Annotated in this window: 78 protein-coding genes, 1 tRNA gene and 1 pseudogene (1 of these 80 cut by a window edge); 44 read left to right on the forward strand and 36 right to left on the reverse strand. The window is 65.1% G+C overall.

All coding sequences use genetic code 11. The features are described from left to right. Together AC5RTE_RS12215 and AC5RTE_RS12220 are read right to left on the reverse strand one after the other, a co-directional pair. Positions 1 to 4,017: the 5' portion of a peroxidase family protein gene (locus tag AC5RTE_RS12215; protein WP_494041658.1), read on the reverse strand. The gene continues 1,209 nt to the left of window position 1, outside the view; the window shows 4,017 of its 5,226 coding nt (coding positions 1-4,017); its start codon is at positions 4,015 to 4,017; its stop codon lies beyond the left edge, outside the window. A gap of 105 nt (positions 4,018 to 4,122) precedes the next feature. Next, positions 4,123 to 4,533 carry a hypothetical protein gene (locus AC5RTE_RS12220; RefSeq protein ID WP_494041659.1) on the reverse strand — a complete coding sequence of 137 codons (411 nt, stop codon included), beginning with the start codon at positions 4,531 to 4,533 and terminating at the stop codon, positions 4,123 to 4,125. A gap of 391 nt (positions 4,534 to 4,924) precedes the next feature. Here AC5RTE_RS12220 and AC5RTE_RS12225 point away from each other — a divergent pair, with 391 nt between their 5' ends. Further along, positions 4,925 to 6,283: a BTAD domain-containing putative transcriptional regulator gene (locus AC5RTE_RS12225; protein ID WP_494041660.1), complete on the forward strand. Its 1,359-nt coding sequence runs from the start codon at positions 4,925 to 4,927 to the stop codon at positions 6,281 to 6,283. Positions 6,284 to 6,298: 15 nt separating this feature from the next. Further along, positions 6,299 to 7,714: a sensor histidine kinase gene (locus AC5RTE_RS12230; RefSeq protein WP_494041661.1), complete on the forward strand. Its 1,416-nt coding sequence runs from the start codon at positions 6,299 to 6,301 to the stop codon at positions 7,712 to 7,714. Positions 7,715 to 7,770: 56 nt separating this feature from the next. On the opposite strand, the pseudogene AC5RTE_RS12235 reads toward AC5RTE_RS12230, so the two are convergent. Beyond that, positions 7,771 to 8,693 (reverse strand): annotated as a pseudogene (locus tag AC5RTE_RS12235) (YcnI family copper-binding membrane protein). Positions 8,694 to 8,702: 9 nt separating this feature from the next. On the opposite strand from AC5RTE_RS12235, the gene AC5RTE_RS12240 reads away from it, so the two are divergent. Further along, entirely contained in the window at positions 8,703 to 10,733 is a 2,031-nt protein-coding gene (locus AC5RTE_RS12240; protein WP_494041662.1) for a multicopper oxidase family protein, read from the forward strand. A 148-nt stretch (positions 10,734 to 10,881) separates the two neighbouring features. On the opposite strand, the gene AC5RTE_RS12245 is transcribed toward AC5RTE_RS12240, so the two are convergent. The 5 genes from AC5RTE_RS12245 to AC5RTE_RS12265 form a co-directional block, all read right to left on the reverse strand. Next, positions 10,882 to 11,334 carry a DUF4383 domain-containing protein gene (locus tag AC5RTE_RS12245; RefSeq protein WP_494041663.1) on the reverse strand — a complete coding sequence of 151 codons (453 nt, stop codon included), beginning with the start codon at positions 11,332 to 11,334 and terminating at the stop codon, positions 10,882 to 10,884. Beyond that, positions 11,271 to 11,864 carry a MarR family winged helix-turn-helix transcriptional regulator gene (locus tag AC5RTE_RS12250; protein WP_494041664.1) on the reverse strand — a complete coding sequence of 198 codons (594 nt, stop codon included), beginning with the start codon at positions 11,862 to 11,864 and terminating at the stop codon, positions 11,271 to 11,273. The genes AC5RTE_RS12245 and AC5RTE_RS12250 overlap by 64 nt, the downstream gene beginning before the upstream one ends. 92 nt (positions 11,865 to 11,956) lie before the next feature. After that, entirely contained in the window at positions 11,957 to 12,664 is a 708-nt protein-coding gene (locus tag AC5RTE_RS12255; RefSeq protein WP_494041665.1) for a DUF3618 domain-containing protein, read from the reverse strand. Further along, positions 12,661 to 13,092 carry a phage holin family protein gene (locus tag AC5RTE_RS12260; RefSeq protein WP_494041666.1) on the reverse strand — a complete coding sequence of 144 codons (432 nt, stop codon included), beginning with the start codon at positions 13,090 to 13,092 and terminating at the stop codon, positions 12,661 to 12,663. The genes AC5RTE_RS12255 and AC5RTE_RS12260 overlap by 4 nt, the downstream gene beginning before the upstream one ends. Beyond that, complete coding sequence (locus AC5RTE_RS12265; RefSeq protein WP_494041667.1) at positions 13,089 to 13,895, reverse strand: hypothetical protein; 807 nt, start codon at positions 13,893 to 13,895, stop codon at positions 13,089 to 13,091. The genes AC5RTE_RS12260 and AC5RTE_RS12265 overlap by 4 nt, the downstream gene beginning before the upstream one ends. Before the next feature lie 375 nt (positions 13,896 to 14,270). Here AC5RTE_RS12265 and AC5RTE_RS12270 point away from each other — a divergent pair, with 375 nt between their 5' ends. Next, the gene (locus tag AC5RTE_RS12270) at positions 14,271 to 14,876 is read left to right on the forward strand and encodes a diguanylate cyclase domain-containing protein (protein WP_494041668.1); all 606 of its coding nucleotides are present in this window, start codon (positions 14,271 to 14,273) and stop codon (positions 14,874 to 14,876) included. A gap of 32 nt (positions 14,877 to 14,908) precedes the next feature. Here the strand turns inward: AC5RTE_RS12270 and AC5RTE_RS12275 are convergent, their stop codons facing one another. Both AC5RTE_RS12275 and AC5RTE_RS12280 read right to left on the reverse strand, forming a co-directional pair. Further along, entirely contained in the window at positions 14,909 to 15,235 is a 327-nt protein-coding gene (locus tag AC5RTE_RS12275) for a hypothetical protein (RefSeq protein WP_494041669.1), read from the reverse strand. A 194-nt stretch (positions 15,236 to 15,429) separates the two neighbouring features. Then, positions 15,430 to 15,774 carry a hypothetical protein gene (locus AC5RTE_RS12280; RefSeq protein WP_494041670.1) on the reverse strand — a complete coding sequence of 115 codons (345 nt, stop codon included), beginning with the start codon at positions 15,772 to 15,774 and terminating at the stop codon, positions 15,430 to 15,432. Between the two features lie 134 nt (positions 15,775 to 15,908). On the opposite strand from AC5RTE_RS12280, the gene AC5RTE_RS12285 reads away from it, so the two are divergent. The 7 genes from AC5RTE_RS12285 (at position 15,909) to AC5RTE_RS12315 (ending at position 23,997) form a co-directional block, all read left to right on the forward strand. Continuing rightward, the gene (locus AC5RTE_RS12285; RefSeq protein ID WP_494041671.1) at positions 15,909 to 17,126 is read left to right on the forward strand and encodes an MFS transporter; all 1,218 of its coding nucleotides are present in this window, start codon (positions 15,909 to 15,911) and stop codon (positions 17,124 to 17,126) included. Positions 17,127 to 17,200: 74 nt separating this feature from the next. Beyond that, entirely contained in the window at positions 17,201 to 17,902 is a 702-nt protein-coding gene (locus AC5RTE_RS12290) for an esterase/lipase family protein (RefSeq protein ID WP_494041672.1), read from the forward strand. A 115-nt stretch (positions 17,903 to 18,017) separates the two neighbouring features. Next, complete coding sequence (locus tag AC5RTE_RS12295) at positions 18,018 to 18,914, forward strand: LssY C-terminal domain-containing protein (protein WP_494041673.1); 897 nt, start codon at positions 18,018 to 18,020, stop codon at positions 18,912 to 18,914. 105 nt (positions 18,915 to 19,019) lie between these two features. Beyond that, positions 19,020 to 19,820 carry a carbon-nitrogen hydrolase family protein gene (locus AC5RTE_RS12300; protein ID WP_494041674.1) on the forward strand — a complete coding sequence of 267 codons (801 nt, stop codon included), beginning with the start codon at positions 19,020 to 19,022 and terminating at the stop codon, positions 19,818 to 19,820. A 120-nt stretch (positions 19,821 to 19,940) separates the two neighbouring features. After that, positions 19,941 to 20,780 carry a gamma-glutamyl-gamma-aminobutyrate hydrolase family protein gene (locus AC5RTE_RS12305; protein ID WP_494041675.1) on the forward strand — a complete coding sequence of 280 codons (840 nt, stop codon included), beginning with the start codon at positions 19,941 to 19,943 and terminating at the stop codon, positions 20,778 to 20,780. A gap of 235 nt (positions 20,781 to 21,015) precedes the next feature. Next, positions 21,016 to 22,143 carry a glutamate--cysteine ligase gene (locus AC5RTE_RS12310; RefSeq protein ID WP_494041676.1) on the forward strand — a complete coding sequence of 376 codons (1,128 nt, stop codon included), beginning with the start codon at positions 21,016 to 21,018 and terminating at the stop codon, positions 22,141 to 22,143. Between the two features lie 75 nt (positions 22,144 to 22,218). Next, entirely contained in the window at positions 22,219 to 23,997 is a 1,779-nt protein-coding gene (locus AC5RTE_RS12315; RefSeq protein ID WP_494041677.1) for an N-acetylglutaminylglutamine amidotransferase, read from the forward strand. A gap of 14 nt (positions 23,998 to 24,011) precedes the next feature. Here the strand turns inward: AC5RTE_RS12315 and AC5RTE_RS12320 are convergent, their stop codons facing one another. Continuing rightward, positions 24,012 to 24,917: a phosphatase PAP2 family protein gene (locus tag AC5RTE_RS12320; RefSeq protein WP_494041678.1), complete on the reverse strand. Its 906-nt coding sequence runs from the start codon at positions 24,915 to 24,917 to the stop codon at positions 24,012 to 24,014. Between the two features lie 100 nt (positions 24,918 to 25,017). Between AC5RTE_RS12320 and AC5RTE_RS12325 the strand changes: the two genes are divergently transcribed. From AC5RTE_RS12325 to menD, 3 genes are all read left to right on the forward strand, one after another. Continuing rightward, positions 25,018 to 26,013 carry an o-succinylbenzoate synthase gene (locus AC5RTE_RS12325; protein WP_494041679.1) on the forward strand — a complete coding sequence of 332 codons (996 nt, stop codon included), beginning with the start codon at positions 25,018 to 25,020 and terminating at the stop codon, positions 26,011 to 26,013. A 183-nt stretch (positions 26,014 to 26,196) separates the two neighbouring features. Beyond that, a complete protein-coding gene (locus AC5RTE_RS12330; protein ID WP_494041680.1) occupies positions 26,197 to 28,266 on the forward strand; it encodes a PhoX family protein in 2,070 nt (689 codons plus the stop codon). A gap of 215 nt (positions 28,267 to 28,481) precedes the next feature. Further along, positions 28,482 to 30,263: a 2-succinyl-5-enolpyruvyl-6-hydroxy-3-cyclohexene-1-carboxylic-acid synthase gene (gene menD / locus AC5RTE_RS12335; protein ID WP_494041681.1), complete on the forward strand. Its 1,782-nt coding sequence runs from the start codon at positions 28,482 to 28,484 to the stop codon at positions 30,261 to 30,263. 26 nt (positions 30,264 to 30,289) lie between these two features. Here the strand turns inward: menD and AC5RTE_RS12340 are convergent, their stop codons facing one another. From AC5RTE_RS12340 to AC5RTE_RS12360, 5 genes are all read right to left on the reverse strand, one after another. Next, on the reverse strand, positions 30,290 to 31,516 hold the full coding sequence (locus AC5RTE_RS12340) for an aminotransferase class I/II-fold pyridoxal phosphate-dependent enzyme (RefSeq protein ID WP_494041682.1): 1,227 nt from the start codon (positions 31,514 to 31,516) through the stop codon (positions 30,290 to 30,292). 294 nt (positions 31,517 to 31,810) lie between these two features. Beyond that, a complete protein-coding gene (locus AC5RTE_RS12345) occupies positions 31,811 to 32,614 on the reverse strand; it encodes an amino acid ABC transporter ATP-binding protein (protein ID WP_494041683.1) in 804 nt (267 codons plus the stop codon). Positions 32,615 to 32,626: 12 nt separating this feature from the next. Continuing rightward, a complete protein-coding gene (locus AC5RTE_RS12350) occupies positions 32,627 to 33,418 on the reverse strand; it encodes an amino acid ABC transporter permease (protein WP_494041684.1) in 792 nt (263 codons plus the stop codon). Positions 33,419 to 33,568: 150 nt separating this feature from the next. Further along, complete coding sequence (locus tag AC5RTE_RS12355) at positions 33,569 to 34,372, reverse strand: ABC transporter substrate-binding protein (RefSeq protein ID WP_494041685.1); 804 nt, start codon at positions 34,370 to 34,372, stop codon at positions 33,569 to 33,571. Positions 34,373 to 34,540: 168 nt separating this feature from the next. Beyond that, positions 34,541 to 35,932 carry an isochorismate synthase gene (locus tag AC5RTE_RS12360; RefSeq protein WP_494041686.1) on the reverse strand — a complete coding sequence of 464 codons (1,392 nt, stop codon included), beginning with the start codon at positions 35,930 to 35,932 and terminating at the stop codon, positions 34,541 to 34,543. A gap of 159 nt (positions 35,933 to 36,091) precedes the next feature. Here AC5RTE_RS12360 and AC5RTE_RS12365 point away from each other — a divergent pair, with 159 nt between their 5' ends. Genes AC5RTE_RS12365 through AC5RTE_RS12375 form a run of 3 tightly spaced genes read left to right on the forward strand, consistent with a single transcriptional unit; the run spans position 36,092 to position 39,315 of the window. Next, positions 36,092 to 36,874, forward strand: a complete 783-nt coding sequence (locus AC5RTE_RS12365) for a demethylmenaquinone methyltransferase (protein ID WP_494041687.1) — start codon at positions 36,092 to 36,094, stop codon at positions 36,872 to 36,874. Positions 36,875 to 36,877: 3 nt separating this feature from the next. After that, positions 36,878 to 38,218: a geranylgeranyl reductase family protein gene (locus AC5RTE_RS12370; protein ID WP_494041688.1), complete on the forward strand. Its 1,341-nt coding sequence runs from the start codon at positions 36,878 to 36,880 to the stop codon at positions 38,216 to 38,218. After that, positions 38,215 to 39,315 (forward strand): polyprenyl synthetase family protein, encoded by a 1,101-nt coding sequence (locus tag AC5RTE_RS12375; protein WP_494041689.1) that lies wholly within the window; start codon positions 38,215 to 38,217, stop codon positions 39,313 to 39,315. Before AC5RTE_RS12370 ends, AC5RTE_RS12375 begins: the two co-directional genes overlap by 4 nt. A gap of 308 nt (positions 39,316 to 39,623) precedes the next feature. Here AC5RTE_RS12375 and AC5RTE_RS12380 read toward each other — a convergent pair whose 3' ends face one another. After that, positions 39,624 to 40,049 carry a hypothetical protein gene (locus tag AC5RTE_RS12380; RefSeq protein WP_494041690.1) on the reverse strand — a complete coding sequence of 142 codons (426 nt, stop codon included), beginning with the start codon at positions 40,047 to 40,049 and terminating at the stop codon, positions 39,624 to 39,626. 13 nt (positions 40,050 to 40,062) lie between these two features. Then, entirely contained in the window at positions 40,063 to 40,731 is a 669-nt protein-coding gene (locus AC5RTE_RS12385) for a trimeric intracellular cation channel family protein (protein WP_494041691.1), read from the reverse strand. Between the two features lie 60 nt (positions 40,732 to 40,791). Here AC5RTE_RS12385 and AC5RTE_RS12390 point away from each other — a divergent pair, with 60 nt between their 5' ends. From AC5RTE_RS12390 to AC5RTE_RS12415, 6 genes are read left to right on the forward strand one after another with little or no spacing between them, the layout of a single operon-like run. Next, the gene (locus AC5RTE_RS12390; protein ID WP_494041692.1) at positions 40,792 to 41,685 is read left to right on the forward strand and encodes a sirohydrochlorin chelatase; all 894 of its coding nucleotides are present in this window, start codon (positions 40,792 to 40,794) and stop codon (positions 41,683 to 41,685) included. A 54-nt stretch (positions 41,686 to 41,739) separates the two neighbouring features. After that, on the forward strand, positions 41,740 to 43,485 hold the full coding sequence (locus tag AC5RTE_RS12395) for a nitrite/sulfite reductase (protein ID WP_494041693.1): 1,746 nt from the start codon (positions 41,740 to 41,742) through the stop codon (positions 43,483 to 43,485). After that, positions 43,482 to 44,273: a phosphoadenylyl-sulfate reductase gene (locus AC5RTE_RS12400; RefSeq protein ID WP_494041694.1), complete on the forward strand. Its 792-nt coding sequence runs from the start codon at positions 43,482 to 43,484 to the stop codon at positions 44,271 to 44,273. Before AC5RTE_RS12395 ends, AC5RTE_RS12400 begins: the two co-directional genes overlap by 4 nt. Further along, entirely contained in the window at positions 44,270 to 45,217 is a 948-nt protein-coding gene (cysD, locus tag AC5RTE_RS12405) for a sulfate adenylyltransferase subunit CysD (protein ID WP_494041695.1), read from the forward strand. Before AC5RTE_RS12400 ends, cysD begins: the two co-directional genes overlap by 4 nt. Continuing rightward, complete coding sequence (locus tag AC5RTE_RS12410; protein WP_494041696.1) at positions 45,217 to 46,629, forward strand: sulfate adenylyltransferase subunit 1; 1,413 nt, start codon at positions 45,217 to 45,219, stop codon at positions 46,627 to 46,629. Before cysD ends, AC5RTE_RS12410 begins: the two co-directional genes overlap by 1 nt. A 50-nt stretch (positions 46,630 to 46,679) precedes the next feature. Beyond that, on the forward strand, positions 46,680 to 47,846 hold the full coding sequence (locus tag AC5RTE_RS12415) for an RtcB family protein (protein ID WP_494041697.1): 1,167 nt from the start codon (positions 46,680 to 46,682) through the stop codon (positions 47,844 to 47,846). A gap of 26 nt (positions 47,847 to 47,872) precedes the next feature. Here AC5RTE_RS12415 and AC5RTE_RS12420 read toward each other — a convergent pair whose 3' ends face one another. Continuing rightward, on the reverse strand, positions 47,873 to 48,700 hold the full coding sequence (locus tag AC5RTE_RS12420) for a glycerophosphodiester phosphodiesterase (RefSeq protein ID WP_494041698.1): 828 nt from the start codon (positions 48,698 to 48,700) through the stop codon (positions 47,873 to 47,875). A gap of 113 nt (positions 48,701 to 48,813) precedes the next feature. Beyond that, the gene (locus AC5RTE_RS12425; RefSeq protein WP_494041699.1) at positions 48,814 to 49,224 is read right to left on the reverse strand and encodes an Hpt domain-containing protein; all 411 of its coding nucleotides are present in this window, start codon (positions 49,222 to 49,224) and stop codon (positions 48,814 to 48,816) included. Positions 49,225 to 49,555: 331 nt separating this feature from the next. On the opposite strand from AC5RTE_RS12425, the gene AC5RTE_RS12430 reads away from it, so the two are divergent. The 6 genes from AC5RTE_RS12430 to AC5RTE_RS12455 all read left to right on the forward strand — a co-directional run bounded on the left by AC5RTE_RS12430 (position 49,556) and on the right by AC5RTE_RS12455 (position 57,296). Then, positions 49,556 to 50,695, forward strand: coding sequence for an ABC transporter substrate-binding protein (locus tag AC5RTE_RS12430; RefSeq protein ID WP_494041753.1), 1,140 nt, complete (start codon positions 49,556 to 49,558; stop codon positions 50,693 to 50,695). A gap of 35 nt (positions 50,696 to 50,730) precedes the next feature. Continuing rightward, a complete protein-coding gene (locus tag AC5RTE_RS12435) occupies positions 50,731 to 51,456 on the forward strand; it encodes an ABC transporter ATP-binding protein (RefSeq protein ID WP_494041700.1) in 726 nt (241 codons plus the stop codon). Beyond that, positions 51,446 to 52,393: an ABC transporter permease gene (locus AC5RTE_RS12440; protein WP_494041701.1), complete on the forward strand. Its 948-nt coding sequence runs from the start codon at positions 51,446 to 51,448 to the stop codon at positions 52,391 to 52,393. Before AC5RTE_RS12435 ends, AC5RTE_RS12440 begins: the two co-directional genes overlap by 11 nt. A gap of 137 nt (positions 52,394 to 52,530) precedes the next feature. Beyond that, a complete protein-coding gene (locus tag AC5RTE_RS12445; protein ID WP_494041702.1) occupies positions 52,531 to 54,306 on the forward strand; it encodes a glycoside hydrolase family 5 protein in 1,776 nt (591 codons plus the stop codon). Positions 54,307 to 54,458: 152 nt separating this feature from the next. Continuing rightward, on the forward strand, positions 54,459 to 55,730 hold the full coding sequence (cobA, locus tag AC5RTE_RS12450; RefSeq protein WP_494041703.1) for a uroporphyrinogen-III C-methyltransferase: 1,272 nt from the start codon (positions 54,459 to 54,461) through the stop codon (positions 55,728 to 55,730). Between the two features lie 99 nt (positions 55,731 to 55,829). After that, positions 55,830 to 57,296, forward strand: coding sequence for an FAD-dependent oxidoreductase (locus AC5RTE_RS12455; protein WP_494041704.1), 1,467 nt, complete (start codon positions 55,830 to 55,832; stop codon positions 57,294 to 57,296). A gap of 101 nt (positions 57,297 to 57,397) precedes the next feature. Here AC5RTE_RS12455 and AC5RTE_RS12460 read toward each other — a convergent pair whose 3' ends face one another. From AC5RTE_RS12460 to AC5RTE_RS12470, 3 genes are read right to left on the reverse strand one after another with little or no spacing between them, the layout of a single operon-like run. After that, positions 57,398 to 58,612: an SRPBCC family protein gene (locus AC5RTE_RS12460; protein WP_494041705.1), complete on the reverse strand. Its 1,215-nt coding sequence runs from the start codon at positions 58,610 to 58,612 to the stop codon at positions 57,398 to 57,400. Between the two features lie 28 nt (positions 58,613 to 58,640). Then, positions 58,641 to 59,468 (reverse strand): DUF1206 domain-containing protein, encoded by an 828-nt coding sequence (locus AC5RTE_RS12465; protein ID WP_494041706.1) that lies wholly within the window; start codon positions 59,466 to 59,468, stop codon positions 58,641 to 58,643. 3 nt (positions 59,469 to 59,471) lie between these two features. After that, on the reverse strand, positions 59,472 to 59,762 hold the full coding sequence (locus AC5RTE_RS12470) for a hypothetical protein (RefSeq protein ID WP_494041707.1): 291 nt from the start codon (positions 59,760 to 59,762) through the stop codon (positions 59,472 to 59,474). Positions 59,763 to 59,915: 153 nt separating this feature from the next. Here AC5RTE_RS12470 and AC5RTE_RS12475 point away from each other — a divergent pair, with 153 nt between their 5' ends. Beyond that, positions 59,916 to 60,452 carry a hypothetical protein gene (locus AC5RTE_RS12475; protein ID WP_494041708.1) on the forward strand — a complete coding sequence of 179 codons (537 nt, stop codon included), beginning with the start codon at positions 59,916 to 59,918 and terminating at the stop codon, positions 60,450 to 60,452. 93 nt (positions 60,453 to 60,545) lie between these two features. On the opposite strand, the gene AC5RTE_RS12480 is transcribed toward AC5RTE_RS12475, so the two are convergent. The 3 genes from AC5RTE_RS12480 to AC5RTE_RS12490 all read right to left on the reverse strand — a co-directional run bounded on the left by AC5RTE_RS12480 (position 60,546) and on the right by AC5RTE_RS12490 (position 63,915). Next, positions 60,546 to 61,763 (reverse strand): AI-2E family transporter, encoded by a 1,218-nt coding sequence (locus AC5RTE_RS12480; RefSeq protein ID WP_494041709.1) that lies wholly within the window; start codon positions 61,761 to 61,763, stop codon positions 60,546 to 60,548. Positions 61,764 to 61,881: 118 nt separating this feature from the next. Beyond that, a complete protein-coding gene (locus AC5RTE_RS12485) occupies positions 61,882 to 62,562 on the reverse strand; it encodes a FadR/GntR family transcriptional regulator (protein ID WP_494041710.1) in 681 nt (226 codons plus the stop codon). A 6-nt stretch (positions 62,563 to 62,568) separates the two neighbouring features. Beyond that, positions 62,569 to 63,915, reverse strand: a complete 1,347-nt coding sequence (locus AC5RTE_RS12490) for an MFS transporter (protein WP_494041711.1) — start codon at positions 63,913 to 63,915, stop codon at positions 62,569 to 62,571. A 145-nt stretch (positions 63,916 to 64,060) separates the two neighbouring features. Between AC5RTE_RS12490 and AC5RTE_RS12495 the strand changes: the two genes are divergently transcribed. Beyond that, entirely contained in the window at positions 64,061 to 65,629 is a 1,569-nt protein-coding gene (locus AC5RTE_RS12495) for a CYTH and CHAD domain-containing protein (protein ID WP_494041712.1), read from the forward strand. 15 nt (positions 65,630 to 65,644) lie between these two features. Here AC5RTE_RS12495 and AC5RTE_RS12500 read toward each other — a convergent pair whose 3' ends face one another. Then, a complete protein-coding gene (locus AC5RTE_RS12500; protein ID WP_494041713.1) occupies positions 65,645 to 67,081 on the reverse strand; it encodes a PucR family transcriptional regulator in 1,437 nt (478 codons plus the stop codon). A gap of 168 nt (positions 67,082 to 67,249) precedes the next feature. Here AC5RTE_RS12500 and AC5RTE_RS12505 point away from each other — a divergent pair, with 168 nt between their 5' ends. Both AC5RTE_RS12505 and gabT read left to right on the forward strand, forming a co-directional pair. Further along, a complete protein-coding gene (locus AC5RTE_RS12505; protein ID WP_494041714.1) occupies positions 67,250 to 68,680 on the forward strand; it encodes a gamma-aminobutyraldehyde dehydrogenase in 1,431 nt (476 codons plus the stop codon). A gap of 46 nt (positions 68,681 to 68,726) precedes the next feature. Next, the gene (gabT, locus tag AC5RTE_RS12510) at positions 68,727 to 70,097 is read left to right on the forward strand and encodes a 4-aminobutyrate--2-oxoglutarate transaminase (RefSeq protein ID WP_494041715.1); all 1,371 of its coding nucleotides are present in this window, start codon (positions 68,727 to 68,729) and stop codon (positions 70,095 to 70,097) included. Positions 70,098 to 70,197: 100 nt separating this feature from the next. On the opposite strand, the gene AC5RTE_RS12515 is transcribed toward gabT, so the two are convergent. After that, a complete protein-coding gene (locus AC5RTE_RS12515) occupies positions 70,198 to 71,439 on the reverse strand; it encodes an NAD(P)/FAD-dependent oxidoreductase (RefSeq protein WP_494041716.1) in 1,242 nt (413 codons plus the stop codon). 42 nt (positions 71,440 to 71,481) lie between these two features. Beyond that, positions 71,482 to 72,531, reverse strand: coding sequence for an EamA family transporter RarD (gene rarD, locus AC5RTE_RS12520; RefSeq protein WP_494041717.1), 1,050 nt, complete (start codon positions 72,529 to 72,531; stop codon positions 71,482 to 71,484). A gap of 83 nt (positions 72,532 to 72,614) precedes the next feature. Here rarD and AC5RTE_RS12525 point away from each other — a divergent pair, with 83 nt between their 5' ends. The 7 genes from AC5RTE_RS12525 to AC5RTE_RS12555 all read left to right on the forward strand — a co-directional run bounded on the left by AC5RTE_RS12525 (position 72,615) and on the right by AC5RTE_RS12555 (position 80,923). Continuing rightward, positions 72,615 to 73,613 carry a DNA topoisomerase IB gene (locus tag AC5RTE_RS12525; protein ID WP_494041718.1) on the forward strand — a complete coding sequence of 333 codons (999 nt, stop codon included), beginning with the start codon at positions 72,615 to 72,617 and terminating at the stop codon, positions 73,611 to 73,613. Between the two features lie 104 nt (positions 73,614 to 73,717). Then, positions 73,718 to 75,151, forward strand: a complete 1,434-nt coding sequence (locus tag AC5RTE_RS12530; protein WP_494041719.1) for an FAD-dependent oxidoreductase — start codon at positions 73,718 to 73,720, stop codon at positions 75,149 to 75,151. Positions 75,152 to 75,308: 157 nt separating this feature from the next. After that, complete coding sequence (locus tag AC5RTE_RS12535) at positions 75,309 to 76,649, forward strand: GAF domain-containing protein (RefSeq protein WP_494041720.1); 1,341 nt, start codon at positions 75,309 to 75,311, stop codon at positions 76,647 to 76,649. Between the two features lie 90 nt (positions 76,650 to 76,739). Beyond that, a complete protein-coding gene (exaC, locus tag AC5RTE_RS12540; RefSeq protein ID WP_494041721.1) occupies positions 76,740 to 78,263 on the forward strand; it encodes an acetaldehyde dehydrogenase ExaC in 1,524 nt (507 codons plus the stop codon). Positions 78,264 to 78,266: 3 nt separating this feature from the next. Continuing rightward, the gene (locus AC5RTE_RS12545; protein ID WP_494041722.1) at positions 78,267 to 78,677 is read left to right on the forward strand and encodes a DUF779 domain-containing protein; all 411 of its coding nucleotides are present in this window, start codon (positions 78,267 to 78,269) and stop codon (positions 78,675 to 78,677) included. A 174-nt stretch (positions 78,678 to 78,851) separates the two neighbouring features. Then, positions 78,852 to 80,399 (forward strand): amino acid permease, encoded by a 1,548-nt coding sequence (locus AC5RTE_RS12550; RefSeq protein WP_494041723.1) that lies wholly within the window; start codon positions 78,852 to 78,854, stop codon positions 80,397 to 80,399. 164 nt (positions 80,400 to 80,563) lie between these two features. Beyond that, a complete protein-coding gene (locus AC5RTE_RS12555) occupies positions 80,564 to 80,923 on the forward strand; it encodes a nuclear transport factor 2 family protein (protein ID WP_494041754.1) in 360 nt (119 codons plus the stop codon). Positions 80,924 to 80,927: 4 nt separating this feature from the next. Here AC5RTE_RS12555 and AC5RTE_RS12560 read toward each other — a convergent pair whose 3' ends face one another. From AC5RTE_RS12560 to AC5RTE_RS12575, 4 genes are all read right to left on the reverse strand, one after another. Continuing rightward, complete coding sequence (locus AC5RTE_RS12560; protein WP_494041724.1) at positions 80,928 to 81,563, reverse strand: DUF2461 domain-containing protein; 636 nt, start codon at positions 81,561 to 81,563, stop codon at positions 80,928 to 80,930. Positions 81,564 to 81,709: 146 nt separating this feature from the next. Next, positions 81,710 to 83,206: a catalase gene (locus AC5RTE_RS12565; protein ID WP_494041725.1), complete on the reverse strand. Its 1,497-nt coding sequence runs from the start codon at positions 83,204 to 83,206 to the stop codon at positions 81,710 to 81,712. 7 nt (positions 83,207 to 83,213) lie between these two features. Further along, positions 83,214 to 83,699 (reverse strand): Fur family transcriptional regulator, encoded by a 486-nt coding sequence (locus AC5RTE_RS12570; RefSeq protein ID WP_494041726.1) that lies wholly within the window; start codon positions 83,697 to 83,699, stop codon positions 83,214 to 83,216. Positions 83,700 to 83,851: 152 nt separating this feature from the next. Then, a complete protein-coding gene (locus tag AC5RTE_RS12575; protein WP_050054209.1) occupies positions 83,852 to 84,343 on the reverse strand; it encodes a YajQ family cyclic di-GMP-binding protein in 492 nt (163 codons plus the stop codon). A gap of 185 nt (positions 84,344 to 84,528) precedes the next feature. Here AC5RTE_RS12575 and AC5RTE_RS12580 point away from each other — a divergent pair, with 185 nt between their 5' ends. The 3 genes from AC5RTE_RS12580 to AC5RTE_RS12590 all read left to right on the forward strand — a co-directional run bounded on the left by AC5RTE_RS12580 (position 84,529) and on the right by AC5RTE_RS12590 (position 85,670). Continuing rightward, complete coding sequence (locus tag AC5RTE_RS12580) at positions 84,529 to 84,783, forward strand: hypothetical protein (RefSeq protein WP_494041727.1); 255 nt, start codon at positions 84,529 to 84,531, stop codon at positions 84,781 to 84,783. Between the two features lie 189 nt (positions 84,784 to 84,972). Beyond that, a tRNA-Tyr gene (locus tag AC5RTE_RS12585) sits at positions 84,973 to 85,054 on the forward strand. Between the two features lie 184 nt (positions 85,055 to 85,238). Next, positions 85,239 to 85,670: a CBS domain-containing protein gene (locus AC5RTE_RS12590; protein WP_494041728.1), complete on the forward strand. Its 432-nt coding sequence runs from the start codon at positions 85,239 to 85,241 to the stop codon at positions 85,668 to 85,670. Positions 85,671 to 85,832: 162 nt separating this feature from the next. Here the strand turns inward: AC5RTE_RS12590 and AC5RTE_RS12595 are convergent, their stop codons facing one another. Together AC5RTE_RS12595 and AC5RTE_RS12600 are read right to left on the reverse strand one after the other, a co-directional pair. Next, the gene (locus tag AC5RTE_RS12595; RefSeq protein ID WP_494041729.1) at positions 85,833 to 86,711 is read right to left on the reverse strand and encodes a LysM peptidoglycan-binding domain-containing protein; all 879 of its coding nucleotides are present in this window, start codon (positions 86,709 to 86,711) and stop codon (positions 85,833 to 85,835) included. Between the two features lie 352 nt (positions 86,712 to 87,063). Next, positions 87,064 to 87,795 (reverse strand): potassium channel family protein, encoded by a 732-nt coding sequence (locus tag AC5RTE_RS12600; RefSeq protein ID WP_494041730.1) that lies wholly within the window; start codon positions 87,793 to 87,795, stop codon positions 87,064 to 87,066. 79 nt (positions 87,796 to 87,874) lie between these two features. Between AC5RTE_RS12600 and AC5RTE_RS12605 the strand changes: the two genes are divergently transcribed. After that, positions 87,875 to 88,420 carry an acyl-CoA thioesterase gene (locus AC5RTE_RS12605; protein ID WP_494041731.1) on the forward strand — a complete coding sequence of 182 codons (546 nt, stop codon included), beginning with the start codon at positions 87,875 to 87,877 and terminating at the stop codon, positions 88,418 to 88,420. Here AC5RTE_RS12605 and AC5RTE_RS12610 read toward each other — a convergent pair. After that, positions 88,417 to 88,720, reverse strand: a 304-nt coding sequence (locus AC5RTE_RS12610; protein WP_494041732.1) for a transposase, incomplete at its 5' end; no start/stop codon positions are given. The genes AC5RTE_RS12605 and AC5RTE_RS12610 overlap by 4 nt on opposite strands.

Here is an 88,720-nt window from a genome sequence, read left to right on the forward strand (position 1 = left end):
GTACTGGGCGTTCATTCCGGTGGCGCTGCCAACTTCACTGGCCGCGTTGTTGGCGTCAGTGCGGACGCTGAGCCGGACGCTGAGGTAACGGTCGCCGTCGAGAATGTCATCGGCGCCGCGGCCCTCAAGGAGGTCGCTGCCGCCGCCGCCCAGGAGGATGTTGCCTTCGCCCCAGACATGCGATCCGGTAAGCACAGGGCACTCCTTGGAGGCGGATGCGTTGATGACGTCGGCGAGGGGAGTGGGCAGGGAGGGAATCAGTTGGTTGAGTCCGTTGATGCGGTCCACGCCGGCCTGGTCCAGTGCGTCACAGCCGATGAAGCCTGCGCCGCCCATGGTCTTCGGGATCCGGTCATCGCCCCGGAGTTTGTCGTCGAGGGGACCGCCGGAAAGGGCTTCCACCTCGTTGTACCTGTCCCGGACGCCTACCTGGAGGATGTCCAGCGGTTCGATGGGGAGGTCAAGGTCACCGTCCTGCGGCTGCGGATCGTAGAGGCCGGTTTCCCAGTCGTAGCCGGAGGCGCCGGCCACCTTTTCCACGCCGGGTCCGGCGATGCCGATGTCGTCCCCGCCTTCCATGTCGTAGTCGTCGTCGCCGCCCTGGCCGATCAGGACATCGTTGCCGGGCTTTTGCGAGTCGTCCAGGAAGAAGAGGTTGCTGGAGTCCCCGATCAGCAGGTCGGGTCCGTCGCCGCCTTCCGCCCAGTCGTTCCCGCCTCCGCCGAACACTGCGTCCAGGCCTTCCCCGGCGATCACAAAGTCGTCGTCTTCACCGGAGAAGGTCTCGTTTGAGTTCGCTCCGCCGTTGATGAAGTCCTTTCCGTCCCCGCCGAGCAGCAGGTCCAGGCCGGGGCCGCCGTCGATCGCGTCGTTGTCCGGCCCGCCCTTCAGGATGTCATCGCCGGCGAGGTCGGTAATGATGTCGTTTCCGTCGCCGCCCAGAACGGTGTCAGCGCCGTCGCCTCCTTCGATGACGTCGTTGCCCTGGCCGCCCCACATGGTGTCGTTGTCCACGCCGCCGTAAATGCGGTCAGTATTGGCGGAGCCGTTGTAGACGGCCTGGCCGTTGATGCCGGCCGGATCCACGGAGTTGGAGGCCCGGTACTTGATGGTGCCGTCCGGCATCCTGATCAGCAGCGCGGATTCGTTGCACTCGGAGGCGGGGTCATCCGCGACGGCGTTGCCGGCGGCCTTGAAGCCCTCGGCCGTTCCGTTGAGGTTCTTCAGCTCAAACTTGCAGTCAGCCGTGGCGAACGCGTCCGCCTTCAGTGCCTGTGCGTTGGTGTTGCGCATCATCATCTCAGCGAAGGAGTTTCCTTCAAGCTGCGCCATCAGGTTCATGCCAGGGGTGCGTGCCAGGTAGTACAGCCGGTCACCGTTCTGCAGATCGGTCATCTGGCTCTCGAAGACGTAGTTGAAAGTGCTGCCGAGAAGGCCGCCGAACAGGTTGGTCCGTTCGGCCAGACCGCCCATCCACAGGTCCACGTCGTCGAGTCCGGTGATTGATGAGTTTCCGTTGTTGGCCCAGGCGTCCGTGCTGTTCATGAAGGCAACTGCGTCCTCGGGGGCCACCTCGCCGGCCAGGGCGTCAGGGCTGACGATCAGCCGTGCTGCGGTGCGCTTGGCCTCCAGGGTGGTTGCGCTGACGATCGAGGGGTGCTTGCCGTAGGCGGCCACAAAATTGACCAGCGACTTCGGGTGCTTGATGTTTTCGCCGAAGTCGATCCAGTTGGTGTACGGCTTGAGCTGGCTGTCGTTGGTGGCGCCGTGAATCTCCCGGCGCAGCCCGTTCAGGGTAGGCAGCCCTTCTGACCGGGCGCGGGTCAGGTTGATCGCCGCGAGGTCCATGGGGAGCCCCAGCAGCTTGTTGCGGAGGGTATCAGTAACGAACTCGTCCAGTTCGCTGCCCACCTGGTCCGACATGCCCATGATGATGCTTCCGGCGGCTTCCTCGGAGGTGAGCGTGCCGGCGGGGCCGCCGTCAGTGTAGGCGGGCGGGTTCAGGAACCCCTCGAGCAGGGACAGGTCGTTCTGGGAGCCCCTGACGTCGTCGGAAGTGCCAAACATGTTGTCCGCTCCCGGGCTGTCCTCGTTGCGGCGGGAAATGGTCTCCGTGAGCATCGAGTGGCCAAAGCGGTACACCGCGTGTGCGAATTCTGCGCTGACGGCGGGATTGATGTCCGTCTGGGCAAAAGCGAAAGGCTCGAAGATGTTGATCGCCGGCTGGATCTTCCGGGCAAACTCTTCAAACACGAGGTGTTGGTATTCCATCTCCGTGATGAACCGCGCGGCTTGGAAAAGGCGCTCGCCGTTCCAGCCGTCTGCTCCTTCTGCCAGCTTCCACTCGGCCAGTGCGGCGACGCCCCGAGCCGAGGTGTCGTTGCCGAGGACCCGCTTGATGTCTGCCACCATGCGGTCGTGCTCGGAGTGGAAGACCTGGTGGATGGCGGTCAGCCCGATGTTCTCGTTGACCCTGCCGTCTCCGGCGATGAAGTGCACGTTCAGCATTTCGTCGTCGTAGGTGCCGGGGGCCTGGCTCATGAAATCGGCGGAAGCGGCGGCGTCGGCGTCCGGGGCGGGAGCAGTCCGGGGTGTGGCGGGGTTGTGGTCGATGTCCTGCGGTGACGGATCGGCGTTGTGGGCGATGTCTGTCAGGAAAGGAGTGTTGAAGTACAGCACGTCCTGGGGCACAAGGGTTCCCTGCCCCCCGTTTGCGGCGCGGTCTGCCTCCACCAGGCCGGACTTGGTGACGAACTGCGGAAGCCCGTTCTTGGGGCCGGGGATGAACTTTCCGTAGGCGTCCGCGGCCAGCATGGGAACGTTGAGGACGTCCTTGTCCAGCAGCTGTATGCCGAGCAGCTCCCGTGCCTGCTTCTTGGTGTCGGCCCAGGTGGCCATGCCCCCGGCGGTGGGCGTTCCTTCCGGACCACCCAGCATCGCGCCCGTTGACACAGGCCGGCCTGCGGGGTTGTTGGTGTACTCGCGCAGGAACACTTGGTGAGAGGAGTGGGAGGAGTAGGTCTGGCTCTGGTCCACCCACGGTGAATTGGTGTTCAGGGCATCCTGGACATCGTCCGCGGTGCCCAGCTTGCCATCCTCACCCGGCTGGTTCTGGCCGCGGGTCAGGACCATAAAGCGCATGCGCGGGTTAAGGTCGTCGGCGTTGCCGAACACATGGTCCGGGCCTGCGATCAGCGGGTCATCTGCCTTCAGCGGTACGTAGACCGTGCCGCCGCCCTTCACCGTCTGATCGATGCCGTGGTCAAAGAACTGCCCAAAGAGGGTGAACAGGGAGTTGTAGGGCGGTGAAAGTCCGACGTCGGTAGTCACGTTGGGGATGAACAGCGTGTTGTGCGAGGGCACGCAACCGTCCGGGGCGGCTGCCACGGGGGGAGTCGCCTCAGGGTCCGGGTCTGTGGTGCAGGGCACCACGCCCTCGTTGCCTTGGGTCCGGGCCGGGAAGCCCGCGGCGGCAACAGCTGCCGGGTTGGTGGACGTCTGGTCCGCAATCAGGTTGCTGATGGTGCGGGGGCGCGAATCGAAAACGTTGCCTGACTTCTGCGTGTAGCTCGTGGCTGCCGGGGGCCCGCCAAAGGAGCCGCTCTCGGCGGGCCCAAACGACTTGGACCCCAGCCGCGGGAACACCTGGTCCGATGCGCCAAAGGTTTCCTGGCCCGGCTGAAGGTTGTTGCAGCTTCCGTCGACGGTGCGCAGGCCGTGGGACAGCAGGGGGCTGGCAAGCTGGTTGGGTCCGGTTCCCACCAGAGCCCCGCATGGCCCGGTCTCCGACGTGGTGTTGGCCACGTGGGCCTCCGCGATTTTGATCTGCTTCAGGATGAAGGACAAGTCCGCGGGCGTCACGGTGAATCCCGCGCCTACCGGAGCTTGCACTGCGTTTGCTGCCACAGGCGGCAGGCCCATGGACGCGGCCATGGCGACTGCCCCGGCAGCGGCCAGGAACCGCAGGCGTGGGCGGGTGCTGTTTTTTTGTGTTGGTTTACGCGATGAAGCCTTCATCCTGCAATCTGCTCCCCTGTGGGGCCAACTCCCCAGTAGAGTCGGCGAAACAAGGCCATGCTGCAGGGGTGTCCTAGGGAAAACCTTGGTGGGGTTGGTCAGGTGCTAACGCCTGCCACCTTTATCGTCGCCGGGGGCGTCGTCCGAAATGTTGTCGTCCCTGAGTCCACCTTTGTCGTCGCCCGGGTGGTCGTCTGAGACGCCGGCGCCCCTGAGGCCGCCTTTATCGTCACCGGCCTTGTGCGCGGCGCTGGCCGTCGGAACGGGTGTGTAGGTCTGCTGTTTTGCGGGGACGAGTTGCGTTCCAAGAGCTGCATGCGCAGGGGTGGCGGTGATGGTGGCCGTGGGGGTCGGTGGAGGAACCAGGGCCGCGGGGTGCTGCGTTTTACCTGTGCCGGCAGTCACCACCACCCCGGGGGTAACTTCAGATGGCGGCCCGGCATTTGCCTGTCCCCAGACCCCCAGGCTTGCAGCACCCACTGCAGCTGCTACGGAGAAATACCAAAACTTCTTCATCGAAACGGCCTTCCTTGCTACTGCCCGGACACCGTGCCAGCACTGGTTCAGTGGGACGGGGTTTTGCTTGTGCTCCAAAATTAGGGGTACCGGGTTGGGGAAAGCTTTGGCGGCAAAGTGAATACTTACACCGCGCTACCTAGGCTTTTCCCAAAGTTCGGCCGAGGCGCCCGCGTTCCGGGTGTCACCAGCGCAAACGCTCCCACAAACACCGGCTCACCGGAGCTGCTGTTGCCTTCCGGGGACTTGCATTCTGTGTATTGAGTTCCAAAACCAAGTACTCCCTGGAAAAGCTCAAGTGACAAAGCGAGTACCGAGCACTGTGGTTGGTGAGTATGCCCCCGGTTTCAATGAGAACCACGCACCACCGGACTACTTGGGGGGAACCTTCGTGATTACTTTGGAACTGGCCGACAACACCGAGCAGGCAGGCCTTGTCAGCGATGTAACGCCGCAGGCACCGATCCTTCAGATTTCGGTTTTCGGTCCGTTGACGATTCGCCGCGGTGACGTGGAGCTGAGTGCCAACCACCTGGGTGGACCGAAACCCCGCCAGGTGCTGGAGATTCTCCTGATGAATTTTGGTTCGGCGGTCTCCAAGGCCCGGCTGATGGACCTGCTGTGGGGCGGCAACCACCCCGCCGTGGCGTTGCCGACTCTGGAAAGCTATGTCAGCGTGCTCCGGCGCCACCTGCAGCCCGGAAGCGGCCGGACGGGTCCCTTGAAAACAGTCACCGGCGGCTATGCCATTGACCGGTCCCTGGTGGAACTGGATCTGGACCGGTTCGAGACGCTGACCAAAATGGCCGGCCAGGCGGAGCCGCGCGTGGCGCTCTCCATGCTGACTGAGGCCCTTGACCTCGCTTCCGACCCGTTGCTCGGGGATGAGCTGCTGCCGGCCTGGGCGGAGGAGGAGCGGGCCGCCCACGCAGCGCAGGTGGGCCTTGCCCGTGTCATGGCCGCAGAAACCGCCCTCTCCGTGGGGGAAGCAGAAAAGGCGATCGCCTGGAGCGGTGCGGCCGTCAAGGAAGACCCCCTCAACGAGCGGGCATGGACAGCGCTAATTCTGGGTCTTGAGCAGAATGGCGAAACTACTGAGGCCCTGCGGGCCTACGACCGTTGCCGCAGGATCATCGATATGGAACTGGGCTGCGCCCCGGGCCCTGTGCTAAGGGAAGCGCAAACCAGGCTCCTGAGGAGCACCGGCGCACCGTCCGGGCAGGCGGAGTCCCCTCGCCCCAACCACGGGGTCACGGAGAGCGGTTCGGCGATAACCAAGCAGGATGTTTTGGCCCGGCAGGAAACAGGGCGCCTGCGGATCATGATTGTTGATGACCACACCACATTTTCGGATTTATTGGCCGGTGCCCTGGACCGCGAGCCGGACCTGGAAAGTGTGGGAGCGGCGAAGTCCGTGGCATCAGCGGTGACCATGTTCCGGGACCTCGCGCCCGACGTCGTCATCATGGATCTATACCTTCCCGACGGTTCCGGGCTCGGTGCTGCGGAGCGCATCCTTTCCGAGGCACCGGGTACCCGGATCGTGATGCTCACGGGCAACCCGTCACAGGATGCGCTGCGCGATGCCGCCCGCATGGGCATCTGCGGGTTCCTTCCGAAAGACGGCGCCCTGGGAGTAGTGCTGAACACCTTGCGGCATGCCCACGCCGGCAACATGATCGTGAATCCATCCCTGGTGGCCAGGTGGGGCAGCACCGCCCTTTCCGCCCCGGAGCCTTCGGGAAAGTAACTAGGCAGACCAGCCGTGCTCAATTTTCATGCGGCAGAGCCCGCTAATGGCGCCAACATTGGCCGTGATGCCGCTGAACGGCGCGAGGTCCGGGCTGCTGTTGCCCGGTTTCTCACTGCCGGCTTTGCGGCCCTCGTCCTGATTGCCGTCCCCGTTTCGTTCTGGGTTGGTGCCGAGGCGGAAAGGCACGCCTTGGCTAATGCCAGGGACATCACCCAGCGCCTGGCCGACAACGTGGTTGGGCCCTTGATAACAGACCAGCTCCTTGCCCGCGACCCCGCCGCGCTGGAGCTGCTGGACCAGAGGCTGGCTCCGTGGCTGGCGGAAAGCGGCGTCACCAGGATTAAGGTTTGGGACGAGCGCGGGCGCGTTGTCTACTCTGATGCCGAATCGCTCATTGGGCAGGATTTCGCACAGGAAGAGTGGGCGCGCGAGCTCCTCGAAGGCGGGCCGGCGACGGCAACCTTTGAATCCCAGACAGGGGAAGAAAACGAGTTTGAGGCAGACTCCGGCGAACTCGTGGAAGTCTATGCCCGCTCCATCTCGCAAAGCGGAGCTCCGATGATCTTCGAAACGTACACTTCAGGCGACGGGGTCCGCCGCGAGCAACAAGCAGTCCTGACGGGAATGGTCCCGCCGTTGGCGCTTTCATTGGCGGTCCTCCAGCTGACGCAACTTGTTCCCGCCGTCCGCCTGGCACGGCGGATGCAGGTCCACCAGGCCGCGCGCAACGCCATGCTGCGCTGTGCCATCGAGGCATCGGACCAGGAGCGCCGCCAGATAGCCGCTGAACTCCATGACGAGGTCATCCAGGACCTGTCCGGGCTGGCCTACGCCTTGGAATCCGAGGAGCGCCGCGGCCCGGAGGAGCTCCAGCCCGTATTTCTGAATGCCCGCACAATACTGCAGGACAATATCCGCACCCTGCGGGCCATGACCAGCGAACTCTATCCGCCCGACCTTGAGGAGTTGGGGCTCAAGGTTTCCCTCACGAGGCTGGAAGCACCCCTGGTGGAGCGCGGTATCAACCTCATCGTTGACATTCCCGACAAGCTCGTGGTCGACCGGGACCGGGCGGTTCTGCTTTATCGGGTGGCGCGTGAAGCCCTGGTCAATGTCAGCAAGCATTCCTCCGCCCAATCGGTGGGGATCCGGATGTGGCAGGCCGGCCAGCGAACGCAGCTCACCGTTTCCGATGATGGTGTGGGCTTCGACCCCACCGAACCCCGAGCGGAAGGCCACTTTGGCCTACGGATCCTTGCGGACACCATCCGCCAGGCCGGGGGCACCTTCGAGGTCCGGTCAGCCCCGGGGGCCGGGACTTCGGTCACCGCAACGTTCGGTGGGGCAGCTCCCGCCCTCCGCTTCGCCAGCCGGCACTTTCCTACGCCCTCTTCCAGCCAGGACTCGGTAGTTTCAAGGGTTCGCTAGGCCGTATATGTGGCTCTATCGGATCAGTACTCGCCGGCGCCGGCAATGCTTGGCCCTTAGCTCTTCCTGGTACGGCCAGCACGGAGGAACGCGGCAATGCCTGCGGCGAGTCCGAACAGGCCAACCACCATCGCTACCCAGACCTGTCCGGGGGTTCCCGCGTCCGGGCTCACTGAAGCCACCGTTTCGGTGGCCTGGGTAGCCGCAGCCGCAGCAGTGCCAGGGTGGCCGTGTTCGGGCCGCGTAGCGGTAGTGGTGGTGAAGGCTGGGGCAGGGTGTTCTGGTTCGCCTTGGTCCTCGACGACGGGGTCATCCCAGTTCCGCACGCTGCCGTCGGAGTAGGACTGCGCCACTGGGAGCATCACCGTGGTGCCGGACTTCGGAAGCTTTCCCACGTACACCGAGAACGTTTGGTATAGATCAATTGTCAGCTGGCTCGCTGCGTCGTTGGCGGTCCAGGACACAGACAACGGCGCCTCAGTGATGGTGGCACCGTCAACGGTGGCCGGCTGGGGCAATGCTCCCCTGACCACCTCCGCGGTCCAACCCGGACCGGCCTCACCCGGACTGACGTGAACGGGGTATCCGTTGGCAGGTCCACCTCAATCTTCGTGGTGGTGGCGGTCTTCGATTCGCTGGGAACCCTGAAGGTCACCTGGGTCGAGGCGCCTTCGGCGGGGGCGTCCGGTGTCACGGTCACGTGGGCAGAGGCGGCACCGAGGCCGAAGGTCATGAGAGTGGCAGTGGCTGCCCCCACGGCAGCTGCCTTCAGCGAACGCGGGGTTTTGTGGTGGTGCTCAAGGGACAGTCCTTTGCTTGAAGCCGCGCACGAGGGCAGGCGGCTGATGGGATTTTCGGCAGCTGCTTCCTCTGCCGGCCATGGCGTTGTGCCAGCCAGCCTGGCGTTGCCCGCTTGGGAAATCCTTGGCATGGCCCAGCCCCAGATTTCCCCAACTTTTTCGCACTGTGGTCCGCACATGCTTTGGACATGTCCATTTCACGCCGGCAGGCAATGCAAATAGGTGGTATCGGAATCATCGGCGCCTTTGGGCTGGCCGTGCCACTGAGATCGGTCGAGGCCAAGTCTGCAAGCCAGCTGGATCCTCGTAACATGCCCAGGCTTTACCAGCGGACCCTGACTGTCCCTGAAGTGCTGAGGCACACACACAAAACCGTGGACCCGGATGGCCACACCAGGTACCACTACCGCATTCAGCAAAAACTGGGTTCAGCGAACATTGTGCCCGGTATGACCACGCCTATTCTTGGCTATAACGGAACCTTTCCGGGCCCCACCATCAAGGTAAACCAGGGGGACCGTACCACCCTCATGATGGACAACGTGCTGCCGCTGCTCCATCCGCAGTGGGGGTATCGGCTCGATACGTCCACCCACCTGCACGGTTCGGCTTCCCTGCCTCAGTTCGACGGCTACGCGAACGATTTGACCGGGCTTGGCTACTGCAAGGATTACGAGTACCCCAACTTCCAGCCGGCGCGAACTCTTTGGTATCACGACCATGCCGTGCACAACACGTCACAAAGTGTCTATTCCGGTCTCGCCGGCCACTACCACCTGCACGATGACGTTGAGCGGAACCTGCTTCCGCAGGGCAAGTTCGACGTTCCGTTGACTGTTTCGGATGCCATGTTCGCTGCCAACGGTCAACTGGCATACGACGACAACACCCACTCCGGGCTCTGGGGTGACGTGATTTTGGTAAATGGCGCCCCATGGCCAGTGATGAAGGTCCAGCGGAGAATCTACCGCTTTCGTATCCTCAATGCCTCCATCTCCCGCTCCTACCGGTTCTCCCTCAGCACAGGGGACCCGGTGACCATGGTGGCAACGGATGGCGGCCTGATGCCCACGGCACAGCAGGTGACATCATGGCGGCACAGCGGTGCCGAGCGCTACGAAGTCCTCATTGACTTCTCCAAGTACCCGGCAGGCAAACGAGTGGAATTGCGCAACCTGTCCAACAAGAACAACGTGGACTACGACAACACCGGCAAGGTCATGGCGTTTGATGTGACGGATGAACCGGTGGATACGTCCGGGCCTGCGGCAAAGGTCCTGCCGACTCTGCTTACGTCAAGCACCACTATGGACCTCAAGCCGTCCCAATCCGTGAAAACCCGGCACATGCGGGTAAAGCGGGACAACGACATCTGGACGTTCGGTGGCATGACCTGGGACGAAGTGGTGGCGAGCGGCTACAAAAAAGTCCTGGCCGACCCGGACCTGGATGATGTGGAAATCTGGGACATCGAGAACAGCTCAGGTGGTTGGTTCCACCCTGTCCATATCCATCTGGTGGATTTCCAGATCCTCAGCCGCAACGGGCGGGCGCCCTTCAACTACGAGCGCGGGCCAAAGGATGTTGTCTACGTAGGCGAGGGCGAAACAGTCCGGCTGCTGATGAAGTTCGAACACCATCGCGGCAGGTACATGATCCACTGCCACAACCTCCCGCACGAAGACCACGACATGATGGCCCAATTCAGTGTGGGTATGAACCCGAACGACCCGGACCCCAACGATCCCATCGAGGCGTCGAGGCCGCACCCCATCGCACCAGAAGGAGTGGGGGAACCGGCCAAAGAGCCAACGCCGGCAACGACTGAGTCGACAGTTGGCGACAGTTCAACCGGAACAGCTGAGCCAACAGCTGCTGCAACCCCGACCCCAACCCAAACCACAACCCAGCCGGCGGCTGAACCCCCGACTGCCCAAACCGATGTTCTTAGCATCACCACCGCCAGGCACCGTCTCCGGAAGGACTTGACGATTTCAGGCACTGCCAGGGTCGCGGGCGCCGTCCCGGCCGGTTCGGCATCGGTCACCATCTACGACGTCTCTCCCAACCGCGCACCGAGCAAACTTGGAACCGTCACGGTCAACTCCCTTGGCAGCTGGACCTTGGAGGCGAAGCCGGGCCCGAGCCAGCAGGTGACAGTGGTGAAGGCCGAATCCACGCGCAGCGGATCTGCTACGAGCGCTGTCCGCACCGACTGACAGTTCCCCTTTCCGCCGTCGAAAAAGCCCCTCCGGTTCGTCAAGAGTCGGAGGGGAAGGCGACCCCATCCGGCAGCACAAAAAGCACGGCCCGTCCTCCGGAAGGACGGGCCGTGTAAGGCGAGGTCTACTTGCCCCTCACCCTGGCTTAGCGGTGGTCGGTACGTGCGGTGTTGCGCGAGAGCAGGATGGCCAGGGCGATCATGGCGATGCCGAGGACGAAGTGGAGCCAGTTGTCCGCGTTGTTGACGGGCACGAAGTTGGCCGGGGTGTCATGACCGATAACGAGGCCGTAGAGCCAGAGGACCAGGTAGACGACTCCGCCGTAGAGGAGGAAGTTGCGCGCCTGACCGTGAGTGCGGGACATCAGGATGCCGGCCACGCCGAACAGCAGGTGGACGATGTTGTGCAGGACCGAGACCTGGAAGATGCCCAGGAGAAGTGCCTCCGAGCCATGTCCGGCAAATGAGAGTGCCCCGTAATTGCTGGTGATGCCCGGGATGAACCCGAGGATTCCTACCAGCAGGAAGACTGCACCTACTGCCTGCGCTGCTTTCTGGAGGGTTGTTTTGGGTCCGGTTGTCCGGTTTGTTGTAGCCATGGGTGTGCTCCTGGTTCATTGAGGTTTGTGCTTGTGATGTCCGGCGGCGGCAGGGCCGATGCGCCTGGATGGCGGCTTCGGGCTGTGCCCCGGGAAAGGGGAGTGTGCTCGGTGTTCCTGAGCTGGATGATGTGTTGTTCGAGTTGGCGGCGGAACTCAACCTCGGCTTCGGCTTCCGGTGATGCCTGAACCAGGTCCTCAGCCGTGGAAAGGGCCGCCCGTCCAGCTTCCGTAAGTTGGATGTTCGCGCTTCGGCCGTCCCTTCCCGGTTCTTTAGCAAGGAACCCGAGCTCGTGCAGGCGCCGCAGAACCTTGCCCAGGCTTTGCTTGCTTACACAAAGCAGCGCGGCCACGTCAGAGGCTGTGGTGGGTTCAAGTTCCGCCACTGCCTCCAGCGCGTCGAGTGCGCCTTTGGTAAGTCGGAGGCGGGAAAGTTTGCGGTTGAGCTGGCGTTCCGTGAGCCGGGCGGCGATGCTGACAAGCCGGTGAGTGGCCCACTGCTCCGGCTCCCACCGCGGAAGAGCGTTCATATGCCGCGGGCCACCGGCTGGCAACTGCTGGTCCGGTTCCGGTTGCCGTCCCGCAGGATCGCGGGGCGGCTTCCGGACCCTGTCCTGGCCGCTCACGCGTTCGCGACGTTGTCCTTGGCGTCAGTGGCGCGGTCTTTGACGTCGGTGACGGCGCTTTGGCCTTCGTTTTTGACGTTTTGGGCGGCGTCAGTGGCGGTGGCCTTGACGCTTTGGATGGCTTCCTGGGCTGGTTCCTTCAGGTCCTGGACGACGTCTTTGGCGGCGTCGGTGACCTTTCCGGCCAGGGGTTCGGCAGCGGTTTTGAGCTGCTGGGCCGCTTCGCGTTCTTTCTGGCTGGCCGGGATCAGGGAGGAGATGAGCATCCCGGCGCCGAACGCGATCAGCCCGGCGGCCAGCGGGTTGCCCTGGGCCTGGGCTTTGACCTGTGCCGGTGCGTGGGAGATCGCGGTTCCGGCGTCGGAGAGTTTGGCGCTGACGTTGTCCTTGGCCCCGTGGAGGGTATCGCCGGTGCTGTGCAGGGCGTTCCCGGTGTGCCCGGTCCCGGAGGAGACCTTGTCCTGGACTGTGGAGGTGGCCGAGGAGACCTTGTCCTGGACGGTGGAGGTGGCCGAGTCTGCTGCTCCCATGATTTTCTCCTTAACCCCGCTGACCGCGTCCTTCACGGTGTCTTTGACTTTGTCGGTCTGGCGCTGGACAACGTTGGCCGGGGTGACCTTGTCCGCGACCGCGTCCACGTTGGTGCCAAGGCGCGCACGGGTTTCTTCGATTTCCTGACGGATTGCATCCGGGTTATCGCTCATCGGTTTACCTCACCTGGTTTTAGGGTTGGGGGAATTTCAGAAAGTGTTTCGCCCGTCTGGGGCAGGCCCTGGATCTGTTTGAGTTCCTTGCGGCCGATCGAGGCCAGGACCGCGGCGATGATGCCCCAGATCACGGCGACGATCACAGCGGCCCAGCCCAGCGGCATCAGCGCGCCCAGGGCGAACATCAGCCCCAGGGACAGGAACACCAGGACGAAGTGCCCGGCCACGCCGGCGCCGGCGAGCATCCCGCCGCCCTTGCCTGCCTTCGTGGCGGACTGCTTCAGCTCGGCCTTGGCGAGGGCGACTTCCTGGCGCATCAGGGTGGACAGGTCCCGGGTGACATCACCGAGCAACTCACCCAGGGACGTGTTGTCCGCCTTCACATGCGCCTCACTCGGAGCAGGCTCCGGAATTTGGCTACTCACAGGTGGCGTCCTTCCCTCGTCTGGAAATCGTTATACGGCTCATCCACGTCCGCCAGCGGTACGCCGCCTGCCTCGGTGTCCGAGAAAACAGGCTGTCCCGGTTCCCCGTAAATGGTGTCACCGTAGGTGGCCGGGACAACCGCCTCTCCGGGGAATGGCTCATCGATTCCCGCTGTCACCAGCGGCGCAGCAGCCAACGGTGGCTGTGCGGGCTGGGGCGGGATGGCTGCCGTTCCTGCAGCCGGAGCTCCGGCGGTGAGCCCACGGGTGAGGCGGCCTGCGAGGATGCCGGCGCCTGCGGCCAGCAGCAGGAAAGTGCCGGGCTTGTTGCGGGCGAAGGTCTGAACCTCGCTCAACAGCGAGGCCGCATCCTTGTTCTCAACCCAGGAAGCAATAGAGGAGGTACGGTCAGCGGCCTGGCGGATCAGGTCACTGGCAATGCCCGGCTGATCCGGGGCATCAGCCATGCTCTGCAGCTGGCTGGAAATGGTGCGGATCCCCTCGGCAGCCTTCTGCTGCTGGGTGCCGGCCTGGCTGGAAAGCCCTGACTTGGCCTGCGACAGCAGATCCTGCGCACTGGACTTCGCCTCGGAAGCGACGTTGGCCACTTCTTCCTTCGCGGTCTGCGCTACACCCTGCGCCGCCGATGCTGCCTGGCCGGCCACATTCGACGCCTCTTCCTTGGCGGCCTGCTTCTTGGAGCTGGTGCCGTCCTGGCCTGTTGGGGGAACGGTCGGTGCTGCATTCCCGTACTGGTCAAGGGTGCCCGGGGCAGAAGCCGAGGGCCACTGGTTCTCCGTCATCATCACTCGCTTTCGTAGAAGGCAACTAATTAGTAAGCATGTTTACTATCTACATACTAAGCACACTTGTTATTTCCAGCGCAAGACAGCCCTCTGCCGTGGACATCGCTGCGATCGCACTTGACCAGCGATAACTCCCGTGGGTCCCAGGCTTCCCGGCGACCCCGCACTAGTATCTGAGGCAGGATAAGGTCACTCGATATGGGGTCATTGAAGAATGCCCGTAGCGGCAACGGCAGCCGATTCAACAGTGATTTGCCGGAACAACGTCACGGTTTCCGGTCGGCTCGGATCCACGCTGCAGTCCTAATGCCGGTGGGTGACCAAAATCTGTATTCCACCCACTGCATACCGCAGTCTGGCATCGCGGGCGCGGTGTCCGAGATAGCGGTTGAAATTACCGCTGGAGACGATCAGCGCCGGGCCGCGCTGATCCCGGCGTCGCGGTCCCCGGTCTCGACAGGGGACCCCGTCGTCGTCCGCGTCATCATCTTCAGCGCCCACGAACGCCGGTTATACGAGAAGGAACTGGTGACAGCTCTCCGGGCAGCAGAGGAATCCGAGGTCCGCCGTGCCGAGGGAGAGAAGAAGCTGCAGCGGCTCGCCCTGCAGGATGCCCTCACCGGGCTCCCTGACAGGACAGGCCTGAAGGCGGAGCTGGACCAGCGGCACTCCGGCGGCCTGGCGGAAGGAGACAGCAGGCTGGCGGCGCTCTTTATCGACCTGGACCATGTCAAGGCCGTCAATGACAGCCTGGGGCACGGCTTCGGTGCAGACTCGGGAGATTCAGTGATCGTGGGCAGCTGCATCAACCTGGCTGCATGGCTGGACGCCAATGACGCGGCAAACCGGCCCGCGCTTGACGACCTTTTCCCTCAAACTATGAGTGCAGCTACCCGTCTATTCGGATACAGCTGCACTCAAAGTTTGTGGAAAATCTGGAAGAAGAAGAAAGTTTGTGGCGGCATCCTGGCCCGATGAGTGGGCGCTGCGGGTGCCTTGCCTGTATTGCTTTAGGCCGCGATCAGAGCGCGCCGGGCCGGAGCGTGCTCCCGGCGCGGCGCCAGCACACTGATGGTGCAAGGCGCCTGCTGCGGATCGATCCTGGCCGGCAGGTGGTGGGTTTCCGAAGCGGTATAAAGCATTTCCAGCGCTTCTTCATCCACCCGTGCGTGGCTGATGTCCAGCTTCAGGTCCAGGCCTTCCCGTAAGGAGTTAGCCCGCTTAACTACTACATAAAGTGCGTTTACGCTGTGGACGGTGATATGCCCCTTTGCAATCACCAGAGCCTTGGCGTGGTCGAGATCTACACGGACAACGATGTTGAGCTTGGAGTTCAAGTTGTAAAGCCTTCCCCGGCATTTGGCTGCGACGCTGCAGCTTCTTGCTATGGCCTGTTTCTTAAGCCTTATCCAGAGTAATGGGCGAATGTGACCCACGCAACAGTTACGTATTTATTACACCAATTGGGGATGCTGGTGTTGTGACAGAGGCCCCGGGCAGTTCCGCCCGAGGCCTCGAATTTCCGGACCGGCTAGACCACCGCCTCGGGAAGACTTCCGGTCAGTACCGTCACCGGAGCGGATGACCAGCGCCCGCGCTCGGGCTCATAGGAGATGACCACGGAGGCGTCGCTGTTCCGCACCTCATCTATGGCGAGCAGGAGGGCGTCCTCAAGATGCCGCGCATATTCCAGCCGCTCAGCCAACGTTCCCCGAAGTTCGCTGTCATCGATCAACGCGTGGCTCTTGCCGTCCACGATGACCTTCAGCAAATACCCCTGGTCCTCGTGAAGGGATCCGCGGGTTGATGTAATCTCGGTGACTTTGTCTGCCCGGACCAGCCCGTTGCCGAGCGTACGGATCCACACTTCACCCATGAAATAAACCTCCCCTTCGGCCGTGGGCGCGAATCAGCACCCATAAGGCAAACGGTAGTCCTTCACAAGGGTTTTGTGACCCCCACACTTCGGCTTTTCTATCTCCTGCAGACGGCCCCCCTAGGATAAATCTGATGACTTCCCCGGACGCCCCCGAGCCCTTCAGCCTTCGCAGCATCGCGGTGGCGGCTTTTGGGCCCACGCTGCTCTTCGGGGTGGGGCAGGGGGCCATTCTTCCGGTGGTGGCGCTGACTGCGCGCGACCTGGGCGCCACCGTTGCCGCGGCGGCCCTGATCGTCACGCTGATGGGGCTCGGCTCCTGGATTCTCAACCTTCCCGCCTCCCTGGTAACCCTGAAATTCGGTGAGCGCTGGGCGATTGTGGGCGCGGCCATCGCTGCCGGCCTGGCCCTTGCCGCGGCCGGGGTGTCCTCCCTGGTCCCCAACGGGCTGTGGCTGCTCGCCGTGGCGATGGCCGTCGTCGGCATGTCCGGGGCAGTGTTCGGCCTGGCGCGGCAGAAATACCTCACGGAAGCCGTTCCTGTGGCGTTCCGTGCGCGGGCGCTGTCCACGCTGGGCGGCGTCAACAGGATCGGTCTGTTCATCGGCCCCTTTTTGGGTGCGGCCGTAATGCAGTTTTTCGGGATCGGTGGTGCCTACTGGGTGGGCGTGGTGGCGATGGCCGCCGCGGCGGTGTTGTCCCTCACCATTCCCGACCTCAAGCCGGCGGAAACGCACGACGGCGGAACACCAGGGCCGGGGCCGACCCTCCGCAGCGTTGCGGTCTCCCACGCCGGCGTGTTCCTCAGCGTTGGCGTGGGAATCCTCCTGCTGAGCGCCCTGCGCTCCTCACGGCAGGTGGTCATCCCGCTGTGGGCAGACCACCTGGGAATGGACGCCACTTCTGCCTCCCTGGTCTATGGGCTGTCCGGGGCTATCGACATGCTGGTGTTCTATCCCGCCGGCAAGCTCATGGACCGGAAAGGCCGCCAGTTTGTGGCCGTCCCATCCACGCTGATCATGGGCACTGCGCTGCTGCTGATACCGCTGACCGGGTCTTTTGTGGCGCTGCTGCTGGCCGCACTGCTCATAGGGTTCGGCAACGGCATCAGTTCCGGGCTGGTCATGACCCTGGGCGCTGACTTTTCCCCGGACCGGGGCCGCGGCCAGTTCCTGGGCCTGTGGCGTTTTATGGCCGACGCCGGTTCCACCGCCGGGCCTGTCCTTCTTTCCGGGGTGACGGCCCTGGCGTCCCTGGGCGCGGGGATCTCAGCCACAGCCGTCCTGGGGTTCGCGGCGGCGGCCGTGTTCGCCGTCGTGATTCCCCGGCTCAGGCACCGGCGCAACTACTGACAGGGTTCTGGCACAGCTGCCTGTTTCGGCCGGGGATTGCTGGGTAACGGCCTCGGCGCGGTTATCCTCAACAGATGAGTGAAACGGGCACGCCCACTCGAACCAGCCCCCTGCAAAAGGGTTTGTGGTGGTTGCAGGACTATTTATATGCCGGCGCGTGGCAGGTCCGTGGCATGTTCTCCCGGGTGCAGCCCGGCTCGTTCCACCAGGGCCACCGCACTCCAGTGGTGATCATTCCCGGGGTTTACGAAAACTGGCAGTTCATGCTGCCCCTCATCCAGTGCATCCACGACGCCGGCCATCCCGTGCACGTGGTAACGGTGCTGCAGCGAAACAGCCTAGACGTCCCCGCAGCCGCCCGGCTCGTTGCCCAGCACCTGGAGGAGGCCGGGCTGCGGGACGCAGCCATCGTGGCGCACAGCAAAGGCGGGCTCATTGGCAAGTACGCCATGCTGAACCTGGACCCGGAGCACCGCATCCACCGGATGATCGCCGTGTGCACGCCATTTTCAGGATCGCGCTATGCCAAGTACATGCTGCTTCCCAGCCTGCGGATCTTTTCGCCGCGCAACGCCCTAACCCTCCAGCTGGCACGCGAGGAGACCATCAACACCAGGATCACGTCCATCTACGGGCCGTTTGATCCGCACATACCGGAGGGCAGCGTCCTGCCGGGGGGCACCAATATTGAACTGCCCACGGCCGGCCACTTCCGGATCCTGGGGGATCCCGAAACTTCGAGGATCATCGTGGAGCAGCTGAACCTTCCTGCGTGAGCGGGAGTGCCGCCGCTCCTGTCCGCCGGATGCCGTGCTTGCAGGGTCGGGGCTGCAGGCATCCTCCTGAACCTCTTAGGCTGGTCAAGGATTGGCGACCGAAAGGGGTAACACTGTGACGTCCACCGGCGGGAAGCGGGCTGTTCCGGAAGAGCCGGACCACTCGCGGTCCAGCAGCGCGGAAGTGCGGCGGCAAAGCAGGTGGGCCACCGTGCTGGCGGTCCTGCAGCGGCTGCTGTATCTGGTGGTGACCATCGCCGTCGGCTGGGCGGTGTACTACTTCCTCCTCGCCAGGCTGTCGCGCGGGCTTGAGCAGGCATGGGTCTTCCTGCCGGTGTGGCTGATCCTGGCGTACGCCCTGCTGCCGCGCATCCACAAAATCCTGAGCAGCCTGTACATTCCGGACTACTTCATAGGGCGGACAAGAACGGGCGACGGCGTACTGGGCGATCCCGTGAACCTCGCCGTGGTAGGCCCCAAGGAGGAGCTGCGGCAGGCGATGCAGACGGCAGGGTGGGTGGAAGCCGACCCCATCACCCCCAGCACCGCGTGGCGCACCCTGACGTCGACTGTCCTTGCGCGCAGCTACCCGCACGCCCCGGTCAGCTCGCTCTACGTTTTCGGTAACAAGCAGGACCTCGCGTTCCAACGCGAAATCGAGGGCAACCCGCGTAAACGGCACCACGTGCGGTTCTGGAAATGCCCGGAAGGCTGGATGCTGCCCGGCGGGCTGGCCGTGGACTGGGTAGGGGCCGGCACCTATGACCGGAGCGTGGGACTCTCCCTGTTCACCTTCCAAATCACGCACAAGATTGCTGACCGCACGGACGAGGAACGCGACTTCATCATCGAAACCCTCCGCTCGGCCAACGCTGTTGAGTCCGTGCACGTGATCCGCAACTACTACAGCGGCTACCACCACCGCAACGGCGGCGGCGATGCCATCCGGACCGATGGCCACCTGCCCATCATCGACCTTCACCCGCCAGACCGGCTGCGGAAGGCAAAGTAAGCCTGCGCGGCTCCGAGGGGGAGGGGCCGGGGAGGGCTGTTGACTCAACCGGGGGTATGGGAACCTTATTGGAGGGGTCCGTTTCGCGGTGGCAGGAGGACTGTAGTGAGAATCGCCTCCGGGCAGTTCAGCGCCGGCAGGGACCCTCGCCGGAACCTGCTGCACATCGGGCAACTGATGGAAACCGCAGCCCTGGGCAACGCGGACTTGTTGGTGCTCCCCGAGTCCAGCCTCTACGCCAGCACCGAGCCCCCGAGCGTCCTGGCCAATGTGGCAGAGCCCCTGGACGGGCCGTTCGTGGGAGGCATCGCCGCGCTCGCAAAGGGCCTGCACTTGCCAGTGGTGGTGGGAACTACCGAGGCCAACCCCACAGGTCTGCCATACAACACCCTGGTGGCCCTTGACGCTGAGGGGGCCATCCAGGGCACCTACCGCAAAGCCCACCTCTATGACGCCTTCGGTTACAGCGAAAGCGCCGGAATCAGCCAGGGAACCATCGGCCCACCTGACCTGCTCTCCTACGGCCAGCTGCGCCTCGGCATGCTCACCTGCTACGACCTTCGGTTCCCGGAGAGCGCCCGCTTCCTGATCGACGCCGGAGCAAACGTCCTGCTGCTGCCGGCCATGTGGATTGCCGGTCCGGGCAAAGAGGACCACTGGAACACCCTGGTCCGCGCCCGCGCCATAGAAAACACCTCCTATGTGGTGACGGCCAACCAGTCAGGACCCCTTGCCACCGCATATTCGATCATGGTTGACCCTTTCGGCGTGGTCATTGCCAACGCGGGCGAAGCGCCCGGAATGGTCTTCGCCGAGCTTGAACCTGGACGGATCGCGGCAGTTCGGAGCCGCGTGCCGTCCCTGCTGAACCGCCGCTTCAGCGTCATCCCCCGCACCAACGGGTGAGACCGTGGGTAGAGCCTGAAAAATGTGATCCTCTCGACACCTCGAATTGACCGCGACGAAACATTCCGGGCCCTTTGCAGCCATAGCATTAATGCAGAGAAATTCCCCGGAAGGACCACAGTGCAAACAACCGACGCCGCGATGAAACCCATCATCGGACTCACCACGTACCTCGAGCAGGCCGGTACCGATGGATGCGGCACGGTCAGGGCGGCATTCCTGCCCGAGACATACCTGAACCCCATCATCGCAGCGGGCGGTGTCCCCATCCTCCTGCCACCCCAGCCGGTGGTGGCAGGAATGATTGAACAGCTCGTGAACAGGCTCGATGGTTTGGTGGTTCCAGGCGGATGGGACGTGGATCCGGCACTGTACGGCCAGGCAGCCCACCCTGAAACTGACGAGCCCCGCCCGGAGCGTGATGCCTGGGAGCAGGCCCTGATCCAGGAAGCGATCCGGCAGGACGTTCCACTGCTCTGCATCTGCCGGGGGGAGCAGCTGCTCAACGTGACACTTGGCGGCAGCCTCCACCAGCACCTGCCCGACGTCATCGGAAACGGGCAGTACCAGCTCGGCGGTTACAACTTCAACCAGATCGCCGTCGAAATCAGGTCCGGCTCCCGCCTTGAAGAACTGATTGGTGCCAACCCCGGACCCGTCCCGGTGTCCCATCATCAGGCTGTGGACAGACTCGGTGAGGGCCTCGTGGCTGCTGCCTGGAGCGAGGATCAGGTGGTGGAGGCTGTTGAATATCCGGCCAGTACCTTCACGATGGGCATCCAGTGGCACCCGGAGGAGCTTCCCGAGGACTTCGGCATTTTCCGGGGGTTCGTTGAAGCAGCCCGCGGTAAGTTCCTGTCCCGGCTCCTGCCGGCCACCCCGCCGTCGTCGGTCTCCGCAGAGTCGGTGGTGACAAGCCCGGCCACGGGCGCTATCTCCATACAGCCCGGCGCCTTTTAGGGCTCCGTGCCCCGGCACGGAGTCCCGCCCGGATCCCTGCCTAGCAGCCAGGTGACAAGGCTGTGGGCACTTGTCTTGCGGGCAGGAACTAAGCCTGCTTACTATGTGAGGGTTATGGGAGGTTGAGCAAACGCCCTGGGATCCATACAAGGAGCATCGTGGCTTACCTTATCCAATACGGCTGTGCACTCGCAGGCGGGCGGTTGCCGGTTGTTACACCCTGCGGGGTGGTCCGATGACGCGTAGGGTCGGGGTTGAGGAAGAGTTCCTTATTGTCGACGCCGGCGGGAACCCTGTGCCACTGGGCGAGGTCCTCGAACAGCTGAGCGACTTTCCCCGCCTCACCAGCGAGATGAAGCAGGAGCAGATCGAAACCTGCACCCTTCCCCGGACCAGCCTTTTAGACGTGGCGCAGGACCTTACAACAGGGCGGGCGAGTGCCGACGCTGCAGCCCGGCGGGTGGGAGCACGAGCCGTAGCTTTGGCAACCTCGCCGATGCCCGTACAGTCCACCATCGCGCCCGGTGAGCGGTGCGCGGCCCTGATGGAACGGTTCGGTCTTACTGCCGCAGAGCAGCTGACCGGCGGCTGCCACGTGCACGTGGAGATTGAGTCGGACGAGGAAGGCGTCGCCATCCTTGACCGAATCAGGATCTGGATGCCCGTCCTGCAGGCGCTCAGCAGCAACTCGCCGTACTGGAACGGTGTGGACTCGAGCTTCGCGAGTTACCGTGCCCAGGCCTGGAACCGGTGGCCAACCACGGGACCGGCGGAAATTTACGGTTCAGCCGCCGCCTACCACCATGAGATGCAGCAGATGCTCAGCTCAGGGGTACCACTTGATCAAGCAAACCTTTACCTGGACGCCCGGCTGAGCCACAAACATCCCACCGTTGAGGTCAGGGTGGCCGACGTCTGCCTGTTCGCCGACGACACCGTCCTCATCGCCGCCCTGGTGCGCGCCCTGGCTGAGACGGCGGCACGGCAGTGGCGTGACGGCGTTGGCCCCGTTCCGGCGTCGGCTACCCGGCTGCGGCTTGCCGCGTGGCAGGCGAGCCGTTATGGACTGGACGGTGAGCTGGCCGATCCATTGACGGGTTCTCTGCGCGGCGCCTTCGAGGTTGCACTTGCGCTGCTGGACCACCTGCGCCCGGTGCTCGAGGAGCAGGGTGAGTACAGCACTGTGGAGTTCCTCCTGTTCCAGGTTCTGGACCGGGGGACCGGCGCTGCAGTTCAGCGCAGCTCCTATGCCGAATCGGCCAGCCTCAGGGACGTGGTGGCCGACGCCGTCCACATCACTGCGCTGCCCGCCACTCCGCTGCAGGAGGTGGAGAACCGGCTTTTGCAGAACCAACTGACGTAGAGCTTGGAAAGTGGAGGGCTGGGGCTCCTCACGTGCTGCACAGGTTGCAGTCAACGCAGGAACGAGGACACCAGCATGTGCGGTATAGCCGGCGAGATCGCCTTCAACGGGAGAGCGCCTTCCCTGGAGCCGGTTTTGAAGATGATGGGGGCCATGACATCCCGGGGGCCCGACGGGGAGGGGACCTGGGAATCGGGCTGGGTAGCCTTGGGACACCAACGGCTCAGCATTATCGACCTGTCCGAAGCAGGGGCGCAGCCAATGCTCGACGACAGCGGCCTCGCCATCGCGTTCAACGGCTGCATCTACAACTACAAGGAATTGCGCCGGGAACTGGAGCCTGAGTTCACCTTCCGTTCCACCAGCGACACCGAAGTCATCCTGAAGGCCTACCGCAAGTGGGGCGATGACTTTGTGCACCACCTCGTGGGGATGTTCGCGGTTGCCCTTTATGATCCGCAGCGGGAGGAGGTCCTGCTGGTCCGGGACCGGTTGGGCATCAAGCCGGTGTACCTTTCCCACCTGCCGGGCAGGTTGCGGTTCGCGTCCAGCCTGCCGGCGCTCGTCGCCTCTGGCGGGGTAGACACCTCCATTGACGAAGTAGCCCTCCACCACTACCTGAGCTGGCACTCGATAGTTCCGGCACCACGAACCATCCTTCGCGGCATCCAGAAGCTGCCGGCCGCCACCATCCGGACCATCCGTGCGGACGGGACCTGGCACGACCGCGAGTACTGGAAGCCCAGCTACACCCGCCGCCCCGAGCACGAAGGCTGGTCCGCCCGGGAGTGGCAGGACGCTGTCCGCGAATCCCTCAAGACGGCAATACGACGGCGGATGGTGGCCGACGTGCCAGTGGGCGTCCTTCTGTCCGGCGGGCTGGATTCGAGCCTCCTGGTTGCGCTGCTTGCCGAGGAGGGCCAGCACGGGCTGTCCACCTTCAGCATCGGCTTCGACGGCGCGGGCGGGGACTCCGGGAATGAGTTTGCGTATTCGGACCTGGTGGCGCGGGAGTTCGGCACACGGCACGAGCGCCTCCACATCAGCACCGCCGACTTTGCGCCGTCGATTGATGCCGCGGTGGGCGCCATGTCCGAACCCATGGCAAGCCATGACGTGACAGCCTTCCACCTGCTCTCGAAAACTGTTGCTCAACACCTGAAAGTGGTGCAGTGCGGCCAGGGCGCAGATGAGGTGTTCGGCGGGTACGCCTACCATCAGCCGCTGGCGGGGGCAGGCCGCTCCGAAGCACACCAGGTGTTCACCTCAAGCTTCGTCGACCACAGCCACGGGGAGCTCCTGAACATCGTGGAACCCGAGTGGTACTGCGGATCCGATGCCAGCAGCCAGGTCCTGGCCGCAAACCTTGAAGCTTCCGGGGCGGACACCGCCCTGGACGCAGTGCTCCGGCTGGACACGCACCTGCTGATGGTGGACGACCCGGTAAAGCGGCTGGACAACATGACCATGGCCTGGGGCATCGAAGCGCGGGTTCCGTTCCTGGACCACGAACTGGTGGAACTCGCCGCGGCCTGCCCACCTGAGCTCAAGGCGTCCCAGGGCGGGAAAGGCATCCTGAAGGACCTGGGCCGGCAGCTGCTTCCCAAGGCCGTGGTGGACCGTCCCAAGGGTTACTTCCCTGTGCCTGCACTTCAGCACCTGGAGGAACCGTACATGTCCATCGTGCGGGAGGCCCTTCACTCGCCTGAGGCAAAGCAGCGCGGACTGTTCCAACCCACCTTCATCGACGGACTTTTGGCGGACCCCAACACCCGGCGGACCCCGGTCAACAGCAATGTTCTCTGGCAGTTGGCGCTGCTGGAAATGTGGCTCCAGCACCACGGGGTGGGTTAAAGCCGGGGTGACCGTCAGCGCCGAGGCGAGTCCCGGCGTCGTGCGGCGTACGCGAACAGGGCGGTGGTGGCTACCGTGGCCAGGTACCCGGCGATAACAATGAGCGAGATCCCGGCCCAAAAATAGTTGGTGGTGCTCACTTCCTGCCAAGGGGTGGGTGCAATCCGGGCCAGCGAGAACATTGCCACCGCAGCCGAGGCCAGCCCGATCAGCACCGGCAGCGTCAGCCAGATCCGCGCCGAGCCCACATGCGCGCCAAAGCCGTCCCACACGTTCCAGGCTCCGCGGCGGATAATGAGCCAGCCCGCAGGAACCATAAAGGCGCCTACCAGCAGGAACGCGGCCACCACGTCGGCGGGGCGGTGCCACTGATTGATCAGCGTGGACACCCCGGAGGCGATGGCAAACGTTCCGCCCACGAACCCTGCCATCGGGCGCCAGCGCGGGGAAGCCATCAGGAACACGGCAGCCGCCGCCGATGCCGCCAGCGTCGTGTGCCCGGACGGCAGCGAATTTAACTCCAGTGTCACCACGCCTTTGTCAGGCCTGGCCGGCAGCACATCCTTGAGGACCTGCGTGGCGATGTTCGCGGCGATACACGCTGCCACCGCGATGCCGGCTTCGGTCCACCGCTTCCGGATCACCGTGACAAACAGCACCACGACGGCGGACATCACCAGAGAGATGGTGGGCAGCAGGTCCAGGAACCTGGTGCTCGCCTTGCCTGCCGGCCCGTGGATATCGACGGCTTCCACGAGCGCGGACTCGTCAATGAACTGGCCCGTGGTGGTCTGGACGAAGTAGTAATAGGTGGCCATCAGCCCGGCGACGCACGCCAGGGTGGCAAGCACAAACAGGAAGCCCGACCCGGGAGCGGGGCGTGCTGGGGTCCTGGTCTGTGCCTGCCGTTGAAAAGCCATCACTTCAAGGTTGTCACAAAAAGCTGGGATCCTGCCGCATGCTCCCTGGCCGCGGGGCGCCCCGCCAAGGTATCTCTGTCACCGCTTGTACAGTGGGTCCATGCCTACCGCGCCAGTGCCCGATCTCGAGGAACTGCTGGCCGGCGCGCACGTGGTGAACCTGCCCATGCGGGTAAAGTTCCGCGGCATCATGGAGCGGGAGTCACTGCTCCTGCAGGGCCCGGCGGGCTGGGGGGAGTTCTGCCCCTTCCCGGAGTACGGCGATGCCGAAGCGTCCCGGTGGCTGGCTTCTGCTTTTGAGGCAGCGTGGCAGGGTTTTCCTGCTCCGTTGCGTGGCGTAATCCCCGTCAACGCCACCGTTCCTGCTGTTGCTGCCGGGCGGGTGCCCGAGGTCCTTGCCCGCTTCGGCCGGGTGGACGCGGTGAAGGTCAAGGTTGCCGAGCAGGGCCAGACGCTCGACGACGACGCCGCCCGGCTCACCGCCGTCCGTTCCGCCCTGCCTGATGCCGCCATCAGGGTGGATGCCAACGGCGGCTGGGATGTTCCCGCCGCCGTCGAGGCACTCACCCGGCTGGCCGGCGTCGGCCTTGAGTACGCGGAGCAGCCGGTTCCAACCATTGACGGGCTGGCGGAGGTGCGGTTCCGGCTGCGGACTGCCGGAACGCCCGTGCTGATCGCGGCTGATGAAAGCGTCCGCAAGGAAAGCGACCCCCTGCGCGTGGCCCGTGCAGGTGCCGCCGATCTCATCGTGGTTAAGGTGGCGCCGCTCGGGGGAGTGCGGCGCGCGCTGGACCTTGTGGCCCAGGCCGGACTTCCCGCCGTCGTCAGTTCAGCGCTGGACACCTCGGTGGGGATCCGCGCGGGCCTGGCCCTGGCCGCGGCGCTGCCGGAACTGCCGTACGCGTGCGGGCTGGGTACCGTGTCCCTGTTCGAATCGGACATTACCTCGGATCCGCTGGTGGCCGACGACGGCGCCATCCGCCTCCGCGACGTCGCCGCCGACGCCGGGCTGCTGGAGCAGTATGCGGCAACACCTGCGCGCCGGGACTGGTGGCTGGCCCGGCTCCGCCGCGTCCACGCCCTCCTTCCGGCCTGACGCTCTCTCACTTTCCGCATGGATTCTCCTGACGCTCTATCACTTAATGCGCCCTTTTCCGCGACCCTCTCGCGCGTTCCCGCAGGTCACGCGCGGTTAACCGGAACTTCACCTCGGGGACTACTGCGCGTAGAAACCGCCTGACAGGGTGGGCGAACCGCATCAAATTTTTGGAAGGCACCCATGTCTGAAACGACTGCCCGCAAGTTCACCCTGCTGCCGATGCTCGGCCACACGAAGGGCAAGCGCAGCGCCGTCACCTGCGCGCTGAAGTGTGACAACGCGTGCGCCGGCGACGTCTGCAACACCAGCTCCAACAGCTACTTCCGCGACATCGCCTCCGCCACCATGTCCCGCCGCGCCGCACTGGGGTTCGGGGCCGCCGGTGCGCTCGCCGTCGTACTGGGCAGCGCCGTCACTTCACCCGATTCCGCCAACGCCGCGGGCCTGTCCAAGGCCGCCAAGGAAGGCTTCGGCAAGTCCAAGCTGCAGTTCACCGCGATCCCTTCGATTGACGCCTCCGTGGACGCCGTCACCGTTCCGGAAGGTTTCACCTGGCGGCCGGTCATCCGCTGGGGCGACCCGATCTTTAACGACGCGCCGGAGTTTGACCTGCACAACCAGACAGCAGCCGCCCAGGAGAAGCAGTTCGGCTACAACAACGACTACACGGACATCCTGGAGATCCCGGGCAGCAAGGGCCGCCGCGCGGTGCTGTTCGCCAACCACGAGTACACCAACGAGAACATCATGTTCCCGGCCACCATGCCCGCGGATCAGATGCGCGCTGTGGGGGCGGCCGCACACGGCCTCAGCGTGGTGGAGCTCGAGCGGCAGAACAAGAGCAAGCCGTGGAGCTACGTCAAAGGCGCGGAACGGAACCGCCGGTTCCTGAACAACACGGAGTATGAACTGACGGGTCCGGCCGCCGGCTCCTCCCTGGTCAAGACAGTGGAAGACCCTTCAGGCCGCTTCATCAAGGGCACCCTGGGCAACTGCGCCGGCGGCACCACCCCGTGGGGCACCATCCTCTCCGGCGAGGAAAACTTCCAGGGCTATTTCGTTGGCAACGGCACCTCAGCAGGTGACAAGCGGTACGGCATCACCAACAAGCCCACCGCACGCGGCTGGGAACAGGACGAGCCGCGCTGGGATACCCGTAAGTCCGGCTACGAAAACGAAGCCAACCGCTTCGGCTGGATTGTCGAAGTCGACCCGTTCGACCCCACCTCCATGCCCAAGAAGCACTCCATGCTTGGCCGCTTCAAGCACGAGGGCGCGAACGTCATCACCGCCGAGTCCGGACACGTCGTTGCCTACTCGGGTGACGATGAGCGGTTCGACTACCTGTACAAGTTCGTTTCAAAGGACAAGTACATCGAGGGCAACCGCAAGCACAACATGACTCTCCTGTCCGCGGGCAGCCTCTACGTAGCCAAGTTCACCGGCAACTCGCCGGCAACGGAAATCACCGGCACCGGGGCTGTGCCCTCGGACGGCGCCTTTGACGGCACCGGCGAGTGGCTGCCGCTGGTGGTGGACGGCAGGTCAGCGGTGCCCGGCATGTCGGTGGAAGAAGTTCTGGTGTACACCCGGCTGGCTGCGGACAAGGTGGGCCCCACGAAGATGGACCGCTGCGAGGACGTGGAGCCGAGCCTCTTCACCGGCAAGGTGTACGTGGCCTGCACGAACAACTCCAACCGCGGCACGGGCACAAACGAAGGCGCCACAGAAGTAAACCCCCGCAACCAGAACCGCGACGGCCACATCGTGGAAATCACCGAAACCGGCGACCAGACCTCCACCAAGTTCACCTGGAACCTGTTGATGGTCTGCGGCGATCCGGCGCAGGGCGATGTCACCTACTTTTCCGGCTTCCCGGTGGACAAGGTTTCGCCCATTTCCTGCCCGGACAACCTCGCTTTCGACTCCGTGGGCAATCTCTGGATTTCCACCGACGGCGCGCCCTCCGGCATCGGCAGAGCGGACGGTCTGTTCAAGGTCACCCTCGACGGCGCCGAGCGCGGCAAAGTTGAGCAGTTCCTCGCCGTCCCGCGGGACGGTGAGACCTGCGGCCCGATCATCCACGACGAGGAGCGCACCGTCTTCGTTGCCGTGCAGCACCCGGGTGAGGACGGCAAGTTCGAGGCCCAGGTCTCCTTTTTCCCGGACTACGTCCCGGCAGGATCGACCCCCGCCCCCGGCCAGGCGCGCGCGCCACGCCCGTCCGTGATCCAGGTGTTCCGCGCCTAACTCCTGCCCGCGGACAAACGCTCTCTCACCTTCCGCGCGTCTTAACGCAACGCTCTCTCACCACATGGCCGCAATGCGGGCGTGTGGTGAGAGAGCGTTTCCCCTTTTGGTGCAGGAGGTGAGAGAGCGTTTCCCGTTTTGGTGCAGGAGGTGAGAGAGCGTTGCGGATTTTCGTGCGGAAGGTGAGAGAGCGTTGGGGGTGGCAGACTGGTTTGGTGACTTCGTCCAACGACTCCGCCCCCGACGCTTCCCCGGACTCTTCCGGGATTCCCTCTTCCCGCGCAGGTTTCCCCGATGCCTGGCCGTCGCTGAGCGCGCTCGCCGCGGCACGGATCGCCGTCGGGGTACTGGTCGACGGCGGTGTGCAGCACGTGGTGGTATCGCCCGGTTCCCGGTCCGCGCCGATGGCATACGCGCTGGCTGAAGCTTCGGCACAGGGACACCTCGAGTTGCTGGTCCGCATTGACGAGCGCTCCGCCGGCTTCACGGCCCTTGGGCTGGCCCTCTCCACTGGTTCGCCGGCCGCGGTGCTGACGACCTCCGGGACCGCCGTTGGGAACCTGCTGCCGGCGGTGATGGAGGCTAACCACGCAGCCGTTCCGCTGATCGTCCTGTCCGCTGACCGGCCCGACGAGCTGCGCGGCACCGGGGCCAACCAGACCACCATCCAGCCTGACATCTTCGGCGAACAGGTGCGCTTCGCCGTCGACATTCCGGCAGGAACAGACCCTGAACGCGGCATCCGGACCGGCCTGTCCGCGGCCACCGGCGCGTTCCCCGATCTTCCCCCCGGACCCGTCCAGCTCAACCTGGCCTTCCGTGATCCGCTGGTCCCCGCACCCGAAGAGAAGCTGCCGGAGCCCACTGACCGCCCCCGATACCGGGTGGCCACCGAGCCCCTCGTGATGAACCTGCCCCCCGCATCGCCGGACCTGCCCGAACGGCGCACCGTCGTCCTGGCCGGACACGACGCCGGCCCGGTGGCCGAGGCCTTCGCCCGCGCCCACGGCCTGCCGCTGCTGGCCGAACCCTCCTCCAACGCCCGCTTCGGGCCCAACGCCGTGGGGCCGTACCGGCTGCTGCTGGAGCATTTCGGGCCCGAGTCAGCAACGCCGATCGAGCGGGTTATCTTGTTCGGCCGCCCCACGCTGTCCCGCCCTGTTGCAGCCCTGCTTGCCCGCGCAGAGGTCCCATCCGCGCTCTACCAGCCGGTGCCCGTGGCGTGGTACGAACCCGGCCGGCGCACCGAACTGCCCCTGGAAAACCTCGCGGACCTGGCCGACTTCGCCGGCCGCGGCCCGTCAGCCTGGCTGGACACGTGGCTGCTCGCCGGTTCAGCCGCCCAGCACGCACTGGACCGGATCCTGGCCGAGGACGCAGCCGCCACCGGCCCGGGCGTCGGATCGCTGGTGTGGAAACATGCCAGCGGCCAGCTGCTGCTGGGCTCCTCCAACGGCATCCGCGATGTCGATCTTGCAGGCCTGCCCGCCCCCGAACCTGCCGCCACCATTTACGCCAACCGCGGCCTCGCCGGAATCGACGGCACCATCTCCACGGCCACCGGCATTGCGCTCGGCGGCAGGCAGGAAACCACAGTCCTGCTGGGCGATGTCACCTTCCTCCATGATGCCGGAGGGCTGCTCCTCAATTCCGGAGAGGAACTGCCGGACTTGCGGATCGTGGTACTCAACGACGCCGGCGGGGCCATCTTTGACCTGCTGGAACATGGTGCGGTGCGGGAAGCCGGGGACTATGGAGATACTGTCGAACGGCTTTTCGGCACCCCGCACGCAGTGGACCTCGCGGCCCTTGCCGCAGCGTACGGCGTCGGGCACTGCTTAGTAAGTACGACGGCGGCACTCGCCGAAGCGCTGAGCCAGCCCATCGCGGGCCGCAGCATCGTGGAAGTCCGCACGGACCGGCACGGGCTGCGCGACCTGCATGGGCGGATCAAGGATGCCGTTGCTGCAGCGGTCGGGGGAGTCCTGGCCGGGTAGCCCCGGTTACGAGCAGGTGCGCCGGTTCATCCTTCGCGGCCGTTCATGCTCTCCTTCATCACCGCTTCGAAGGCAGGCAGGCTGCGTTCGATCATGTCCTCGTTGGCAGTCAGGGAAATACGGAAGAAGCCCGGCGTCTCGAAAAGCACGCCCGGAAAAACAAACACATTGTGGCGGACGAGCGACTCGGTGAAGGCCTCGTCATCCGGGATGGGGGTGGTGACGTAAAGGTAGAACGAGCCTTCCGGCGGGCGAAGACGGTAGCCCATACCGCCCAGGGCATCTACGAGACGGTCCCGGCGCCGTTGTAGCTGTCCCACGTCGATGGAGAACTTCTCCAGTTCGGGAAGCGCGTGCTGGAGCAGGGCATTGGGGTACACCCAGCCCATAGCCACCTGCAGGCCGGTGATGGCGGGCCGCATCGCGTCCCGGTCCGGCAGTGTGGGCGGCAGGGCCAGGTAACCCACCCGCTGGCCGGGGGAGAGGTGCGTTTTGCCATAGGAGTATGCCAGAAGCGTGTGGGCGTAGAACTCCACGGGACTATGGAAGCGCAGGCCGTCATACACGATCCGGTTATAGGCCTCGTCCGAGACCAGGTAGATCCGCCGGCCGATCCGGGCGGAAGCCGCCTCCAGCAGGTCCGCCAGCCGGAGCAGCAGGTCCGGAGGATAAATCCGTCCAGTGGGATTGTTGGGCGAGTTGACGATCACTACCCGGGTGCGCTCGGTAATGGCAGCTTCGATTGCGGCCAGATCCAGATCGAACGTGGAGATGTCCACCTTCACCTTCACGGGGACCAGTCCGGCTTCGAGGATCAGCGGCTCGTACAGGAACCATGGCGGCAGGCTGTAAATGACCTCGTCACCTGGATCGCCCACGGTCTTCAGGGCCAGCGCGATGGCCGCGAAGCCGCCGGTGGTGAGGTAGATATCCTCCGGCCGAAACGGTACGTCCAGCAGCCGCTGAAGGGATTCTGCAGCAGCCTCCCGGGCCTCCTCTCCATTGCTCTGGTACGCGAACCATTGGTCATGCTGCGGAGTAAGGGCATCCCGCAGCGTATTGGCGTAGCGGTCGGGCGGCATCTGGTGCGGGTTGCCGAAGGTGAAATCAGAAATGTCCGGCTGGCCGTGCCGGCGCAACTTGGCCGCCGTGAAGAAAGCATCGACCCGCTGGAAAGAGGGGATGGATGCCAGCCGGGCGGCACGCGCCGATACTGCCGGGGTGCCCTGGGTTGGGGTTGTTGACTCTCTCAAGAGCGCTCCTGTGGTTGCCGGCCGGGGCCTGCTGTGTGGGTTGGCAGCGCGCTGCTGAGCCAGTGGAGGCTGTAGAGGGACCATTGTCGAATGCACCAGCCACAGAAGTAAAGGACCCCGCCGGAACGAAAATCGGCCGGCAGTGGGGCGCCCCGCCGCCGCACGAATTACGCGGGCGTCAGCGCGCAAAGGCCCAGCTGCGACGCAAAAGCGCGGGGACGCAAAAATTCCCCGGCGCCATGGACAACCACAGCGCCGGGGAATTTGCCAGGCGGTCCTAAGGAGGCGGAGCGCTTATTCCTCGATGTCGATGTGTGTGGGATCGAGCACGCGGCGGAGGAACTCCTTGGTGCGAGGCTGGGTGGGGGCGGAAATGACCTGCTCGGCCACGCCTTCCTCCACCACAACGCCGCCGTCCATAAACACCACACGGTCGGCAACTTCGCGGGCGAAGCCCATCTCGTGGGTCACCACCAGCATGGTCATGCCCTCCTGGGCGAGGTTCCGCATGACGGAGAGGACATCGCCTACCGTCTCAGGGTCCAGTGCAGAGGTTGGTTCGTCGAAGAGCATCAGCTCAGGGTCCATGCTCAGCGCGCGGGCGATGGCCACGCGCTGCTGCTGGCCGCCGGAGAGCTGGTCCGGGAAACGGTCCGCGAGGTGTCCGAGTCCCACGCGCTCCAAGTTGTGCATGGACACCTTGTCCGCCTCGGCCTGGGAGCGCTTGAGAACCTTCGTTTGGGCGATGGAGCAGTTGCGCTTGGCGTCCAGGTGCGGGAACAGGTTGAACTGCTGGAACACCATGCCCACCTTGCGGCGCATCCTGTCGATGTCCACGTCGGGATCGGTGGCCTCAAAGCCGCCCACGTGGATGCTGCCCTGGTTGGGCTGCTCCAGCAGGTTCACGCACCGCAGCAGGGTGGACTTGCCGGAACCCGACGGCCCGATCAGGCACACCACTTCACCCGGCGCCACGGCCAGGTTGATGCCCTTCAGGACCTCGTTGGATCCGTAGGACTTGCGCAGGTCCTTGATTTCCACGCCGGCAGCGTGGATGGTGCCGGTGCTGCCGGCGGAGGAATGTACGACGTCGTTCATTGTCTTCCCTGCCTATCGATTGTTCCGCGCGGTGCGGCTTTCGAACTTCCGGGCCAGGAAGCTCAGGGGGATGGTGATCACCAGGTAGAAGGCGCCGGCCACCAGGAGTGGGGTAAGGCCCGCGCCGAGGCTGGAGATGCCGTCGCGGCCAAACTTGGTCAGCTCGTACTGGGATGCGGTGAGGCCCAGGACGTAGATCAGCGATGAGTCCTTGGTGAGCAGGATGACCTCGTTGGTCAGCGGCGGCAGGACGATCTTGAACGCCTGCGGGATGACGATGGTGACCATGGCCCGCCACTGCGGCATGCCAAGGGAGCGCGCGGCTTCCAGTTGGCCTTTCGGTACTGCCTGCAGGCCTGCGCGGAGGGTTTCGGCGATGTAGGCCGAGGCCACCATGCCGAGCGAGACCATCACGATCACGGTGATGTTCCAGGAGACGCCGAACGCCAGCGGAACGCCGTAGCCGAAGGCGATGAAGACCAGCAGCGCGGGAATGCCGCGGAAGAACTCGATGTACCCGGTGGCGATCCAGCGGTACAGCGGGAAGCTGGAAAGCTTCATCAGGGCCAGCAGGAGACCGCCGGAGAGACCCACGATGAAGCCGAGGAAGGTGTAGATCAGGGTGTTCGTCAGGCCGGTCATGAAAATGCCCGGGAACATGGGGCCGATCTTGGCGAAGTTGAAGACGCTGTTGCCGATGGTTTCCCAGTCGGTGGCCAGGACCAGCGCGGCGATGGCCACAACAAAGATCCCGGCCTGGACATACAGGCTTACTCTGGCTCGTTGACGTGCGGTCATTGCCATGGGTTACTCACATTCGTTGTGCGTGGCAGAGGCCCCGGACTCACTGCGGTACAGCTCGTCCGGGGCCCCGGCTGCGTAGTTCTCTAAGCCGTGCACCAACCTGGGCGGGGGAGCCTCAGGCCTGCACGGCCACTACTTTGCGGTCTTTGGCTACTTGGCGGTTTCGCCGAACCAGGTGGTCTTGAACTTCTCGAGGGAGCCGTCGTCGGTCAGGCGCTTGAGCGTGCCGTTGACCTTTTCCGCCATGGCGGTGTTGCCCTTCTTGATGGAGATGCCCAGCTGCTCGCCGGTGGCGAACTCCTCAACGCTCTTGAACTTGGGCTGGTCCTTGATGGCGTAGCCGAGGACGGACTGGTTGCCCAGGGCGGCGTCGATGGTGCCGGCTTCCAGGGCCTGTACCAGAAGGCCGCTGTCCTCGAACTGCTGGGCGTCGATGCCCTGTTCCTGGGCGTAGTCTGCGCCGGTGGTGGCTTGCTGGACGCCTACCTTCTTGCCCTTGGCGCCGTCAAGGTTGGTGATGCCGGAGTCATCGCTGGCTACCAGGGCGAGGTCGTCATCCAGGTAAGGGGTGGAGAAGTCCATGACGGACTTGCGGGTGTCCGTGATGGAGATGGAGGAGATGCCGAGGTCGCACTGGGTCAGTGCGGTGCCGGTCTCGATGGCCTCGAAGGAGCTGTCCACGATGCTCAGTTCAGCGCCGAAGTCCTTGGCGAGCTCCTTGGCGATGTCAACGTCGAAGCCGACCGTCTGGCCGTCCTTTTCGAATTCAAACGGCTCGTAGGGAATGTCGGAGCACACGGTGAGCTTGCCGGCGTTGATGAGCTGGATGCCGCCTTCGGAGGCTGCCGGAGTGGAGCCTCCGCCGCCGCAGGCCGTGAGGGAGAGGGCGCCGACGGCGAACAGTGCTGCTGCCTTGGCGGTGATCTTGGCCGTGGCCAGGGACTTGAGCTGCATGTTTCTTACCTTTTGTTGCAGGAGTATGCGGTACTAAATCGGTTCATAGTGTAGCGCCGATTACGAGATGTGCATCACAGGAAACTTAGATTCACTATTGGATAACCAAGTTACCGTTGTTTCAAGCCTAGGTGAAGGGGTGATGTTCCGGATCCCGGACTTTCCGGCCTAGCTGCTGATTCCGAGCGACTCCAGCATGGGCCGGAACTTCGCCCAGGTTTCCGCCAGTTCGGCTTCCGGCTGTGATCCGTCGACGATCCCGCAGCCGGCATAGAGGCGCACCGTGTCGTGCGACTCGATGACAGCCCCCCGCAGGGCGATGCCCCATTCTCCGTTACCTGCAGCATCCAGCCACCCCACCGGTCCGGCGTACGGTCCGCGGTCCAGGTGCTCCAGCTTGCGGATCAGGGCCCCGGCCACCTGAGTGGGCGTTCCGCACACGGCCGCCGTGGGATGCAGGGCGTTGATCAAGGCCAGGCAGGTGGGCACATGCCCTTCCACCTCCGTGAGTTCCGCCTTCACATCCGAGGCCAGGTGCCAGACGTTGGGCAGCTCAAGGATGAACGGTTCGTCATGGGCGTTCATCGCCTCGGAGAACGGCGCCAGCTGGGAGGTGAGCGACTGGATCGCGATCTCGTGTTCGTGCCGCTGCTTTTCCGACCCCGCCAGCACCCGCGTGGCGTAATCCATGGGAAGGCCGTCCTCGCCGTGGGCATCACGCCGGTCAAGGGTTCCGGCCAGCACGCGTGCCTGGGCAGTGCGCCCCTCCACCTGGATCAACATCTCCGGCGTGGCCCCCACCAGGCCGTCCACCCCGTACGTCCAGCATTCGCGGTACCGCCCGGCGAGCTCCCGCAGCACCTGAGCGGCGTTCACACCGGAGGGAACGGTAGCCACGACGTCGCGGGCGAGCACCAGTTTCTCCAGCGCGCCGGTCCGGATCTCGGCCACACCCGCTTCCACGGCGGCCATCCAGTCTTCCTCACTCAGCGACCCCGTATGCAGGGTTGCGCCGGCGGCAAAAGGCAGGGGACGTACGACGGCGCCGCCCGCCCGGGCGGTAGCCGCGCCGGAGGTGCCGTCCCCGCCGGAGTCCGCCGCCGCCGTCGTGATTCCAGCGCCTGGTGCATTGCTGATTAGCCAGCGGTCCAGCGCGGCGAGGGCACTGTCCTCGGTGAGGGGGCCGTCGTCGAGCGTCAACTGGGTGAGCCAGACCTGTCCGTCCCGTACACCCACCACTACCTCGGGCACGATCAGCCGGGATTCATGCGCGGAAGTCTTGGAGAAAGCGAAGGAGCCGAAGGCCACGGGACCGGTTCCCGGCAGATCCACGGCATCCGAGATGTGGGCTTCGAGCACCAGGTGGCGCCACCAGATGTCGGCCTCAAGGAAGCGGTCAGGGCCGGTGGCGGTGAAACGGGCGATCTCGCCGAAGCCCACCAGGCCGGCCTCGCGGCGCGTCCAGCACAGGGCGTCATCCCGCACCAGAAACGACGGCAGGCCCCCGGGGAATTTTTGGCCGTCAAGGGGGACTGTCAAGGAGCGGAACGTGCTGGTCATGATGGATCAACACTACCCCTCAGTAAACGGCAGCAGCGTGCCGCCATCCAGGCCGGGGTGGCCCACAAGCTCCGCGGGGCGCAGCCTTCCGCTACTGACCCGGACGTCCGCATCAAGGCCTTGGTCCGGACGCTCCGGAACATTTGAGACAATGTCTGGGTGAACCGAGCATCCTTGGAAAAGCGTCCGGACGAAGTAGCCACGATGTTTGACGACGTCGCCCCCAAATACGACGTCGTCAACGACGTCCTGTCCCTGGGGCAGACCCGCCGCTGGCGCAAGGTAGTGGTGGAAGCCATGGAAGCCACCAAGGGTCAACTCGTCCTGGATCTCGCCGCAGGAACGGGAACCTCCAGCGAGCCCTACGCGGATGCAGGCATCGATGTGGTGGCCTGCGACTTCTCGCTCGGAATGCTCAAGGTCGGCAAGCGCCGCCGCCCGGACATCAACTTCGTGGCCGGGGACGCCACCAACCTGCCGTTCGCCGACAACACCTTTGACGCCACCACCATCTCCTTTGGCCTGCGGAACGTGAACGAACCCAAGAAGGCCCTGCAGGAGATGCTCCGCGTCACCAAGCCCGGCGGCCGCCTGGTCATCGCCGAGTTTTCGCAGCCCGTGGTTCAACTGTGGCGCACCATGTACACCGAATACCTCATGCGCGCACTGCCGGCCATCGCCGTCAAGGTGGCTTCCAACCCGGACGCCTACGTCTACCTCGCCGAGTCCATTCGCGCCTGGCCGGACCAGGACCACCTGGCCGCCTGGCTGGAGGAGACGGGTTGGGAAAAGGTTACCTACCGCAACCTCACGGGCGGGATCGTTGCAGTCCACCGTGCGCTCAAGGCCCCCGAGGCTACAGCCGGCACCCCCGGCGGATCTGCTGCCGCCATCGCTGCGCACAAGGGCCCCGTGGCCAAGCTGCGCCGCAACATCCGCTGACCCGTGAGGGTACTGATAGTCGGTGCGGGACCGGCCGGTTCCACCGCCGCGTACTACCTCGCCAGGGCGGGCATCGACGTCACGGTTCTGGAAAAGACCAGCTTTCCGCGCGAGAAAGTCTGCGGCGACGGACTTACGCCGCGCGCCGTCCGCGAAATCCAAAAGCTTGGACTGCCCCACCCGGAGGAAGACGGCTGGCGCCGCAACAAAGGCCTGCGCCTCATTGCCGGCGGCCGCACCATCGAACTGCCCTGGCCCGAGGTGTCCGACTTCCCGGAGTACGGCCTGATCCGCACTCGGCTGGGCTTTGACGAGGAACTGGCCCGCCATGCCCAGGCCGCCGGTGCCACCATCCTCGAGCGGCACAGCGTGACAGAAGCCCTCCGGGACGACGACGGCCGGGTCACCGGCGTCCGCGCCGCAGTCCTCGACGAGGCAGGACGCAAGACGGGGGAAACGCGGAAGTTCAGTGCCGACGTCGTACTCGCCGCCGACGGGAACTCCACCCGCACAGCCGTGTCGCTCGGCATCCAGAAGCGCGACGACCGCCCCCTCGGCGTGGCCGTCCGCACTTACTTCACCTCGCCGCGTACGGACGATGACTGGATGGAAGGCTGGCTTGAGCTCCCCGGCCGTGACGGCAAGCTGCTGCCCGGCTACGGTTGGGTGTTCGGCGTAGGCGACGGCACCTCCAACGTCGGTCTCGGCATCCTGAACTCCTCCAAGGAATTCGGCAAGCTCGACTACAAGCAGGTCCTGCGCGAATGGACTGCCGGGATGCCCGCCGATTGGGGCTTCGCGCCCGAGAACCAGGTGGGTGAGATCCGCGGCGCCGCGCTGCCCATGGGCTTCAACCGCACCCCGCATTACTCTGCCGGCCTGCTCCTTTTGGGTGACGCCGGCGGCATGGTTTCGCCATTCAACGGCGAAGGCATTTCCTACGCCATGGAGTCAGCGCGCTTCGCCGCCGAGTTCATCATCGACGCCTCCTCCCGAAGCGTGGCTGCTGGCGGAACGTACAACGCCGACGCCCACCTCTCGCGGTACGCGGACTATGTGCGGGACCAGTGGGGGTCGCACTTTACGCTGGGGCGGGCGTTCGCCGCGCTGATCGGCAAGCCGGCGGTCATGAAGCTCGCGCTGCGCACCGGCATGCCCATCCCGGTGCTAATGCGGTTCGTGGTCCGGCTCCTGGCCAACCTCACGGACCCCGCTGCCAAGGGCTTCGAGGACCGGGTGATCCAGGTCCTGGAATCGCTGGTTCCGGCCACAACGAATACATTGCCCACCCCGGCAGTCTCCAATCAGCGGTATCCGCAACAAAAAGTTAGGGTTAACCCGTGACCAACCCCGCGAACCACAGCTGGACGCATGCCGGACACGGCCTGACGGACTCCGAACCCAGCCTCAACACCACCGCCATCGCCACCGGCCTGCAGCTGCCCGCGGGGTTCGCCGCCATCGCCGGTGACGCCGAGCTGGGACCCGCCATCACCACCAACCTGGCCCGGGTTGAGAAGAAGCTCCGCGAAGCCATTGCCAACTCCGATCCGCTCGCGGACGCCACGTCCCGCCACCTCGTGGAAGCCGGCGGCAAGCGCATCCGGCCGCTGCTGACGCTCCTCTGCGCCCATCTCGGTGACGCATCGCTGCCCGCAGTGGTGCAGGCCGCCGTCGTGGTTGAACTGACGCACCTCGCCACCCTGTATCACGACGACGTGATGGACTCGGCGCCGTTGCGCCGCGGTGCGCCCACCGCCCACGAGGTGTGGGGCAACTCAGTGGCTGTCCTCACCGGTGACCTGATTTTCGCCCGCGCCTCCATCCTGGTGTCCGAGCTGGGCGGCCGCGCGCTCGGCATCCAGGCCCGGACCTTCGAGCGGCTGTGCCTGGGCCAGCTGCACGAGACGGTGGGACCGCGGCCCGACGAGGATCCGGTGGAGCATTACCTGTCGGTGATTGCGGACAAGACGGGCTCCCTGGTTGCGGCGTCCGGACAGTTCGGCGCCATCTTCTCCGGTGCCGACGAGGCATACGAAGACGTTCTGGTGGAGTACGGCGAGAAGGTAGGCGTTGCCTTCCAGCTCGCCGACGACGTCATCGACGTCACGGGCATCAAGGTCAAGTCGGGCAAGTCACCGGGCACGGACCTGCGCGAAGGTGTTCCCACGCTGCCGGTGCTGCTCCTGCGCAAGGCCGCTGCCGATGGTGACCAGAGCGCCATCGGGCTTCTCAAGCTCATTGACGGGGACCTGACCTCCGATGAAGCCCTGGCCGAGGCTGTTGCGGGTTTGCGCGAGCACCCGGTTACTGCTGAGTCCTGGGTGGTTGCGCGCGAATGGGCAAATGAGGCCATTGCTGCGCTTGCCCCGCTGCCGGAAGGCGTGGTCAAGGAATCGCTGTCCAACTTTGCGGTGGCTGTGGTGGACCGCGCGAGCTAGCCCTTTTGTGTTGTGTGTCGAGGCCCGGCCCCCTGGTGGCGCCGGGCTTCTGCTTTTGGCGGCCGCTGACGTTCCTGCACTGTCCTTTAAACGGGACAGCCCCGGTCCGCAGCAACGGTACGAGTCATACGTTGCTGTGAACCGGGGCTGTCTCTCCGTTCGCATCAGACCCGCCGGAGGCGTTTAGCGGATCCGTGAACAGTCTATGACAGGTTTGTCACAAAGCGCAAGCAGCTTGTTACTTCCGGTGTCAAAGTCTTAGGCGAGGTGGATTTCCTGGTGGGCGACCGCCTGGTGGTCAACAGGACTTAGTCTTCGTCGCCCCCGAAGGCCCACTCGAACATATCGAACACGAACTCCGAGAAGGTGCCCTCTTCGGACTTCCACTGGCCGCGGGTGTTGTTGCGGCGGTACACAATGGGGTCCGGGACGCCGAGGTCGCCTACGCGGAAGCCCCAGGTGTACTCCTCTTCCTCATCCTCGAGGAACATGAGGAAGCCTTCGTCGTCGACTTCGAGCTCATCCGGGTCCCAGAAGTAGTGGTAGGCCTCCATCAGGTCCTCGCAGCCACCGATGGCCAGGTAGAACTCGCGGAGGACCAGGGGAATCTGGAATTGGTGGTCGGCCAGGGCCTTGTCCAGCTCCTCGGCGGACAGCCCGTCTTCTTCCTGCCATTCGTCTTCGAGATACTTCGGAACAAGCGCACGGAATTTCTCGAGGAACATGTCAGTCATGCAAATATCCTAGCTAATCGCCGCCCCGCAATTCGCCGCCTCCGGAACCGCTGCGGTGCCACCCGTTGACGGCCAGCGGGATGTACCAGGACCGCCGCCAGCCCACCACCCGGAAGGCAAAAACAAGGCCCGCCACCAAGCACGCCGTGACCGCGTTAAAGGCCCCCGTGACCCACAGCACCGTGGTCAGGGCCGCGCCGCTGAAGGCCGGCACGGCATAGAGGTCCCGGGAGTTGAACAGCTGCGGCACCTCGTTGGCGGTAATGTCCCGCAGCAGCCCGCCGCCCACCGCGGTCGTCACACCCAGGAGCACGGCAGCAACGGGGTTGACGCCGAACGAGAGCGCCTTGAGCGTGCCGGTAATGGAGAACAGGGCCAGTCCGCCGGCGTCGAACAGGACCAGCAAGGACGTGAAGCGTTCCACGCTGGAAAACAGGAAGTACACCAGGACCGTGGCAAGCAGCGGCGGGACGAGGTAGGCCGGGTTGGTGAAGGCCGCCGGGATCACGGCAAGGATGATGTCGCGGATAACGCCGCCGCCAAGGGACACGAGGGAGGCCAGCAGGAGGGAGCCCACAATGTCGAACTGCTTCCGGGCCGCCAGCAATGATCCGGAGACGGCAAAGAAGAAGACACCGGCCAGGTCCAGCCACACCAGGGCGATGTCAAAAGGGAAAGTCATGGAGCGTCCCGGCAATTCATTGAGGGCGGACAGGGCGGCTCCAACGTTACGCTAGCCCCTATGAACAGCCCCATCATGATCGCCTGCGCCCATGGGACGTCCAGCACACAGGGCGCCGCAGAGGTCAATGCGCTGCGGGACGCCATCGCCGCCCTGCGTCCCGGGCTGGATGTTCGCGAGGCCTACGTGGATGTCCAGCAGCCGGACCTGGTGGACGTGGTGGCGGGCCTGCCGGAGGGGGAGTCCGCCGTCGTGGTGCCGTTGCTGCTGAGTGTTGGCTATCACGTGAAGGTTGACATCGCCAGGGCGGTCAAGAGCCGTCCCGGAAGTGTGGCCGCCGCGCCCCTGGGGCCGGATCCGCGGCTCGCTGCCCTGCTGGACCAGCGGCTGCACGAGGCCGGGGTGACGGATCGCGACGTGATCGTCCTGGCCGCAGCGGGCTCGTCCAACCCCAAGGCGGCGGTGAGCGTCGAGGAGCTGCTGGGCCAGCTCCAGGAGCTGCGGCCCAACCGGATAATGGCCGCCTATGGTGCCTCCGCGAAGCCTTCCGTGCCCGACGCCGTCTCGATGCTTCGTGAGGAACTGGAAGGAGGTGCCGGGGCGGGAGAGTCCGCCGGAGCCGTCGACGTCGGCGGGCGGGTGGTGATCGCCTCCTACCTCCTGGCGCCGGGGTACTTCCACGACCAGCTGGCCAAGGCCGGTGCCGACCTGGTGACCGAACCGCTGCTGCCGTCTCCGGTGCTGGCCGAAATCGCACTGGCAAGGTACGACGCCGCCGTCGAAAAGGCCGCTCACACCTCCGCCACAACAGGTGCAGAAACACCAGCGGCAGTACCCGCCCAAAGCCCGGCCCACGGGCCCGCCGCAGCCCGCCCCGAAGTCGTGCCGGATGCACAGGAGGGTGGCTTCTTCAAGGCGGTCCGGCGTTTCGTGACGAAATATTTCCCTAGGTGACTCAACGTTTCCGGGCCTTTGTGACGCAATTCGGGCGGGACCTACAGTCGATGCATGACTGATACAGCTCTGGCCGGAGCGTCCGCGGACACCGCCGCCTCCAAGCGCCCGGCCCGCACGTCCCGACCCGCCGCGAAGCCGCACGGTCAGTGGAAAGTGGACGGCAAAACACCCCTGAACGCCAACGAAACCTGGAAACAGGAAGACGACGGCCTGAACGTGCGCGAGCGTATCGAGACCATCTACTCCAAGGAAGGCTTCGACGCCATCCCCGGCCAGGACCTGCACGGCAGGTTCCGCTGGTGGGGCCTGTACACCCAGCGCAAGCCCGGGATCGACGGCGGCAAGACCGCAACCCTTGAGCCGCACGAGCTCGAGGACAAGTACTTCATGCTCCGTGTAAGGATCGACGGCGGCGCCCTCACCACCGAGCAACTGCGGGTCATCGGCCAGATCTCCGTGGACTTTGCCCGGGACTCGGCGGACCTCACTGACCGCCAGAACATCCAGCTGCACTGGATCCGGGTGGAGGACATTCCCGAGATTTGGACCCGCCTGGAAGCCGTTGGCCTGTCCACCACCGAGGCGTGCGGCGATGTTCCCCGCGTTATCCTCGGTTCGCCTGTGGCCGGTATCGCCAAGGACGAGATCATCGATCCCACCCCGCTCATCGAGGAGCTGGGGGAGCGGTTCATCGGCAACCCGTTGCTGTCCAACCTGCCGCGCAAGTACAAGACCGCCATTACCGGCCACCCCAGCCAGGACGTGGTCCACGAGATCAACGACTTCGCCCTGGTGGGTGTCCAGCACCCCGAACTCGGCATCGGCTACGACCTCTGGGCCGGGGGCGCGCTGTCCACCAACCCGATGCTGGGCAAGCGCCTCGGCGCGTTCGTAACTCCGGAGCAGGCCGCGGACGTCTGGCTCGGCGTCACCAGCATCTTCCGCGACTACGGCTACCGCCGCATGCGCACCAAGGCGCGCCTGAAGTTCCTGATGGCCGACTGGGGTCCGGAAAAGTTCCGGCAGATCCTCGAGGACGAATACCTGGGCTACAAGCTGGCCGACGGACCGGCAGCGCCCAAGCCCACCTCCCCGGGAGACCACATCGGGGTGCACGAGCAGAAGGACGGAAAGTTCTTTATCGGTGCCACCCCGCTGGCCGGCCGCCTGTCCGGTGCTGCCCTGGTGAAGCTCGCGGACACCCTCGAGGCCCGCGGCTCCTACCGCCTGCGCACCACGCCGCACCAGAAGCTCGTTGTCCTGGATGTCGAGAAGGAGCAGGTGGAGCCACTGGTGGCCGAGCTGGACGCGCTGGGCCTGTCCGCCCGCCCGTCCGTGTTCCGCCGCGGCACCATCGCCTGCACCGGCATCGAATACTGCAAGCTCGCCATCGTGGAGACCAAGCACACCGCGGCCACCGCCGTCGCCGAACTGGAACGCCGCCTGGCCGATCTCGCCGCCTCCGGGAAATTGCCGCACGCCTTGTCGCTGCACATCAACGGCTGCCCCAACTCCTGCGCCCGCATCCAGACAGCGGACATCGGCCTCAAGGGCATGATGCTTCCCACGCCCGACGGCGACCCCTCCCCGGGTTTCCAGGTTCACCTGGGCGGCGGGCTGGCGTCCAACGAGCGTGAGGAAGCAGGGCTGGGACGCACCGTCCGCGGACTCAAGGTCTACGTGGACGACCTGCCCGATTACGTGGAGCGCGTCGTCCGCACCTTCGTGGCCCAGCGCGCGGAAGGCCAGACCTTCGCCGAGTGGGCACACGCCGCAGACGAGGAGGCACTCCAGTGAGCAAGCACGCCCTCGGAGTCGACCCTGTTGTAGCGCCGGCTGAGGCTTCAGCCCAGGTCGACGCCGCGGTGGCAACCGCTGCTCCCAAGCTCCGCTCCAAGGAAGAACTGAAAGCCCTTGCCGCGGCCGGCGCTGCCGAGCTCGGCTGGGACGCCCCCGCCCGCGACGTTATCGCCTGGGTGGAACGCAACTTCGACCTGCCCGCGGTGGCCGTGGCCTGCTCCATGGCTGACGCCGTCCTGCCTGCCCTGGTCGCGGACCAGCTGCCCGGCGTCGACGTCCTGTTCCTGGAGACCGGCTACCACTTCCCGGAAACCTACGCCACGCGCGACGAGGTGGCCGCGAACCTCCGCGTCAACGTGGTGGACGTGCTCCCCGAAACCACCGTGGAACAGCAGGACCGGCTTTTGGGCAAAAACCTCTTCGCCCGCGACGCCGCCCAGTGCTGCGCCCTCCGCAAGGTGGCCCCCCTCCGCCGCACCCTGTCCGGCTACGAGCTGTGGTTCACCGGCGTCCGCCGCGACGAAGCCCCCACCCGCACCAACACCCCGCTGGTGACCTGGGACGAGGCCAACGGCCTGGTCAAGGTCAACCCGGTGGCCGCGTGGACGTTCGAGCAGCTGGTGCAGTACTCGGACGATAACCTCCTGCCCGTCAACCCGCTGCTTTCCCAGGGTTACCCCTCCATTGGCTGCCAGCCCTGCACGCGGAAGGTGGCGCCGGGCGATGACCCCCGCGCCGGCCGTTGGGCAGGCTCCGACAAGACAGAATGCGGACTACACGTATGAGCACCTATCTATCCGAGGAGACCACCCAGGTGAGTGAAGCTGGAGTCTCGACCCGGTTGAGCAGCCTCGACACCCTCGAATCCGAGGCCATCCACATCATCCGCGAGGTTGTTGCCGAGTTCGAGAAGCCTGCACTGCTGTTCTCCGGCGGCAAGGACTCTGTGGTGATGCTGCACTTGGCCACGAAGGCATTCTGGCCCGGCAAGGTTCCGTTCCCCGTGCTGCACGTGGACACCGGCCACAACTTTCCCGAGGTCATCGACTTCCGGGACCGCACCGTGGAGCGGCTTGGCCTCAAGCTCGTCGTCGGCTCCGTCCAGGAGTTCATTGACCGCGGCGAGCTCGCCGAGCGTGCCGACGGTACCCGCAACCCGCTGCAGACCGTCCCGCTGCTTGACGCCATCCAGCAGAACAAGTTCGACGCCGTCTTCGGCGGCGGCCGCCGGGACGAGGACAAGGCTCGAGCCAAGGAACGCATCCTGAGCCTGCGCGACGAGTTCGGCCAGTGGGACCCGCGCAACCAGCGTCCCGAGCTGTGGAACCTGTACAACGGCCGCCACACCGTGGGCCAGCACGTGCGCGCGTTCCCCATCAGCAACTGGACCGAGCTGGACATCTGGCGCTACATCGAACGCGAGAACATCGAACTGCCCGGCCTGTACTACGCCCACGAGCGCGAGGTCTTCGCCCGCGACGGCATGTGGCGTGCGGTCGGAGAGGTATCCCAGCCGCTGCCTACCGAGGAAGTCATCACCAAAACCGTCCGCTACCGCACCGTGGGGGACATGTCCTGCACCGGTGCCGTTGAGTCGGACGCGTACACCGTTGCCGACGTCGTGGTTGAAGTCGCTGCCTCCACCCTGACCGAACGTGGCGCCACCCGTGCAGATGACCGCATCTCCGAGGCAGCCATGGAAGACCGCAAAAAGGACGGGTATTTCTAATGAGCACCGACACCGTTTTGTCCGGCGCCGACGCGCTGGTGACAGCCCTGCCCACGACGCTCTTCCGGTTCGCCACCGCGGGATCTGTCGACGACGGCAAGTCCACCCTCGTGGGCCGCCTCCTTCACGATTCCAAGGCAATCCTCGCTGACACGCTGGACGCAGTTGCCCGCACCTCCGCAGACCGCGGCTTCGGCGGCGAGAAGGGCGGCATCGACCTCGCCCTGCTGACCGACGGCCTGCGTGCCGAGCGCGAACAGGGCATCACCATCGACGTCGCCTACCGCTACTTCGCCACCGACCGCCGCAGCTTCATCCTGGCCGACTGCCCCGGGCACGTCCAGTACACCAAGAACACCGTAACCGGCGCGTCCACCGCGGACGCCGTCGTCGTACTCATCGACGCCCGCAAGGGCGTCCTGGAGCAAACCCGCCGGCACCTGTCCGTGCTGCAGCTGCTCCGCGTGGCGCACGTGATCGTGGCGGTGAACAAGATCGACCTGGTGGACTTCAGCGAATCCGTGTTCCGTGAGATCGAAGCCGATGTGCAGCAGGTGGGCCGCGAGCTCGGCCTGGGTGCTGACGGCATCAGTGACCTGTTGGTGGTGCCCGTGTCCGCGCTCGACGGCGACAACGTGGTGGACCGCTCCGAGCGGACCCCCTGGTACACCGGCCCGGCACTGCTGGAGGTCCTCGAAACCCTCCCGGCTGCAGACGAGCTGGAGAGCCACCTGGAAAGCTTCCGCTTTCCGGTTCAGCTGGTCATCCGGCCCCAGGGCGCCCTGGCTCCCGACGCCGTTGCCGCCGGCCTGGACGTGGAGGCCTACCGCGACTACCGCGCGTACGCCGGCCAGATCACCGAAGGTTCGGTCAAGGTGGGGGACAAGGTGTCCGTGCTGACTCCCGGCCAGGACCCCCGCACCACCACCGTGGCGGGCATCGACTTCGCCGGCGCCTCGTTGGAAGAGGCCGCCGCCCCGCAGTCCGTCGCCATCCGCCTCGCTGAGGAATTCGACGTCGCCCGCGGTGACACCATCGCCGCCGCCGGCACCGTCCGCGAAGCCTCGGCAGACCTGTACGCTTCGCTCTGCTGGCTTTCTCCCAAGCCGCTGCGTGAGGGGCAGAAGGTGCTGGTGAAGCACGGCACCCGCACCGTGCAGGCCCTGGTGCGCAATGTCTCCGGCAAGCTGGACCTGGCCTCGTTCAAGCTGGAGCCGGCGTCAACGCTCGAACTGAACGACATCGGCCACGCTCAGCTCCGGCTCGCCGCACCGCTCCCGCTGGAGAACTACCTGCACCACCGCCGCACCGGCGCGTTCCTGGTGATAGACCCGCTGGACGGCAACACGCTGGCCGCAGGCCTGGTCAAGGACCACCCGGGCGACCACGAGGACGAGCGCTACAGCATCTAAGCCTGACGGACCCAAGTTAGTCCTCATCCGAATGCGGGTAAGGGCCGGGCATGGAGACCATCAACAGCAAGCTGCTCAACTGGGCTTCGATCCTTGACCCCCAAACCCGGGAACAGGCCGTGATGACCGCCGAGCTGCCGTTCATCTATCCGCACTTGGCGCTGATGCCCGATGCCCACCTGGGCAAGGGCGCCACCGTAGGCTCAGTCATTCCCACTTTGAACGCCATCATCCCGGCGGCGGTGGGCGTGGACATCGGCTGTGGAATGATCGCCGTGCGGACCCAGTACTCCCTGAAGGACCTGCCGAAGGACCGGAGACGGCTCCGCGAGGACATCGAACGGGTGGTTCCGCTGTCCGCGGGGCACAACAATAAAAAGGTGCTGCCAACGGCCGAACCCCGGGTGGCTGAACTGAAGCAGCAGGCAGCGATGGCAGGCTTCAACCCTGCCCAGTACGTGGCGAAATGGGAGCTGCAGCTGGGGTCGCTGGGCTCGGGCAACCACTTCATCGAAGTCTGCGCCGACGAAAACGATGACGTCTGGCTGTTCCTGCACTCAGGTTCGCGCGGCATCGGCAACAAGATCGCCCAGCACCATATCGGCGTTGCCCAGCATGTGTCCCGGAAAAACCAGATCCGGCTGCCGCACCCGGACCTTGCCTACCTCGATGAGGGCACGCCGCAGTTCGACCGGTACATCGCGGAGCTGCGCTGGGCCCAGCACTTCGCCTTGCTGAACCGGGAAGAAATGATGGACCGCGTCAGCACCCAGTTCGGCAAGTGGGTGGGCGGCCCGGTCCACGAACGGGAGCGAATCAACTGCCACCACAACTTCACCCAGCAGGAGAAGCACTACGGCAAGTCCCTCTGGGTGTCGCGGAAGGGGGCCATCAAAGCCGCGCCGGGCGATCCCGGACTCATTCCCGGCTCCATGGGGACGGCGTCGTACGTGGTGGAAGGAAGGGGCAACCCGGCATCCCTGAACTCCTCGCCGCACGGGGCAGGCAGGGAATACTCACGCAACGCCGCCCGCAGAACGTTTTCCCTGGAGGAGCTGAAGAAAGCCATGAGGGGCATCGAGTTCCGGGCATCCGAGGCCTTCATCGACGAGATTCCCGCCGCCTACAAATCAATCGACCAGGTAATGCAGGACGCCGCAGACCTCGTCACGGTCCGGCACAAGCTGCGGCAACTCATCAACGTCAAGGGCAACTGAGCGGCAGGAGCGGATTGTTGGCCGGGTCAGGCCGGCGCGGCTGCTGCCCTCCGCGCCCGTGCGGACTCGAGCCATGCCCGGGCCTGGCCGGGGTCATCGGCCGTGCCGCCGTCGGCGTTGAGCTCCAGTGCCCGGTCCAGGTCTTCGCCGCTCCTCAGGGGCCAGACGTGGACCTCCAGGCCCGCGGCCTGCAGCTGTTCCACGTGCAGGGAAGTGAGGTGCTCGAACCCCGTATACAGTGCCCCGGCACCGGTAACGATGAGGACATCCTCGAGTTCTTCCTGCTGCCGGCGCGTAGCGGGAAAACTGCTGACGATGAGGCCGCGGGGTACTCCCGACAGGTGCAGCGTGAGGAGGAACAGTGCCTGCGGGAGGAAGCTGGAGAACTTGATGCGCCGGGTGTTGGACGGGTCCTGAGCCAGCAGCGCGGCCAGGGCGGGCACCGCCGACGGGTCTTTAATCTCCACCTGAAGCGTGGCGGTGGTCCGCCGGAGGACCTCGGCAAAAGTCAGAACCTCGTGCCCTGGCGCCAGCTGAACCGCATGCACCTCGGCCAGCGTCAGCCCGGTGACAGACGCCGTGGCGTTCCCCCTTCCTGCTGCCAGCCGCTCAAGGGTTGGATCGTGGAGGACGATCGGGATGCCGTCGGCCGTGATGCGCACGTCAAGTTCGATTTCGTCAACACCGGCTGCCTCGGCCAGCCGGAACGACGCCGCGCTGTTCTCGGGTGCCAGGGCCATGGCCCCGCGGTGGCCGACGAGAGCGAAGCGGGCCTTCCGGGAGCCCGGCCCGACGTTGTGGTTCAGAGAGTCAGTGGGAAACTGCAGAGCGGGAAGCACCTGGTGGTTGGTCACAACCAGAACCTATGGAGGCAAGGTCAACTGCCAGGTGGAGGGACCTTAACGGGGCAAAAACGTCCGGTCAAAAGTGCGGCCGCCCTGCGGTTAATCAAGGGGCCCACGGCGCATCAGCTGAGGTCCGGTTTCTGTTTGAGGGCAGCCTGCAGGAGATAGGTGGTCTGCCGGCTGCACTGCTTGATCCGCCGGAGGTGGGCTGCTGCCAGCTGGGGCAGGGCGACGGCGGGGTCGGTGTCACGGGTATCGCGTCGAATATCCTGTTCCAGGTCCATGGCAAGCCCCGCCAGCCGTTCCGCCCCCACCATCTGGCTGGAGGTTTTGAGGCTGAGGACAGCGTCAATGGCCCCCTTAAGGTCACCGGTCGTGAGGGTCTGACGCAGCCGCTCCGTCCTTTCAGGCAGGTGCGCGATGAAGTTCTGGACAAACACTTTCCAGACTCCCTCGTCGTCGTCCAGCTCCTCGCGCAGCCTCACCAGCACGGCCGGATCCAGGAGGGGTAAGTAGCCGTCGTTCTGGGTCACGGTTGCTCCCACCGGTGAACCTCCGCGCTAAGTACAGCCCCATGACACAACCGATGCCTGAACAGCCTGTTAGCCATAACGCCCCTGAAAGTCAAAACTCCTTTGTGCCTCCCAGCAGGACTTTCCATGGACGCTACGGGGCAGGGGAGGGCCAGGCACGAGTAGGGAGTACTCGTCTTTCCCATTGCGGGAAAGCCGGCGCTTCCAAGTGGTGGGACCGCCGACCGTCAATTATGACGCTAGATGAACCCGCGTGACCCCCCGTTTCCGCTTCATTGAACGGCCTTATGCCACTCCCTATGGTGAAACAATGACTAGTTCCAAGCCCGGGATGACCCGCATCGTGGCAGGCGAAAGCGCGGTTCCCAAGCGCAGCCGTGCCATCGAGGCGGCCCTGGCTGTCGGGCTGGTCCTGCTGATCGTGGTGGGCGCTGTGGTTGCCTCCACTGTCTCGCGTAACACTGAGGCCCGGGCAGTCGAGCCCACACCCGCCGCCGACTTGAAGCTGGGCTACTTCGGGAACGTGACCCACGCCCCCGCTCTTGTGGGCATCAGCCAAGGCTTCCTGGCAGGCGCCCTCGGTGATACTGCCCTCAGCACTGAAACTTTCAACGCCGGACCCGCGGCCATCGAAGCCTTAAATGCAGGCGCCATTGACGCCGCCTACATTGGCCCCAACCCGGCCATCAACTCCTTCGTCAAAAGCCAGGGTGAGTCAGTCCGGATCGTGGCCGGCGCTGCTGCCGGCGGCGCCCAACTGGTGGTCAGGCCGGGCATCGAGTCCGCTGCGGACCTCAAGGGCAAAACGCTCGCCTCGCCCCAGCTTGGCGGCACGCAGGACGTTGCCCTCCGCGCCTGGCTTTCAGACCAGGGCTACAAAACCAACGTTGACGGCAGCGGCGACGTCGCCATCAACCCCACCGAGAACGCCCAGACGCTGAAGCTGTTCCAGGACGGAAAGCTCGACGGCGCGTGGTTGCCCGAGCCGTGGGCGTCCCGGCTGGTGCTCCAGGCCGGCGCAAAGGTACTGGTGGATGAAAAGGACCTGTGGGACGGAAGCGGCACCGGCAAACCGGGAGAGTTCCCCACAACGGTCCTGATCGTGAACCAGAAGTTCGCCGCTGACCACCCGGACACGGTGAAGGCCCTCCTGGCCGGCCATGCGAAGTCGGTGGCCTGGTTGAACGAGGCTCCTGCCGCCCAAAAGGCAAGCGTCATCAACGCGGCCCTGCAGGAATCGGCCGGAGCAGCCCTGGCCGGGGACGTCCTCGCACGGTCACTGGCCAACATCACGTTCACCCTTGACCCGCTGGCCGGAAGCTACCCCCGGCTGCTGGAGGACGGGGTGGCGGCCGGAACCACCAGGCAGGCGGACATCAACGGGTTGTTCGACCTCCGTCCGCTCAACGACGTCACCGCCACCAGCGGCGCCACCGCACCTGTTTCAGCAGCCGGCCTCGGCCAGGACTGACACCCTCACTTCCGTAACTACCTAAGGACGGCACCATGCCAGTCGTACTGGAACACCTGGGCAAGAGCTTCGGCGATGGCGCCCCGGTACTGGACGACGTCAACGCCAACATCGGCAAGGGCGAGTTCGTTGCCCTCCTCGGTGCCTCCGGCTGCGGCAAGTCCACCCTGCTGAACATCATGGCCGGACTGGAGGCCCCGTCATCGGGCGCCCTCGAAGTTCCCAGTGACGGCGCCGCCTTTATGTTCCAGGACGCCGCGCTGTTCCCCTGGCTCACCGCCCGGGAGAACATCGAACTGGCCCTCAAGCTCCGCGGCGTGGGCAAAGCCGAACGCAAGGCCAAGGCCCAGGAGCTCCTCGAACTGGTGCACCTCGGCGCCGCGGGGGACAAGCGTCCGCACGAACTGTCCGGCGGCATGCGCCAGCGGGTGTCCCTGGCCCGGTCGCTCGCGCAGGACCGGCAGCTGCTCCTCATGGACGAGCCCTTCGCTGCCCTCGACGCCATCACGCGCGACCTGCTGCACGATGAACTAGAGCGCATCTGGAAGGAAACCGGGCGCACCATTGTCTTCGTGACCCACAACGTCCGCGAGGCCGTGCGCCTGGGCCAGCGGGTACTGCTGCTGTCCTCCCGTCCCGGCCGCGTTGTCCAGGAATGGGCCGTCACCGAGGAACATCGAACCGACGCCGGGCTTGCCGGCCAGCTGACCGGAGTCATTACGGCCCGGCTGCGTGAGGAGATTCGCCGCCATGCCAAGTAAGTCCACGCCCCTTGCGGAAGCGCCGTCCGCGTCGGCCGAACCCCAGCATATTCACGCTGCCCTGTTGCGCACATCCACTGGCAAGGAAGACCTGCGGGAGCTGGAGTCCGGGCTGGACTCCCTGCAGTCCGACGCCGACCGTAAACATCGGATCGACTGGAGCCGGGTGCTCCTGCCGATCGCCGCCCTGGTTGCCCTGGTCCTGATCTGGCAGTTCTACGTCTCGCTCGGCGTCAAGCGCCGGGACCTGGTGCCCGGTCCCCTGGACGTGGTGGCCCAGATGGGTGTCCTCTGGAATGAGGGCAAACTGCAGGAATCCCTGTGGACCTCCATGCAGCGGGGACTGGTCGGCTTCATCATCAGCGTGGCCATCGCGACTCCCGTGGGTTTGCTGCTGGCCCAGGTGGCTCCGCTCCGCCGCGCCTTCGGTCCGCTGATCTCCGGCCTGCAGGTGCTGCCGTCCGTGGCCTGGGTACCGGCCGCCATCATCTGGTTCGGCCTGACCGACGCCACCGTGTACTTTGTGATCTTCATGGGCGCCATCCCGTCCATCATCAACGGGCTTATCTCCGGAGTGGACCAGATTCCGCCGCAGTACCGCAGCGTGGGCACCGTCCTCGGTGCTTCCCGGCTCCAGATGTCACTGCAGATCATCCTCCCCGCAGCGCTCCCCGGGTACCTCAGCGGCCTTAAACAAGGTTGGGCGTTTTCCTGGCGTTCGCTCATGGCCGCGGAAATCATCGCGGTCGGCGGCACCATCGGCTTCGGCCTGGGCTCACTGCTGGACCAGGGCCGGCAACTGTCCGACATGTCCGTGGTGATGGCGGCAATCCTGCTGATCCTCGCCGTCGGCATCCTGATCGAACTGCTGGTGTTCGCCCCGATAGAAAAGCGCCTCCTGCGCAGCCGCGGCCTGCTGGCCGGCAGCACCCGCTGACCGGGCGGCGGCGGACCGGACAAAACCGCGGTAATGCCCGACGGCGACTTCCGCCGTCGGGCATTACCGTTTCTCTGGGCAGCTGATACCGCTGCGAATAAGCTGGGCTTTCAAGCGTCGACCGAGGGGAGACAGCGGTGCCCGGTACCGGTACTTCCGAGCCGTCCCATGGGTGGCGCCGCATTTTGGGCGGCGCAGGCAAACCCTGGGTGCAGGCCCGGTGGTTGGTGGTCCTGCTGGTTGCCGTTCCTGTGCTGATCGTGGCGGGATGCACCGTGTTCCTCAACAGCGGCGCCGACCGGAAGCCGGACTCCGAGTTTGTCACAGCGTACGGCCGTGGCCTGTTCGTCAACGGTGAACCCACCAGGCTCAAAGCCGTAAACTTCTCGAACTTCTACCACCGGAACCTCAAGGGGAATGAGCTCCTGGACTCCCAGCACCACTCGGCAGCCGACTTGGCGCGGGCCAGGGAAATGGGCTTCAACAGCGTCCGCTTCGCCTTTGACGGAGACTGGTACGTGGATTCGCCGGACTTCTTCTTCCAGTGGCTGGACCGGAACGTGGCGTGGGCGAAGGAGCATGACATGCGCCTGGTCCTGGACCTCCATACCCCCATCGGGGGTTTCTGGCTGGACCGCGCCAGTGATGCGGTGAGCTTCGACCTCTGGTCCAGCCCGGAACTGCAGCAGCGCAACCTGGACCTGTGGCGTGACATCGCCGGGAGGTACAAGGATGAGAAGGCCATCGCCGCTTACGACCTGCTGAACGAGCCGGTGACAGCTGACGCTACGGGTGAGCAGTGGCAGCGGCTGGCAGGGGACATGGTGGCTGCGGTGCGTGCTGTTGACCGGAACCACCTGCTGGTGGTGGGTGGAATCTACGGCGTCAACGGGCATTACGGAACCACCGGAATCGACCCCCATTTTCTGGTGGACGATGACAACGTGGTGTACGACTTCCATTTTTACGAGCCCATGGAGTACACCCACCAGTACGCCTCATGGATCGGCGGTCCGCTCAAGGACGGGGGCCGCTACCCGGACCCAAACGTCGTCATCTCAACTGGCGACAGGGTCCTGCTTCCGGAAAACCGGATCGCCACTCCATCCCTGCCGCCCGGGACATCGGACTGGGCGCCCTACGACAGCGGCGTCATCCCCATCGACAACGACCGGGCCACGGCCGCTGCGCCGTTGGTCACGGTACAGGGCGGGATGAAGGGAACCGTCCGGTTCGATGCCATCGTGGTGACCGAATATGGCCCGGACGGAGCGGAAATCCGGAAAGTCACCGAGGATCTGCTGGACGGCGACGGGACGCGGGACTGGCACGAATGGCAGTATGGCGGGGATGACGCGGCACCGGCGGGGTTTGCGCGGGAGGCTGCCGGGTACCAGGACAACGGCAGCCTCTCCATCACCAACGTTGCCGCCGGGGCCACGGCAGGCTGGAGCAGCGATTCACACCTGTTCAAAGTGGTACCGGGCAACAAATACCGCATCCAGGGCTACATGCGGGGGCAGGACATCGCAGCCCTGGCCGGGTCAGCCCCGCGCATCAGCCTGCAGCTGGACGTTTACGCCGGAACACCGGGTGCGGCAGGAAACGGCTTCGTGGAGCTCGGCAAAGAGTACCTGGCCAACGAAATCGCAAAGCACCTGGACTTCGGCGCGCGACATAACGTCCCCATGTCCGTCATGGAGTTCGGACTTGTACGGCAGGCCTTCGAAATGGAAGGCAAGGGCGGAGACCGGTGGGTGGCCGATGTACTCTCCCTCCTTGAGGACAACGATCTCAGTTTCGGCTACTGGCAGTACCACAACGACCACATGGGCCTCTACCTCACCGGCACGGGTCCGCCCGGGGAGCCGAACCGGTTGCTCCAGGACACGCTCACACGCGAACTGCGGTAACCGTGCATGCCCGGCAGGAGCCGTGGCGTGAAAGCGTGCGGTGGGGGAGTCCGAACGGCCCGCCAGGGCCTTGTATGACGCAGCGTTACCTTGCGTGAACTGGTGTTGCTCGGCCTTTGTTGGCGATTGTGACGCGGCCCTACCGTTGATTCATGGCAATTCAGGATATATACCCCACAGCGCTGCGGTTGCTCGGCCGCCCGGTGCTGGTGGTGGGCGGCGGCCCCGTGGCTGCCCGCCGCGCCAAGGGTCTGCTCGACGCGGGTGCCCGGGTCACCGTCGTGGCTCCGGTTGCCTCTGACGCGCTCCAGGAAATGGCCCGCTCCGGCCTCCTCGCCTGGGAGCCGCGCACCTACTCTTCCTCCGACGTCGACGGCGTCTGGTTCGTTCAGACGGCCACCGGTGACGCTGCGGTGGACGCCCGGGTTTCCGCCGACGCCGAGGCGCAGCGGATCTGGTGCGTCAACGCCTCCGACCATGAAGCCTCCGCCGCCTGGACTCCCGCCGTGGCAGAAGTGGACGACGTGAAAATCGCCGTGAACGCCGGCGGGGACCCACGCCGTGCCATGGCCGTCCGCGATGCTGTGGCCACAGCCCTGGAAACCGGTGACCTGCCGCTGCGCCGCCGCCGCGCTTCCGCCGGAAGTGTCGCCCTCGTCGGTGGCGGTCCCGGAGATACCGGCCTCATTACCGTCCGCGGCCGCCGGCTCCTGGGCCAGGCCGACGTCGTCGTCGCTGACCGCCTGGGCCCCCGTGAACTACTGAACGAACTGGCGCCCGACGTCCGCATCATCGAGGTGGGCAAGACCCCCGGCCACCACCCCGTCCCGCAGACAGACATCAACCGGATCCTCGTTGAGGAGGCCCGCAACGGCCACCGCGTGGTCCGGCTCAAAGGCGGCGACCCCTACGTCCTGGGCCGCGGCGGCGAGGAAGCCGAGTACTGCCGGCAGCACGGCGTTGAGGTTGAAGTGGTTTCCGGCGTCACGTCCGCCATTTCCGTTCCCGCCGCCGCCGGCATCCCGGTCACGCACCGCGGCCTGGCCAAGGGCTTCAGCGTGGTGACCGGGCACGAAGAACTCACCGAAGTACCGGCCCGCCCGGACCACACGGTTGTCCTGCTGATGGGTGTGGGCCAGCTGCGCGAATCGGTGTCCGCCCTGGGCAAAGCCGGTCTGCCCGGCAACACCCCGGTTGGTATTGTTGAAAACGGCTATTTGCCGAACCAGCGCGTCACCATCGGCACCCTCGGTTCCATCGCGGACCAGGCCGAAGCCGCCGGAGTCGCAAATCCCGCAGTGATAGTCATCGGTGATGTGGTGCGCGTCAGTCCCTTCGCGCCGTCGCACTTCAAAACCGCTGACTACAGCACCATCACGCCGAACCAGCCCCGCACCACCAAGCCCCGAATCCTCACCTCCTAGCCCACAACCCAACCAGGTAGCAGTAACTGTCGTTATGAGCCCTCAAAACGACAGTTAGTGCTACCTGGTTGGGCCGGAACGAACAAAAGGAACACAGCCGTGTCATCAAGCACCACCGTAGGTTCTGCCGAACGTCCGCTGCGCGTCGCCGTCGTGGGCTCCGGCCCGGCCGGCGTCTACGCCGCGGACATCCTCACCAAGAGCGAAGCCGTCAAAAGCGGCGAGCTGACTGTGAGCATTGACCTCTTTGACCGCTACCCGGCACCCTACGGACTGATCCGCTACGGCGTGGCCCCGGACCACCCCCGCATCAAGGGCATCGTCAACGCCCTGCACAAGGTGCTGGACCGCGGCGACATCCGCTTCTTCGGCAACGTGGACTACGGCACCGACCTCACCATCGAGGATCTCCGCACCCACTACGACGCCGTCATCTTCGCCACCGGTGCCGTCAAGGACGCGGACCTGAACATCCCCGGCATTGAGCTGGACGGCTCCTACGGCGGCGCGGACTTCGTCTCGTGGTACGACGGCCACCCCGACGTGCCGCGCGAGTGGCCGCTGGAGGCAAAGGAAATCGCTGTCATCGGCAACGGCAATGTGGCCCTTGACGTGGCCCGCGTCTTGTCCAAGCACGCCGACGACCTGCTGGTCTCCGAAATTCCGGACAACGTCTACGCCGGCCTCAAGGCTTCGCCCGTCACGGACGTCCACGTCTTCGGCCGCCGCGGTCCCGCCCAGGTCAAGTTCACCCCGCTGGAGCTGCGCGAGCTGTCCCACTCCAAGGACGTGGACATCATCCTGTACCCGGAGGACTTTGAGTTCGACGAGGAATCCGACCGCCAGATCCAGTCCAACAACCAGACCAAGACCATGGTGGGCACGCTCACCAACTGGATCGCCGAGCAGCCCGAGGACCTCTCCGAGCTGAAGGCCTCCCGCCGCCTGCACCTGCACTTCCTGCACAGCCCGGTGGAAATCTACGACGACGCCGAGACGCCGGGCAAGGTTGCCGGCATCAAGTTCGAGCGCACTGAACTGGACGGCACCGGCAACGCCCGCGGCACCGGCGAGTTCGTGGACTACCCGGTCCAGGCCGTCTACCGCGCCATCGGATACTTCGGTTCGGCCCTGCCGGAGGTTGAGTTCGACCACAAGAAGGGTGTTGTTCCGAACGACGGCGGCCGCGTCCTTGACGCTGACGGCAAGCATGTGCCGGGTATCTACGCCACTGGCTGGATCAAGCGCGGACCGGTTGGCCTGATCGGCCACACCAAGGGCGATGCCCTCGAAACCGTCACCTACCTCCTGGAGGACCGCGAAAACCTGCCGGTGGCCGCCGTCCCGGAGGCGGAGTCCGTCGTCGACCTGCTGGACGCCCGCGGCGTGAAGTTCACCAGCTGGGAAGGCTGGCTTGCCCTGGACGCGCACGAGCTGGCGCTGGGGGCAGCAGCAACGGAAGCCGGCGGTTCACACGGTGTTGAAGTCAAGCGTGAGCGTATCAAGGTGGTGCCGCGCGAGGACATGGTCGCCATCTCCCGCGACGGCGTCGCGGCGCAGGTCTAACGCAAAAACAAGAACTGCGCGGTCCCTTTCCGCCCGCCCGTTTATGGGTGTGGCGGGAAGGGACCGCCTGCTTTAAGCACGGACGGGCTGTCCCGTCGCCCTTACCTGCCTGCTCCGCCGACAGCCATGAGCTCCAGGCGCTTGAGGGTTTCACGGTTCCGTACCGTGATCATCGGGTCCCGCATGATTTTGGGCACCTTCTGACCGGGGCCGCGGATGGCGTCCTCGGCGATGGTCACAAGGCATTGCCCGCCCTGGTCCTGGAGTGTGATGACTATCTTGGCCTCACCCATGGGCCAGCCGCGCGCCACCAGTTCCAGGGACTTTCCGGGGTCGACGGCGGTCACCCGGGTGCTGTCGTTGATGACCAGCGGCCAGGCGCCCACTGAGTGATGAAGGCGGGAACCGGTTTGCGGCCAGGTGTCATCCACGGCACGGATGCGGGAGGCGCCGACAACCCAGCCGGAGTACAGCCAGCCATCGGCGATGACCCGCCAGACATCGGCGGCAGGAGTATTGAACAACTGGGACACGGTGGACATGGGTTTCCTTCCTGGGGCGGCTGGGCTGGTGCGTTCTCCGGCGGGAGCAGGAGCAGATCGGGCGACGGCGGGCGGAGCGGGCAGCTGCGCCGTCCGGTAGGAGCGCTCCCGCAGGCGGCGGGTCCACCCGTATATCCCGGCGCCGGGCGGTGCGTTCCGTATGGGGTTGAAGCGGAGGGCCGTGTCAGCCTGTTCCGGGGCCGCCCGCAGCCGCAGTTCCCCGCACTGCCGCCACTGCCCGGCCGGCTTGGCCCAATACAGCCCGAGCACCCACTCGCCGGCGGTGACGGATCCAGCCGGCAGGGTTACGGTGCGGAGCCCCAGGAGTACCGGACCCTTCCGGCCCTGGTAAGGCATTATTGTGGTGAAGGTGGCGGAGGGAACGTCGAGCTTGGGCTGGAGCAGGAACCTTCCGGGCACCTGCCAGCCGGTGGAGGCAAACAGGACGTCAGCGGTGTCGTTAATCCGGAGCGCAAGCCCCAGGACGTCCGGAAGCCGTTCGGGGAGCCCGGCCGAGCGCGAAAACCGCGCTGCAACGGGGTCCTCCCCGGGAACGTCGAGCCAGTCCAGGCCGCTCGGCTCGCCCGGGTTGCCGGTCCTGGTAAGTTCGCAATCCAGGCGGATGCCCTTGGGGTGGATTGGCCGGTCGGGGCGGGCCACCTTCAGGAGCCGGAACAGGGCAGCAAAAGCCCGGCCCGCCGTCTCCGTGGCACCGGGCACCACGTCCCGCGCCGCGCCGCCGCCGGCTGGTTGCTCCCTCAACAAATGCGTCATGCTTCCTTCCTACCCACAAAAGGTGGAACTACATGCGCCCGAACCTCGACCGGATCAGGGCGAAAATCCCGTAGGCGATGAACCCTGCCCCAATGACCACGAGCAGGTACGGGCCGAAGGGGTGGTCCCGGAGGGCTTTGAGGCCGCCGTCCAACCCGGTGGACTCCTCCGGGGTGTGCTTGGCAGCGGCAATGACAAAGAGCAGGCCGGTGAGGCCAAGGGCGGCGCCTTTTGAGACATGGCCGGTGACGCCGAGGGTGTCGATGAGCCGGCCGCGCCGGGTGCCGTCAAAATGGAACAGCTCCTCCTTGAAGCCCCGCCGGACGCCCTTGAACACGAAGTAAATGCCGATCCCGATGATGGTCAGGCCCAGCGCCACCAGCCCCCACCGGCCCCAGGACGTAGCCATGAGCGAGGCGCTGAAGTCCCGGGTGCTCTCGCTGGAATCCCCCCGCATCCCCACGGCAAAACCGGCAAAACTGAAGCCCACACTGGTGTAGGCGACGGCCAGGAAGCCCGAGGAGATCAGCTTGGATACGCGTTCCTTGCGGGGCAGGTGGCGGGCCCGCAGCGTCGCTTCGCTCGCCTGCCACAACCCCAGGCCGATGCATGCCAGCACGCACGCCCACATGACTGCCGGGCCCCACGGGTTTGCGGCCAGTTGCTCAATGGCTCCGGTGGGTTCCGCTTCCCCCGGTTGGCCGAAAGCCACGGCGACGGCGATAGCTCCGATGATGACATGCAGCAGGGCCATTACGGCGAACCCGGTCCGGGCCAGAACGTCCAGGGCGGGGTGGTTGGAGGCCTCCTCAACGGCATCCGCGGCCTGGCTGATGGTGGATTCGCTCTCTGACACAGGTCAGCCGTTCATGGGCCCTTCGGCACGGATCTTCTCCGCACCGGGTCCCTCCACGTGAACGGTGCAGCGCACCACGAGCTTTCCGGGTGCGTTGTCCAGCTCCACCAGGGTATCGTCCGCACTCAACACGGTGAACACCTCGGAGCCTGGGACAACAGCGAGGCCCTTGGCTTTGGCGGTGTCCTGCGCATTTCCGAATGCTTCGCGTTGAAGCCCGTCCACGTAGCTGTCTTCATTTTCGCGGGCCGGGTCTCCGAAGGCCCAGCCGAACAAACTCCCAGTAGTTCCCATGAGCACGATATTACGCGGTCGGCATGGGCAAGACGGGCTTTCGTAACATTAGTAAGTGTGCTTACCATAGGCGGACCATGACCTCGATGGGACACGGCAAGTGAAGTCCGCAGGCACGGCATCTCAACCAGTTCAACGTTAGGAATGCACATCATGGCAGGAAATCTCATTGCCCGGTCAGTTCACGACCTGACGGCAGCAGCATGGTTTGGTGGGTCCCTGATGGGGGCCATCGGCCTGAACGGCGCAACAGCGCAAGCCAAGGACCCCGCTGAGCGCACCCGGCTCTCCAGCGCCGGCTGGATGAAATGGGCGCCGTTCCAGACGGCAGCATTTGCCTCGCACCTCGTAGCGGACCTCGCCATCGCCTTGGAGAACAAGGAGCGCATCGCCCAGCAGGACGGCGTGGCAAGGGACACCGTCATCAAGACGGCCGTGACGCTGGTTGGCGCAGCGGTAACCCTGTACTCCGGCATCCTTGGCAAGAAGGTCGAAAAGCTCGCAGCGGAGGGCGCCGAAGGCGCCACCGAGCCGCGGCCTGACGCTTCCGACGAACTCCAGGCCGCGCAGCAGCAGCTCAAAATGCTGCAGTGGGTCATCCCCGCTTTCGCCGGACTCGTAGTGATCCTTGGAGCCAAGCATGGCGAGATGCAGCGGCCCAAGAACGTGTTCAAGGGACTGCGCAGCTAACTCCCGCGGCGCTGACGCAGCAAACGCAACGACGGTCCGGCACCCAGGTGCCGGACCGTCGTCGTGATTGGGCCAAGAGGTTCCCGGAGCGCTTTAGATTGGCTGGCTGTTGGGCGGCGGAAGGTCCGGGTTCATGTCCTCCATGTTCGGATCCTCGGCCGTCCAGACCTGGATGATGGCCCAGGCAACGGCGGCCAGCGGGACGGAGAGCACCGCGCCGACGATGCCGGCCAGGATGGTGCCGGCGGTCAATGCCATCAGGATCACCAGGGCGTGAAGCTGCAGGGACTTGCCCATCACAATCGGCTGCAGCAGGTCGCCCTCGAGCTGGTTGACGGCGATGACCACGGCCACCACGATCAGCGCAACCACGGGGCCATTGGCCACCAGGGCCACCAGTGCGGCCAGAATGCCGGCCACGGTTGCGCCCACCAGCGGGACAAAGGCTCCAATGAAAACGATGATGGCCAGGGGGATGGCCAGCGGAACCTGCATGATCAACAGCGCGGCCCCGATGGCTACAGTGTCCACCAGCGCAACGATTGCCGTACCGCGGACGTAACCGCCCAGTACCTCAAGGGTGCGGCTGCCGACCCGGCGCAGCTTGGCTTCGCGTTCCCCCTTGAAGGGACGGAGGAAGAAGTTCCAGATTTTGGCGCCGTCCTTCAGGAAGAAGAACAGGATGATGATTACCAGGCTTGCCCCTGCCAGGAACTCGGTGACCACGGACAGCCCGGTAAGAGCCCCCGACCGGACCTGGCTGCTGGTGGCGAACTGGATAATGCCCTCGCGGGCCTGGTCCAACTGTGCCTGTTCGAGGGGGATGGGGCCGGTCAGCAGGAACTGCTCGAGCTCATCCAGCCCTGATGCAGCCTGCTGCGCCAATTCGCCCCACTGGTTCCGCACCGAGTGGTAAATCACAGTGGAGACGCCGCCGAGTACCAACAGCAGCCCAATGAAGGCGATGCCGGTGGCCAGGCCGCCCCGCATCCCGCGGCGCCGGAGCATGTTGACGAACGGGCCGATGGCGGCGGCCAGGATGAGCGCGATCAGGATCGGAATCACGAGCAGCTTGATCTGCAGCAGCGCGTAAACGGAGACCGCGGCGACTGTCAGGATCAGCAGGACCTGCGCCGAACGGATGCCCACCCTGCCCAGCCCGTCCGCCCACAGCGCGCCGGCCGGCTTTGGTTCCTTCTTCCGTGCAGCGGGGGCGGGGGTGTGTTGCTGCGGTGCTGACCCGGCCGCCGGCACGGGCTGCGGGGTGTCCGTGGCCGGCCCCTGGTCGGTCACGCGTATTGCTCGCGCCATGGGGGACTCCTCATCATCGGCGGGTGCCTGGGCGCGGGTATGCGCCGCAGGCCTACTACCTGTCTCAGATAGTAAGCCTACTGACTGATTGAGGAGGGGCGAAACCCCGAGGAACAGATTATCCGGCCAACCACTCGGCGCATGAGTTCAGGTTGGCGTTGACCGTTGCAACTGCCGCGTCTTCGTCCCGCTGCTCGATGGCGGCCAGCAGAAGGTCGTGGCCTTCATGCTGGAGCCCGTCGAATCCGGGCCGGCGGAGTTGTTTCAGCAGATCCCCGTGGACAACGGCGCCGAAGCTGACGTAAAGCGCGTGCAGCAGGGGATTTGCCGATGCCTGCGCCACCCGCTCGTGGAAGCCCCAGTCAGCCCTCGCCCATGCCTCGAAGTCCTCCGAGATCCAGGCCTCGTTCCGGTCCGCGAGGAGGGCTCGCAGGGAGGCGGTGTCGTCCGCCGTCGCGTTCCGCGCCGCCAGCCTGGCAGCCTGCGTGTCCAGTCCGCGCCGGACCTCCAAGATGTGGGCCTCTGTGTGGTCCTGGTACATGCGGCGGGCGGCGCCGGAGATCTCGCTGGTGGCGCGCACATAGGTGCCGTCACCACGCCGGACTTCCAGCATCCCGCTGTGGGCAAGCGCCTTGATGGCCTCGCGGAGCGTACCGCGTGAGACGCCCAGGTCAGCCATCAGTCCCGTCTCGGACGGGATGCGCTGGTTAAGGGGCCACTCGCCGGACTGGATCATGGTCCGCAGCTTTGCCGTGACTTCGTCGGCGAGCGGCGGGCGGTGGGAAGTGCTCAGGGCCATGGCGTGCTACTTCCCGGTGGCCGCGGTGCTGCCGGCAGGGATGCCGATGGGGTTTTTGGCCTGGGTGCCGGCAACGCTTCGGGTCATCGCGCCGCCCGTGATCAGGTGGGCCACCACAATCTGCACCACCGCCAGGCCCAGCAGCAAAGCGAGGGGGAGGGTCCAGCCGCCCGTGGTGCTGTGCAGGAGCCCCATCCCGAACGGGCCGGTAGTGGCGAGCAGGTAGCCGGTGGACTGGGCCAGTGTGGACAGCGCAGTGGTTTCGGTTGTGCTTGCACCGCTGCGGCTGATCATCACCATCACCAGCGGGAAAATGCCCAGTCCGAAACCCAGCAGGATCACCGGAAGGATGGCCAGGCCAACGGGCAGGACCAGGAGCAGGGCAAGGCCCGCCGCCATGGTGATGCTGACCAGGTAGAACGCCGGCCGCAACATCCTGGGCCGGGAACCGATGGCGATCAGCAGCATGCCCGCGGGAACGGATACCAGCTGCATCAGTCCGAACATCAGCCCGCTGCCGGAGGCGCCAAGTCCCATGGTGGTGAGCATGTAGGGAAGCCAGCTCAGCAGCGAGTAAGCCATGAGGGATTGGAGCGCGAAAATTGCGGTCAGCAGCAGCCCTTTCCGGGTTTGCAGCAGTGGCCAGGGCGACACGTGCTTTTCCGCTGGGCGGCCGCTGTGCCGGTGCGCATGAAGTGCAACAGGGAGGAAGCCCAGGAATGCGGCCACCGCGGTGATGCCGATTGCCCCGACGGCGGCGGACGGGGATCCGAGGGCCTGCGCCAGGGGGACGACGGCAACGGAGGTGACGGTGGCCCCGGTGGTCATGGTGACCGTATACAGGGCCGTCATAAGGGAGGTCCGGTGGGCGAAGTGCTCCCGGATGAAGGACGGCATGGCCACGTTGCAGATCGCCAGCCCGGACATTCCCACAACGCTTCCGGCCACCAGCATCCCGGTAGCGGGAATCCCGCGCAGCAGCAGGCCGCCCGCAAGCATGGCCAGGGACAGCAGGATCGCCTTTTCCACCCCCAGCCTGCCCGTCAACCAGGACGTGCCCGCCCCCGCCAGGGCGAAGCACAGCGTGGGGATCGACGGGATGAACGCTGCCACCAGCGGCCCATACCCCAGCACATTCTGCAGGTCATGCAGCAGCGCGGACGCCCCGGTGATGCCCGCCCGCAGATTCAGCCCGATCAGCACCAGCGCAATAACCCCGAACACGACGGCCGAACGCGGCCTGGTGACCTGGGCCCCGGCAGTGGACGCGGCAGGCGCAGGCACGCGTGCGGCCGGCGGCTTGGATAATGGCTTGGAGGGCGCGGCGGCAGGAGCGGGGGGAGCGGCGGGCATGGTTCAAGGCTAAAGGTTAGACGTTTGATGTCTCCAGTTCTGTGGCCAACCTCTCCCCTCGCATTGCATCTGCACAATAGACTTCCAGCGGGGTTCCGGAACGCAGAGTTCCGGCCCGCAGGAAGGACCAAGCGGAAGGACAGCTGTGAAGGCTTCCCAGGGGATTGAGATTGAAAAGAAGTACGACGTCGGCGACGACGCCGCAGTACCCGCGCTGAAAGGCCTGCCGGGCGTTGCCCGGGTGGGGACCCCCCACACCGCCCATCTTGAAGCTGTCTATTTCGATACAGACCGCCACACGCTGTCATCCCGCCGCATCACTCTCCGCCGCCGCACCGGGGGACTGGATGCGGGCTGGCACCTCAAGCTGCCGCCGGAAGCCGCCGCAGCATCCGAAGGGGAACCCCAGCAGCGCAGGGAGCTGCATGCACCGCTTGGCCAGCCCGACGTCGTACCCGACATCCTGCTGGCCCACGTCCAGGCGTACCTCCGCGGCGCGCAACTGGTGCCGGTTGTCCGCCTGGAGACAGTGCGCACCACGCATGCGTTCTACGGGGAGGACGGTGGTCACCTGGCGGACTTAGCGGACGACCAGGTGGTGGCGACGCGTCTGCACCCGCCCGCGGACGAACGGCCGCAGCGCTGGCGGGAGTGGGAACTTGAACTTGTCGACGGCGGACCGGAGCTGTTCGGCCCTGCCGGTGCACTCCTCGCTGCCGCCGGCGCCCGCCCCGCAGCCCATGCATCCAAGCTCGCGCGGGCACTTGGGAGCATCTCAGGGGAGAGGGATGAAGGGGAGATGGAAAGCCCCGCCGCCCCCAGGACGGGAAAGAAGGCCTCGGCCACTTCCGTCGTCACGGCCTATGTAGGGGAGGAGTTGGGCCAGATCTTCGCCGCGGACGCCGCCGTCCGGCTGGAGGAGCCCGAGGGCGTCCACGACATGAGGTCCGCGACCCGGCGGATCCGTTCGGTGCTGGCCGCCTACCGGAAGCTCTACCGGGCCGTCCCGGTGCGGCGCCTCCGGGACGAGCTTCACTGGCTGGGCCGCCTGCTGGGCGAACCCCGGGACGCTGAAGTCCTGCTGAACCACTTACGGGCGCACATCGCTGAGCTGCCGCCCGGTGAGGGGGCCGACGCGGCAAGGGCCCAGGTCGACCGCAAGGCCGGGGCAGCTTTCGACGCCGGGTACCGCCAACTTCAGGAGGCACTGCAATCGGAGCGCTATTTCAGACTGCTGGATGACCTGGAAGGCTTTTGCAACCGGCCGCCGGTGCTGTCCAGGGTGGCTGCTCCAGGACGGACCGTTGCCGCAAAGGTGGTGGAGAAGTCGGCCCGCCGCCTGCGGCGTTCGCACAAGGCCGCGGCCCATGCAAGGCGGGGAACGGCCCACGAAAATGCCCTCCACCAGGCGCGCAAGGACGCCAAACGGCTCCGCCACGTTGCGGAGTCCGCTGCGCTGGTGCGGGGCAAACGCGCCGGGAAAGTGGCCAAGGCCGCACACCGGCAGCAAAAGATCCTGGGGGACTACCACGACGCCGTCATCGCACGGAACCTGTTGCAGGCCCTCCAAACAGGCCAGGAACTGTCGGGGACCACGGCTGAGGCACTGGCCGCACTCGGGACCCGGCAGGCGGAATTGATGGATTCGGCCGAGGCCAAGTACCGCAAGGCCCGCAAGAAGTCCCGGAGGCTGCTGAAGCCCCGGGTCATCTGACGACGTCGGGTTTCCTTACTTTCCCTGCCTGGCGGACAGCCTGGCCACTGCCAGCGCCAGCCACAGCTGCACCCGGTCAGCGGTGACGGCGGGATCGTAGCCGGTGAGCTCGGTGATCTGCGCCAGCCGGTACCTGACGGTGTTCCGGTGCAGGGTGAGTTCCTCGGCCACCGCGGCCACGGAACCGTTGTTGTTCAGGTAGCTCTCAAGCGTGGTCATCAGTTCGGCGCCGTGGGCGGCGTCGAAGGTCCGGAGCGGGTTGAGAGACTCGTGGGCCATGTCGGCCAACGGCACGTCTTCGCTTGCCAGCAGCAGGGACGTCAGGCTCAGCCGCTCCGGCTCGTTTACGGGCAACCCGTGGCTGGCGGCGTCACGCCCCTCAAAGTAGCTCCAGCGCAGACCGTTGGGCTTGGTGTACGCCCCGCCGATGCCGATCGTCGCATGGATGCCCGCCTCAGCGAGGTGGTCACTCAACTTGCGCGCCAAAGACGGCGCCGTGCCGCCGTCGTCGTTCATCACCAGCACGAGATCCTTGCCCACGACGGCGGCAACGGCGTTCTCCAGCTCCCGCGGTACTGAGGTGCTCAACAGGGCTTTGTGGTGGGCGGCGGAGACTGCCAGCAGCACAACATTCTTGCGGGTGCTGTTCACGCCGATGCCGGCGAGCCGGCGCTGGGCCTCACTGGTTTCCAGGGCCCCGTGGATCACGTCCTCCAGCACCTGCCCGCACAGCGCGCGCTCGGACTGGCGCTGTTTGACCATGTTATTCAGTTCCACGCTGATCAGGTTCTGGGCGTAACCGATGATGCCCGAGTCCTCGAAAGGCTTGTGCACCCACAGCGTGCAGGCATCACGCCGGCCAGTTGGGATGGGGTACGAGGACCAGGTGTCCGCCTGCGGAGTGTCCTTGCTGCTGTTGTACAACTGGGCAGTGAACTGGGTGAGGGCAATGTCCGCCCGCAGCATGCCACCCAGGTTCTTGAGGAGCTCGGCCAGGCCGCCGCCTGTCAGCAGGGCGCGCGCCAGGACCTGGTGCCCGGCGATCAGGCGCTCAAGTTTGGCGTAGTGGTCCGCGGACTGGGCGTCAGCAACCAGCTTGCCGATGGCGATGAACGGTGTGGCGTAGGGGACTTCCACCACGGGCAGGCCCCACCGGTTCGCCTCCGCGAGCAGTGCCGGCGGCACGGCCTCATGCGAGAGTCCCACACCGAAGCCGATACCTACGGCGCCGGCCCGCTGCACCTGCCGCACGAAGCGCCGCTGCTCCGGCGCGGACTTCAGCCGCAGGCCGGTGGTGAGGATCAGTTCCCCGCCGTTGATGAACCTCTGCGGGTCCTCCAGCTCGGTCACTGCCACCCAGTTGATGTCCTGGTGCCACGTGGTCTCGGCAAGCCCTGCTTTGGACAGGTTCAGGGACTTGACACCCAGAAGGGCAGCGAGGGAAATGGCCATGAACCAAGGATAAGCGGGAGCTAGTCAACCGCACTAACAAGCAGCAGAAAGGGTGTGCAGGTGGCTATTCACCGCGCAGGAGTGCTGGCATAGGCTCAAGGCAGTCAAATCCGTCCGCCCTGATTACCGCTCAGGTGCGGGTGGCCCCCAGGAAAGAGGTTGCACACCGTGGTCCAGACCTTGCAGAACTTCATCAACGGGACGTTCGTTACGCCTGCCGGAACCGGCACGCTGGACATCGTCAACCCCACCAACGGTGACGTTGTGGCGCGCGCGCCCATCTCCGTGCAGGAAGACGTTGACGCGGCCATGGCAGCCGCCAAGGAAGCCTTCAAGACCTGGAAGCACGTCACCCCGGGACAGCGGCAACTGATGCTGCTTAAGCTCGCGGACGCCATCGAGGCCAACAGCGAAGAATTGGTGGAGGCGCAGCACCGCAACACCGGGCAGGTCCGTTCCCTGATCGCTTCGGAGGAAATCGCGACCGGCGCTGACCAGTTGCGCTTCTTCGCAGGGGCCGCACGCATCCTTGAAGGGAAGTCCGCCGGCGAGTACTTCGAGGGCCACACCTCCTATGTGCGCCGCGAGCCTATCGGCGTGGTGGCACAGGTTGCTCCCTGGAACTACCCGTTCCTGATGGCCATCTGGAAGATCGGCCCCGCGCTCGCGGCCGGCAACACCGTGGTGCTGAAGCCCTCGGACACCACCCCCGAATCCACCCTGGTCCTGGCCCGCCTTGCCGGTGACATCCTTCCCGCCGGCGTGCTCAACGTGGTGCTCGGCACGGGCAAGACCGGAGCCATGATGGTGGACCACCAGGTCCCGGGGCTCGTTTCCATCACCGGCTCCGTGCGTGCCGGCATTGCCGTCGCCTCCGGTGCTGCCAAGAGCCTCAAGCGCGCGCACCTGGAGCTCGGCGGCAAGGCTCCTGCCATCGTTTTCAAGGACGCGGACATCAAGAAGAGCGCCGCGGCGATCGCCGAGTTCGCCTTCTTCAACGCAGGCCAGGACTGCACCGCCATCACCCGGGTCCTGGTGGAGGATTCCGTGCACGACGACGTCGTGGCCGCCATGGTGGAGCACACCCGAACCCTGCGCACCGGTTCGCAGAACGACGAAGACAACTACTTTGGCCCCTTGAACAACGTGAACCACTTCAACCAGGTCACCTCGGTGGTGGAGAACCTGCCCGCGCACTGCCGGATCGAAACCGGCGGACACCGTGCAGGGGAGAAGGGCTTTTTCTTCGAACCGACCATCATCACCGGCGCCAGGCAGTCGGACAACATCGTCCAGCAGGAAACCTTCGGGCCCGTTATCACCGTGCAGAAGTTCAGCACGGAGGCAGAAGCCGTGGAGCTGGCCAACGACGTCGACTACGCCCTCGCCTCCAGCGTGTGGACGTCCAACCACGGCACCGCGATGCGCTTGAGCCGCGACCTGGACTTCGGCGCCGTCTGGATCAACACCCACATCCTGCTTACCGCCGAAATGCCCCACGGCGGCTTCAAACAGTCCGGCTACGGCAAGGACCTCTCCATGTACGGCGTCGAAGACTACACGCGCATCAAGCACGTCATGAGCGCACTTGATGCATAACCCACTCTCCTAGTCCTACCGGCGCCCTAACTAAGAAAGAAACCCCATGACCACCACCGCATCAGACATCACCTTCCGCCTTGAGCAGAAGCGGCGCGTCCAGGCCGACTTCCCGGGCCCCAAGTCCCTCGCCCTGGCCGAGCGGCGCAAGGCCGTGGTTGCAGCCGGCGTTGCCTCTGGCGTCCCCGTCTATGTCGCAGACGCCGACGGCGGCATCATCCACGACGTGGACGGCAACTCCTTCATCGACCTCGGCTCAGGCATCGCCGTGACCAGCGTCGGCGCGTCCGATCCCGCCGTCGTCGGCGCCGTAAAGGAAGCCGTCGAGCACTTCACCCACACCTGCTTCATGGTCACCCCGTACGAAGGCTACGTCGCCGTCGCCGAGCAGCTGAACCGCCTCACCCCGGGCGACCACGAAAAGCGCACGGTCCTCTTCAACTCCGGCGCGGAGGCAGTGGAGAACGCCGTCAAGGTGGCGCGCCTGGCCACCGGCCGTGACGCCGTCGTCGCTTTCGACCACGCCTACCACGGCCGCACCAACCTCACCATGGCGCTGACCGCCAAGGCCATGCCCTACAAGACCAACTTCGGCCCGTTTGCGCCCGAGGTCTACCGCATGCCCATGAGCTACCCGTACCGCGAGGAAAACCCGGAGATCACCGGCGCCGAGGCCGCCAGGCGCGCCATCACCATGATCGAGAAGCAGATCGGCGGGGACCAGGTAGCCGCGATCATCATCGAGCCCATCCAGGGCGAGGGCGGGTTCATCGTCCCGGCCGAGGGCTTCCTCCCCGCGCTGGCCGCGTGGGCCAAGGAAAAGGGCATCGTCTTCATCGCCGACGAGGTCCAGTCCGGCTTCTGCCGCACTGGCGAATGGTTCGCCGTCAACCACGAAGGCGTCATCCCGGACATCATGACCCTCGCCAAGGGTATCGCCGGCGGCATGCCGCTGTCCGCCATCACCGGCCGGGCAGACCTGCTCGACGCCGTCCACCCGGGCGGCCTGGGCGGCACCTACGGCGGCAACCCGGTGGCGTGTGCTGCCGCGCTGGCGTCCATCGGCACCATGGAGGAATACGACCTTGCCGGCCGCGCCCGCCATATCGAGGCGGTGGCCACCACCCGCCTGCGTGAGCTGCAGATTGAGCTGGGCGGTGCCGGCTCTGCCGTGATCGGCGACGTCCGCGGCCGCGGCGCCATGCTGGCCATCGAACTGGTCCAGGCCGGCTCCAAGGAACCAAACCCGGAGCTCACCAAGGCTGTTGCCGCCGCCTGCCTCAAGGAAGGCGTCATCATCCTCACCTGCGGCACGTACGGCAACGTTATCCGTCTCCTGCCGCCGCTCGTGATCACCGACGAACTGCTGAACGACGGACTGGACGTCCTTGCAGCAGCGATCAAGGCCAACGCGTAAAGAACGGCGAATAGAGTTAGCGGCCCCTCGCAACGGCGCGAACAAACCCTGGGACCCCGGAACATCAGTTCCGGGGTCCCAGGGCTTTAACACTGAAGTTTCATTTCGGTTCTCCTATAACCACCTGGGCCGGGCTGTGCAGGACGTAACCGTTGAGCCAGGAAAACAAGGCGCGGACCTTCTGCTGGAATCCGGACAGGAGGGCAAGGTGGACCAGGAGCCAGGACAGGAAAGCCAGTGAGCCTTGAAGCTGGACTCGCTTGCGGCCCAGTTCAGCGACGGCGGCGCCCCGCCCGATCATGGCCATGTACCCCTTGTCGACGTAGCGGAAAGGCTGCCGGGTACCGCCGTTGAGGTCCGCGTGGATGTTGCGGGCAGCCCATTTACCGGCCTGCTGCGCCACGGACCCGAGCTGCGGGAGCTTCGCGCCGGTGGAATCAGTGATGTTGGCGGCGTCACCGATCACGTACACGCCTTCGGCATCCGGGGCAGTCAGATCCGGGCGGACGTCCACCCGTCCGCCCTTCCCCTGCGGCAGGCCCGAGCCGGAGATCAGGTTCCCGCCCTTCAGCCCGCCGGCCCAAACCACGACGTCCCCGGGGATCTCCGTCCCGTCAGCCAGCGTCACGCCGTCCGCCCGGACCTCAGTGACGCCCACTCCCATGTGGAGCTGAACCCCGATTTTTGTCAGGCGTTTTCGGGTGTATTCCTGGGACTTGCTGGAAAACATGTTGAGCACTGTCGGGACCATGTCCACCAGGTGTACGCGGCACCGGGACGCGAGATCGGGGGAGAAGTATTTGGTCACAACGAATTTGATGTTTTCGGCCAACGCCCCGGCCGTCTCCACGCCGGTGGGGCCGCCGCCCACCACCACCATGTCCACCGCGGTGCCCGGCTCCCGGTCCGCCTGGTCCAGCAGGTGGGTCACGCTGGTACCGAGCCTGCTGGCGTCCGATACCGAATACAGAGGGAAAGCATGCTCCTCGGCACCGGGGGTATCGAAGAAGTTCGGGACGGCGCCGACGGCGAGAACCAGGATTTGGGCCCGGAACGTATTGCCGTCGGCTGTGGTGACGGTGTGGTTCCCGGCATCGACCCCCGTCACCTCTGCAGTCAGGACCCGCACGTTTCGAAGCCGCCGGAAGACTGACCGGATAGGCCGGGCGATTGCTGAGACGCCGATCTGTGACGTTGCCACCTGGTACAGCAGGGGCTGGAACTGGTGGTAGCTGTTTGAGTCGACGAGCAGTACCTGCACGCCTTTGCGGCCGAGTTCCTTCGCTGCTGTCAGGCCGGCGAACCCGGCCCCGACCACGATGACCTGATATGAGTCCTCCATTCGAGCAACCTACTCCAACGGAGGTTCCGGGCAACAGGGGGGTCAGGAGGATTTCAGCGAAGCTTTGCTGCGCCGCCGTGCTGCCGACGCTTTACCGGCGGTCCGCAGCATATCCACGGTGAGGACCAGCAGCGCCACCCAGACCACACCGAACCCGATCCAGCGGTCCAAAGTCATCGCTTCGCGGAAAACCACGAGGGCGAGGATGAACTGGAGCAGGGGTGCGAAGTACTGGAGCAGCCCGATGGTGGTCATGGGCAACCGCCGGGCCGAAGCTCCGAAGAACAGCAGCGGAACGGCGGTAATCACACCTGAGGCCAGCAGGAGCCAGAAATGGCCCGGGCCCTGAGTGGTCAGGGTGGCTGTTCCGGACGCTGCAAGGTAGATCATGGTGACCGCCGCGAACGGGGCCAGCACCATGGTCTCCACGCTGAGGCTGGTGGCGGCGTCCACCTTGGGGCCGACGCGCTTCTTGACGAAGCCGTAAAGGCCGAAGCTGAATGCCAGGGTCAGGGCGATCCACGGCAGCTTGCCGTAGGAGTACGTCAGGACGCCCACTGCAATGAATCCGATGCCCACCGCCGTCCACTGAAGCGGGCGAAGCTTTTCCTTGAGCACGAAGACGCCCAGCAGGACCGAGACCAGCGGGTTGATGAAGTAGCCAAGCGATGCCTCCACCGCCTGGCCGGTGGTCACTCCGTAGGTGTAGGTCAACCAGTTGACGGCGATCAGGAAGGCGGCCAGTGCCAGGGAACCAAACACTGTGCGGTCCCGGAGGGCGCGGGCAAGGTTGGACCAGGAACGGGTAACGGTAATGAGGAGCGCGCAGAACAGCAGCGACCACACTACGCGGTTCGCCACAATTTCGACGGCGCCCGCCGGCATCAGGACGAAGAAGTAGAGGGGGAGCAGCCCCCACAGCCCGTAAGCTCCGATGCCAAAGAGGATTCCAGCCGTCGTCTCCTTGTCCACTGCCTTGGGCAGCGCCCCCCTGGTGCCTGCCGGCGCCGTTTCGGAGGGCGGCGCTGCTGGAGCGGCTTGGGCAGGGACATGGGAAGTGGAAGATCCATCGGGAGAAGGCACGACATCCATAACATCAGTCCCAGGGCAGGTATTCCGGCAAATAGTCAGTAGGCTTGCTTTATGATATTTGCCGAAGGGCCGGAGGCCGCCTGATGAGGCTCCGGCGAAGCAACGCATCGGGTCGCGGATACCGCCGTGTCCCGGCAGGCAAGGGCTTCAGCTACCGGGACCTCAACGGTTCAACCCTGCCGGCTGGCCCTGTGCGGGACCGACTGGAGAGCATCGGCATCCCGCCGGCGTGGACGGACGTGTGGATCGCCCCGTTTGAAAACGGCCACATCCAGGCCACAGGGGTGGACGCCGTGGGCCGGCGGCAGTACATCTACCATCCTGAATGGCGGGAACGTAAGGACCGGGTCAAGTTCAACCGTGCCCTGCAGTTGGCTGAGTCGCTCCCTGCCGCCCGCCGGCGGGTCACCATGGACCTCCGCGGCGAAGGTTTTTCCCGCGAACGCGTCCTGGCCGGGGCGTTCAGGATGCTGGACAGCGGTTCGCTGCGGGTCGGATCCGAACGGTATACCAACGAAAACGGCAGCCATGGGCTCGCCACCCTGCTCTGTGCCCACGTCCAGGTGCGGAAGGACCGGATCCTCCTGAGGTTCCCGGGCAAGAGCGGCAAGGACTGGGAATCGGAGATCCGTGACGCTGACCTTGCGGCCCTCCTGCGCCTGCTCAAGCGCCGCGGTCCCAATGCCCGCCTCATGGCATACAAGGAAGGCCGCCACTGGCGTCCTGTCACCAGCGCTGACATCAATGCCTACGTCAAGGAGCGCACCGGATCGGACTTCACCGCCAAGGATTTCCGCACCCTCCGCGGCACCGTGGCCGCTGCCGCCAGCCTGGCCCGGACCGGGGCGCAACGAACGGCGGCGAAACGCAAGAGGGCCATCAGCCGCGCCATGATTGAAGCATCCGAGGTGCTGGGCAACACTCCCTCGATTGCCCGCAAGAGCTATGTGGACCCGCGCGTCCTGGACCATTACCACGAGGGCGAGACCATCGACCCCAAGCGGCCTGACTCTGCCGAAACGGAACTCCGTGCCCTGCTTTACCGTGAAGGCAACGTGGTTCCGTTGGCCCAAAGCGGCTAGGGCCCCTGCGCTGCAGGCAGCAGCGGGCCGCGGAAGCGGCCAATTAGAATAAGTGATTGTGCGCTGCTCCTGCTGCGCAACGTCATCGGTCAGAAGGGTCCCAGGTGTCCAACCACGGCGAAACCACCCCCGCACGTCCCCTCCGCGTAGCAATTGTGGGCGCGGGACCGGCCGGCGTCTACGCTGCGGACATCCTTACCAAGTCAAGGGGAGTGGCGGACGGTGACTTCGAGGTCAGCATCGACCTTTTCGAGGCCTACCCTGCCCCCTACGGGCTGATCCGCTACGGCGTCGCCCCGGACCACCCCCGGATCAAGGGGATCGTCAACGCGCTCCACAAGGTCCTGGACCGCGGCGACATCCGGTTCCTGGGCAACGTAACCTACGGCCGGGACCTCACGCTGCACGATTTCCGCGCCTTCTACGACGCCGTCATCTTCTCCACCGGCGCCATCAAAGACGCGGACCTGAACATCCCGGGCATCGATCTGGCGGGATCGTTCGGCGGGGCCGATTTCGTTTCCTGGTACGACGGCCACCCGGACGTCCCGCGGGAGTGGCCGCTGGAAGCCAAGGAGATCGCCGTCATCGGTAATGGCAACGTGGCCCTGGACGTGGCCCGGATGCTGGTGAAGCACCCCGAGGAACTGCTGACCACCGAAATCCCGGACAACGTCTACCAGGGCCTGAAGGCGTCACCTGTCACGGACGTGCACGTCTTTGGCCGCCGCGGCCCGGCGCAGGTGAAGTTCACGCCACTGGAACTTCGCGAGCTCAGCCACATGCATGACGTGGACATCGTGCTCTACCCCGAAGACTTCGAGTTCGATGAAGCATCCGACGAAGCAATCCGCAGCAACAACCAGATCAAGACCATGGTGAACACCCTCACCAACTGGCTGGTGGAGGAACACGCTGAGTCCGAGCACCCCTCCTCGCGCCGCCTGCACCTGCACTTCCTGCATAACCCCGTTGAGATTTACGACGACGGCGGCTCGGGCAAGGTGGGCGGGATCAAGTTCGAGCGCATGCAGCTGGACGGCACGGGCAACGCCAAGGGAACGGGCGAGTTCATCGACTACCCCGTGCAGGCGGTTTACCGCGCCATCGGCTACCACGGCTCCGCCCTGGACGAGCTGGAGTACGACGCCGAGCGCGGCGTCATCCCCAACGAGGGAGGCCGGGTGCTGGACGCGGAGGGCAAACCCGTGCCGGGGATCTACGCCACCGGCTGGATCAAGCGCGGGCCGGTGGGCCTGATCGGCCACACCAAGGGTGATGCGCTGGAAACCATCGGGTTCCTGCTCGAGGACCGGCTCACCCTGCCTCCCGCCCGGAACCCCGACCCGCGGGCAATCATCGATCTGCTGGAAGAGCGCGGAATCGAATACACCACCTGGGAAGGCTGGAACAAGCTCGACGCCCACGAAGCCGGCCTCGGTGCAGCCTGGACCGGCCCGCAGGGCTCCGACCATGTGGTGCGTGAACGCATCAAGGTGGTGCCGCGCGAGGAGATGATCCGCATCTCCCGCGCATGACCCCCGGAGTTAGGGAAAAGCCGGGTCCTCATCACCCTCCTGGCCCTGGCATCTGACCCAAACTTACTGTTGGGTAAGGGGAGGAGGGCCGCGCTAGAATGGCCACCACCCTTGGCCGGCATTGTGGCGCCGTGCCTGCAGGCAGCACAGGAGTTCGATGAGGAACCTGATTCAGGCGGAGCCGGTGCAGCGCTGTGCCCTTGCGGCCCATGAAAACCTCGACGGCGGCGGCATGTCCGATGCCGCCAGCGGACTCCGCCCCCTCATCCGCGAATCCTGGCAGCGCTCCGCCGGCTTCAACGCAAACCCGGACAACCCTGCTGCACCGCTGGCCATCGACCGGGACGAGCTGGAGGACTACCGCCGGCAGCACCCGTTGGCCGCCATCATGCCGGTCATCAACAAGCTCCTGGTCCAGCCCAGCCACGACAGCGGACTGCTGGTGGCGGTAGGGGATGAGGTGGGCCGGTTGCTCTGGGTTGATGGTGATCCTGCCCTGCAGAGAAGGGCCGAGGGCATGATGTTCGTTCCCGGCGCCGACTGGTCCGAGGCCACCGTTGGCACCAGCGCACCCGGAACCGCCCTCGCCCTGGGCCGCGGCATCCAGATCTCAGGAGCGGAGCACTACCAGCGGGCCGTCCATGCCTGGAGCTGCACGGCCGTCCCCTTCCACGACCCGGATTCCGGCGCACTGCTCGGAGTCGTGGACATTACCGGCACTTCCACTGCGGTGGCACCCCACACGCTGTCCCTCGTGGAGGCAACCGTGGCTGCCGCGCAGGCACAGCTGCGCATTGAACGTCTTCAGCGCGCCTCGGAGCGTGCCGCCATGCCCGCGCGACGGCGTCCGGAGCATGCCGCCTCCCACGCACCGGGGGCCGGTGCCAAGATAAGCAGCCTCTACCGGAACAGCCTGCAGCTGCTGGGCCGCGACCACGCGCTGCTCAGTCTGCGTGGCAGGACCGTTGCACTTTCCGCCCGGCACAGCGAGATCCTCACAATGCTGAGCACCCACTCCGATGGTCTCAGCGCCGGGGAGCTCAACCTCCTGCTCTATCCCGGGGACGGCTCCACCATCACTCTCAGGGCTGAAATGGTGCGCCTGCGGAAGGTCCTTCAGCAACTCGATCCGGACGCTGTTCCGGGTTCCCGGCCTTACCGGCTTCCCCTGGACCTCGTCCCGGACAGCGCCCAGGTGCTGAGCTGCCTGCAGCGCGGCGCCCACCGCATCGCCCTGGAAATTTACCGCGGCGCCGTTCTGCCCCGCTCTGAGGCGCCCGGCATCATCGAGCTGCGGAACAAGGTTTCCTCGCTGCTGCGGGAAGCAGTACTGACGGACGGCAGCGCCGAGTCGCTGCTCCGGTACGCAGCGCTCCCGGAGGCAAGGAACGACGTCGGCATCCGCCGCGCCGCGCTCCGCCTCCTTCCGGCCCGCTCACCCAAGCGCGCCGCCGTCGTCGCGGACCTGGAACGGCTGGAAGCAGAGCTCCACGCCTAAATGGCACTGGATGCAACCTTGCTGCAACCTTCCCGCTCCTACGCTGGCTCCAACGGCGAAAGCCTGGTTTGCACAGCAAAGGAGCTAGCAATGACTGTTTACGCACAGCCCGGTACCGAGGGCTCGAAGGTCACGTTCAAGGACCGCTACGAGAACTGGATCGGCGGGGAATGGGTGGCCCCGGTGAAGGGCCAGTACTTTGAAAACATCACACCGGTAACGGGCAAGGCCTTCTGTGAGGTGGCCCGCGGCACGGCCGAGGACATTGAGCTGGCACTGGATGCAGCGCATAAGGCAGCACCCTCGTGGGGCAAAACCTCTGTGGCCGAGCGTGCGGCGATCCTGAACAAGATCGCGGACAGGATCGACGGCAACCTTGAGATGCTCGCCGTTGCTGAGTCCTGGGACAACGGCAAGCCCATCCGCGAGACCCTCAACGCCGATCTTCCGCTCGCAGCCGACCACTTCCGCTACTTTGCCTCGGCCGTACGCGCCCAGGAGGGCAGGCTGTCCCAGCTCGATGACGACACCACTGCCTACCACTTCCACGAACCGCTCGGGGTCGTAGGGCAGATCATCCCCTGGAACTTCCCGATCCTGATGGCAGTGTGGAAGCTGGCTCCGGCGCTCGCCGCCGGCAACGCCGTGGTGCTCAAGCCCGCCGAGCAGACGCCGTCGTCCATTCTGGTCCTGATGGAGCTCATCGGCGACCTTCTTCCCGCGGGTGTGGTCAACGTGGTCAACGGCTTCGGTGTGGAGGCCGGCAAGCCGCTGGCATCCAGCCCCCGGATCCGCAAGATCGCGTTCACCGGCGAAACCACCACAGGCCGCCTCATCAGCCAGTACGCCAGCCAGAACCTGATTCCTGTCACCCTGGAACTGGGCGGCAAGAGCCCGAACATTTTCTTCAACGACGTCGCCCAGGACAACGATGCGTTTTACGACAAGGCCCAGGAGGGCTTCGCGCTGTTCGCCTTCAACCAGGGCGAGGTGTGCACCTGCCCGTCCCGCGCGCTGGTGCAGGAGGACATCTATGAGTCCTTTATGGCCGACGCGATTGCCCGGGTCGAGAAGATGGTCCAGGGCAACCCGCTGGACACCGACACCCAGGTGGGCGCCCAGGCCTCAAACGACCAGCTCGAAAAGATCCTCTCCTACATCGACATCGGCAAGCAGGAGGGCGCCAAGGTGCTGACCGGCGGCGGCCGGGCAGAACTGCCAGGCGACCTGGCAGGCGGCTACTACGTCCAGCCCACGGTGTTCGAAGGCCATAACAAGATGCGGATTTTCCAGGAGGAGATTTTTGGCCCGGTGGTGGCCGTGACCAAATTCAGCGATTACAACGACGCCATGGGACTGGCCAACGACACCCTCTACGGGCTGGGTGCCGGCGTCTGGTCCCGCAACGGCAATGTTGCCTACCGCGCCGGCCGCGAAATCCAGGCCGGCCGCGTCTGGGTCAACAACTACCACGCCTACCCGGCCGGCGCCGCCTTCGGCGGCTACAAGTCCTCCGGCATCGGACGTGAGAACCACGCGATGATGCTGGACCACTACCAGCAGACCAAGAACCTGCTGGTCAGCTACAACGAAAACAAGCTCGGTTTCTTCTAGGCCATGGCTGCGGAAAGTGTTATCGAAGCCGCGGCGGCGTTGCCCGGGGAGGACTTTTCCCGGGTGGCCCTCGTGCCGGCGGCCGCGGAGCTTCTGCGGAAGCTTTGGCTTCAGCATGGACCGCTGATGTTCCACCAGTCCGGCGGGTGCTGTGACGGTTCCTCGCCCATGTGTTACCCGAAGGGCGACTTCCTGACCGGTGACTCCGACGTCCTCCTGGGCGTGTTCGATGTTTCCACTGGGCCCGAGCCCCAACTCCTGGAGTTTTGGATGTCCCGGGAGCAGTTCAACTACTGGAGCCACACGCATCTGACAGTAGATGTCGTGCCGGGGCGGGGCAGCGGTTTTTCGGTGGAAGCGCCGGAAGGCAAGAGGTTCCTCATCCGGTCGCGGCTGATGGACTGGCCTGCCTGACTATTCGGACTAAAAGCGCTTGAGGCCCTCCCCATGGAGGGTCTTAAGTGCTTTTGGCAGAACATGGTTCGGCAGGAGTGCGTCTCACCATCCGGAACCATTGGGACCGGCCAGTGGATGGACACTATCGTTGATAGGTCTGTTTCCATCAGAAATCAGGATAGTGATCCCCTTATGAACCTCCTCCGGACCAAATCCATCGAGCAGTCCATGGCTGACGCCGATGAGCCCGGACGCAAGCTCAAGCGCTCCCTCAGCACCTGGGACCTCATGATCATGGGCGTCGCCGTTGCCGTCGGCGCCGGTATCTTCTCGGTCGGCGCCAAGGCAGCAGCCAACTTCTCCGGCCCCGCCGTCACGCTGTCCTTCGCGATCGCCGCCATTACCTGCGCCCTTGCCATCATGTGCTACGCCGAATTTGCCACCGCCATTCCCGTGGCAGGCTCCGCGTATGTATTCACTTACGCCACGATGGGCGAACTCCTCGCCTGGATCATTGGCTGGAACCTGATCCTTGAGCTCTTTACCGCGGCCGCCGTCATCGCCAAGTACTGGGGCATCTACCTCAGCAAGGTCTTCGCGCTGATGGGCGCCGACATCCCCGCGGCAGTCTCACTCGGCGGTGTGGACCTTTACTGGGGTGCTTTCCTGATCGTTGCCGTGTTTACGGTGCTGCTGGTGCTGGGCACCAAGCTGTCCGCCCGTGTGGGCAACATCTTCACCCTGATCAAGATCGGTGTGGTCCTCTTCGTCATCGTGGTGGGCTTCACCTACGTGAAGTTTGAAAACTACAGCCCGTTCATCCCGGCAGCTGAGCCAACCGGCGGCACCGGCACCGCCGATGTCCTGAAGCAGTCGTTCTTCGGCTTCCTCACCGGAGCAGCCCCGGCACAGTACGGCACCCTCGGCATCTTCGCCGGCGCTGCCCTGGTGTTCTTCGCCTTTATCGGCTTCGACGTGGTGGCCACCTCTGCTGAGGAAGTCAAGAACCCGCAGAAGACCCTGCCGCGCGGTATCTTCGGCGGCCTCGCCCTGGTGACGCTGCTCTACATCCTGGTTTCCCTGACGCTGACCGGCATGGTTTCCTACACCCAGCTGGCGGAGGCAGAGAGCCCGACCCTCACCACCGCATTCGAAGCAGTGGGTGACACGTCCGCGGCCAAGGTCATCGCGTTCGGATCCCTGGTAGGCCTGACCACCGTGATCATGGTGCTCCTCATGGGCCTGTCCCGCGTAGTGCTTGCCATGAGCCGTGACGGCCTCCTGCCGCGTGCACTTTCCAGGACCAGCGAGAAGCGTTCAACGCCGGTGCGTCTCCAGATCATCTGCGGCGCCGCTGTTGCGCTGGTAGCAGGCCTGACCAATGTGGACCTGCTGGAGGAAATGATCAACATCGGTACGCTGTCCGCCTTTGTGGTGGTGAGCCTTGGCATCCTCGTGCTGCGCAAGAAGCGCCCGGACCTGAAGCCGGCTTTCCGCGTCCCCTTCGGCAAGGTCCTGCCGATTGTTTCCGCCCTGCTGTGCCTCTACCTGATGACCAACCTGGCCGTGGAGACCTGGATCTTCTTTGCCATCTGGCTGGCTATCGGTTTGGCCATCTACTTCGCCTACGGCCAGCGCCACTCCCGGCTGAACGAGCGGTTCCAGGAAGCGAATACCGCCGTCAATGGTGCTTCCGTTGCTGCCGGCAGGAACGACGAGGACGAACTGACCCGCGCCTGACACCCTCCGAACTGCTTGCCTGAATGCAGAACCGCCCGCTGATCTTTGGACAGCGGGCGGTTTTCGTTTTGCAGAAGCCGGAATTACACGTGCAGCCGGAGAGACTTTGGAGTTCAATGAGTGGACCGAAGGTCGGCCAAGGGGGCACTAAGGGAGTGGGCGGTATGCAGGTGGCGATGGAAGCGGTAGCCAGGGCTTTTTCGAGCCATCGGTTCGAAGATGCCGTGCCCCAGCTGGACAACGACATCATCTGGGAGCTTGTGGGCGGTGAAGCCCTTACCGGAAAGCCCGCCGTTATGGACGTCTGCACATCCCTGGCACGGGATCTCAGGGGCGTCCAGACCACCTTCGACACGTTCAGGGTGATAGAGGCTTCATCGAGTGTGGTGGTGGACAGCGTCGCGAGCTATGTCTCAGGCGATGGCAGCGTCAGCCGGGTGGCGTCCTGCGACATCTATGACTTCGTGGACGGGCGGGTGGTCCGGATCCGTTCCTACAACGTGGAACTGGCCAGCACCATGTGAAAGCTTAGGGCGCGGCGTACCGGCCCACCCATTCCACCAACGGCCGCAGCTCATCCCACAACGCTCCAATTTCCTGCACTGCTTCCGGTGTCTCCAGCCAGGCAGGCTGTCCGAGGTTCACGCTTGCCGCTAGCGACTTTTGCTTCAGCAGCGCGCCCCGGGGATGGTCCCGGGGATACCCGCGCGGTACGGTTTTGAGCCGTTCTCCTTCCACCACAAAACCGGCAGCACTGACGGCATCCACAATGTGCCGGAGTGCTTCGCCCGTTCCTGACGCATCCACAGAGTTCCGGTATCTCGCCAGTTGCGCGGGCGTGTGGGAGTGGTAGCCTCCGCCCGCCAGGAGCCCGTCCGCGCTGATTTGGAGGTAGTAGCCCATCCCTTCCTGATTGGATGCAAAAGCACCCTGTGCAGTTTTGTAAGGCGACTTGTCCTGGGAGAAGCGGACGTCCCTGTTGGCCCGGAAAACCCGGCCGGGGCCAAAGCGGGGCTCCAGCTCCGCGAGGAGGAGCGTGAGCGGTTCCCGGACCAGCTCCTGGTACCTGTCCTTGTACTCCAGCCACCACTCGCGGTTGTTGTTGTCCTGAAGCTCTTTGTAGAACTCGAAGGCGCCGGCAGGTATGCCCTGGAAAGTTGTCATGCGTCGATCCTAGGGAGGGCTGCGAGTGGTGGCCACGGCTCGGGCGGCTATGTGGAAAGCACCGGATTTGTGGAAAAAGCCAAAAGACCACCCCGCCACGGAAACCGTGACGGGGTGGTCTTGAAAAAGCTCACCAGGCAGCTGGATCAGCCGATCTTGTTGGCAGCCTCTGCATCGGAGGACGGAGCCGACGCGACAGCAATGGCGCCGAGGTTGGCGCGCAGCTTGGCGCCGAGTTCGGCGTCAACGTTGGTCCAGTACTGGATGGCGCGCTCCTTGATGCCGGGGCTCTTGACGCCGCCCACGGCACCGGTGATGGTCTCCAGGAAGCGGGCCTTGCTGGCTTCGTCGTACACCTCGCGGTACAGCGTGCCGGCCTGGATGAAGTCGCTGTCCTCGGTGTGGAGGGAGTGCGCGGCAAGGGTCAGCTCGCCGTCGTTCTCCCAGCCGCCTGCCGGGTTCTGCGGCTCAACTGCAGCCGGTCCGCCCACCGAGTTGGGGGCGTAAACCGGGACGGACGGGGCGTTGAAGTGGTAACGCCCGGCGCCGTCCTGGCTGTAGTTGTTGACCTGGTTCTTCGGCTGGTTCACCGGGATCTGGGCGTGGTTGGTGCCCACGCGGTAGCGGTGCGCGTCAGCGTAGGAGAAGATGCGGGCCTGCAGCATCTTGTCCGGGGAAGCCGCAATGCCCGGCACGAAGTTCGATGGCGCGAAGGTGGCCTGCTCGATCTGCGCGAAGTAGTTCTCCGGGTTCCGGTTCAGCTCCATGGTGCCCACCTTGATCAGCGGGTAGTCGCCGTGCGGCCACACCTTGGTCAGGTCGAACGGGTTGAAGCGGTAGGTCTTGGCGTCCTCGTACGGCATGACCTGCACGTGCAGGTCCCAGGACGGGAAGTTCCCGGCTTCGATGTTTTCGGACAGGTCGCGGATGTAGAAGTCCGCGTCCGAGCCGGCCAGCTGCTCTGCCTGCTCGCTGCTCATGGAGTTCACGCCCTGGTTGGACTTGAAGTGGTACTTGACCCAGAAACGCTCGCCCTCGGCATTGATCCACTGGTAGGTGTGGGAGCCGTAGCCCTGCATCTCACGCCAGGAGGCGGGCAGGCCGCGGTCGCCCATGAGCCAGGTGACCTGGTGTGCGGATTCGGGGGACAGGGTCCAGAAGTCCCACTGCATGTCGGCGTCGCGCAGGTGGGTACCCGGAAGGCGCTTCTGGGAGTGGATGAAGTCCGGGAACTTGATGCCGTCGCGGATGAAGAACACCGGGGTGTTGTTGCCCACGAGGTCGTAGTTGCCCTCGGTGGTGTAGAACTTCACGGCGAAACCGCGGGGATCACGCCAGGTGTCCGGGGAGCCGTTTTCGCCGGCGACGGAGGAGAAGCGGATCAGCATCTCGGTTTCGGCGCCGGGCTGGAGGAAGGCTGCCTTCGTGTACTTGGACACGTCCTCGGTGGTCTTGAACGTACCGAATGCACCGCCGCCCTTGGCGTGCACTACGCGCTCCGGAACCCGCTCGCGGTTGAACTGGGCGAGCTTTTCCACCAGGTAGTGGTCAGTCAGGATGATCGCACCGTCGGCGCCAGTCGACTTCGAGTGGGCGTCGGACGTTACGGGTGCACCTGACTGGGTTGTTGAAATGGCAGTCATTGTTCTCCTATTTCTGTGTTTCTTGTGACAAACGATTGGAAGGAAGTTGTTGGGACTGCTGGCAGTCCTGGCAGATGCCCTGGTACATGACATCGGCGATCTGGATGGTCATCGGCTTGGCGTTCTCGTCCCAGTGCGGTGTGAGGCAGGGAGCGTGGCCCACTGCGCAGTCAACGTCCTCCACGCGGCCGCAGCTGATGCAGATGGCGTGGTGGTGGTTGTCGCCCACGCGGGTTTCGTAGAGCGCGGGTGAGTGCGGGGGTTCGAACCTGCGAAGCATGTGCAGGTCCGTCAGGTCTCCCAGCACCACGTATACGGACTGTGCCGTCAGTTCAGGGAGCTCAGCGCGGGCAGCAGAAAGGATGCTTTCGGCAGGGGAGTGCGGGTGGCGTTCGACGGCGGCGAGGACGGCCAGCCGCTGCTTTGTCACCCTGCGGCCATGGGCGCGCAGGGCGTTGGCCCAGGCCTCGTGGCCGTCGAAGTTCTCCGTCATGACACCATTCAAGCACTTATTATGAACATCTCACAATAAGGCTCAGCTAACCTTCCTCCCGGTGCGCAAAGAGGCCGGCGCAACCCGTATTCAGGGTGCGCCGGCCTCCTGGTGGAGCGGCTGTACTTTGCGCGTCGGAAACGACGGCGCGGCTAGCTGCGGAAGTTAACGAACTGCAGGTCGGCCTCGTCGAAGTCCTTCAGCAGCGCCATGGTGGCCTGCAGGTCATCGCGGGACTTGGACGTCACACGCAGTTCGTCGCCCTGGATCTGGGACTTCACGGACTTGGGGGCTTCGTCACGGATCAGCTTGTTGATCTTCTTCGCCAGGTCCTGGGCAATACCTTCCTTGATGGAAGCCTCAAGGCGGAACTCCTTGCCGGAGGCGTAGGGCTCCCCGGTGTCCAGCGACTTCAGGGAGATGCCGCGCCGGATCAGCTTCGACTGCAGCACATCCAGTACCGCCAGGACGCGCTCCTCAGAATTGGCCTTCATGAGGATCTTTTCGCCGCTGAAATCCACCTCAGCGCCTACACCCTTGAAGTCGTAGCGCTGGGCCAGTTCCTTCTGTGCCTGGTTAAGGGCGTTGGCCACTTCCTGCTTGTCCACTTTGCTTACGACGTCGAACGTTGACTCGCCTGCCATGACTCTCCTTGCGCTGGTGGGAGCCCCGTCGGCGGACGGGGCCTGGTGGGCTGGATTCAAGCGTAATACGGATGCTCCCGCTGAGGGGTGCGGTATTCACGGTTCCCTCCCAGCGCACGCCCCGGGGGAACGAAGGGGGCCCGGGCACAGTTGAAAGGGTTGGAAAGCTGCACGAAAGAAACACGATGCACCGCAAGGCCGCGCAATATGTCACACGAACCAGCTCGGCGGCGGCCGGCGCCGTGGCCACCGCAGCAACGTCCGTGGCGGCAGCGGCGGTGGCAGCCTCCATTATCTTCAGCCCTGTGGCGGACGCCGCCTCCCGGATGGAGGGTGTCAGAGAGGACCTTCTCCGCGCCGTCCAGCTGAACCAGATCACCGAGGAGCAGGCGGTGAAGTTCGAGGCCCGCCTGGCCGGGCGGATTCTGGGTGAAGCCTGACGCGTCCGGCCACCGCCATACCTCGAGGATGGACCCGCTAAATCCGCGCTATTTTTGGCCGCGGTGCGCCGATTCGATTCTTCGGCGGAAGTTCTGTAAAGTTGTCTTGCCCGCGGTTACTGGAAGCGGAACGGTCCGGAAACGGACGTTCCACGGACTGCAGCCGGGGGTGATCTTCTTTCGAAGTTCGGCAGATTACCCGAGCGGCCAAAGGGGGCTGACTGTAAATCAGCTGGCAACGCCTACGGGGGTTCGAATCCCTCATCTGCCACCCAAGGAAAGCCTCCGGAACCCCAGGTTCCGGAGGCTTTTTCGTGTCCCGCAGAGAGTCTGCATCCACGCCTTTACAACCAGCCGACCGCCGTCGACACGGGCCATCCCCGGGCGTAGGCTGACAGCATCGGCGCATGCGCCCGATGCCCTGCGTCGATTAGGAAATCGATAAAGGAGGACCAATGAGTGCCGTACGTGAATTCATGACGACGGACGCACAGTGTATTAAGGAAAACCAGACCCTCGCCGACGCCGCCCGCATGATGCTGGATCTGGACTGCGGGTCGCTGCCGATCTGCGGTGACGACGGCAAGCTGAGGGGCATGATCACCGACCGGGACATCGTGCTCAAGTGCGTAGCCGCCGGGCGCGATCCCCGCGAAATGATGGCCCGTGACCTGGCCACTGGCCGGCCCTACTGGGTGGATGCCGACGCGAATGTTGATGCCGCCATCGAAATGATGGAAAAGTACCAGGTCCGGCGGCTTCCGGTTATCGCGGACCACAAGTTGGTGGGCATCATCAGCCAGGGAGACATCGCCCGCAACTACTCCGAACAGCGTGTGGGTGAGCTCGTGGAGCACATCTCGGAGCGCAAACGGATGAACGCCTAGCCCTGCTTCCCTGAGGGAATGTCCCGCAGAACCAACGCCACAGAGTTCGCTTCGTGGCGTTACTTTATGTCCATGCATGCGCCCCTGCCGCAGCCCAGACAAGCAACAGCCGCGGAAAGGCCCGGACGTCGGCCCAGTTTCAACCCGGCTAGTTCACCCCGGCTAGTTCAGTGCGATCAGGAGCATCTGGCTGGTCCCCGGAATGCAGGTCTGCAGGATGGCCCGCGGGAAACCACCGAACACTGCGATGACGTCATTGGTGGTTCCCGGGTTGGGTACCTGGCCCCTCGCGGTTGCTGTGTAGGTTCCGTAGCCCGGGATCTCTACCGTCTCACCCACCCCAATTCCGGAGAAGCGCCCCCAGCCCCCGCAGAAGTCGTGTTCGGTGATGAAAAGCGAGTAGCCGTCGTTCGGGGTGTAGTGGATGGGGCCGATGCAGGCGTCCACCATGGATTGCCCGCCGGCGCCGACCACGTAAATGGTTCGGATTGCCGGAGCAGCCGGAACCACCGGAACAGGAGCAACGGGTGCCGGCGCCACGGCCAGTGCCGGAGCGCTGGCCACGGCGGCTGCCCCCTCGGGTGTTGCAGGGGCTGGACCGGAAAGAATCAACGTCTGATCTGGCGGCTCAGGGGCTGGCGCGGGGGCGACAGCGGGCGGAACAGGAGGTGGCGCCTGCGCTTCCATTGCAGGGGGCACCGCCGCAGGTGCGGCCGCGGGCACGGCCGGCTGCTCCTGCCCGTCGCCGGAAGAGGTCCCGGAGGAATCGCCTTCGGCCGCAGCCTGGCCAGCCGCGTCAACGCGGGCGGCCGGTTCCGGCGTCCCGGCAACGGGGGCAGCCGCCGGCGAGTCCTGCAGCAGTGACGTGGCCGGGGCAGCGAGCGCACCGACTCCCACCGCCGCCACTACGGCGGCAGCGGCCATCCCGGCCCACAGCCTGTTCATGACGGTGGGCGGGGCAGCCGTCACGCCGGAGCGGAAAGCGTTTGTGGCGAAACTGCGTCCTGGTGGTTCGGAGGTTTGAAACTTCGGCTGGTTCATGGGATAGCCCATCGGGGTTCGGTCCAGCCAGGCAGCTGCAGGCGCACGAAGCGAAGGCGGGACGGAGCGCGTGTGATGCGCCGGGGCGGTCCCCTTCCAGGCTGGCCGCCGTCGGCACAAGATGGAGTGTCCGCATACCCAGAAAATACGGAAGCTCCGCGAGGAGGCACTGCCATCCGGAAGCCACCCGGGGAACAGGCCAGCACATGTTCGGTCCTAGGATTCCCGAGTCTAGGAAGTGCGCATCCTGCGGGCACCAGTAGGAATTACCCGAATATCCTTGCCGGGTACTCGGGCGTTCAGCCCCGGATACTCAGTCTGATTCCGCCCACTTACCGGGCATCAGCCTGTGCTAGCGGCTGGGCTGGTCCTTCAGCGCAGCGACTTCCCGGCGAAGCGCAGCCAGTTCCGCCACGAGTTCTGCCAGCTCCGCCCGGACCGGCGCCTCAGCATCGGCCACGGCCTCAGCAGTGTCCTCCACACGCTGGACCAGCCAGGACGCGATGGAGGCCGTCACCACACCCAGGACGGCAATTCCGCTCATCATGAGGGCGGCTGCGACCATCCGCCCAATCGGTGTCACGGGGTACATGTCCCCGTAGCCCACGGTGGTGATGGTGGTCATGGCCCACCACAACGCGTCTCCAAAGGTAGTGATCCTGGCATCCGGGACAGACTGTTCCACGTCAAGGACGGCGAGTGCGCCCACAAACACCAGCATCGCCGCAGACCCTGCCACATACGTGACCACGCGTCCCCGCAGCGTGTCCCCGAGCGTGCGGTGCAATACGGACAGCAGCGTCACCAGCCGGAGCAGGCGCAGCGGCCGGAAGAACGGCAGCACCACAATAAGCAGTTCATGCAGGTTCCGGAGAAACCAGCTGCCCCGGTCATCCGCCAGCCACAGGTTAACTAAGTAGTCCACGGCAAAGATACCCCAGGTCGCCCACATGACAGCCTCAAGCCAGAAGGCGCTACTGCCTTCGATGCGGCCCAGCACCTGCCATGCATACGCCGCCAGGAAGATGAGCGCCGTCACCGTGAGCGGCCAGTCCGCGAGGTCCCGGTAGCGATGTTGGGTCATGCAGGAAATCCTACGTGGGTCGGGCCGGGCGTCTTCGTGCTTGATCCCGCCCGATATTACCCGTAGGTAACATGGTCGAATGCACCTGCTTCTGCGAACCCTCCTGCTGCTTTTCACCTCTTCCCGGCGCCCGCCGCTGACGGTTTGGGACAGTTCCTCGCTGCCGCTCAGGGTGCTGCCCACCGACATCGACATTGCACTGCACGTCAACAACGGAATGTATCTTTCCCTGCTGGACCTGGGCCGGTTTGACCTGATGGAGCGAAGCGGAGTGTGGAAGCGGATGCGCCGCCGCGGGTGGGGCCCGGTGGTGGCGGCAGAAACCATCGCCTTCCGGAAGTCCCTTAAGCTGTGGCAGCAGTACACCATCGAAACACGCATCATCGGCCTGGACGCCAAGGCCATCTACTTCGAGCAGCGCATGGTAGCCGACGGTGAGATCTACGCCCGTGCCCACATCGCCACCCGCCTGGTCCACAAGGGCAGGCCGGTCAGCCAGGAGGAGATCCTGCGGGAGTTCGGCGGCCCGCCGTCGGACCTGGTGCTTCCGGATTGGGTACACGAGTGGCGCGCTTCCAGCGCACTGCCGGGAAGCCGGAGGCCTGCGCCGCACGTTTGGGGCTAGGGCGTGTCTCCTAAAGCTGTCAGCCAGATGCTGATCGCTCGGAGGACTGCTCCACCCCGGTAGGTGAGGGCGAGTTTGTCGTAGCGGGTGGCCAGAGCCCGCCACTGCTTGAAGGTGTTGAAGTTGCGTTCGACGACGTTGCGGCCTTTGTAGTCCTCTTTGTCGAAGGCCGGGGGCCGGCCGCCGGTGGATCCCCGTCGTTCCCGATGACCAATCTGGTCTGATGGTTGCGGGATGACAGCGACGATATTGCGGTCGCGAAGGTGGGTCCGGATGGCTCTGGATGAGTATGCCTTGTCA

The sequence above is a fragment of the Arthrobacter sp. K41 genome (assembly GCF_059089645.1).

Coding starts and splice junctions, on each gene's coding strand:
- AC5RTE_RS12570 (WP_494041726.1), bottom strand. CDS start 83,699: ATGACGGAGAACTTCGACGGCCACGAGGCCTGGGCCAACGCCCTGCGC.
- AC5RTE_RS12470 (WP_494041707.1), bottom strand. CDS start 59,762: ATGGGAACTACTGGGAGTTTGTTCGGCTGGGCCTTCGGAGACCCGGCC.
- AC5RTE_RS12490 (WP_494041711.1), bottom strand. CDS start 63,915: ATGCCCGCCGCTCCCCCCGCTCCTGCCGCCGCGCCCTCCAAGCCATTA.
- gabT (WP_494041715.1), top strand. CDS start 68,727: ATGACCACCACCGCATCAGACATCACCTTCCGCCTTGAGCAGAAGCGG.
- AC5RTE_RS12250 (WP_494041664.1), bottom strand. CDS start 11,864: ATGAACGCTCTTCCGCGGTGGGAGCCGGAGCAGTGGGCCACTCACCGG.
- AC5RTE_RS12325 (WP_494041679.1), top strand. CDS start 25,018: ATGCCTACCGCGCCAGTGCCCGATCTCGAGGAACTGCTGGCCGGCGCG.
- AC5RTE_RS12460 (WP_494041705.1), bottom strand. CDS start 58,612: ATGACGCATTTGTTGAGGGAGCAACCAGCCGGCGGCGGCGCGGCGCGG.
- AC5RTE_RS12475 (WP_494041708.1), top strand. CDS start 59,916: ATGGCAGGAAATCTCATTGCCCGGTCAGTTCACGACCTGACGGCAGCA.
- AC5RTE_RS12345 (WP_494041683.1), bottom strand. CDS start 32,614: ATGAACGACGTCGTACATTCCTCCGCCGGCAGCACCGGCACCATCCAC.
- AC5RTE_RS12525 (WP_494041718.1), top strand. CDS start 72,615: ATGAGGCTCCGGCGAAGCAACGCATCGGGTCGCGGATACCGCCGTGTC.
- AC5RTE_RS12605 (WP_494041731.1), top strand. CDS start 87,875: ATGCACCTGCTTCTGCGAACCCTCCTGCTGCTTTTCACCTCTTCCCGG.
- AC5RTE_RS12560 (WP_494041724.1), bottom strand. CDS start 81,563: ATGACAACTTTCCAGGGCATACCTGCCGGCGCCTTCGAGTTCTACAAA.
- AC5RTE_RS12515 (WP_494041716.1), bottom strand. CDS start 71,439: ATGGAGGACTCATATCAGGTCATCGTGGTCGGGGCCGGGTTCGCCGGC.
- AC5RTE_RS12565 (WP_494041725.1), bottom strand. CDS start 83,206: ATGACTGCCATTTCAACAACCCAGTCAGGTGCACCCGTAACGTCCGAC.
- AC5RTE_RS12355 (WP_494041685.1), bottom strand. CDS start 34,372: ATGCAGCTCAAGTCCCTGGCCACGGCCAAGATCACCGCCAAGGCAGCA.
- AC5RTE_RS12410 (WP_494041696.1), top strand. CDS start 45,217: ATGAGCACCGACACCGTTTTGTCCGGCGCCGACGCGCTGGTGACAGCC.
- AC5RTE_RS12330 (WP_494041680.1), top strand. CDS start 26,197: ATGTCTGAAACGACTGCCCGCAAGTTCACCCTGCTGCCGATGCTCGGC.
- AC5RTE_RS12600 (WP_494041730.1), bottom strand. CDS start 87,795: ATGACCCAACATCGCTACCGGGACCTCGCGGACTGGCCGCTCACGGTG.
- AC5RTE_RS12395 (WP_494041693.1), top strand. CDS start 41,740: ATGACTGATACAGCTCTGGCCGGAGCGTCCGCGGACACCGCCGCCTCC.
- AC5RTE_RS12440 (WP_494041701.1), top strand. CDS start 51,446: ATGCCAAGTAAGTCCACGCCCCTTGCGGAAGCGCCGTCCGCGTCGGCC.
- AC5RTE_RS12480 (WP_494041709.1), bottom strand. CDS start 61,763: ATGGCGCGAGCAATACGCGTGACCGACCAGGGGCCGGCCACGGACACC.
- AC5RTE_RS12390 (WP_494041692.1), top strand. CDS start 40,792: ATGAACAGCCCCATCATGATCGCCTGCGCCCATGGGACGTCCAGCACA.
- AC5RTE_RS12285 (WP_494041671.1), top strand. CDS start 15,909: ATGACTTCCCCGGACGCCCCCGAGCCCTTCAGCCTTCGCAGCATCGCG.
- AC5RTE_RS12545 (WP_494041722.1), top strand. CDS start 78,267: ATGGCTGCGGAAAGTGTTATCGAAGCCGCGGCGGCGTTGCCCGGGGAG.
- AC5RTE_RS12360 (WP_494041686.1), bottom strand. CDS start 35,932: ATGACCAGCACGTTCCGCTCCTTGACAGTCCCCCTTGACGGCCAAAAA.
- AC5RTE_RS12595 (WP_494041729.1), bottom strand. CDS start 86,711: ATGAACCAGCCGAAGTTTCAAACCTCCGAACCACCAGGACGCAGTTTC.
- AC5RTE_RS12485 (WP_494041710.1), bottom strand. CDS start 62,562: ATGGCCCTGAGCACTTCCCACCGCCCGCCGCTCGCCGACGAAGTCACG.
- AC5RTE_RS12350 (WP_494041684.1), bottom strand. CDS start 33,418: ATGGCAATGACCGCACGTCAACGAGCCAGAGTAAGCCTGTATGTCCAG.
- AC5RTE_RS12500 (WP_494041713.1), bottom strand. CDS start 67,081: ATGGCCATTTCCCTCGCTGCCCTTCTGGGTGTCAAGTCCCTGAACCTG.
- AC5RTE_RS12430 (WP_494041753.1), top strand. CDS start 49,556: ATGACCCGCATCGTGGCAGGCGAAAGCGCGGTTCCCAAGCGCAGCCGT.
- AC5RTE_RS12240 (WP_494041662.1), top strand. CDS start 8,703: ATGTCCATTTCACGCCGGCAGGCAATGCAAATAGGTGGTATCGGAATC.
- AC5RTE_RS12415 (WP_494041697.1), top strand. CDS start 46,680: ATGGAGACCATCAACAGCAAGCTGCTCAACTGGGCTTCGATCCTTGAC.
- AC5RTE_RS12280 (WP_494041670.1), bottom strand. CDS start 15,774: ATGGGTGAAGTGTGGATCCGTACGCTCGGCAACGGGCTGGTCCGGGCA.
- AC5RTE_RS12320 (WP_494041678.1), bottom strand. CDS start 24,917: ATGGCTTTTCAACGGCAGGCACAGACCAGGACCCCAGCACGCCCCGCT.
- AC5RTE_RS12435 (WP_494041700.1), top strand. CDS start 50,731: ATGCCAGTCGTACTGGAACACCTGGGCAAGAGCTTCGGCGATGGCGCC.
- AC5RTE_RS12315 (WP_494041677.1), top strand. CDS start 22,219: ATGTGCGGTATAGCCGGCGAGATCGCCTTCAACGGGAGAGCGCCTTCC.
- cysD (WP_494041695.1), top strand. CDS start 44,270: ATGAGCACCTATCTATCCGAGGAGACCACCCAGGTGAGTGAAGCTGGA.
- AC5RTE_RS12575 (WP_050054209.1), bottom strand. CDS start 84,343: ATGGCAGGCGAGTCAACGTTCGACGTCGTAAGCAAAGTGGACAAGCAG.
- AC5RTE_RS12290 (WP_494041672.1), top strand. CDS start 17,201: ATGAGTGAAACGGGCACGCCCACTCGAACCAGCCCCCTGCAAAAGGGT.
- rarD (WP_494041717.1), bottom strand. CDS start 72,531: ATGGATGTCGTGCCTTCTCCCGATGGATCTTCCACTTCCCATGTCCCT.
- AC5RTE_RS12590 (WP_494041728.1), top strand. CDS start 85,239: ATGAGTGCCGTACGTGAATTCATGACGACGGACGCACAGTGTATTAAG.
- cobA (WP_494041703.1), top strand. CDS start 54,459: ATGGCAATTCAGGATATATACCCCACAGCGCTGCGGTTGCTCGGCCGC.
- AC5RTE_RS12265 (WP_494041667.1), bottom strand. CDS start 13,895: ATGACGGAGAACCAGTGGCCCTCGGCTTCTGCCCCGGGCACCCTTGAC.
- AC5RTE_RS12380 (WP_494041690.1), bottom strand. CDS start 40,049: ATGACTGACATGTTCCTCGAGAAATTCCGTGCGCTTGTTCCGAAGTAT.
- AC5RTE_RS12535 (WP_494041720.1), top strand. CDS start 75,309: ATGAGGAACCTGATTCAGGCGGAGCCGGTGCAGCGCTGTGCCCTTGCG.
- AC5RTE_RS12310 (WP_494041676.1), top strand. CDS start 21,016: ATGACGCGTAGGGTCGGGGTTGAGGAAGAGTTCCTTATTGTCGACGCC.
- AC5RTE_RS12245 (WP_494041663.1), bottom strand. CDS start 11,334: ATGGCTACAACAAACCGGACAACCGGACCCAAAACAACCCTCCAGAAA.
- AC5RTE_RS12385 (WP_494041691.1), bottom strand. CDS start 40,731: ATGACTTTCCCTTTTGACATCGCCCTGGTGTGGCTGGACCTGGCCGGT.
- AC5RTE_RS12550 (WP_494041723.1), top strand. CDS start 78,852: ATGAACCTCCTCCGGACCAAATCCATCGAGCAGTCCATGGCTGACGCC.
- AC5RTE_RS12255 (WP_494041665.1), bottom strand. CDS start 12,664: ATGAGCGATAACCCGGATGCAATCCGTCAGGAAATCGAAGAAACCCGT.
- AC5RTE_RS12580 (WP_494041727.1), top strand. CDS start 84,529: ATGCACCGCAAGGCCGCGCAATATGTCACACGAACCAGCTCGGCGGCG.
- AC5RTE_RS12555 (WP_494041754.1), top strand. CDS start 80,564: ATGCAGGTGGCGATGGAAGCGGTAGCCAGGGCTTTTTCGAGCCATCGG.
- AC5RTE_RS12220 (WP_494041659.1), bottom strand. CDS start 4,533: ATGAAGAAGTTTTGGTATTTCTCCGTAGCAGCTGCAGTGGGTGCTGCA.
- exaC (WP_494041721.1), top strand. CDS start 76,740: ATGACTGTTTACGCACAGCCCGGTACCGAGGGCTCGAAGGTCACGTTC.